The 115,343-nt window shown below is 39.9% G+C and carries 128 protein-coding genes, 1 pseudogene and 1 riboswitch (2 of these 130 running past the window's edge); of the genes and pseudogenes, 30 read left to right on the forward strand and 99 right to left on the reverse strand.

The genetic code is table 11. From position 1 onward, the window contains the following. The 19 genes from ERX37_RS04810 to ERX37_RS04900 all read right to left on the reverse strand — a co-directional run. On the reverse strand, nt 1–159 hold the start of the coding sequence (locus tag ERX37_RS04810) for a monovalent cation:proton antiporter family protein (RefSeq protein WP_133429502.1). Its footprint begins 1,674 nt before the window's first position; 159 of the gene's 1,833 nt are visible here — the first part of the coding sequence; it begins with the start codon at nt 157–159; the stop codon falls past the left edge of the window. 35 nt (nt 160–194) lie between these two features. Continuing rightward, nucleotides 195–1,040 carry an RluA family pseudouridine synthase gene (locus ERX37_RS04815; protein ID WP_133429503.1) on the reverse strand — a complete coding sequence of 282 codons (846 nt, stop codon included), beginning with the start codon at nt 1,038–1,040 and terminating at the stop codon, nt 195–197. A 171-nt stretch (nt 1,041–1,211) separates the two neighbouring features. Beyond that, nucleotides 1,212–1,760 carry a hypothetical protein gene (locus ERX37_RS04820; protein ID WP_133429504.1) on the reverse strand — a complete coding sequence of 183 codons (549 nt, stop codon included), beginning with the start codon at nt 1,758–1,760 and terminating at the stop codon, nt 1,212–1,214. Continuing rightward, a complete protein-coding gene (locus ERX37_RS04825; protein ID WP_133429505.1) occupies nt 1,747–2,769 on the reverse strand; it encodes a hypothetical protein in 1,023 nt (340 codons plus the stop codon). Before ERX37_RS04825 ends, ERX37_RS04820 begins: the two co-directional genes overlap by 14 nt. Before the next feature lie 234 nt (nt 2,770–3,003). Continuing rightward, nucleotides 3,004–3,891 (reverse strand): hypothetical protein, encoded by an 888-nt coding sequence (locus tag ERX37_RS04830; protein ID WP_133429506.1) that lies wholly within the window; start codon nt 3,889–3,891, stop codon nt 3,004–3,006. 465 nt (nt 3,892–4,356) lie between these two features. Beyond that, nucleotides 4,357–5,349: an HK97 family phage prohead protease gene (locus tag ERX37_RS04835; protein ID WP_133429507.1), complete on the reverse strand. Its 993-nt coding sequence runs from the start codon at nt 5,347–5,349 to the stop codon at nt 4,357–4,359. A gap of 11 nt (nt 5,350–5,360) precedes the next feature. Beyond that, on the reverse strand, nt 5,361–5,993 hold the full coding sequence (locus tag ERX37_RS04840) for a hypothetical protein (RefSeq protein ID WP_133429508.1): 633 nt from the start codon (nt 5,991–5,993) through the stop codon (nt 5,361–5,363). 74 nt (nt 5,994–6,067) lie between these two features. Then, nucleotides 6,068–6,517: an ArpU family phage packaging/lysis transcriptional regulator gene (locus ERX37_RS04845; protein ID WP_133429509.1), complete on the reverse strand. Its 450-nt coding sequence runs from the start codon at nt 6,515–6,517 to the stop codon at nt 6,068–6,070. After that, entirely contained in the window at nt 6,514–6,714 is a 201-nt protein-coding gene (locus tag ERX37_RS11770) for a sigma factor-like helix-turn-helix DNA-binding protein (protein ID WP_133429680.1), read from the reverse strand. Before ERX37_RS11770 ends, ERX37_RS04845 begins: the two co-directional genes overlap by 4 nt. Beyond that, a complete protein-coding gene (locus ERX37_RS04855) occupies nt 6,711–6,902 on the reverse strand; it encodes a hypothetical protein (RefSeq protein WP_133429510.1) in 192 nt (63 codons plus the stop codon). Before ERX37_RS04855 ends, ERX37_RS11770 begins: the two co-directional genes overlap by 4 nt. Nucleotides 6,903–6,967: 65 nt before the next feature. Continuing rightward, nucleotides 6,968–7,480 (reverse strand): hypothetical protein, encoded by a 513-nt coding sequence (locus tag ERX37_RS04860; protein WP_133429511.1) that lies wholly within the window; start codon nt 7,478–7,480, stop codon nt 6,968–6,970. 304 nt (nt 7,481–7,784) lie between these two features. After that, complete coding sequence (locus tag ERX37_RS04865) at nt 7,785–8,018, reverse strand: hypothetical protein (protein ID WP_133429512.1); 234 nt, start codon at nt 8,016–8,018, stop codon at nt 7,785–7,787. Between the two features lie 261 nt (nt 8,019–8,279). Further along, on the reverse strand, nt 8,280–9,155 hold the full coding sequence (locus ERX37_RS04870; protein ID WP_133429513.1) for an ATP-binding protein: 876 nt from the start codon (nt 9,153–9,155) through the stop codon (nt 8,280–8,282). Nucleotides 9,156–9,183: 28 nt separating this feature from the next. Continuing rightward, nucleotides 9,184–9,747, reverse strand: a complete 564-nt coding sequence (locus ERX37_RS04875) for a DnaD domain-containing protein (RefSeq protein ID WP_133429514.1) — start codon at nt 9,745–9,747, stop codon at nt 9,184–9,186. Nucleotides 9,748–10,134: 387 nt separating this feature from the next. Beyond that, on the reverse strand, nt 10,135–10,440 hold the full coding sequence (locus tag ERX37_RS04880) for a hypothetical protein (protein ID WP_133429515.1): 306 nt from the start codon (nt 10,438–10,440) through the stop codon (nt 10,135–10,137). After that, nucleotides 10,433–10,732: a type II toxin-antitoxin system toxin TscT gene (locus ERX37_RS04885; protein WP_133429516.1), complete on the reverse strand. Its 300-nt coding sequence runs from the start codon at nt 10,730–10,732 to the stop codon at nt 10,433–10,435. Before ERX37_RS04885 ends, ERX37_RS04880 begins: the two co-directional genes overlap by 8 nt. Continuing rightward, the gene (locus ERX37_RS04890) at nt 10,733–10,918 is read right to left on the reverse strand and encodes a hypothetical protein (RefSeq protein ID WP_133429517.1); all 186 of its coding nucleotides are present in this window, start codon (nt 10,916–10,918) and stop codon (nt 10,733–10,735) included. 108 nt (nt 10,919–11,026) lie between these two features. Continuing rightward, nucleotides 11,027–11,293, reverse strand: a complete 267-nt coding sequence (locus ERX37_RS04895) for a helix-turn-helix domain-containing protein (RefSeq protein ID WP_133429518.1) — start codon at nt 11,291–11,293, stop codon at nt 11,027–11,029. Further along, nucleotides 11,290–11,541: a helix-turn-helix transcriptional regulator gene (locus ERX37_RS04900; RefSeq protein WP_133429519.1), complete on the reverse strand. Its 252-nt coding sequence runs from the start codon at nt 11,539–11,541 to the stop codon at nt 11,290–11,292. Before ERX37_RS04900 ends, ERX37_RS04895 begins: the two co-directional genes overlap by 4 nt. Before the next feature lie 143 nt (nt 11,542–11,684). Here ERX37_RS04900 and ERX37_RS04905 point away from each other — a divergent pair, with 143 nt between their 5' ends. The 4 genes from ERX37_RS04905 (at nt 11,685) to ERX37_RS04915 (ending at nt 15,512) form a co-directional block, all read left to right on the forward strand. After that, the gene (locus ERX37_RS04905; protein WP_133429520.1) at nt 11,685–12,704 is read left to right on the forward strand and encodes a helix-turn-helix domain-containing protein; all 1,020 of its coding nucleotides are present in this window, start codon (nt 11,685–11,687) and stop codon (nt 12,702–12,704) included. A 48-nt stretch (nt 12,705–12,752) separates the two neighbouring features. After that, nucleotides 12,753–12,887, forward strand: a complete 135-nt coding sequence (locus ERX37_RS11705) for a hypothetical protein (protein ID WP_268234311.1) — start codon at nt 12,753–12,755, stop codon at nt 12,885–12,887. A gap of 721 nt (nt 12,888–13,608) precedes the next feature. Then, nucleotides 13,609–14,844: a tyrosine-type recombinase/integrase gene (locus tag ERX37_RS04910; protein WP_133429521.1), complete on the forward strand. Its 1,236-nt coding sequence runs from the start codon at nt 13,609–13,611 to the stop codon at nt 14,842–14,844. Next, nucleotides 14,844–15,512, forward strand: coding sequence for a hypothetical protein (locus ERX37_RS04915; protein ID WP_133429522.1), 669 nt, complete (start codon nt 14,844–14,846; stop codon nt 15,510–15,512). Before ERX37_RS04910 ends, ERX37_RS04915 begins: the two co-directional genes overlap by 1 nt. Nucleotides 15,513–15,967: 455 nt before the next feature. On the opposite strand, the gene ERX37_RS04920 is transcribed toward ERX37_RS04915, so the two are convergent. Genes ERX37_RS04920 through ERX37_RS04930 form a run of 3 tightly spaced genes read right to left on the reverse strand, consistent with a single transcriptional unit; the run spans nt 15,968 to nt 17,762 of the window. Next, nucleotides 15,968–16,765, reverse strand: a complete 798-nt coding sequence (locus tag ERX37_RS04920; RefSeq protein ID WP_133429523.1) for an NAD kinase — start codon at nt 16,763–16,765, stop codon at nt 15,968–15,970. An 11-nt stretch (nt 16,766–16,776) separates the two neighbouring features. After that, the gene (yjbM, locus tag ERX37_RS04925) at nt 16,777–17,400 is read right to left on the reverse strand and encodes a GTP diphosphokinase (protein WP_133429524.1); all 624 of its coding nucleotides are present in this window, start codon (nt 17,398–17,400) and stop codon (nt 16,777–16,779) included. A 14-nt stretch (nt 17,401–17,414) separates the two neighbouring features. Beyond that, nucleotides 17,415–17,762 carry a UPF0738 family protein gene (locus ERX37_RS04930; protein ID WP_133429525.1) on the reverse strand — a complete coding sequence of 116 codons (348 nt, stop codon included), beginning with the start codon at nt 17,760–17,762 and terminating at the stop codon, nt 17,415–17,417. Between the two features lie 120 nt (nt 17,763–17,882). Between ERX37_RS04930 and ERX37_RS04935 the strand changes: the two genes are divergently transcribed. Genes ERX37_RS04935 through ERX37_RS04945 form a run of 3 tightly spaced genes read left to right on the forward strand, consistent with a single transcriptional unit; the run spans nt 17,883 to nt 19,683 of the window. Then, complete coding sequence (locus ERX37_RS04935) at nt 17,883–18,470, forward strand: CYTH domain-containing protein (RefSeq protein ID WP_165981965.1); 588 nt, start codon at nt 17,883–17,885, stop codon at nt 18,468–18,470. 43 nt (nt 18,471–18,513) lie between these two features. Beyond that, a complete protein-coding gene (locus ERX37_RS04940) occupies nt 18,514–18,882 on the forward strand; it encodes a globin domain-containing protein (RefSeq protein WP_133429527.1) in 369 nt (122 codons plus the stop codon). A 15-nt stretch (nt 18,883–18,897) separates the two neighbouring features. Further along, nucleotides 18,898–19,683: a DsbA family protein gene (locus tag ERX37_RS04945; RefSeq protein WP_133429528.1), complete on the forward strand. Its 786-nt coding sequence runs from the start codon at nt 18,898–18,900 to the stop codon at nt 19,681–19,683. A 234-nt stretch (nt 19,684–19,917) separates the two neighbouring features. On the opposite strand, the gene pepF is transcribed toward ERX37_RS04945, so the two are convergent. From pepF to spxA, 4 genes are all read right to left on the reverse strand, one after another. Beyond that, nucleotides 19,918–21,732: an oligoendopeptidase F gene (gene pepF / locus ERX37_RS04950; protein WP_133429529.1), complete on the reverse strand. Its 1,815-nt coding sequence runs from the start codon at nt 21,730–21,732 to the stop codon at nt 19,918–19,920. A gap of 46 nt (nt 21,733–21,778) precedes the next feature. Next, a complete protein-coding gene (locus ERX37_RS04955) occupies nt 21,779–22,756 on the reverse strand; it encodes a competence protein CoiA (protein WP_165981966.1) in 978 nt (325 codons plus the stop codon). A gap of 71 nt (nt 22,757–22,827) precedes the next feature. Continuing rightward, nucleotides 22,828–23,502 (reverse strand): adaptor protein MecA, encoded by a 675-nt coding sequence (gene mecA / locus ERX37_RS04960; RefSeq protein WP_133429531.1) that lies wholly within the window; start codon nt 23,500–23,502, stop codon nt 22,828–22,830. Nucleotides 23,503–23,603: 101 nt separating this feature from the next. After that, complete coding sequence (gene spxA / locus ERX37_RS04965) at nt 23,604–23,999, reverse strand: transcriptional regulator SpxA (protein ID WP_133429532.1); 396 nt, start codon at nt 23,997–23,999, stop codon at nt 23,604–23,606. A gap of 260 nt (nt 24,000–24,259) precedes the next feature. Here spxA and trpS point away from each other — a divergent pair, with 260 nt between their 5' ends. Beyond that, on the forward strand, nt 24,260–25,252 hold the full coding sequence (gene trpS, locus ERX37_RS04970; RefSeq protein WP_133429533.1) for a tryptophan--tRNA ligase: 993 nt from the start codon (nt 24,260–24,262) through the stop codon (nt 25,250–25,252). 81 nt (nt 25,253–25,333) lie between these two features. Here trpS and ERX37_RS04975 read toward each other — a convergent pair whose 3' ends face one another. From ERX37_RS04975 to opp3b, 5 genes and pseudogenes are all read right to left on the reverse strand, one after another. Further along, nucleotides 25,334–27,004 (reverse strand): peptide ABC transporter substrate-binding protein, encoded by a 1,671-nt coding sequence (locus tag ERX37_RS04975; RefSeq protein WP_133429534.1) that lies wholly within the window; start codon nt 27,002–27,004, stop codon nt 25,334–25,336. A 240-nt stretch (nt 27,005–27,244) separates the two neighbouring features. Further along, nucleotides 27,245–28,390: an ABC transporter ATP-binding protein gene (locus ERX37_RS04980; RefSeq protein WP_229713085.1), complete on the reverse strand. Its 1,146-nt coding sequence runs from the start codon at nt 28,388–28,390 to the stop codon at nt 27,245–27,247. Next, a complete protein-coding gene (locus ERX37_RS04985) occupies nt 28,390–29,463 on the reverse strand; it encodes an ABC transporter ATP-binding protein (RefSeq protein WP_133429535.1) in 1,074 nt (357 codons plus the stop codon). Before ERX37_RS04985 ends, ERX37_RS04980 begins: the two co-directional genes overlap by 1 nt. 17 nt (nt 29,464–29,480) lie before the next feature. After that, nucleotides 29,481–30,532 (reverse strand): annotated as a pseudogene (gene opp3C, locus ERX37_RS04990) (oligopeptide ABC transporter permease). Next, entirely contained in the window at nt 30,532–31,458 is a 927-nt protein-coding gene (gene opp3b / locus ERX37_RS04995) for an oligopeptide ABC transporter permease (RefSeq protein ID WP_133429536.1), read from the reverse strand. Before opp3b ends, opp3C begins: the two are co-directional and overlap by 1 nt. A gap of 473 nt (nt 31,459–31,931) precedes the next feature. Here opp3b and ERX37_RS05000 point away from each other — a divergent pair, with 473 nt between their 5' ends. Next, on the forward strand, nt 31,932–32,303 hold the full coding sequence (locus tag ERX37_RS05000; RefSeq protein WP_165981967.1) for a DUF3899 domain-containing protein: 372 nt from the start codon (nt 31,932–31,934) through the stop codon (nt 32,301–32,303). A gap of 38 nt (nt 32,304–32,341) precedes the next feature. Here ERX37_RS05000 and fabF read toward each other — a convergent pair whose 3' ends face one another. From fabF to ERX37_RS05015, 3 genes are read right to left on the reverse strand one after another with little or no spacing between them, the layout of a single operon-like run. Then, nucleotides 32,342–33,580 carry a beta-ketoacyl-ACP synthase II gene (fabF, locus tag ERX37_RS05005; RefSeq protein ID WP_133429538.1) on the reverse strand — a complete coding sequence of 413 codons (1,239 nt, stop codon included), beginning with the start codon at nt 33,578–33,580 and terminating at the stop codon, nt 32,342–32,344. A 9-nt stretch (nt 33,581–33,589) separates the two neighbouring features. Beyond that, complete coding sequence (locus ERX37_RS05010; RefSeq protein ID WP_133429539.1) at nt 33,590–34,531, reverse strand: beta-ketoacyl-ACP synthase III; 942 nt, start codon at nt 34,529–34,531, stop codon at nt 33,590–33,592. A gap of 47 nt (nt 34,532–34,578) precedes the next feature. Then, nucleotides 34,579–35,589, reverse strand: coding sequence for a BMP family ABC transporter substrate-binding protein (locus ERX37_RS05015; RefSeq protein ID WP_133429540.1), 1,011 nt, complete (start codon nt 35,587–35,589; stop codon nt 34,579–34,581). Between the two features lie 83 nt (nt 35,590–35,672). Here ERX37_RS05015 and ERX37_RS05020 point away from each other — a divergent pair, with 83 nt between their 5' ends. Continuing rightward, nucleotides 35,673–35,867: a YjzD family protein gene (locus ERX37_RS05020; RefSeq protein ID WP_133429541.1), complete on the forward strand. Its 195-nt coding sequence runs from the start codon at nt 35,673–35,675 to the stop codon at nt 35,865–35,867. A gap of 35 nt (nt 35,868–35,902) precedes the next feature. Here ERX37_RS05020 and clpB read toward each other — a convergent pair whose 3' ends face one another. Further along, a complete protein-coding gene (clpB, locus tag ERX37_RS05025; RefSeq protein WP_133429542.1) occupies nt 35,903–38,491 on the reverse strand; it encodes an ATP-dependent chaperone ClpB in 2,589 nt (862 codons plus the stop codon). A gap of 180 nt (nt 38,492–38,671) precedes the next feature. On the opposite strand from clpB, the gene ERX37_RS05030 reads away from it, so the two are divergent. Then, nucleotides 38,672–39,367, forward strand: coding sequence for a Crp/Fnr family transcriptional regulator (locus ERX37_RS05030; RefSeq protein WP_133429682.1), 696 nt, complete (start codon nt 38,672–38,674; stop codon nt 39,365–39,367). A 108-nt stretch (nt 39,368–39,475) separates the two neighbouring features. Here ERX37_RS05030 and ERX37_RS05035 read toward each other — a convergent pair whose 3' ends face one another. Continuing rightward, nucleotides 39,476–39,784 carry a metal-sulfur cluster assembly factor gene (locus tag ERX37_RS05035; protein WP_133429543.1) on the reverse strand — a complete coding sequence of 103 codons (309 nt, stop codon included), beginning with the start codon at nt 39,782–39,784 and terminating at the stop codon, nt 39,476–39,478. Between the two features lie 95 nt (nt 39,785–39,879). Here ERX37_RS05035 and ERX37_RS05040 point away from each other — a divergent pair, with 95 nt between their 5' ends. After that, on the forward strand, nt 39,880–40,689 hold the full coding sequence (locus ERX37_RS05040) for a Cof-type HAD-IIB family hydrolase (protein ID WP_133429544.1): 810 nt from the start codon (nt 39,880–39,882) through the stop codon (nt 40,687–40,689). Nucleotides 40,690–40,703: 14 nt separating this feature from the next. Next, nucleotides 40,704–42,020: a CoA-disulfide reductase gene (locus ERX37_RS05045; protein WP_133429545.1), complete on the forward strand. Its 1,317-nt coding sequence runs from the start codon at nt 40,704–40,706 to the stop codon at nt 42,018–42,020. Nucleotides 42,021–42,046: 26 nt separating this feature from the next. On the opposite strand, the gene ERX37_RS05050 is transcribed toward ERX37_RS05045, so the two are convergent. From ERX37_RS05050 to ERX37_RS05140, 19 genes are all read right to left on the reverse strand, one after another. Next, nucleotides 42,047–43,429, reverse strand: coding sequence for an alpha-amylase family protein (locus tag ERX37_RS05050; protein WP_165981968.1), 1,383 nt, complete (start codon nt 43,427–43,429; stop codon nt 42,047–42,049). 107 nt (nt 43,430–43,536) lie between these two features. Then, the gene (locus ERX37_RS05055; RefSeq protein ID WP_133429547.1) at nt 43,537–43,914 is read right to left on the reverse strand and encodes a YisL family protein; all 378 of its coding nucleotides are present in this window, start codon (nt 43,912–43,914) and stop codon (nt 43,537–43,539) included. Between the two features lie 90 nt (nt 43,915–44,004). Beyond that, complete coding sequence (locus ERX37_RS05060) at nt 44,005–44,904, reverse strand: fumarylacetoacetate hydrolase family protein (RefSeq protein ID WP_133429548.1); 900 nt, start codon at nt 44,902–44,904, stop codon at nt 44,005–44,007. Between the two features lie 44 nt (nt 44,905–44,948). Beyond that, nucleotides 44,949–45,854, reverse strand: a complete 906-nt coding sequence (locus ERX37_RS05065; RefSeq protein WP_133429549.1) for a hypothetical protein — start codon at nt 45,852–45,854, stop codon at nt 44,949–44,951. After that, nucleotides 45,851–49,303, reverse strand: coding sequence for a helicase-exonuclease AddAB subunit AddA (addA, locus tag ERX37_RS05070; protein WP_133429550.1), 3,453 nt, complete (start codon nt 49,301–49,303; stop codon nt 45,851–45,853). Before addA ends, ERX37_RS05065 begins: the two co-directional genes overlap by 4 nt. Then, nucleotides 49,293–52,658 (reverse strand): helicase-exonuclease AddAB subunit AddB, encoded by a 3,366-nt coding sequence (addB, locus tag ERX37_RS05075; RefSeq protein ID WP_133429551.1) that lies wholly within the window; start codon nt 52,656–52,658, stop codon nt 49,293–49,295. Before addB ends, addA begins: the two co-directional genes overlap by 11 nt. A 55-nt stretch (nt 52,659–52,713) precedes the next feature. Further along, nucleotides 52,714–53,274: a signal peptidase I gene (gene lepB, locus ERX37_RS05080; protein ID WP_133429552.1), complete on the reverse strand. Its 561-nt coding sequence runs from the start codon at nt 53,272–53,274 to the stop codon at nt 52,714–52,716. A 10-nt stretch (nt 53,275–53,284) separates the two neighbouring features. Then, a complete protein-coding gene (lepB, locus tag ERX37_RS05085) occupies nt 53,285–53,758 on the reverse strand; it encodes a signal peptidase I (protein WP_165981969.1) in 474 nt (157 codons plus the stop codon). A gap of 2 nt (nt 53,759–53,760) precedes the next feature. Continuing rightward, nucleotides 53,761–54,348 carry a TVP38/TMEM64 family protein gene (locus ERX37_RS05090; protein ID WP_133429554.1) on the reverse strand — a complete coding sequence of 196 codons (588 nt, stop codon included), beginning with the start codon at nt 54,346–54,348 and terminating at the stop codon, nt 53,761–53,763. 89 nt (nt 54,349–54,437) lie between these two features. After that, nucleotides 54,438–55,784 (reverse strand): glucose-6-phosphate isomerase, encoded by a 1,347-nt coding sequence (locus ERX37_RS05095; protein ID WP_133429555.1) that lies wholly within the window; start codon nt 55,782–55,784, stop codon nt 54,438–54,440. 381 nt (nt 55,785–56,165) lie between these two features. Then, on the reverse strand, nt 56,166–56,993 hold the full coding sequence (locus tag ERX37_RS05100; RefSeq protein WP_229713118.1) for a glycerophosphodiester phosphodiesterase: 828 nt from the start codon (nt 56,991–56,993) through the stop codon (nt 56,166–56,168). Between the two features lie 178 nt (nt 56,994–57,171). After that, on the reverse strand, nt 57,172–58,332 hold the full coding sequence (locus tag ERX37_RS05105) for an iron-containing alcohol dehydrogenase (protein ID WP_133429557.1): 1,161 nt from the start codon (nt 58,330–58,332) through the stop codon (nt 57,172–57,174). Between the two features lie 107 nt (nt 58,333–58,439). Then, a complete protein-coding gene (locus ERX37_RS05110) occupies nt 58,440–59,684 on the reverse strand; it encodes a Glu/Leu/Phe/Val family dehydrogenase (protein WP_133429558.1) in 1,245 nt (414 codons plus the stop codon). A gap of 100 nt (nt 59,685–59,784) precedes the next feature. Next, a complete protein-coding gene (locus ERX37_RS05115; protein ID WP_133429559.1) occupies nt 59,785–60,978 on the reverse strand; it encodes an ornithine--oxo-acid transaminase in 1,194 nt (397 codons plus the stop codon). Nucleotides 60,979–61,042: 64 nt separating this feature from the next. After that, complete coding sequence (gene pruA, locus ERX37_RS05120; RefSeq protein ID WP_133429560.1) at nt 61,043–62,587, reverse strand: L-glutamate gamma-semialdehyde dehydrogenase; 1,545 nt, start codon at nt 62,585–62,587, stop codon at nt 61,043–61,045. 162 nt (nt 62,588–62,749) lie between these two features. Beyond that, a complete protein-coding gene (gene ygs / locus ERX37_RS05125) occupies nt 62,750–63,112 on the reverse strand; it encodes a S1 domain-containing post-transcriptional regulator Ygs (protein WP_133429561.1) in 363 nt (120 codons plus the stop codon). Nucleotides 63,113–63,177: 65 nt separating this feature from the next. Further along, nucleotides 63,178–63,432, reverse strand: a complete 255-nt coding sequence (locus tag ERX37_RS05130) for a DUF1871 family protein (RefSeq protein WP_133429562.1) — start codon at nt 63,430–63,432, stop codon at nt 63,178–63,180. Continuing rightward, nucleotides 63,416–63,622, reverse strand: a complete 207-nt coding sequence (locus ERX37_RS05135) for a hypothetical protein (protein WP_133429563.1) — start codon at nt 63,620–63,622, stop codon at nt 63,416–63,418. Before ERX37_RS05135 ends, ERX37_RS05130 begins: the two co-directional genes overlap by 17 nt. A 96-nt stretch (nt 63,623–63,718) precedes the next feature. After that, nucleotides 63,719–64,312 (reverse strand): peptidylprolyl isomerase, encoded by a 594-nt coding sequence (locus tag ERX37_RS05140; RefSeq protein WP_133429564.1) that lies wholly within the window; start codon nt 64,310–64,312, stop codon nt 63,719–63,721. Between the two features lie 61 nt (nt 64,313–64,373). Between ERX37_RS05140 and kapB the strand changes: the two genes are divergently transcribed. The 8 genes from kapB to mnhG all read left to right on the forward strand — a co-directional run bounded on the left by kapB (nt 64,374) and on the right by mnhG (nt 70,531). Continuing rightward, nucleotides 64,374–64,748: a sporulation phosphorelay system protein KapB gene (kapB, locus tag ERX37_RS05145; RefSeq protein ID WP_133429565.1), complete on the forward strand. Its 375-nt coding sequence runs from the start codon at nt 64,374–64,376 to the stop codon at nt 64,746–64,748. 119 nt (nt 64,749–64,867) lie between these two features. Next, nucleotides 64,868–67,237: a Na+/H+ antiporter subunit A gene (locus ERX37_RS05150; RefSeq protein ID WP_133429566.1), complete on the forward strand. Its 2,370-nt coding sequence runs from the start codon at nt 64,868–64,870 to the stop codon at nt 67,235–67,237. Beyond that, a complete protein-coding gene (locus ERX37_RS05155) occupies nt 67,218–67,646 on the forward strand; it encodes a Na(+)/H(+) antiporter subunit B (protein WP_133429567.1) in 429 nt (142 codons plus the stop codon). The genes ERX37_RS05150 and ERX37_RS05155 overlap by 20 nt, the downstream gene beginning before the upstream one ends. Beyond that, complete coding sequence (locus tag ERX37_RS05160) at nt 67,646–67,987, forward strand: Na(+)/H(+) antiporter subunit C (RefSeq protein WP_133429568.1); 342 nt, start codon at nt 67,646–67,648, stop codon at nt 67,985–67,987. The genes ERX37_RS05155 and ERX37_RS05160 overlap by 1 nt, the downstream gene beginning before the upstream one ends. Further along, a complete protein-coding gene (locus ERX37_RS05165) occupies nt 67,977–69,449 on the forward strand; it encodes a Na+/H+ antiporter subunit D (protein WP_133429569.1) in 1,473 nt (490 codons plus the stop codon). The genes ERX37_RS05160 and ERX37_RS05165 overlap by 11 nt, the downstream gene beginning before the upstream one ends. After that, entirely contained in the window at nt 69,449–69,928 is a 480-nt protein-coding gene (locus ERX37_RS05170; RefSeq protein ID WP_133429570.1) for a Na+/H+ antiporter subunit E, read from the forward strand. The genes ERX37_RS05165 and ERX37_RS05170 overlap by 1 nt, the downstream gene beginning before the upstream one ends. Further along, on the forward strand, nt 69,925–70,209 hold the full coding sequence (locus ERX37_RS05175) for a Na(+)/H(+) antiporter subunit F1 (protein WP_133429571.1): 285 nt from the start codon (nt 69,925–69,927) through the stop codon (nt 70,207–70,209). Before ERX37_RS05170 ends, ERX37_RS05175 begins: the two co-directional genes overlap by 4 nt. After that, nucleotides 70,190–70,531, forward strand: a complete 342-nt coding sequence (mnhG, locus tag ERX37_RS05180; RefSeq protein ID WP_133429572.1) for a monovalent cation/H(+) antiporter subunit G — start codon at nt 70,190–70,192, stop codon at nt 70,529–70,531. Before ERX37_RS05175 ends, mnhG begins: the two co-directional genes overlap by 20 nt. Before the next feature lie 39 nt (nt 70,532–70,570). On the opposite strand, the gene ERX37_RS05185 is transcribed toward mnhG, so the two are convergent. The 7 genes from ERX37_RS05185 to ERX37_RS05215 form a co-directional block, all read right to left on the reverse strand. Then, nucleotides 70,571–70,972, reverse strand: a complete 402-nt coding sequence (locus ERX37_RS05185) for a PaaI family thioesterase (RefSeq protein WP_133429573.1) — start codon at nt 70,970–70,972, stop codon at nt 70,571–70,573. A gap of 15 nt (nt 70,973–70,987) precedes the next feature. Continuing rightward, nucleotides 70,988–72,298 (reverse strand): Na+/H+ antiporter family protein, encoded by a 1,311-nt coding sequence (locus ERX37_RS05190; RefSeq protein ID WP_133429574.1) that lies wholly within the window; start codon nt 72,296–72,298, stop codon nt 70,988–70,990. Between the two features lie 53 nt (nt 72,299–72,351). Next, nucleotides 72,352–73,311, reverse strand: a complete 960-nt coding sequence (locus ERX37_RS05195) for a hypothetical protein (protein ID WP_133429575.1) — start codon at nt 73,309–73,311, stop codon at nt 72,352–72,354. 11 nt (nt 73,312–73,322) lie between these two features. Further along, nucleotides 73,323–73,643, reverse strand: a complete 321-nt coding sequence (locus tag ERX37_RS05200; RefSeq protein ID WP_133429576.1) for a YuiB family protein — start codon at nt 73,641–73,643, stop codon at nt 73,323–73,325. Between the two features lie 180 nt (nt 73,644–73,823). Next, nucleotides 73,824–75,041 (reverse strand): NAD(P)/FAD-dependent oxidoreductase, encoded by a 1,218-nt coding sequence (locus ERX37_RS05205; protein ID WP_133429577.1) that lies wholly within the window; start codon nt 75,039–75,041, stop codon nt 73,824–73,826. A 117-nt stretch (nt 75,042–75,158) separates the two neighbouring features. Next, the gene (locus tag ERX37_RS05210; protein WP_133429578.1) at nt 75,159–75,518 is read right to left on the reverse strand and encodes a HesB/IscA family protein; all 360 of its coding nucleotides are present in this window, start codon (nt 75,516–75,518) and stop codon (nt 75,159–75,161) included. Nucleotides 75,519–75,525: 7 nt separating this feature from the next. Then, nucleotides 75,526–75,762: a YuzB family protein gene (locus ERX37_RS05215; protein WP_133429579.1), complete on the reverse strand. Its 237-nt coding sequence runs from the start codon at nt 75,760–75,762 to the stop codon at nt 75,526–75,528. 109 nt (nt 75,763–75,871) lie between these two features. Here ERX37_RS05215 and ERX37_RS05220 point away from each other — a divergent pair, with 109 nt between their 5' ends. Then, nucleotides 75,872–76,936, forward strand: a complete 1,065-nt coding sequence (locus ERX37_RS05220; protein ID WP_133429580.1) for an NAD(P)/FAD-dependent oxidoreductase — start codon at nt 75,872–75,874, stop codon at nt 76,934–76,936. 43 nt (nt 76,937–76,979) lie between these two features. Here ERX37_RS05220 and ERX37_RS05225 read toward each other — a convergent pair whose 3' ends face one another. Then, nucleotides 76,980–77,297, reverse strand: a complete 318-nt coding sequence (locus ERX37_RS05225; protein ID WP_133429581.1) for a YuzD family protein — start codon at nt 77,295–77,297, stop codon at nt 76,980–76,982. A gap of 80 nt (nt 77,298–77,377) precedes the next feature. On the opposite strand from ERX37_RS05225, the gene ERX37_RS05230 reads away from it, so the two are divergent. From ERX37_RS05230 to ERX37_RS05240, 3 genes are all read left to right on the forward strand, one after another. Next, entirely contained in the window at nt 77,378–77,620 is a 243-nt protein-coding gene (locus ERX37_RS05230; RefSeq protein WP_133429582.1) for a NifU family protein, read from the forward strand. Nucleotides 77,621–77,819: 199 nt separating this feature from the next. Further along, entirely contained in the window at nt 77,820–80,777 is a 2,958-nt protein-coding gene (fdhF, locus tag ERX37_RS05235) for a formate dehydrogenase subunit alpha (protein WP_133429683.1), read from the forward strand. Further along, entirely contained in the window at nt 80,777–81,451 is a 675-nt protein-coding gene (locus ERX37_RS05240) for a helical membrane plugin domain-containing protein (protein WP_133429583.1), read from the forward strand. Before fdhF ends, ERX37_RS05240 begins: the two co-directional genes overlap by 1 nt. A gap of 42 nt (nt 81,452–81,493) precedes the next feature. On the opposite strand, the gene ERX37_RS05245 is transcribed toward ERX37_RS05240, so the two are convergent. The 3 genes from ERX37_RS05245 to ERX37_RS05255 are packed head-to-tail and all read right to left on the reverse strand — an operon-like array spanning nt 81,494 to nt 83,659. Next, a complete protein-coding gene (locus tag ERX37_RS05245) occupies nt 81,494–82,450 on the reverse strand; it encodes a 2-hydroxyacid dehydrogenase (protein WP_133429584.1) in 957 nt (318 codons plus the stop codon). Next, nucleotides 82,447–83,235 (reverse strand): TIGR01457 family HAD-type hydrolase, encoded by a 789-nt coding sequence (locus ERX37_RS05250; RefSeq protein WP_133429585.1) that lies wholly within the window; start codon nt 83,233–83,235, stop codon nt 82,447–82,449. Before ERX37_RS05250 ends, ERX37_RS05245 begins: the two co-directional genes overlap by 4 nt. Next, nucleotides 83,222–83,659, reverse strand: a complete 438-nt coding sequence (locus ERX37_RS05255) for a DUF86 domain-containing protein (RefSeq protein WP_133429586.1) — start codon at nt 83,657–83,659, stop codon at nt 83,222–83,224. Before ERX37_RS05255 ends, ERX37_RS05250 begins: the two co-directional genes overlap by 14 nt. A gap of 79 nt (nt 83,660–83,738) precedes the next feature. Here ERX37_RS05255 and ERX37_RS05260 point away from each other — a divergent pair, with 79 nt between their 5' ends. After that, nucleotides 83,739–84,002 (forward strand): DUF3055 domain-containing protein, encoded by a 264-nt coding sequence (locus tag ERX37_RS05260; protein ID WP_133429587.1) that lies wholly within the window; start codon nt 83,739–83,741, stop codon nt 84,000–84,002. A gap of 29 nt (nt 84,003–84,031) precedes the next feature. On the opposite strand, the gene dltD is transcribed toward ERX37_RS05260, so the two are convergent. The 11 genes from dltD to ERX37_RS05315 all read right to left on the reverse strand — a co-directional run bounded on the left by dltD (nt 84,032) and on the right by ERX37_RS05315 (nt 94,062). Beyond that, nucleotides 84,032–85,207 carry a D-alanyl-lipoteichoic acid biosynthesis protein DltD gene (gene dltD, locus ERX37_RS05265; protein ID WP_133429588.1) on the reverse strand — a complete coding sequence of 392 codons (1,176 nt, stop codon included), beginning with the start codon at nt 85,205–85,207 and terminating at the stop codon, nt 84,032–84,034. Further along, nucleotides 85,204–85,440: a D-alanine--poly(phosphoribitol) ligase subunit DltC gene (gene dltC, locus ERX37_RS05270; RefSeq protein WP_133429589.1), complete on the reverse strand. Its 237-nt coding sequence runs from the start codon at nt 85,438–85,440 to the stop codon at nt 85,204–85,206. Before dltC ends, dltD begins: the two co-directional genes overlap by 4 nt. 12 nt (nt 85,441–85,452) lie before the next feature. Beyond that, complete coding sequence (dltB, locus tag ERX37_RS05275) at nt 85,453–86,667, reverse strand: D-alanyl-lipoteichoic acid biosynthesis protein DltB (RefSeq protein WP_133429590.1); 1,215 nt, start codon at nt 86,665–86,667, stop codon at nt 85,453–85,455. Continuing rightward, nucleotides 86,664–88,091, reverse strand: a complete 1,428-nt coding sequence (gene dltA / locus ERX37_RS05280; RefSeq protein ID WP_133429591.1) for a D-alanine--poly(phosphoribitol) ligase subunit DltA — start codon at nt 88,089–88,091, stop codon at nt 86,664–86,666. The genes dltB and dltA overlap by 4 nt, the downstream gene beginning before the upstream one ends. 18 nt (nt 88,092–88,109) lie before the next feature. Further along, nucleotides 88,110–88,241, reverse strand: a complete 132-nt coding sequence (locus ERX37_RS05285; protein ID WP_133429592.1) for a teichoic acid D-Ala incorporation-associated protein DltX — start codon at nt 88,239–88,241, stop codon at nt 88,110–88,112. A gap of 146 nt (nt 88,242–88,387) precedes the next feature. Further along, nucleotides 88,388–89,509, reverse strand: coding sequence for a serine hydrolase domain-containing protein (locus ERX37_RS05290; RefSeq protein WP_165981970.1), 1,122 nt, complete (start codon nt 89,507–89,509; stop codon nt 88,388–88,390). Nucleotides 89,510–89,675: 166 nt separating this feature from the next. Beyond that, nucleotides 89,676–90,104 carry a YutD family protein gene (locus tag ERX37_RS05295; RefSeq protein WP_133429594.1) on the reverse strand — a complete coding sequence of 143 codons (429 nt, stop codon included), beginning with the start codon at nt 90,102–90,104 and terminating at the stop codon, nt 89,676–89,678. After that, entirely contained in the window at nt 90,104–91,009 is a 906-nt protein-coding gene (gene lipA, locus ERX37_RS05300; protein ID WP_133429595.1) for a lipoyl synthase, read from the reverse strand. The genes ERX37_RS05295 and lipA overlap by 1 nt, the downstream gene beginning before the upstream one ends. Nucleotides 91,010–91,051: 42 nt before the next feature. Further along, nucleotides 91,052–92,374, reverse strand: a complete 1,323-nt coding sequence (locus ERX37_RS05305) for a bifunctional metallophosphatase/5'-nucleotidase (protein WP_133429596.1) — start codon at nt 92,372–92,374, stop codon at nt 91,052–91,054. Nucleotides 92,375–92,385: 11 nt separating this feature from the next. After that, nucleotides 92,386–93,204: a sulfite exporter TauE/SafE family protein gene (locus tag ERX37_RS05310; protein ID WP_133429597.1), complete on the reverse strand. Its 819-nt coding sequence runs from the start codon at nt 93,202–93,204 to the stop codon at nt 92,386–92,388. 9 nt (nt 93,205–93,213) lie between these two features. Further along, nucleotides 93,214–94,062, reverse strand: a complete 849-nt coding sequence (locus tag ERX37_RS05315; RefSeq protein WP_133429598.1) for a DUF72 domain-containing protein — start codon at nt 94,060–94,062, stop codon at nt 93,214–93,216. A gap of 63 nt (nt 94,063–94,125) precedes the next feature. On the opposite strand from ERX37_RS05315, the gene ERX37_RS05320 reads away from it, so the two are divergent. Both ERX37_RS05320 and ERX37_RS05325 read left to right on the forward strand, forming a co-directional pair. Next, entirely contained in the window at nt 94,126–94,842 is a 717-nt protein-coding gene (locus tag ERX37_RS05320) for an ABC transporter ATP-binding protein (protein ID WP_133429599.1), read from the forward strand. After that, a complete protein-coding gene (locus ERX37_RS05325; RefSeq protein WP_133429600.1) occupies nt 94,839–95,603 on the forward strand; it encodes an ABC transporter permease in 765 nt (254 codons plus the stop codon). The genes ERX37_RS05320 and ERX37_RS05325 overlap by 4 nt, the downstream gene beginning before the upstream one ends. Nucleotides 95,604–95,641: 38 nt before the next feature. On the opposite strand, the gene ERX37_RS05330 is transcribed toward ERX37_RS05325, so the two are convergent. From ERX37_RS05330 to ERX37_RS05390, 13 genes are all read right to left on the reverse strand, one after another. Continuing rightward, the gene (locus ERX37_RS05330) at nt 95,642–96,568 is read right to left on the reverse strand and encodes a magnesium transporter CorA family protein (RefSeq protein WP_133429601.1); all 927 of its coding nucleotides are present in this window, start codon (nt 96,566–96,568) and stop codon (nt 95,642–95,644) included. Nucleotides 96,569–96,691: 123 nt separating this feature from the next. Then, complete coding sequence (gene sufB / locus ERX37_RS05335) at nt 96,692–98,089, reverse strand: Fe-S cluster assembly protein SufB (protein ID WP_133429602.1); 1,398 nt, start codon at nt 98,087–98,089, stop codon at nt 96,692–96,694. Between the two features lie 12 nt (nt 98,090–98,101). Further along, on the reverse strand, nt 98,102–98,536 hold the full coding sequence (gene sufU / locus ERX37_RS05340) for a Fe-S cluster assembly sulfur transfer protein SufU (RefSeq protein ID WP_133429603.1): 435 nt from the start codon (nt 98,534–98,536) through the stop codon (nt 98,102–98,104). Then, nucleotides 98,526–99,761, reverse strand: a complete 1,236-nt coding sequence (locus ERX37_RS05345) for a cysteine desulfurase (RefSeq protein WP_133429604.1) — start codon at nt 99,759–99,761, stop codon at nt 98,526–98,528. The genes sufU and ERX37_RS05345 overlap by 11 nt, the downstream gene beginning before the upstream one ends. A gap of 18 nt (nt 99,762–99,779) precedes the next feature. Next, nucleotides 99,780–101,075: a Fe-S cluster assembly protein SufD gene (gene sufD, locus ERX37_RS05350; protein ID WP_133429605.1), complete on the reverse strand. Its 1,296-nt coding sequence runs from the start codon at nt 101,073–101,075 to the stop codon at nt 99,780–99,782. 21 nt (nt 101,076–101,096) lie between these two features. Next, entirely contained in the window at nt 101,097–101,870 is a 774-nt protein-coding gene (gene sufC, locus ERX37_RS05355) for a Fe-S cluster assembly ATPase SufC (protein WP_133429606.1), read from the reverse strand. Between the two features lie 214 nt (nt 101,871–102,084). After that, a complete protein-coding gene (locus ERX37_RS05360; RefSeq protein ID WP_133429607.1) occupies nt 102,085–102,906 on the reverse strand; it encodes a MetQ/NlpA family ABC transporter substrate-binding protein in 822 nt (273 codons plus the stop codon). Nucleotides 102,907–102,931: 25 nt separating this feature from the next. Next, complete coding sequence (locus ERX37_RS05365) at nt 102,932–103,627, reverse strand: methionine ABC transporter permease (RefSeq protein WP_133429608.1); 696 nt, start codon at nt 103,625–103,627, stop codon at nt 102,932–102,934. After that, nucleotides 103,620–104,642 carry a methionine ABC transporter ATP-binding protein gene (locus ERX37_RS05370; protein WP_133429609.1) on the reverse strand — a complete coding sequence of 341 codons (1,023 nt, stop codon included), beginning with the start codon at nt 104,640–104,642 and terminating at the stop codon, nt 103,620–103,622. The genes ERX37_RS05365 and ERX37_RS05370 overlap by 8 nt, the downstream gene beginning before the upstream one ends. Before the next feature lie 70 nt (nt 104,643–104,712). Continuing rightward, a riboswitch (SAM riboswitch) is annotated at nt 104,713–104,813 on the reverse strand. A gap of 27 nt (nt 104,814–104,840) precedes the next feature. Continuing rightward, a complete protein-coding gene (locus ERX37_RS05375) occupies nt 104,841–105,149 on the reverse strand; it encodes a thioredoxin family protein (protein WP_229713089.1) in 309 nt (102 codons plus the stop codon). Then, complete coding sequence (locus tag ERX37_RS05380; RefSeq protein ID WP_133429611.1) at nt 105,109–105,492, reverse strand: toprim domain-containing protein; 384 nt, start codon at nt 105,490–105,492, stop codon at nt 105,109–105,111. Before ERX37_RS05380 ends, ERX37_RS05375 begins: the two co-directional genes overlap by 41 nt. Before the next feature lie 68 nt (nt 105,493–105,560). Continuing rightward, nucleotides 105,561–105,941: a glycine cleavage system protein GcvH gene (gcvH, locus tag ERX37_RS05385; RefSeq protein ID WP_133429612.1), complete on the reverse strand. Its 381-nt coding sequence runs from the start codon at nt 105,939–105,941 to the stop codon at nt 105,561–105,563. A 68-nt stretch (nt 105,942–106,009) separates the two neighbouring features. Further along, complete coding sequence (locus ERX37_RS05390) at nt 106,010–106,363, reverse strand: arsenate reductase family protein (RefSeq protein WP_133429613.1); 354 nt, start codon at nt 106,361–106,363, stop codon at nt 106,010–106,012. A 137-nt stretch (nt 106,364–106,500) separates the two neighbouring features. Here ERX37_RS05390 and ERX37_RS05395 point away from each other — a divergent pair, with 137 nt between their 5' ends. After that, the gene (locus tag ERX37_RS05395; RefSeq protein ID WP_133429614.1) at nt 106,501–106,824 is read left to right on the forward strand and encodes a thioredoxin family protein; all 324 of its coding nucleotides are present in this window, start codon (nt 106,501–106,503) and stop codon (nt 106,822–106,824) included. Nucleotides 106,825–106,872: 48 nt separating this feature from the next. Here ERX37_RS05395 and ERX37_RS05400 read toward each other — a convergent pair whose 3' ends face one another. The 3 genes from ERX37_RS05400 to ERX37_RS05410 all read right to left on the reverse strand — a co-directional run bounded on the left by ERX37_RS05400 (nt 106,873) and on the right by ERX37_RS05410 (nt 109,261). Beyond that, nucleotides 106,873–107,412, reverse strand: a complete 540-nt coding sequence (locus ERX37_RS05400; RefSeq protein WP_133429615.1) for a nitroreductase family protein — start codon at nt 107,410–107,412, stop codon at nt 106,873–106,875. A 65-nt stretch (nt 107,413–107,477) separates the two neighbouring features. Next, complete coding sequence (aroD, locus tag ERX37_RS05405) at nt 107,478–108,203, reverse strand: type I 3-dehydroquinate dehydratase (RefSeq protein WP_165981971.1); 726 nt, start codon at nt 108,201–108,203, stop codon at nt 107,478–107,480. A 98-nt stretch (nt 108,204–108,301) separates the two neighbouring features. Beyond that, nucleotides 108,302–109,261: a M23 family metallopeptidase gene (locus tag ERX37_RS05410; RefSeq protein ID WP_133429617.1), complete on the reverse strand. Its 960-nt coding sequence runs from the start codon at nt 109,259–109,261 to the stop codon at nt 108,302–108,304. 750 nt (nt 109,262–110,011) lie between these two features. Between ERX37_RS05410 and ERX37_RS05415 the strand changes: the two genes are divergently transcribed. After that, complete coding sequence (locus tag ERX37_RS05415; protein ID WP_133429618.1) at nt 110,012–110,431, forward strand: YolD-like family protein; 420 nt, start codon at nt 110,012–110,014, stop codon at nt 110,429–110,431. A gap of 64 nt (nt 110,432–110,495) precedes the next feature. Here ERX37_RS05415 and ERX37_RS05420 read toward each other — a convergent pair whose 3' ends face one another. The 6 genes from ERX37_RS05420 to ERX37_RS05445 form a co-directional block, all read right to left on the reverse strand. After that, on the reverse strand, nt 110,496–110,759 hold the full coding sequence (locus tag ERX37_RS05420) for a hypothetical protein (RefSeq protein ID WP_133429619.1): 264 nt from the start codon (nt 110,757–110,759) through the stop codon (nt 110,496–110,498). Nucleotides 110,760–110,853: 94 nt separating this feature from the next. Next, nucleotides 110,854–111,309, reverse strand: coding sequence for a hypothetical protein (locus tag ERX37_RS05425; protein WP_133429620.1), 456 nt, complete (start codon nt 111,307–111,309; stop codon nt 110,854–110,856). Nucleotides 111,310–111,489: 180 nt separating this feature from the next. Further along, nucleotides 111,490–112,842, reverse strand: coding sequence for an N-acetylmuramoyl-L-alanine amidase (locus tag ERX37_RS05430; RefSeq protein ID WP_133429621.1), 1,353 nt, complete (start codon nt 112,840–112,842; stop codon nt 111,490–111,492). 26 nt (nt 112,843–112,868) lie between these two features. Next, complete coding sequence (locus tag ERX37_RS05435) at nt 112,869–113,183, reverse strand: phage holin (protein ID WP_229713091.1); 315 nt, start codon at nt 113,181–113,183, stop codon at nt 112,869–112,871. Between the two features lie 43 nt (nt 113,184–113,226). Next, nucleotides 113,227–113,568: a hypothetical protein gene (locus tag ERX37_RS05440; RefSeq protein WP_133429623.1), complete on the reverse strand. Its 342-nt coding sequence runs from the start codon at nt 113,566–113,568 to the stop codon at nt 113,227–113,229. Between the two features lie 53 nt (nt 113,569–113,621). Further along, on the reverse strand, nt 113,622–115,343 hold the 3' portion of the coding sequence (locus tag ERX37_RS05445) for a glycosyl hydrolase family 28-related protein (RefSeq protein ID WP_133429624.1). 486 nt of this gene lie beyond the right edge of the window; only the last 1,722 of its 2,208 coding nucleotides appear in the window; the start codon falls outside the window, past its right edge; the stop codon is at nt 113,622–113,624.

Below are 115,343 nucleotides of genomic sequence, written 5' to 3' on the forward strand. Positions count from 1 at the left end.
TTCAACGAGGTTGAGCACTGATTTACCGATCAATAGACCCATCAGTATTTCAGCAACAACGACGGGCAGAAAATTTAAGTGCAGCCGGTTAACCAGTATTGGTGTGATCAGTGCTGTCACTACAATCACAACGAGCGATAACATATGATGATGCTCCATACATACCTCCTATTTTTTAAGATCAATCTATTATATCATATTGGAATCATACCATTTAAGTCTGAAGGGAGGGGTGCCTGTACTGTTATTTCTTCAGCTGTCACCGGATGATGGAACCTCACCTGATAAGCGTGAAGTGCCTGACGGTTCAATGTCTGGTCCTGACCGTACAGTGTATCGCCGAGCAATGGATGGCCTATCGTCTTGAAATGGACCCGTATTTGATGAGTGCGGCCGGTATGTAATTTAACAAGCGCCACGGTGTGTTGACCGCTTAACAGCCTGATATAACTCGTCATAGCCGGCTTCCCGTCAGACGCCGTCTCCCTTTCGATGATGGAGTCTGCCTTCCTTCTGATGGGCAGATCAATCACACCTCGTTCAGCTAAATTGCCCTGCACTGCACAGAGATACAGCTTGTCGATAGCCGCTGTCATCCAGTGATGAACGAGCTGATGCTTCCCGAATATCACGATGCCGCTCGTCTCTCTGTCCAGACGTGTGACAATATGCGGAATCCCTGATGTTCCCTGTTCATTAAAATAATACAGCACGCGTTCAAGGAGACTATCATGCGGATGCAGCTGCGAGGGCATCGTCGAGATACCGGCCGGTTTATTCACGATGCAGAGTGCTTCATCCTCGTATAGAATATCTACGCGCCCGGCTGACGGTTCAAGACTTGCACTCGGCGTCTCAGCGGGCAGCACAACCGTGACCTTGTCGCCCCGCTTCAGTTCAGCCCGAACCGTCCGATGCTCGCCGTTAACAAGAAGAGCACCATTCTGTTTAATGGCGCTCAAGCTTTTCTTCGATATTTTCTTTTGTGCTAAAAACGTCTTTAAGAGACAAGCTGTCTCCACCTTATAATTCAGCTTCATCTTATTCACTCGCAATCATGGTTAAAATATCAACTGTAATCTGACAGTTAAAAAACACTGTCAAATCAAGGTTTATCGTTAATTCTATCAATTTATTATTTCTGATCGTTGCCCTTTTTAACATATTTCCGCCCTTTTTCTGCCCTTAAATATTTAATCAACGCAAGGTTTTTATAACTTTTTTATTGTGATGTAAGAGAAATAATACACAACCTTTATTATCTTATAGAATAAAGTTAAATTGAGTAGAATCATAATTATTAAAAAGGAAATCAAAATTAAATTTACTATATAATAAGAATCATTAAGTTTAATTATATCTCCTATCAAATGGTGCAACAGAAAGAAACAAATCATTGCTAAACCATGTATTATATACGCTGTAATCAAAGTTAGAATTTCAAGCAAGGTTTTTCTTTGGTCAGCATTATAGTTTTTAAGATTATCAATAATGAATACTATAGTTGCTAGGCTGAAACCAATAGTTATTGAAAAATAAGAAACTAAGTTTCCAGCAATATCTTTTATTAATTTATAACAATCATCAGTTAGACTTGTTACAAAATGACTCAAGATAATTGAAAAAATTACTATAGGCACTATTGATAATAGTTCTATTTTTGTAAATACATTATAAAATCTTTTAATAAATTGTTTTTTTGAATATGTTCTATCTTCATTTACGGATACAGGGGACGAAAAAGGATCATAGGTTTCCATCGTTCTCCTCCTCCAAATTTTCAATATCTACGTTGACTATTTCATTATTTACTAATTGTACTCTATTAAGTTGAGCGTCTTCATCGATTAACTCTAATAATTGGTTAAATAACTCGTCTATGTCTGGCCACCCATATATATCTTTTTCACACTCAGTTATGATATCTCTTGTCATTGTATCAGGTGAAAACACTCTTAATACGTTATCACTTAAAGTTCCATATACTTTAACGTCTGAATATCTATCATTAACAGCTAGATATTCTATAAATCCTAACATTTCTTCACTAAGTTTTTCGTGGTCAAAGTCAGACAATTGAATTTTTGCTTTAAACCTTCCAACTTCACTTTCTAGTGCTTGATCCCTAAGATCTTTTATCAATCCGTTATTATTTTGATTATTTGTCTCTAAATTTGGAGTTACTTCAATACTTTTTAATTTTTTCATTGAATTCAACTGCTGTAGGAATGGCAAAGGTACTAATAGACTTATGTCATATAAAGAGCGATGAGAATCTATGTAATAATTAGTATTTAACCTATTAAATTCTCTATAGTAGAATTTTCTTTCACCCATTACGGTAAAATAGCTTCTTATACGTGCCATAGTGATAACAGCATTTCTATCATCTTCTACATACATTAATCCATTTCTTTTATCTATGTAAAACTTTACTTTATTTACGATACCTTCATTTGCTGTAAAATTATTGGTTTCAGTAAGGTTTTCGATCTCAATACTCGTAGCTTCATATCCATGTGCAACAGTAATAAATTCACCAGCTGCAAAGTTTTCGTTATATATATCATTATAATTTTCTAAAACTATTGTTTTACTATTTAAAAATGTTTTTATCCTTTGTACTCTTTCCTTTCTAAACATCCTTTTAATACAAAAATTTATTGTATTAAAATTAAAGTAATCAGGTATAAGTTCATCTTGCTGTTCTGCATTTCTTCTTAATATTGGAGTTGTTAACTTATAAACCATTAATTTTACCCTAGCCATTCCCCTAACCTCTTTCATTACGTTGTTGCCATAATTATACTTTTTACTTTTTACAATGTATATAAGTATTTTGATATAAAAAAGACATAAAAAAAGCGGTTAATATCGGGGAATGATAGTAACCGCAACAACGTAATTTAATTATAACAGAACATATGTTCCTACATCAAATTCTAATCACTTAAATTATAGATTACTAAAGATTACTGTTACGTTGAAAATTTGAACCTTTACTTAATTAAAATACTTCATTTTCCTGTCAAGTTTGTTATAACCCTTTATATGAGTGCTATCAACTTCTTCTAGTTGAATTTTTACAAACATATTACCTTCTTTAAGATCAATGTTATAGGAAGTTATAGCTATATGAATTACATCAGTGTATTTTTTATCATAATCGTCGAAGTATGTAATACTTAATGTTAAATAAGGAATATAATGATTCTCTTCTTCATTAAAGATAAAATCATTAAACACAGCTAAATCACTTTCATTCATCTCTATTTCTTTAGTCATTCCAGAGGGAATTATTCTTACCCAGTTAATAGGAGTAGAATCTAAATTATCAAGTTTTATTGTATAGTAACCTACCGCTAAATTAACATTTAAAAATGTTTGGTTAGTTTCATTATAAAATGAATATCGGCTAACATTTAAAGAATTTATTTTTAGATTTTCTTTATTTTTAAAATATTCAGGAGCATTTATACTATGTACTGAAATCATACATTTTCTTGCATTTCCTTTTCCTACATTTTTTAGATGTAATAGTGGGAGTTGATCTAATAAATTAAAATTTTTATTGATTGTACCTTCTTTCCAAATTGTTCTGAGAAAAGTATTATGCTCTAATGGCACTTTAAAATTTACAACCATAGGTTCAAAATACATCGCTGGTCTATTTGATTTCCTATTAATATCATCACTTGCTTCATTGATTCTTTCTTGAAACTTTTGATTAGACAATTGATCTTCTCTTTTATATTTTTCTCCTTTCCTGAAAATATAATAAATAATGAATATATTCAGAATCGGAATTATTATATCTTTGAAAAAAGAGAGAGAAAATATCCTATATACATTATTAATTATTAACTCCCAGTAAAAAATAAATATCTCCATATTGGTTTATCCTCATGTAAATTCTCAATATTAACCTATAGTAATTTAATAAAATTATACGACATAAAATTAAAAAAGAAACTTAAATATTAAAAACCTCTCTAAACTTTAGAGAGGTTAATTGTATGACTTATGAAAGGAGTTACCAAACGAAGAATTGTAGGTGCCATTATCGATACGGACGCTAATTAAATTATAACATTTTTTTCTGTTGCTTGATAAAAGTATAGCAAAAACAAAAATTTCTATTTCGGGAGCTATTTCATACTTTTCAAAAGGGGAATTTAGAAAAGAAAGGGGGGCTCCGTCGGAAACGGTCCTTGATAATAAAGGGATCAAACGGACCGGGGGGATGATTTTATTTTCTCTATCTCACTTTCTGTTTCATCTTCTGCTGCTTTATTTCAAGTATTTTTGGATAATTTTTAACCTAAAAAGTATAAAAAAAGAGGCAAGCTGCCTCTTTTATAAGTTGTATAATTCAAGTTCTAATTTTAACAGCTGAAGTTTCTCTTTTCTAGTGAGTTCCCTTTTACCTGGCCACACTATAGCCCCTTTATATTTTCCTTTAGGGTCAATGCTGATCTCAGATATTTTCTTTATCTCTGTTATTGTTACTTCATGTATTTTTAAATCATTATTGTATATAACATTAGTTACTACACCACCACTATACCCACAACGATTATATAGATGTGTCTGTATGTCTTCATATACGCTCTGTGCTGTCGTTGTATCAGGTAGTGTCACTTTAAACTTAAGTCCCTTGTCGTCTACTGTCAGCTTTAAAGTTTCAGCTGTCTCTCTCCCTAATACTTTACTCCAGTCATGATTGAATAGAAGTCTCACATCATCGAAGACTGTAGCATTTAACGCGTGCTTACTAATTGTTTCTCTCTTGTTGTCTACTATATCAGACCATTCATTAAACACTATTGCATATCCCTCTAATACTAACGGTTCATTCTTTGATTGATCAGATGATGAAACAATGCTGATCTCTTCTATCTGATTGAGCTTATAGATTGTTCTAGTGTCTGTCCCGAACTGTGGATGATACCCTGTTATTATTTCTCCACTCTTAAACTCAATATTGAATGAACATTGATTAAGGTTACGATTTGCAATTTGCTCATAAACTTCCTTACTGAATGAGGTATTGACCAGCTTCGCTTCAACCTTTAATCCTTTGCCATCATTATATAGTTTAAGTGTTCCAGTTGATTGCCGAGCCAGTAGCTTACCCCAGTCGTGATTGTGCAATAGACGTACATCTTCTATCTTAGTCTGATTCAAGGCTTCTCTCAGTACTCGTTGTTTTACTCCGTCACTTGCATTTGTCCATTCGTTAAATACAATCGCATAGCCCTCAATAAACATATTGTTGTCGCTGTCTTTCCGCACTTTTACCCTATCTGATACTATGGCATGTTTCTGATTATTAAATTGCCCTGGCACTGTCCACACTCCTACCAGTTTTTAGATTCGTAATTGACTTTGAACTGTTGCTTATCAACCGCTTCTAACTTCTCTTTTAATACTCCGCTGACTTTAATTGGTGTGTCATCTTTGCCGGTGTGCGTTGCTTCCGGACTCAACATGAAATTCCATCGAGGTTGGCTGTTATGATTAAGTCTCATACTGTCCACGGATTCTTTACGTGACTGTATCTTAGCTATGCCTTTTTTAACCTTATTCAGTTCACTGAATGTTTCCGCTACGGCGTCAAGGTCTCTCAGTAGTCTTTCATATAGTACAGCATGTTCATCCTTGAGTGGCAGCATCTCATAATTAACCAGATCATAGAATAAAGCGTATTCACTTTCAGATATATCATCCGCATGCTCCAATGTGTTCTCAGTGTCTATCGCTTCCTGCTCCTTGGCCTTGAGCTTCGCTCTCAGAGTTCGCACGGCTTCATAGTCTCCCTGTGTTGTCTTATAATTGATACTACCCTGCAGGATGCTGATATCCTTATAGACCCGCTGGATAGCTTCCACTTGTTTCAGTCTATTACTTCTTTTCTCACAGAGTTCTTTGAATACCTGGTTTAAGTCCTCGTTATGATTGCTGATTGATGCTTTAGATTTATTAAATAACATGTTCATTCTCCTCTTGTTTTAATTATTTTTGTAAGTCAATTAATATACTTTTAATTTATGATATTGGGTTACGTTTAACATTCTTCTTTCGTTGTTTTATATACTTCAATCCCCAGAAAGAAAGCCAGCTGTATAAATGCTTCTTGTTTCAGCTTATAATATTTTGTTCTTCCTACACCCAGATCGCTATAAATTGTGTAATCATCCGTTTCATCATCGCTTATATAACGATTAACAATAATATATCGGTTATCACCATCTAGCTTCTCAACTGCTTCATGGATAGTACTTATATATTCATCTCGGTCTTTTAAAAGCTTTTCACGCTCAATATTCTTATAAACTGAGTTTTCAATAGTATTGAGACTTTTAGCAGTGGACGGCGGAATAAATTGAAAAGACTGCGTGACTTTAGGCATGGTCCTGACCATCTGTAACCTCAGTAACCTGTTATACTTCTTTAGTGCTTCAATTACATTTCTCTTAGTCGCTTTCTTATCTATGCTGATTTCCAGTGACTTCATACATTCACCATCTTAATAAGCTTCTTAACTTGAGAGTGTTTATTTCTAATGTACTGCTCAGAGTATCCTAGTTCTGAGGCTATTTCTTTTAAAGGCATGTTATCAATGTATCTTAACTTTATGATCTTGTTATCGAGATCTGGTAGCTTCTCAATGAACTGAATGATCTTTGTTTTTTGAGCTTCTAATACTTCTATACGCTCGTGATCTGCTCCGCTTCTTCTCTGATTTCATCAACCTGCTTAATCCGTGAAGAAAAATCATGCTTGTTGCCGAGCCTACCATTAAGCCAACTGTTCTCCTGATCTATACATATTTCTTTTCTTAAACTTAATGCTTCTAATTCTGATTTTATTTCTTGATAATCACACAGTAACTTATACATAGAAACACCCCTATATGCTAAAATTAAATCAATCACATATAGAATGATTAAAGCACTTAATGAGTTTATACGATAATGGATTCTTCCCTCTCCAGATCGTTGTATATAGCTTGTTGAAGTGCTTTTCTTCTCTGTAGCCTTAGCGGTGACATGGTTTCAACTCTCTGCTTCTTACGTTGTCGTAGCATGGTCAGTACTTTAGTATCCTGATGATCCTGGTTATTCATTTCTTCCTTGTTTCTTCTGTACCGTTCCCGCTGCTGCTTAAGTATCTTCTCTCTGTTCGCTTCTCTGTACCGTTTGTTATAGGCTTTACGGTCAAATTTCTGTTTGTCCGCTTCTTCCTTCTTTTCTATGTTCCATTCCTTTTTAGTCTGAGCTACCTGATCACTGTTTTCTTCTCTGTACCGCTTGTTGTATTCAGATACTTTCTCTTTGTTCTCTTGCTTGTACCGTTTGTTATAGTCTTTAATCTTATCCTTATTCTTTGCTCGATATCGTTTACTGGCTTCTCTGAATAGCTCTCTATTTTCTTGTCTGTACTTTTCTCTGTATGCCTGACTTTCAGTAGCTGACACCTTGAGTAACCTCCTAACTCATTTGATATATTTATACGTCCCTCAGAGCCATTCTGAGAGACGTTTTTATTTTTATGATGTTTGATATTGTTTTGATGTTTTTGTGTAAGCATGGTTAAAATCTGATTGCTGAAATAGCAATATGGCTTAATATGCACCTGACTTTATTAATCCGTAAGTCAGGTTTTACCGCTTCACACTATCCATTATTTAGAAAACGAAAATTTCCGTTATCTACTTTCAGCCAACCATAATACCGGCTTGCTTAATTGCAGAGCCGAGATATCGGCTCTTCTCACATTAATCATGAAGAGAAGAAAATATTATCCATGCTGTAATGCTGTCGTCCTGTCTTTCTTAACAGGTCCATGACGGTCATAATCTCTATATCGGTAAATAACAAGGCTCCATCTTCTTTACGCTTATACGTCTCCTCAGACAGGTTTAAATGTGCTGATATGGTCTTAGGGCTTAAATTTAGTTGTTCCCTAAGCTTAAGTAACTTATGAAGCGGTAGACGTCTCTTCTTATTCTTCATGTCTTCACTCTCCTAGTATTTATATTTGATAGCAGTCATAACGCAAAATTGCGGTATGAGGTCGTGAATCACGACCCCATCTATTTTTAATGAAGTCCTGTTTTAGGACCCCGTTCACGTACCTGGTGCAAGAATTGCTTGCATCAGATTATAAGCAATCAATGCTGTTAATGATGAAAGGGAGTAGCAGAACACGACTCCCTTTATCTATTGTTACCTCGTCTTCATTCTCCTAGTCTCAGAGTTGCTTAGTCCAGGTATTTAGAACGGTGGATTATTGAGATCATACCCTGGTTGCTTAGATACTTCCTTAACAGTCGGATGCGCTACAGCTGTAAACTTCCCTTTAGTTCGGTGATCCTCTCCCTTTAGCTCCAAGGCTGTGCCGTTTTCCATCATTCTTGAAAATATCCGCTTCCAATCCTTATCAGCAGTTAACTCCTGGTGTGTGAGGTTGGTTGTGAAAATACTGTGCTTCCCTAACCTGGATTGAATGAATGTGAGTAATACCGCCATCATGGTGCTGTGTCTCGCTGAGGCGCCCACATCATCGAATATCACTAAATCGGCAGTTCTTATATAGGTGGTCATCCGTTCCTGGTAGTTCGCCTTAGAGAGCTCGCTGTTACTGTTCCAGCTCATTGATATATTATTGAGTAACTGGTTAACATCCACGTACATGATTTTATACTGAGTCTTTAACTCGTTCATGATACAAGCTGACAGCATCGATTTACCCAATCCAGTATCTCCATATAGGAAAAGTGATTGTGGATTGTAAGGATCATAATTGGAAGCGTAACGCTCACATATCCGCTTTACTTTACTGTTCGTCTCGTTGGTAGGTACATAATCATCAAAACTCACATTTTGAAATTTAGGCGGTATAAATGGCAGCGACTTTCTGTAATAGCGTTCATGCTTAATCACTTCATAGCGTTCTTGTGATTTCTTCGCTGCTTGATTGACGTTACAGTTACAACCGAGCTTCCAAGTATAACCACCCTCATGCGTGATATCCTGAACCTTTGAAAAGCACCCAGGGCATATATAAGGCTCACTCTCTGAAACAATCGGAGAAAACTTATAATTTGATATATTCAAGTTCTTTAATGATTCGGTAATAGTTGTAGTCATACTTCTAGCCTCCTCTTCTTAATCATCTTTAAAATGGCAGATTGTGTTCATCCGGCTCTATAAGCTCCATATTCTCGTATGGTGATTGAGATTGAGTCTTGGTCTGTTGATTGCTATAGGCTCTTTTCTGTTCTTTATGAGCTTCGTACTGTCTGACCGCTTCTATTGTCGTCAGCTGATTCTTTCGCCAGTCCTTAAGCAACCAGTCTATGAAGCGGTAGTTATGATTATTAAGTAGTGCTGATTTCTCTATAGCAAATTTCATATACTCATGACCGTAATCGTCAAAGTCCTGACCAATCTTCTGCATGGTGATCTGTGACGGGTTCATTTCTATGTTCTGTTGGTAGATATTAAGAATATTTTTAAATGAGTTGTCGCTGTCGCTTACAACTTCTTTTAATGTATTTAATTCTTTTAATTCTTTAGTCGTGTTCAGTTTATTGTCTTTTATTTGTTCACTTTGGTGTTCAATCTGTTGTTCATTATGATGTTCATTTTGTTGTTTTTTTTCTTTATTAAAAGTCTGATAATCATTGTAGTTATGCACTTTAATCGTTGTCCCGTTTTTTGTCTTTATTGTTGTTATCATTTCATCAACTTCTAATAACTCTAAAAACTTTCTAACTGTATTTCTTGATACGTGCCATCGTTCTGACAATTTTAATTCTGAGGTATGGAAAGACCCTCTTTTAATCAAAGTTATCTTTCCGCCAATCATTTTTTTCTTATCCGTATGATTAGTAAGTAATATAATATCTATCCACCACTGGAACTTTTTCGGATCTTCCCAAATCCAATGTTCTCTTATTTTTCTGTGTAAGAGAAAATAACCGGAGTTATCCATGATCACTCCTCACTTTCAAATTCATTTAATAGAGAGCTGACACGTTTTTGACACGCATCAGCTATGAGATATCTTTTTATACAAGTGAAAATCTGTTAAAATACAAGTAGTTATTTAAGGAATAACTCGACTCTATTCAGCAGTTTGGACGCTCTGAGTAGGGTCTTTTTTTATAGCCTGGCTTACTTGCTGATTCTCTTTAACGAGATTGTTCACGTGGCTTTTAACTGTGTGTAATATCGATAAAGTGACTAAGTGCGGTCTTCTAGCTTCCTTAAGCATTTCCTGACGCCATCTGTCCGCTTCACCATAATGCTCGATAGCATATTCTAACTTTGTCAGTTCTTCACTAACATACTGCTGTAATGCTATAACATGCTCGTTTACCTCTGAAATTCTAAGCTCCATATCATCTGTTAAACCATTTAACTCAATCATTTTTAAGTTCTCCTTTATCACGTGCCTCTGTGAGAAACTTATCTAAGTTCACGTAAACTTCTTTTAACTCTTCCTGGTACTTTTCCATCAAATAAAACTGCTGATCCAGTTTGATACGTTGCTCCGAATAACTGCGAGCGTGCATATCTCTACATTCAGCATCCATTGATGTATATGAGTAGTAATCTTCCATAAACCAATTATTTAACTGTCCCAGGTCTGCTAAACGTTCTTGAATGATGCTCAGTTTGTTAACTTCATTATCAAGATTAAAAAATAATGATTGCTTCATCTATTGGACCTCCGGAAGTTTATTGATCAGGCTTAGATCCATTTCACAACAAGTAAGATAACCACCTGTAAAATCTGGTAGAAGCTCTTTCATTGTTTCAGGCGGAAGATTAGCGATTAACTTACCTTTCTTGTAAAGATTGAACCAACCGATGACACTCTTTTTAATAACAACTTGTGTTTTCATATCCATTCTCCTTTTATTGGTTTTAAATAATGCTGAGCCGTACTAAACATTTATTAGTTGAGATTCAATGATTAACCTGGAAGCGGTCTAAGTTTCTTAAATAATCATTTAGAGGTACTTGCGATGTTTGGTATACAGATAACGCTCAAATTCTTCTAAGTTAACCAGCGTAAGCGACGATGTGACTTCTATAAATAACTTCGGCCATTCCTGTGACTGTTCCGCTTCTTTCAGCCATCTATAAACGGTTGTCTTAGAGACGTTATAAATTTTGGCCAGGGTCGCAACCTTTGCAAAACGAGGTTCTATTGCCTTAACTTCTCTTTCATCCATCACCGTATTTTGTGGTGTTGGCATAATTGCTAAGTTACTCATTGTTTCACCTCCTCACTATTGCTAACGATACTTTGCGAAACCACTTCGTTAAAAAAAATATCATCAATCGTTAAATCGGTGAGGCCTTCCTTTCTAAATAACTGTCTAACTTTGATTTTTTCAGAATCATTAAATGACGATCTCCCACTTTCTTTATTACGATAAGCTTGAACTGATATTTTTAAAAACTGAGCCATGTCTTGCTGAGTTAAACATAAAAACTTTCGGTATCTTAAAATATTCTTCATAACATCCTCCTTTCGATACTTTATGAAACAAAAATAACATACTAGTGATTCTTAGTCAAACATTATATGATACTTTAAGAAACATTTTGTTTCTATAATTTGTTTTGTTATGTATAATATATTTGAATAAGAAGGAGGACTCTATGGAAGTAGATAAAAAAAACCTTGGTAATACCATTAAAAATATACGTCTTAAGTTAGGAATGACTATGGAGGAATTTGGTAAGAAAATAAATTTTGCAAATAAATCAGTTGTTTCTAAATGGGAACAAGGTACTTCAATACCTAGTGCAGAACGCCTCAAAATAATAGCTGATCTCAGTGGTTTAACTGTGGAAGAATTACTTTATGGAGAAGATAAGAAGTTAAAAGATGTGGGAAATACTATCTATAATGATTTATTAAAGTTCTACCCTCAAAACACTCATACCGGCAGAGCATTAAGGTACTTTAATGATGAAATGCGTGAAAGGTTTCTTTTAGCTGGAGTTAAACACATTCTCTCTGAATCTCATGTCTTTAATAATTGTAAAACAATAGACGAATTTCTAATACAATATCGTTCGGTTAAATCACTTAATGAAAAAACAATCTATGCTTTTTATACTAGATCCATAGTAAATTTATTTATTGAAGCTTATGTGACAGAGGTTAAATGTAATTCTAATTTTATCTTTAGTACGCTATATAAATTGAATGAAACAATCAATTATTTTAGAAGTTTTCAAAAAAGTGAACATATAGAAAGTGCTGAATATAATATATCTGACAATCAAAAAATTTATTTCGATACAGAAAAAGTAACTATAAATCCAGATTTAGAAAATGAAATTCATGATATTTTATTACAAGCCGATCATGACCTTAGACTGTTAATGGATAAATATCCTGATGAAATATATGATCAATTATTAAAGGTAAGATATAAAAATAATCTACAAAATACAATAAATACAAATTTAAAAATATATTCTAAAAATAACGATTTTAATCGTTTAAATGATTATAAATTCAAATCATTTATTGATAAAGAATCTCAAGATTTAAGCCAATCCATTAATCTTTTAATCAAAAAAAATAACGGAAAAGGTAAAGTTACTAAAGAAGAAATCGAAATCTTACTTCAAGATAACTTAGAAATCATAAGAAATAACCAGAAATAAAAGGAGAAAACTCTTATTAATTATCTATAGAGTATAAGGAGGCTCAACATGAAGCGGACAGCACAGCAATTAAAAAGCCCTGGCATTGCATCACTTAATCAACCATCACAAGTAAATAACGGCCGTTTTGACTTTCCTGTTAAGCTAAGTCTTTTTGTTATGGCCTTTTTTAACCGCTTCTGAGGGTGTGCATATAAAGCACAGCCTACAAGCGTATTTATAACTACACTTGTAAAAATGTTGCGGTATGGTTGGTATCAATAGGAATCGGTATTTCACCGCTCCCCTTGTAGAATGATTGCTCTTAGAAGTCGATATGCTTGAAGTACTCCAGGTTAGGTTGTAACGAATCCTTACACCCTATCATTTAGAAAATGCAAAATTCCGTTATCCAAATTAAGTAAGAACAGAAGACTCATGAATATCATCGACCCTTGAAGCACTCTAATCAGCAGTTATATAGCCCTCACATTTGAGGACTGTAGGATAATTTTCCTCAAGGATGCCCCAATTTTGGGGAGCGCTTTAGTAATACCGATGATTTTGACGAAGTTAAGCTGCCCACTCATGTTTGAGCTCGTACAAATACAATACTAAGCTCAAAGTTGAGCCTTGTAGATGTACTCAGATTTGAGCGTATTCAAATATATAATTACGTCAACGCAATTTTGCGTTTAACTGTGAGTCTTTTTTGACTAACAGCATTACTTACACAAAAATGTATAAACAAAATAACGTTGCCAATAGATCAGTACAAAACTGTACCCATCTAATGCAATGCGTCCAAATCTGGACATATTGCAAAGACATTACTCTTTCACTGCTCTAAAATTAAACAGTCAAACTATTAACAATCTGACCGCTTCTATTGTGGCCAGGCATACTATATAAGGTGGTGTCATGTATGTGGAGTGAATCATTTATTAATAAGGATGGCCAAGAACAATACCGCTTCTATGAGAAGTACAAGGACCCGTTAACAGAGAAATGGAGACGTGTCAGCGTGGTAATGAACAAAGACACTAAGCCATCACAGAGAGAAGCTAAGAAGCGGTTAGAAGAGAAGATTAAGGAGAAGCTGAATGATAAGACACCAGCATCACTTAAGACACTGACCTTTCACCAGGCATGTGATGAATGGTTTAACAACTATAAAATAATATCGGGGTCTAAGCGGTCCACCATCACAACAAAATATCATCGAGTAGATCATATCAAGCGAAGCATAGACAGCGACATATTAGTTAAGAGCATGAACGCTACTACCTTTCAGCATCTAATAGATAACCTGATAAATGATAATATATGCTATAAAGGCGTCAAGGACTCTATGAGCATCATTAAAAATATAATGAAATATCTACAGAAAAAATATAAGCTGGCTGATATATCTTATCTTGATGATGTACAGATACCTAAACAAGCAAAGACTCGAGAAGAAGTTAAAGCTAAAAGAGAGAACTATCTTGAAATGAACGAGATCATGATGATAGTTGATAAGCTAAACGATATGGCCAGCAAGAAGAGAGCCGGGAGCTATATCCGTTCTAATATGATGAGTGCTTATATAGTGGAGTTCATGGCTCTAAATGGCATGCGTATAGGAGAACTGTTAGCTATACAGCCAGAAAATATTGACTTTGAAGCTCAGACGCTGGAGATTGATGGAACGATTCACTGGATTCATGATAAAGGTGGCCATGGCATCAAGGACACGACAAAGACAGAGGCATCCTATAGAACTATCTCGCTGACGAATAGAAGCTGTGACATATTGCGTAAGGTTATGCTAGAGAATAAGAAAGCTGTACAGTGGGAGAATGAATATACAGATAGAGGGTTTATATTTACCAATCACTTCGGCAATCCTATGGGTCTTTCTTCTATAAACCGTAACATCAAGCTGGCTATTGAAGATATTAAGGATGACCAGGGTAAGCAACTGATTAAAAAACACGTAACCACCCACACGTTACGACATAGCCATATTTCTTTATTAAGTCAGCTGGGTATATCACTACGGGCCATAATGGATAGAGTTGGCCACACTGACCATAAGACAACATTACAGATATACAGCCATGTGACTGAGCAGATGGATAAAGATATGATGACTAAGCTAGAAGCGGTGAATAAATAATGAAAGACAAATTTTATAAGTATTTACTCGTTATAATATTTATCATTCTTTTTTTATTGATTGTTATTAGTTATGGGAGTGCAATGAATTTAATGTATTCAGCAGGAGACTTAGGGGCTTATACTCTTATTATTAGTTTTTTAGGATTATTTGCCACATTCGGAGGATCTTACATAGGTGCAAAAATTTCTGGAGAAGCAGCGATAGAAGCAGTAGAGAAACAAATTAATGAACAAAAGAATGAAAATATTATTAAAAGTAAAATAAGATATTTAGAAACATTAAATAAAGTTACAAGTGATATCAATAAGGCAAATGTAGGCGGTGCTTTAGCAGCGTTAACAATATTTAAATGGTTTGATGATAATGAATTAATAATATCATCAGAAGAAATGAATAATTTTTATAACGCAAAAGAGAAACTTGAAAAATTTATAGATTCTGAGTACTACCTATATTTAACTGAAATCGAAAGATCAAAAATTATTTACATCTTTGATTTATTAGATAAAACTATTGAAACTGATTCTATCTTACAACGTATCGTTCCTTTAGGTCTTACAGAAAAGAATAAAGCTTTAAATAAACACAAAGAAAATTTCGAAGAATATTTAAAGCTTTTAAATAATTTTTCTGATGAAATTATGAAAATAAAAGAGAATAAGTAAGGAGAAAAATACAACGAAAACTTCCCAGACCTATTAATAGATAAATCAACAGAGGCTTTTATAGATCAGATGAAGCTGAGTATCAGCTATACTGAAAAGAATGAAAATTAATTTTTGAGTTCTTTCCTCATAAGGTCGAAATATTCTTTCTATTCTTATTTAAAGGCGTAAGTATTATTTACTACCTCTTACACTAGCCAGCCCAAATTTGGACTGGCTCCATCCCTCTATCAATCGCCCAGGTTATGCGTAAGGATTGTTTACGCTGATCTGCTCTGTACCAGGTAGATGCTACCCTATTTTAGGACTGCACAACTCTTAAAAATCACATGATTATCTCTCAGCGTATCCAGTAGTTAAACAAGTTTGCCCTTTTTCTGCCCTTTCTGATATCAAAAATCACTAAAAATAATCCTCTAACGCTTGTTGTTAAAGGATTATTTTAATTTTAATTATTATTCACTCGCAATAAACGAATCATGAACGCGTTTCCAGAAGGGAAACGGTCTGAAACGTGCAAATTTTATTTTTTCATCTGCGACACGGTACTGGACAGACTGAATACCTTGATGTTCACTCGTAATATGATCGACCGTCAGCAGGAATTTCCCTTTATTGACGGGTGTGACGTGTAATGTATGGTGCTTAGGCAAAACAAGCGGACTACCGACCGTACGGAAGACCCGATTATTGATTGAAGCAATCTCTGTCATCTGCATCGCCTCAAGAGAAGGATGCATCAAGGCACCGCCTAACGCCTTGTTATAGGCAGTAGAGCCGCTCGGTGTAGAGAGACAGAGTCCATCTCCTCTGAAGCGTTCAAAATGCTGACCTCGAATATCTACATCTACAACGAGCGTCGCACCGTTATGCGTCTTAATCGTCGCTTCATTTAGTGCCAGAAAACGTGTCTCTCTGCCTTGTGCATAGCGGACGATGACTTCGATGAGCGGATATTCAATGCGCAGAATCGGTTCATTTTTAATCGCGATGACCAGCTTCTCCACTTCATGAGGCAGCCAGTCTGCATAGAAACCTAGATGACCCGTGTGGATACCGACAAAACTGACATCATCCAGGCGATGGCTGTATGTATGGAAAGCCTGCAGCAATGTGCCGTCACCACCGACTGAAATAACGATATCCGGTTCTTCCTGATCTTCAGTCAGATCAAAATCCTTCATATAACTGATCATCTTCTGTTTTAGTGCATCACTTTTGGAATCACCTTTTGATAAAATCGCAAACTTCATAGCCCGTCTCCTTATCGTTCACTTCGTTGCTCAGAATAAAATTTCTGGGCCTCCTTGATCTCTTCACGGATCTCAGACATCTCCTGATCGAGTAGATAGGCCGCTTCTGCCGCACGTTCAAGCCGGTTCTGAATCTCCGGCGGATACACGCCGTCATATTTATAGCGCAGCGTGTGCTCAATCGTCGCCCAGAAATTCATCGCAAGCGTCCGTATCTGAATTTCCGCGAGAATGAATTTCTGCCCGTTTAAAGTCTCTATCGGATAGCGGATGATAACATGATAAGAGCGATACCCGCTCTCCTTTGTTTCCTTGATATAATCACGCTCTTCAACGACCTCAAAGTCATTGCGACTCTTCAGGAGACCGACTACAGTATCGATATCGTCGACGAACTGACACATCAGCCTTAAGCCTGCGATATCATACATCTCCTCTGACAGCCTGTCAAAAGGGATCTCGCGCTGACTTGCTTTTTCGATAATACTTGGAATCGGTTTGACCCGACCCGTCACAAACTCGATCGGTGATGACAGCCCGGCACTCTGATACTGTTTCCGGATACCCTTCAGTTTCATCTTTAATTCATCAATGGCCTGTTTATAAGGCGCTAAAAATATGTCCCACTGGTTCATATGGGATCACCCCTTTATAGTGCGAAAACCTCTTCCACTTTTTCAGTAAAGGCTTTGCCGTAGTTATGGTTATCTTTAATGTTATCAAGTAAAAGTTCGAACTCCTCAGTGAAGCGTTCAAGTTTCACTGTGCCATATAACAGCCATTCCTTATCCTTATAGTCATTCATCATCGGCCACGTTTCCTCTACGAAGCGCAGATGCTGGTAGGCTGTGCCGTCATCCAGCTGATAAACGAACTGGAAATGGTCGCTATCTGTGATCATCTGTCCTGTTGCAGTCAGCTGGTCGAGTGGTTCCTCCGCTGTAAAGACATGAACTTGATCATCTACTAATTTAATTTCATTGACATGTAAATTCATTTTACCCTCTCCTTTAACATTCATATTTTATCATAAAAAAGGCATTGAATATAGCGCTACCTCTCTCACTTTACTTAAATTAAATTGTCCGCCATAATAAAATTATTGAGGAGGGATCTCGTGGAAGAACTAGAGATTGAATTTAAAAACATCATTGATTATCCGGTATACAATCGATTGAAGAACACTTATTTCAGTAAAGCACCAGTCATTACGCAGACTAACTTCTATATCGATACAGAGGATCATGCTATTGCGAGCCATCATATCGCGCTCCGTATACGCGATACCGGGGATACGCTTATGATGACACTGAAAGTACCTCAGGCAGTGGGCATCATGGAGTATCACGGCCCGATTGATGCAGCGATGCTTGATGAAGAAGCGATCAATGCTGACAAAGTGCCGGCCAACATCAGACAACAGCTCGAAGAACGACATATTGCTGTGGATCAGCTCTTTATCGTCGGCGCATTATCAACTGAAAGACGTGAGATACCTTATGAAGGGGGTCTGCTTGTACTGGATGCGAGTCACTATCTAGATACAGAAGACTATGAGCTTGAATATGAAGTACCTGATTATGATTCAGGGCTTGATAAATTCGAGACTTTCCTCGCGCAGCAAGGCATTCAGTCCAAAAAACCGCTCAATAAAGTCCAACGATTTTACGCAAGATATGAAGCGCTTACAAGCAAATCACTTTAATATTCCCGTATAAGTGATATATTAATGTAAAGGACAGATGAAGATGTCAACACCTTATGAAGCAATCGGACAAGATACATTGTATGCAGTCATCGATCGCTTCTACTATTATGTAGAAGCAGATACGAGAATTAATCATCTCTTTCCAGGAGATTTTGAAGAGACTGCCCGTAAACAGAAGCAATTTTTGACTCAATTTTTAGGAGGCCCTGCGCTCTATACAGAGGAACATGGTCACCCAATGCTCAGAATGCGCCATCTTTCTTTTAGAATCACACCATTCGAACGTGATGCCTGGGTTGAGAATATGACCCGCGCACTAAACGATTTCGAGATGAACAGTGAACTCAGATCATTCATATTACAGCGCCTGGAAATGACTGCGGCCCATATGGTGAATACTGAAGATTAAAATGTAGGTGAAAGCATGAAACAGTTACAGGTCATAGATTGTCAGACAAATATACCTTTGCAGCCACTCAAAAAGATTGAGATCTATTCTTTTTTCGATCCTTTCTGTAAAGAGAGCTTCGAACTGAAATCAATTTTACGCAAGCTGCAGATTGAATATAATCAGTATGTTGAGATCAAACATATTCTGCTGCCGACGCTTCGTATTTTAACGAAATGTCAGGCACAGAGCACAACTGAAGATGATAATATCGCCCTCGCCTATAAAGCAGCTGAATTACAGGGACGCAAGAAAGCAGCGATGTTCCTGCGCTTCCTTCAGAATGAGACGATGACGAAGAATGATATCATTACACGTGATCTTCTGATGCAGTCTGCTGAAAAAGCAAACTTAGATCTCGATACATATGCTGAGGATATTAGAAGCACGCATGTCACTAATTCCCTGAAAATTGATCAGCATATCGCAAGAGAGATGGAAGTGTCGATGTCTCCTACCCTCGTTTTCTTTAATGAAAACTATGAGGATGACGGTCTGAAAGTTGAAGGCGTCCAGCCTTACGCTATCTATACGTATATCTTAAATGAATTAATCGACATGGATATTGAGAAAGAGCTGCCTCCAGCACTGCTTGATTATATCGCGCAGAACAAACTGGTCAGTGCTCATGAACTTGAAATCATCTATGAATGGCCTGCTAAAATACTGGAACGCGAACTGAAGAAGCTGAAGCTGATGAGTAAAATCGAAGAAGTGACCTATTTAGATACGAAGTACTGGCAACTGAAAAGCAGTTCATAACCCATAACGCTGTGCCTTTAGGTATAGCGTTATTTTTATAGGCTAAAAAAAGACAAAAAAAAAGACCGTGTCTGTATACACGGTCTTTTAAACAAAGGGGATGGGAGAAATTTTCACTCAAACAAAGGGGTATGTTTGGTATGTGATAAATTTCATATTCGTAATATATCATGATTTATAGTGACAGGCAATCGATTATGCTCGTTTTCACATTTTTGTCATATTGTAAACGCTTTATTGACGGTACATCTTCTTAATCAAGCGTTCAAACTCGTCAAGGCGTTGTTCGAAGACCTGACATGCTTGTTCAATCGGCTCACTCGTCGTCATATCTACGCCTGCTTTTTTCAGCACTTCAATCGGATAGTCGGAACTACCTGCTTTCAGGAATGCATCGATATAACGCTCTACGGCAGATGCGCCTTCTGTCAGAATCTGGTTGCTGAGCGCCATTGCTGCACTATAACCAGTTGCATACTGGTACACATAATAATTGTAGTAGAAATGAGGGATACGGCTCCATTCTTTAGCGATATTGTCATCAGTCACAACCGCATCACCGTAATACTTCTTATTCAGTTCACTGTATTCGTGATTCAGTCGTTCACCTGTCAGTGGTTCATTATTCTGCCCCAGTGTGTGAATCAGATGCTCGAATTCAGCGAACATCGTCTGTCTGAAGACCGTTCCTTTAAAGCCCTCAAGCTGATAATTAAGCAGGTAAAGTTTCTTCTTCTCGTCCGTCAGATTGTTGTACATATGATGAGCAAGCAGCGCCTCGTTACATGTAGATGCGACCTCTGCAACGAAGATAGAGTAGCCTGACAGATTAGACGGCTGATTGTTTCGAGAGAAATAGCTGTGTGCAGAATGGCCAAACTCATGTGTCAACGTAAAGAGATTATTGACGCTATCTGTCCAGTTCATCAGAATGAATGGATTCGTGCCATACGTACCTGATGAATATGCACCGCTTCGCTTGCCTTTATTCTCATAAATATCGACCCAGCGATTGTTCAGCCCTTCTTCAATAACTGATGTGTATTCCTCGCCCATCGGTTTAAGAGAGTCCAGCATCCATTTCTTTGCTTCTTCATATGTCACTTCAAACTTCTCATCTTTGACGAGTGGTGTATACATATCGAACATCTTCATTTCATCAAGGCCGAGCATCTCTTTACGCAGTGCAGTATAGCGGTGAAGAAGCGGTAAATATTTATGAATCGTTTTAATCAGATTATCGTACACGGCCTCAGGAATATCATTATTCATCAGTGCCTGCTGACGTGGTGAATCGTAATGTCTGACTTTACTTGAGAAAATGGCAGACTTCACTTTACCACCTAGTGTCTGTGACAATGTATTGTTGAACTGGCCATATGCACGGTACACTTCATTAAATGCATTCTCACGCAGTACGCGGTCGTCAGATTCCAGATACTTGCTGTAAGTCCCTTGAGATAATGGATGCTTATTGCCGTCCTTATCTTCAACATCATTAAATGTCAGGTCTGCATTGTTGAACATGCCGAAAACATTACTCGGCGTAGACAGTGCTTCACCTGCTTCAGCCAGAATCTTTTCTTCCTTATCTGACAGAACATGTGCTTTCTTCTTCATGATTCGTTCAAGATCAAATTGATAGCGTTCAAGTTCAGGTTTCTCCTGAATAAATTGTTTAATCTTCTCTTCATCAATCGTCATCAGTTCCGGCAGCATAAAGCTCCAGGCACTGGATAATTGAGCGGCAAGTGAGGCAGCACGCTGCTCCATGCCGGCATAATGTGCATCTGATGTATCCTGGTCGTGCTTGAGATGCGCATATGTATAAACCTTGCCGAGTTTCTCATCAATCTCACTGTCTAGTGTAAGTGCCTCGTACAATGTCTCTGCACTATCTCCAAGATGACCTTTCACTTCTTCTTCGCGGCCCATATAGCATTCTGTCTCCTTAAATGCCGCCTCAAATGCCCCGTCATCTTTAAAGATAGTTGTTAAATCCCATGTATCCTCTAATTTCTGTTCTGCTCTTGTTATTAGCTCTGTCATTAGAATACCTCCGTTAGTCGTTTGTTTCAATTTTCTCATTTTTCAGTCAATATTGCACGTATAATTTATTGTATGCAGCTGAATACTGACGAATAAGCGCTGCAGTCAGCTCTTCACTCGTCATCGTGACATCATTGACGCCGTAATATTCCAGCTGAACGGCAAATGCCTGCACAGAGAAAGTCTGCTGTTTAAGTGCGAGCAGTAACTGACTCTGCCAGGTGATAGGATGTGTCCTGATGAAGAACTGGAGCGGTACGACAATACCTATTGAAGCAGGTAGCTGCTGGTGTTGGATACGCAGCTGATAAAGTGCACTGAGCGTCGGTTCACGTACATCCTTCTGCTTCAGACATTGTCTGATAAATCCTTTTTTCTGGTGATTTGAAAGAGCGATGCAAGCGCTCAGCTGTCCTCTAACAGCGGTAAAATCTGCCACTGTCTGAATTTCGCTTCTTATATAACGCATCTGGAGATCAGATGTGAGTTCAGTCAGCTGATAACAGTAAAATATATTCTGCTCACTGTCGAAGCTGTACAGCTGCATACGAGATGTCTCTACTAACGAGCGCTGAAAGGCTGTCAGCTTCAATACGTCTCCCTGTTTCGTCAGTTTCAGCTCATCAGCAATCCAGATGACGTCCATACCGAGCCGTCTATAGCCGGCACTCCTTCTGATAATGGCATCGACCGGTATAACAGAGAGCTGCAGTTCTACAGCGAGACGCCGTTCAATCAGAATATCCGGAATTTGTTCAATGTCACTCAAATAATATTCCATATCGACCTGCAGTCCTCTCGACATATTATAAAGCTGATGTTTCCCTTGCAGATGAGCGAGAGACTCAGTCTTATAGGTCGACTTATAGCAATCGATAATTCGTTGATGAGAGAAATGGGCAATCTTGTATCGTCCTTTTTTCAGAACGACTGGTTTCAGGCAGACAGGACAACGATACTGCTCGCTGGTACAGGCATGGTCAGCTGGTGTATAGACACCTGATAGACTCACTGCAATTAACATAAAGCACCCCCTACTTAATAATCGTAGAGAGTGCCACATATTATTTTTAAAGATTCTATCATTTGTGTAAATTACTGTGCGAAATAATTACGGACTTGACGTCTGACGTCATGGCTCATGATGACCTTACCATACTCATCCAGCATCATCTGATTCATCTGTGCCGGCTCAGCATATTCGAATAAATGTGCCACAAAAGTATCCATATCATCTGTCGAAGCGCGTTCGTCAAAATGAACATAGTAATAGTAATGGTTATCATGCATATATAATAAGTCTTCCATATCTATATCAATCGACACTGCGTGACTGAACTGAATCAGTTCATCCAGACTTGCAAATGATGCGATGACTTCATGCTGTGTCTCAGGTTTCTTGCTGTCAGCTGCGCGATCCAGTAATTCCGCTACACCTTGATCATGTTCCAGTGCCTTATTTAAATATTCATTGACTTGATATTCAAGCTGATCGTTTGATTCCTCTTCAGGTAAATGCATAAAATCATCTTGCTTGGATTTTGTAACGACAAATTCAATTCCTTTATCGAATGCATGAACTTGAATCCAAAGCGGTCCCTCAACAACGAATTCTTCCTCTTCATTGATTTCTTCCATCATGGACCAGAAAAATTCTTCACCTTTACGACGGTTCATCCATAAATCATCTTGCCTGAACCCTCGTTCTTCAATATCGTGGTAAGTCAGATAGAATTTAATAGTCGATTCATTGACACGTTCTATTCTCATCCCGATACCTCCTTACTGATGAGTAGTATATATATTGTATTATACCTACCCATAAAAGCATAATAATATGATTTAAAAAAAGCTACCTCATAAGAGGCAGCTTAGTCAACCATACGTTGTGCTTCAAGCAGCTGGAATGTACGGACTTTACGAGGTAAGAAACGACGAATTTCATCTTCGTTATAACCGACCTGTAAGCGTTTTTCATCCAAAATAATCGGACGGCGTAATAAACCTGGATTCTGCTGGATGATTTCATATAATTCCTGTAAAGGAAGGGCGTCGATATCAACGTTTAATTTTTGGAAAGTTTTAGAACGAGTCGAGATGATTTCGTCTGTCCCGTCCTCAGTCATGCGTAAAATGGCTTTTATCTCATCAATAGTTAAGTTCTCTGAAAAAATATTGCGCTCCGTATACGGAATATCATGTTCTTGTAACCATGCTTTCGCTTTACGGCAAGATGTGCAACTTGGTGAAGTAAATAATGTTACCATACATCTCACACTCCTATATCGTTTTATTAAGATTAATGATGAATACTTTAATTCTCTATTCCCTGCTGTCAAGTCTTTAAACCTGAAGCAGTGAATTTCATCTATCAACCCTATGTCTATATTATAATGAATGAAAATGAAAATTAAATGAGAAAAAACAAATAAATATGAATTTAGCGAAACTTTTCTCAAGTCCGCCATATTTAACCTCAACGTGAAATGGTGTACAATGAATAAAACATGTTAAAGGAGATCACTTTATGGAAACTTTATTCTCTGGCATTCAGCCGAGCGGGATACCGACAATTGGTAACTATATCGGTGCCTTAAAACAATTCGTTGAGATACAGGATGATTATGACTGCTACTTCTGTATCGTTGACCAGCACGCCATTACAGTGCCACAGGATAAGATGCAGTTGCGTCAGAACATCCGCTCACTCGCCGCTCTATATCTGGCGAGTGGTATTGACCCTGAGAAATCAACATTATTCATACAGTCAGAAGTCCCTGCACACGCACAGGCCGGCTGGATGCTGACATCTATCGCCACAATCGGTGAACTGGAACGCATGACTCAGTTCAAAGATAAAGCAAAAGACCGTAAAGATGGTATACCTGCAGGACTGCTGACTTACCCGCCACTGATGGCAGCAGATATTCTGCTTTATGGCACTAAAATTGTACCAGTAGGCCATGATCAGAAGCAGCATCTCGAGCTGACGCGTGACCTTGCAGAACGCTTCAATACACGTTACAACGATATTTTGACAATACCAGAAGTCAGAATGCCAAAAGTCGGTGGCCGCGTGATGAGTTTACAGGAACCCACGAAGAAGATGAGTAAATCAGATACGAACACTAAAGGATTTATCTCTCTGCTCGACCCTCCTGCAACAGTTAAAAAGAAAATCAAGAGCGCTGTCACAGATTCTGATGGCGTGGTCAAATTTGATAAAGAAAACAAACCGGGGGTTTCCAACTTGCTGACTATCTACTCTATCTTCAGTGGAGAATCAATTGCTTCCTTAGAAATGCGCTATGCAGATAAAGGATACGGAGACTTCAAGGCAGATTTAGCTGAAGTCGTATCAGAATTCATCACACAGTTCCAGGATAAATATCATCACTATATGGAATCAGAAGAACTAGATGCCATACTTGACCGCGGAGCTGAAAAAGCGGCTTTTAAAGCAAATAAAATGCTGAAAAAAATGGAAAACGCAATGGGGCTTGGCCGTAAACGTAAATAACATATCAGGCGATGCGTATTAAACGCATCGTCTTTTTGTATACAAAAAAAGGAGCAATCACATGATTGCTCCTGAAAATTATTATTTTTTGCCTTCAACATAAGTTTCTTTAAGCGTAGTGTCACCGCCAAACTTATGAGTAACAAAGTTTTTAACATGTGGTTGAGTTAAGCGAGCCACACCTTTTTGGAACATTGGAATAATTACTGCATCATCTAAAAACTTATTTTCAGCTTCTTGCATTGTAGTCCAGCGCTTATCAGTGTCATCAAGTAATGGCCCTCTAGCTTGATCTATCAACTGATCATATTCTTTATTAGAATAACCTGTTTGGTTATGTGGTCCATCTGTAACGAACATATCAAGGAATGTCATTGGGTCTGGATAGTCAGGACCCCAGCCAGCGAATGAAATGTCATAGTTACCTTTAGATTCAAGATCAAGTTTTTGTTTGAAAGGCTGTTGCTTAATTGTGACACTTGTACCAGGAAGATTTGTTTCAATCTGTTCTTTAAAGTACTCAGCATCTTTCTTAGATGTATCTGCATCATAAGTTAATAACTCGATATTAAACTTATCTTTGCCAAGTTCTTTCTTAGCTGTTTCATAAGCCTTTTTAGCTTCTTCTTTGTCGTAGTTAAGCGGAGATTTCACACCTTCATTGAAATCTTTACCGTCTTTGTCTAACGTGAACTCACCTGGAGTTAAATAATCTGTAGCTTTAGCACCATTATTTAATAATGTTTTAACGTATTTCTCTTTATCAATTGATTTTGCTAATGCTAAACGTAAGTTTTTATTTTGTAAATCTTTATTTTTTTGTTGATTGATACGAATAAAGTATACAGATGATTGTAATTCAGTAGAGAAGTCAGGATCCTTTTTGTATTTAGAAACTTGTTCAGCCGTTAAACCAACACGGTCAAGTTTACCAGTAGTATATAAGTTTAATGAAGTCTGCTGGTCTTTGATAATTGCATAGTTAACTTCATCGAGTTTCACTTTGTCTTTATCCCAATATTCTTTATTAGGAACTAACTGGAACTTTTCTTCAGTTTTCCATTCATTTAATACAAATGGTCCATTGTAAAGTGTATTTTCTTTAGTTGTACCATATTTATCGCCTTTTTCTTTTACAAACTTTTCATTTTGAGGCAAGAAAGTAGCAAATGCTAAAAGTTCTTTAAAATAAGGCACATTTTTTTCTAATTGAATTTCAAGTGTATTATCATCGATTGCCTTAATACCTAATTCTTCCGGCTTCATTTTACCTGAGTTGATTGCTTCAGCATTTTTAACATCATACATGATGTAAGCATATTCTGCTGCTGTTTTAGGATCTACTGTTCGCTTCCAAGCAAATTCAAAATCTTTAGCCGTTACAGGATCACCATTAGACCATTTTGCATCTTTACGTAATTTAATTGTCCAAGTTTTGCCGTCCTTAGAAATTTCAGGCTCCCCTTCAGCGACACCTGGAATCGCTTTATCATCTTTATCAAGTGTATATAAGCCTTCCATTACCTGGTTGAATGTATCAAATGATACTTGGTCAGTCGCAAGTGAACTATCCATTGAAGGAATATCTGAACCCCAGTATAAGTTCAAGACTTGCTTACTGTCTCCTGAGCCACCTGAGCTATTTGAACTTGATCCCGCATCTTTGCTATCTCCGCCACCTGCTGAACATGCAGCTGTAAAACCTGATACTGCGATTAATGATGCCAGAAATAATGAACTTTTCTTCTTCATGAATGTGCCCCCTATTGTTTGATGAAAATCAATCTGTTTAAATTTTCAGAAGATTTGTATTTATTATATTTTAACCAGCTAGCAGTTGCAATACTTTTTTTAAATATTTTAGAATTATTTAAATTTTATAATCATACAGTATAACCTTATTTTTTAAATAGTATAACGCTTACATTATTATTAATATGCATTTTTTTTCATATTAATTTATAAGAAAACCATATCCAGAAGGATATGGTTTTATAAAGTTGCCATTGTCTGGTGGTTATAATTTGCTTTATGCATTTCATATTCTGCTGGTGAGCAATAGACATAGTGATCTGGTGCTACTTCGCGTAATTCCAGTACATCATCATCAGAATAAGCATGAACGTCAGGATTATATGTACGACGTACGCGTGTTCTTTCACTTTCTGGATCTGGTAATGGAATCGCAGACAGTAAAGATTTAGTGTATTCATGTAATGGATTATTGTAAATCGCATCAGCAGGTCCGATTTCTACCAGTTTACCGAAGTACATTACACCGATTCGGTCTGAGATGTATTTAACCATCGATAAATCATGGGCGATGAACAGGAATGTAATGCCGCGTTCTTTCTGCAGGCGCTGCATTAAGTTAACGACCTGCGCCTGGATAGATACGTCAAGGGCAGAGATTGGTTCATCAGCAATGATAAAGTCAGGTTCTACTGCTAATGCACGAGCGATACCGATACGCTGACGTTGTCCACCTGAGAATTCATGCGGGTAACGGTTCGCATGTTCTTTGTTCAGACCTACTGTTTCAAGCAGCTCATACACACGATTCGCTCGGTCCTGCTTATTTTTTGCCAGCTTATGAATATCAATACCTTCTGCTACAATATCCATGACTTTTAAACGTGGGTTTAAGGATGCATATGGATCCTGGAAGATCATCTGCATACGACGGTTAAATTTAAGCAAATCTTTTTTGCGTTTAATGGACTGCACATCTGTACCATCAAAGTAAACATGTCCACCAGTTGCATCATACAACTTAATAAGTGAACGACCCGTTGTTGATTTACCACAGCCTGATTCACCTACGAGACCTAACGTTTCACCTTTATAGATATCAAATGAAATATCATCAATCGCTTTGACTTCATTTGCTTTTCCGACATTAAAATATTGTTTTAAGTTACGAACTTCAATTAATTTTTCTTTACCATCACCGTAGTGAGCTGTATGACCTGCGGATTGTCTCTCCTGTTCAGAGAGTTCTGTCTTGTTCAGTTCTCTATTAGAGTACTGTTCTGCTGTTTCAGTGAGTTCTGTATGGTCAACGACTAATGGCCCGTCTTCAATTGTACGTTCTTGATAAGAATCAGGGTGACGATCATTTTTCAATTCTTCACGCATTAGAAACTAACCCCCTCTACTTGTCTTGGCTGATCGAATCGGCCTGGTAAATCTCTCTGTTTCATCTTCACCATTTCAGGAGGATCTACTTTAGGTGCCTGCGGATCCATCAGCCATGATTTAACGAAGTGTGTCGGTGATACTTGATACCAAGGTGGCTCCTGCTCAAAGTCAATCTGCAGCGCATAATCTGAACGACGTGCAAAGGCATCACCCACTGGTGGTTTAATCAAGTCAGGTGGTGTCCCGGGAATAGCTTTAAGTTCTGTCTCCTGTGCTGTATCAAGGCTTGGCATGGAAGAGAGTAAGCCCCAAGTATAAGGGTGTTTAGGGTCGTAGAAGATTTCATCAACAGTACCTGTTTCAACAATCTGACCCCCGTACATTACTGCTACACGGTCCGCTACGTTTGCTACAACACCTAAATCGTGTGTAATGAAAATGATAGAGGTATCAATCTTCTTCTGGAGATCTTTCATCAGTTCAAGTATCTGTGCCTGGATCGTCACATCAAGTGCTGTCGTCGGCTCATCTGCAATGAGGACTTTCGGGTCACAAGCCAGTGCTGTCGCGATTACAATACGCTGACGCTGACCACCCGAGAATTGGTGTGGATAGTTATTAAAACGACCTTCAGGATTCGGTAATCCTACAAGGCGAAGAATATCAAGTGCGCGTGCTTTTGCATCTGCTTTAGATAACTTCTGGTGCTTAATAAGTGGTTCCATAACCTGCTTACCAATTTTCATCGTAGGATTCAGTGATGTCATTGGATCCTGAAAAATCATTGAGATATCTTTACCACGGACTTTCTGCATTTCTTTTTCTGACAGCTTCGCTAAGTCCTTGCCATCAAAAAGAATTTGACCTTCTTTAATACGGCTGGGTGGTGATGGTAATAAACGCATAATCGCTTTAGTTGTTACCGATTTCCCTGAACCTGATTCTCCCACAATTGCAAGTGTTTCTGCTTTATCTAAATGAAAGTCTACACCACGTACAGCCTGTACTTCTCCGGCATGGATATCGAAGGAAACTTTCAGGTTTCTCACTTCTAAAATTCTTTGTGCCATTTATATTTCCTCCTTTATTATTTACGCATTTTCGGATCGAAGGCATCACGTACACCATCACCGAATAAGTAGAAGCATAAGATCAGTAAACTTAAGACTGCAGATGGGATAAACATCTGATATGGATTGATCATCAGCATTTTACGACCATCATTGACAAGAGTACCAAGTGAAGCGGCTGGCGCTGGTGCACCTAAACCGATAAAGCTTAAGAATGCTTCGAAGAAAATTGCACTTGGAACTGAGAACATAGCTGTTACGATAATAGGTCCTAACGTGTTAGGTAAAATATGTTTGAAAATCAAGCTCCAGTTCGTTGCCCCTAATGTTTTAGAAGCCATAACATATTCCTGAGATTTGAGTTTCAGGAACTGACCACGTACGATACGACTCATCCCAATCCAGCCAGTCAGTGACATCGCAAGGATGATTGTTGTAATACTCGGTCCGAAGAATACAACGAATAAAATCATGATGATTAAGTTAGGAATAGAAGCGATAACTTCAATGATACGCTGCATGAGTGTATCTACCCAGCCCCCGAAGAAGCCAGAAATAGCACCGTAAGTAATACCGATGATAACATCAAGTAATGCGGCTACTAGACCGATTATAATAGATGTCTGAGTTCCTTTCCATACACGTGTAAATAAATCACGCCCAAGGGAATCGTACCGAACCAGTAATTTTCTTTGATGTTCAGTTCTTTATAAGCATCGTAATCATTTTTATCTATACCATCGAATGGTAAAAAGTGTACATCTTTTAATAATCCGATTTTAGGGGGTACATTGGCATGTTCAAGGTTCTGCTCTTTAAATGTGTGTCCACTTACTAGTGGACCAATTAATGCCATTGATACTAGAAGCAGGAGACCTATTAAACCAAGAATAGCCGCTTTATTACTTTTAAGCTGCAGCCACGCGTCCTGCCAGAATGTTCTACTCTGACGTTCAATTTTTTCTTCATTAATTTCATTACGATTTGCTAATACAAAAGGTTGTGCTCTGTTTGTAGATAGCTCCTGGTCAACATCAGCATGTGTATAAGTTTCTCTTTCATTTACCATTAACTTTTACCTCCCTGAACACGGATACGTGGATCGATAATACCGTATAAAATATCAACAATAAATAGAACAAGAATGAATAAGAAACTGATCATGATTGTCAGCGCCATAATAACTGGATAGTCATTCTGCTGAATTGAGCGCACGAATTGTTCACCAAGTCCAGGGATGGCAAAGATTGTTTCAATTGTTAACGCCCCTGTCAGAATACCAACTGCCATAGGACCGATTAATGTAATGATAGGAATTAAGGCATTTCGTAAAGCATGGCCGAAAAGAACCTTACTTGTTGAGTTACCTTTCGCTTTAGCAAGCGTAATATAATCTGAACTTAATACTTCAATCATTTCAGAACGGATATAACGTGCAATTGTTGCGATAACACCTGCTGATAAGGCAAGGGCAGGTAAAATAGCATAAGTAATATTTTCCCAACCTGCTGTCGGAAGAAGCTGCCATTCAACTGTCAGATAATATTGTAATAATGCTGCAAGTACGAATGAAGGTACAGAAATGGCAAGTACTGAGAAGATTGTCGCTAAATAATCTATCCATGTATTCTGTCTGACTGCTGCGATAACACCTAGAATAATACCGACGATTGTACCGAAGATTAAAGCATATGTACCAATTTCTGCTGAAGGTCCTAATCGAGGAAGAATTAATCCTGTTACCGGACGATTATCATATTGGAATGAGTTACCGAAATCTCCTTTTGCTACGTTTTTCATATAGTTGACATACTGAACACCCATAGGATCATTAAGACCGTATTTTTCATTTACAATTGCTTTTTGTTCAGCCGATAATTTTTCATCGTTGTAAGGGGAGCCGGGCATTAACTTCATTAAGAAGAATGTAGCAGTTGTGACAATCAGTATGGTGATAATCATGTAGCCCAATCTCTTTAGAATAAACTTCAACATATTTTTTCCTCCTCTTGAATTTTAAGTTTTACTTAACATACATCATAACTAAATTTTCACAAAATTCATACAAGTTTTTCAATTTTAATTAAAAATAAATAATTATTCTGACAACTTATTTCAAAAAAATCTGCCTCTTGTTATATGACAACTTCTCTTATGACCCTCTTTCCCCTTTCAATTCTCTCTTCTAGAAAAATCTTAAAATAATTATAAGGATAATTTCTTATTTTTTGCAATACATTTTTTATTCAGAATTCTTATAAATATGTATCATTTTATCCTTTTTTATTGCGTTAAAGCACTATATTATTAATATTTATTCATTTTATATGATAAATAGTAACGCTTTATCACGTTAAATCTTTATTTTATGCACTCTTTTATTAAAATAATGAGTATTTATTTATCTGTTATACATCACTGTTATTTTGCTGTACAATAATGATATGTTGATGTCAGGAGGTTCATTTATGCGAGCACGAATTTATGGATTGCTGTTAGCGATCATTTTATTTATTAGTGCGGTGACACTATTATTTACAGGTTTTTCATGGCTTCATTTTGTGAATGCAGTCTTTACGGTTTCTCTTATACTATGGTGTCTAGGTCTTTTTCTCTATTTATTTTCAGATGGTGCATTCAGTATTATGGGACATTCGTTTAGACGGTTTCATTATGTGATGGCACCGAAAAGAATAAAAGAAACGATGAAAGATGATGAACTTTATACGAGTCGTGATGTGACGATTCGTAATGAAAAATATATGCTGACGCTCCCGCTTATTGTGACTTCATTTGTATGCGGCGCTCTTGCTCTTATTATTTCTTATTTAATGGTATAACAAAACCCGCTTCTCACACGTTGAGAGCGGGTTCTTTATTATGCCTGATATTTTTTCAGTACAAGGACGGCGTTATGTCCACCGAAGCCTAAGCTGTTGGATAATGCGTAATCAATATCTAATTCAATTGCTTCGTTCGGAATGTAATCGAGATCACATTCGGCATCAGGTGCATGCTGATTGATAGTCGGCGGTACTTTACCATTCTTGATAGCTAATGCTGTCAGAATCGCTTCTATCGCCCCTGTCGCACCGAGCATGTGTCCTGTCATCGATTTTGTTGATGACACTTTCAAGTTTTTCGCAGCATCACCGAAGACTGTCTTAATCGCTTTTGTTTCATATAAGTCGCCAATCGGTGTACTTGTCCCGTGTGCATTTAAATATTGAACTTGGTCAGCTGTAATGCCGGCATCTTTAAGTGCCATGTTCATCGTACGGACACCGCCCTCGCCTTCAGGTGCTGGTGCAGTAATATGATGGGCATCGCCGTTATTACCGTAACCGACCACTTCTGCATAAATATGTGCACCACGGTTCAATGCGTGCTCCAGTTCTTCAAGCACAACGACACCTGCACCTTCGCCCATGATGAAACCGTCTCGCCCTTCCTGGAATGGACGGCACGCCTCATCGGGATTATTATTTGTTGATAAAGCTTTATTCGCAATAAAGCCTGCAATGCCCATTTTCGTAATCGGTGCTTCTGCTCCACCCGCAATCATGGCATCTGCATCACCATACTGGATAATACGATAAGCATCCCCGATACTGTTTGTACCTGTTGCACAGGCAGTGACTGTACAGCCGTTCGGTCCTTTAGCACTTAAATCAATTGAAATCTGACCTGATGCCATATCGGGAATCAGCATCGGTACGAAGAATGGACTGATACGATTCGGCCCTCTCTTCAGCATCTGGTCATAAGCGTTTTCAAATGACTCCATGCCGCCGATACCTGAACCTACCCATACTCCGACACGGTCGCTGTTATCATCACTGATTTCGAGCTTGCTGTCTGTCAGAGCTTCACGCGCTGCAACTACCGCATACTGCGTGAAACGGTCCATTTTACGTGCTTCTTTTTTCGGCAGATAATCTTCAATATCAAAATCTTTCAGTTCGCCGGCAATCTTGACACTGAAATCAGTCATATCAAGTCGTGTAATATAATCAATGCCGTTAACCCCTTTTAATGCATTCTCATACGTCGTCGCTGCATCGTTCCCGATTGGGCTAAGCGCCCCTATCCCAGTAATGACTACTCTTCTTTTCATATTATCCTCCTATTTACCGTAGACCAGTGTAATGGCACCATAAGTCAAACCGCCGCCAAATCCTACGAGTACAATTTTACTTCCTGCTTTTACCCTACCTTTATCAAGTTCATGAAGCAAGGACAATGGAATGGATGCTGCAGATGTATTGCCGTAACGGTCCACCGTCACACTCATCTTGTCTTTATCCACGCCAAGTCTCTGTCTGGATGATTCCATAATACGTATGTTGGCCTGATGCGGAATCAGCATATCAATTTCTTCAGGCTTAAGTCCTGCTTCTTCAACTGTTTTTGCAGCCATATCGCCCATGATGCGCACAGCAAACTTAAAGACTTCACGTCCGTTCATCGCCAGCAGATGGTCATCCTTGCGGTCGTATAAATACTGGCCTCCTGTTCCATCACTGCCAAGCTGATAGTTGATAATGCCATGACCCGGACTTACTTCACCCAACACGACTGCTGCTGCACCGTCACCGAATAGAATGGCTGTATTGCGATCCGTCATATCGGCTATTTTTGACAGTTTCTCAGCCCCGATGACAAGCACATATTTACAGGCGCCTGTCTGAATAAATTGCTGGGCAGTGACCATCGAGTAAATAAAACCTGTACAGGCTGCCAGCTGGTCCATCGCCGGTATATTGCGCAGTCCGAGCCGTTCCTGCAGCTGACATGCGACTGACGGAAAACGATGATCACCCGTCGACGTCGCCACTAAAATCATATCAATCTTGTCTTTACGAATACCGGCATCCTTGATGGCACGCTCGGCCGCTTCATAGGCCAGATCACTCGTCTCCTGATCTTCAGCTGCAAAACGTCTTTCTTTGATTCCTGTCATCTTAGTAATCCATTCATCTGATGTATCGAGAAATGTTTCAAAATCATGATTGGTCATACGTTTTTCAGGAACGTATCCGCCAATACCGACAATGCCTATATTCAATGAAATGCACCTCTTATAATCTGTTATTATAACCAGGTACTAATTTATCATAAAATACTCTTTTTTTCAATCTTTGTGTAAGGGTCATACTTTGCCGGTGGTTGTTTACCATTAGGTAGACGATTCGTTTCCTTATAGTGTTCGACCCCCTGATTTAAGCGCTGTCTGAAGTCTTCATCCAGTCGCTGTGACACTTTGCCGATACCTAGTAAATCCTCTTTAATACCCCAGCGAATAGTTTTACCTTTCAACTGACCTTCTGTATATAAATCTGCCACTTTAAGGTAGGCATCTGCAATTTTAATCTCTGTTGACATCAATACTTGCGGCCCGTAGTTACGCTGATCACTGATATAGCCGATTACATTAATATTGTTATCTCTTGCATACGACATTGTATCCGCATTGATGCCATCTGCTGCCGGGAAAAGAACATCTACTTTCTCCTGCTGAACGAAGTTTTCTGCGATATCAGGTCCCCGACTGTCATAGCCAAAAGTATTTAAATACGACTCATGAATATGAATATCCGGGTCTATAAAACGCGCACCATCTTTAAAACCATTCGTCTCCGGCTGAGTATCGAATGCACCGATAAGACCGATATGATGCGTCTTTGAGGCGTGTGCCGCGGTCATGCCTCCGAAAAATCCCACCGAGTAGGCATCAATTTTGACGATAGTCACATTATCAGCTTTCGATTCGCCGTTAAACACGACAAAATGAATATGCGGATATTGTGATGCGATACGGTTAAACGCATCTGAAAATTCTTTTCCTTGTCCGAATAGCACTTGCACGTTTCGGTCTGCCATCCGTTTGACTGCCGTTCTAATTTTGTCATCGTTATTGATATTCTGCTCATAAAAAAAAGCAGTATCATATGCCTGCACAATATTCAGCATGCCCTTATACCCTTCAGTCCCCCATGTCTGATCATACATCGAATCCGGAAAGAGAAATCCGATTGTCGTCAGCTCATGCTTAGGTCGATACAGATAGAATATGGAGCCTATCAGTATAATAATCAGGGTAAGGAATAAAATAATCCTTTTCATCACTCACCTCTTCATGTAAGGGTATACTTTTTTTAGTAACTCTTTTATAATTAATAGTATATCAATTATTGGGGGATTTTTACATGCAATATATTATGACCTTTGTCTGGGCATTTATCCTTGTCCATATGATTAATTTCGTCCTTATGAGTTTAGGCGGCGGGCAAGACCTGAACCTGGTAACAGCGAGCATCATGTCAGTTGTATTTGCTGTTCTGGCGCTGATTATAACAGCACTTATTCCAGATGACCCTATCCCGACTCATCATCATCACTAAAAAAACCACAGTAGCGCTGCTACTGTGGTTTTCATTTATTCGAGCGTAATATCTAGTTGACCCTCTACAAGCGATACATGTACTTTTGTACCTTCAGCCATGTCGTTCTGCAATAAGAGACGAGCGACAGGAGTCTCAATATGGCGCTGTACAAATCGTTTAAGAGGTCTTGCACCAAATTCAGGCTGATAGGCTTCTTCAGCCACCCATTTTTTAACAGCATCATCCACTATGACAGTCATATGCTGATCCATCAGTCTGCGGTTGAGCTGATCAACAATTTTATCCACAATATAAGTCATATCATCTGCACTTAGTGGTTTAAATAATACAATATCATCCATGCGGTTCAGAATTTCAGGTTTGAAATAGCTATGAAGTGCTGTATCGACAGATTGACGAGCGTCATCAGTAATCTCACCGTCTTCAATACCATTCAGTAAGTACTGTGAACCAATATTACTTGTCATGATAATAATTGTATTCTTGAAGTCAACGATACGTCCTTTTGAGTCAGTCAGTCGCCCTTCATCCAAGAGTTGCAAGAGTACATTAAAGACATCGCTATGCGCCTTCTCTACTTCATCCAGCAGAATAACGGAATATGGCTGACGGCGGACCGCTTCAGTCAGCTGGCCACCCTCTTCATAACCGACATAGCCGGGAGGGGCACCAATCAATCGTGCAACTGCATGTTTTTCCATATATTCACTCATATCAATACGAATCATATGTTTCTCTGAATCGAACATCGTACTTGCCAGTGCCTTAGCAAGCTCTGTCTTACCGACCCCTGTCGGTCCAAGGAAGAGGAAGCTGCCAATCGGGCGATTCGGGTCTTTAATGCCAGCACGGGCACGAACGACAGCATCTGCCACTAAATCAACCGCTTCATCCTGTCCGACGACACGCTCATGCAGGATATCAGATAGTTTAAGTAATTTTTCTTTTTCTGTTTCAACCAGCTTACTGACCGGAATACCCGTCCACTGGGAGACGATATAGCCGATTTCTTCATCTGTCACCACTTCACGGATAAGACGGTCTGTTCCTTTTGTCTCCTGCTGAAATTCAGCTTCAAGCTGTGCCAGTTCTTTTTCAATTTCAGGAATTTTTCCGTACTGCAGTTCTGATGCTTTTGCAAGATCATAATTATTCTGTGCTTCTTCAAGCTGAGTACGATACTGATCCAGTTCAGAACGTTTTTCCTGAACGACCTGAATTTGTGATTTTTCTTTTTCAACTTTAGCTGCCAGAATCTGCTGCTTCTCTTTTTCATCTGCCAGTTCTTTCTGCAGCTCATTAAGACGTACTTGACTCGCACTATCTTCTTCGTTCTTCAATGCTTTCTCTTCAATTTCCAGCTGTAGAACACGACGATTTACTGCATCCAGTTCTGTTGGCTTAGATCCCATTTCTGTTCGGATAGTCGCACAGGCCTGATCGACCAGGTCAATCGCCTTATCCGGCAGGAAACGGTCTGTAATATAACGATCCGATAATTCTGCTGCTGCCACGAGCGCTCTGTCCTGGATACGTACACCGTGATAAACTTCATAACGTTCCTTTAAACCACGTAAAATTGAAACCGTATCTTCTACATCCGGCTCTGCTACCTGTACTTTCTGGAAACGTCGTTCAAGTGCTGAGTCTTTCTCGATGTACTGACGATATTCATTCAATGTCGTCGCACCGATACAATGTAATTCACCACGTGCAAGCATCGGTTTAAGCATATTACCGGCATCCATCGCACCATCTGTCTTACCGGCTCCGACCAGCATATGGATCTCATCAATAAACAGAATGATGTCTCCGTCGCTTTCCTTCACTTCTTTCAGAACGGCTTTAAGACGCTCTTCGAATTCACCGCGGAATTTAGCCCCTGCTACGAGAGCACTGAGATCAAGCTCAAAAATAGTTTTATTGAGCAGTGAATCCGGTACATCTTTTCGGACGATACGCTGCGCTAATCCTTCAACAATAGCTGTTTTACCGACACCCGGTTCACCGATAAGGATCGGATTATTTTTCGTTTTACGACTTAAAATACGAATAGCATTACGGACTTCCTCGTCGCGACCGATGACTGGATCCATCTTACCGTTACGCACTTCCTCCACCAGGTCACGCCCATATTTTTTCAATACTTCATACTGTACTTCCGGATTTTGACTCGTCACATGATTTCCTCCTCTGATCTGAGTAATGATCTCTTTAATTACGTCCTGTTTATTACCGACAAAGTCACGTGTCAGACCATGCTGACTCACTGCAGCAAGAATCAAGTGCTCCACTGATAGAAAGTCATCAGACATTTCTGACTGTATCTTATCCGCCTGCTGCATCAGCTGATTGAGATTGTTACTTAAGTACTGCCCGTACTGCATATTGTCTCCGCTGACTGCCGGCATACTATTCAGCTTTTCTTCCAGCTGACTGCGGTATTGCTTCATATCTAAATGCGCACGCTCAAAGACTGTCGCTAACATACTGTCCTGTGTATCTGCAAAATGCAATAGCATACTTTCAGGTTCAATGGTCTGCATCTTGCGTTCCACAGCATCATTCTGTGCCGCTTCAACAGCCGTCTGAACATTATATGTCATTTTATCTGCATTCATTATGTTCACCTCTTGTTTTGACTATATTTGACCTTTAATAATACTATATAACCTTTTATCGTCTTAGACAAACATCACGCACTAAAAGAGTGATAGAAAGTGAATAAAGTACGAAGTGTACTACTTTTAGATAAATTCTCTATGTTATAATGAAAAAAAAGGCGGATAGGGATGGGCAGCATGGTACAGATTAATTTTCATGAAGCGACTAATGTGGTGAATTATATTATGGACCACGGCAAAGAGGAGCATTATGCCCCTCGACAGTTTATTTATCAGGCAGAGGATCCTGCTGATTATATATATGTTATTAAAAGTGGTATCGTACTGATCAATCGAATGGTAGAAGACGGCAAGGAAATGTCAATGAAAATGCTGACTCGTCGCTCTATCTTTGGTTCAACAACGCTTTTCTGTGGTCCTAAAAAACATTCACTTTTTGCTAAAGTGAAAACACCTACGAGTGTATCTAAACTGAATCTGAAGACATTTGAGACGGCGCTGCTTGAAGATGAAGTCCTCAATTATGAATGGCTGCTCTGGCTGCAGAACGAAAACGATAAAAATGAATTTAAAATGCGGGACCTTTTTACTCTTGGCAAAAAAGGCGCACTTTATTCCACATTGATTCGTCTCAGCAATACTTATGGTGTGAAAACAGATGATGGTATACTGCTGAATGTTGAATTGACCAATAATGACCTCGCGAATTTATGCGGTACTACCCGTGAAGGGGTCAATCGTATTATCAGCCAGCTGAAAACTGACAAGATGATCAGCGTCAAAGGGAAATATATTGTGCTGAAAAATATCCAGTATCTCAAAAATGAAATCAACTGTGAAAGCTGCCCCATCAATATTTGTCGAATTGAATAACTGATTTTTTGGCCATATCACGACGTGCCAATGCTGCTTCCACGTCACGCCGCCCCCGCTTAACACACAAAAACCCTTCGTATAAAAATACGAGGGGTTATCTATATTCTAGCTTACACCTAACGCAATCTTAGCGTAGCGGCTCATCATCTCTTTACTCCAAGGCGGATTCCAGACGATATTGACTTCCACGCCTTTCACTTCAGGCAGTTCACCTAACGCTGTTTTCACTTGGTCAATAATCTGAGGGCCCATCGGACAACCCATTGATGTCAATGTCATCTCTACTGTGACAATACCATCATCGTCCATATCTACATGATAGACTAATCCCAGATTAATGATGTCGATACCGAGCTCAGGGTCAATCACGTTCTCAAGCGCTCCAAGAATGCTATCTTTCATTGCTTCTTCCATTTTACACACTCCTTCCATCTCTTACGTCAACTATATCAAATTTGTTAACTTACGCCAATTAAATGATATGATAGTGACAGAAAGGATGGACTTAAATGACAGAAAAACATTTAATTTGCCTCGATCTCGACGGCACATTACTGACCGATGATAAAACAGTATTACCTTATACTAAACAAATTCTAGCACAGCTCAAAAAAGAAGGGCATGAGGTCATCATCTCTACTGGTCGGCCTTATCGTGCTAGTGAAAGCTACTATCATGAGCTCGGACTTGATGCACCTATCGTCAACTTCAACGGCGCATTTATTCACCATCCGACAGATGACAGCTTTAAAGAAGTACATTCTCCGCTTGACCTGGATATTGCTCGGGATATTTTTAAGCACGTTGAACATTTGAATATTCAGAATATCATTGCTGAAGTGAAAGATAACGTCTTCTTACATTATCATGATGAATTACTTTTTGAAGGCTTCAGCATGGGTAATCCGATTGTTAAAAGTGGCGATCTATCCATGAATCTGCAGGAATGTCCGACGAGTATCCTCATTCAGGCAGAAGAACAGCATGTGCCGGCCATTCGCGCCCATTTAAGCGACGTCTATGCCGAACAGATTGAACATCGACGCTGGGGTGCGCCTTATCCGGTTATTGAGCTCGTTCGTACGGGCATCAGTAAGGCAGTCGGCATTCAATATATCTCAGAATATCTGAATATCAAGCAGGAGAATATCATTGCTTTCGGTGACGAAGACAATGATTTTGAAATGATCGAGTATGCAGGTACAGGGGTGGCAATGGGTAATGCAATCCAAGCTCTTAAAGAAAAAGCGGATACCATCACTTTATCTAACGATGAAGACGGTATTGGTCAGTTTCTGGCGCAGTATTTTAATATATAGGAGCTGAAAATCGAATGAAAATCATTATAGTCGGTGCCGTTGCCGGTGGTGCAACTGTAGCCTCACAGATCAGACGTACGTTACCTGATGCTGAAATTACAGTCTACGAAAAAGGACGAGATATGAGTTTCGCGAATTGCGGACTTCCATATTATCTCGGTAATGAAGTACAGGAACGCAACGATCTCTTACAGGCTTCTGCCGCTTCATTTAAGCACAAAAAAGAAATCACAGTCAAACTCTATCATGAAATCACAGCGGTGGATACAGATGACCAGTCAGTCACTATTTATGACCACTTAAATGGTGAAACATCTACTGATCATTATGATAAGCTGATTCTCAGCCCGGGATGCCAGGCTATCAGATTACCTCAGTTACAGGGCTCTGACATCTCATTCCCAGTCCGTACGCTTGAAGATACGGACATCATTGAGCAGCATATCGAGAAACAAAATGTCTCAAATGTTCTCGTAATCGGTGCGGGTTATATCAGTCTTGAAATGGTTGAAAACCTTAAGCATCGCGGTCTTGACGTAACACTCCTGCACCGCAACGAACGATTACTAAAAACGATGGATGCACAGTTCCTTCCTCATTTAACCAAAATTATAGATGACCAGAACATCAAGTTGCAGCTGAACGATGAAGTGGCATCTATAGACGGCCAGGCAGTGACTTTCAAATCAGGTCTTACATCAACTTATGATCTGATCATTGAAGCAGTAGGTATCGAACCTAATACTGAGTTCCTGCAAGACAGTGGAATTGAACTGAATGACAAAGGCTACATTAAAACGGATGCTTTCTTTCAGGCATCAGCACAGAATGTTTTTGCACTCGGTGACGCCATTGAAACATTTTATCGTCATACCGGTGAAAAAACGACGATTGCTCTCGCTTGGGGTGCACATCGTGCTGCAGCCATGATTGCCGCTCATCTCGCTGGAGACAGACAGCCATTCCAGGGTCTGCTCGGCACTAATATTATCCGCTTCTTCGATCATGCTATTGCCAGTGTCGGCATCAGTGAACAGGAAGTTGAAAATTATGATGCGATGCAGATGACATTCAATCAATATCCTCATGCCCGCTATATGGAACAGGCACATCCGATGCACATCTCTGTCTACTACCGTGCTGATAACCGCCAGATTCTACGCGCCTGCTTCTTCGGCAAGCAAGGGGTCGATAAACGTGTCGATATCATAGCCACTGCGATGATCAATGGTATGACTGTCGATGACCTGAAAGATATTGAAATTGCCTATGCACCGCCTTTCTCTTCACCAAAAGATATTATCAATATGATTGGCTATCGTGCCAAATAAATAAAGATGTGCCGGCTGGCACATCTTTATTTATTTCGTTTGGATTTACGCACTGCAAGTATAATAAATGTAGTGAACAGAATAATGATTGCTGCTGAAGCAATAATATAACCTAAGTTCAGCCCTCGTTCATCTACGACAGCGTATAATTCTGCTTCCTCACGGTTAGTAATGAGATTGTATTTTCCGTCTTTCTCATGAATCGCATCTCCGATCAATAATCCGTTCAGCATTTTACCTCTCGGAACGACGTCTTCACCTAATGCTATCTTAGTCGCCTTACTCGTATTATTGAGGTTATAGATAAAGTCTACTTTATCCGTATCATAATGAATAACCTGGCTACCTTCTTTATTCATTAATACCTTCATTTTACCATCAAACATTTCACGATATTTATCGTATACACCTGCAGTTGTTTTTAAATAGTCCGTGACTTCTTTCTCAGTTCTGAAGTCCAGAAGCTGATGCATCTCAGGCATATCGCCACCATTCATTGCGATCTCAGTACCGTAAGTCATACTCATCGGCTGCTTCTGACTAAGGAGGAAGCTCATGAGCAGTTTAATACGCGTACCTGGGAACATATTTTCATCGGCAGCATATTTTGTAAAACGCTGCATGAAGAAGTGGTCTGCAGCAAGGAGTTCATCCGAGGCAAATGGGCCCGGCAGTGGCTGATCGGTATTCTTAAAACCATTTGCCAGTTTCAGCGTTGTTTCTTCCTTCTGGACATAATCGAAATGAGTCGCCTGATTGCCCTTATTCAGAATAGCGATATTCATCGGCAGGTCCGGCAGTAGTCGCTCTGCATCGAGATTATTCTGCAGCGCATATATAGACAGACCGTCGACGTCATAGCGATCTGCAAAGTCAGTCATTTTCTCTTTATAAAGTCGCTGATTCTGCTGGTCATGCAGATCAATAATCGGCGTATCCCCGAAATATTTCTTCTGATAGCTGTTCATTGAAACAGACTGTGTCTGCGTAAAGTCATCCGTCGCTATCGTCGGCATATCAACGACGATCTTCATTCCTTTAGCATGTACTTCTTTAATCAATGCTTTAAACTCTTTTTCGCCGCCGTAGACATCATCAATTTTGTCATATGATTTGATTTTATAACCTAGATAATCATTCTGCTCATGTTCAAAAATAGGAGACAGATGAATCACATTGAAGCCCATATCCTTGATATAGTCCAGCTTAGACTGTATCCCCTGAAAATCTCCCCCATATGGCAGACGATTATTCTTGTCATTGATGATATGTGCATTGTTTTTCTCTGTTCCGTTCATAAAGCGGTCGACTATCAGACTGTATATTCTCGGCTGCGATTTCACTTCTGCCTGTACCGGAGTGGATGTCAGCATTAGAACTGTCATTAAAAGTATCCCTATTTTTTTCATCAGTATCCCTCTATTCATTTAATACTTTAAATTATACTTGAATAGAGAGAAAAAGTGGCTTAATTCATAAAAAGTTCATAAGAAAAAGCTGATTCCGAGGAATCAGCTTAGTTGAACAGCGCTGTAATAGGTCCCATCGGTAAATAGATACCCATACCGATTGTTAAAATTGTGAATAGAATGACCAGAAAGAAGAAATTACGAGAAGGCTTCTTCTTTTTCTTTCTTGCAAGTGTCATTTCCATCAGTCCAACTGTAATCAGACCTAATAAAAATTTAATGCCGTATTGAGCTGCCATATCGCCGCCCATTGTCTGGAAGAAAATCACTGCGCCACTGATTAGAGTCAGTAAAATAAATAATCTTAAGACCATATGAAGTGGTTTAAAATATCGGCTCGGTCCTTGACGGTCAGAGAAATTCTCATATGCTGCGAAAAACAGAATAATTGCTAAGATCCAGCTTAAAATATGAAGATGTAACATATATATCCTCCTTTCGTGATATTTACTATCAGTTTAACATAACTATAAATAAAAAAGAAAAGAGCTGATGCTCTTTTCTGATATTACCCCTTATTCAGCCACTGTATTCGCAAGTGTACCAATACCATCAATCGTAATTTTGATTTCATCACCTGACTTCAAGTATACTGGCGGCTGCATGCCAGCACCTACACCATTCGGCGTACCTGTCGCGATAATATCCCCTGGATGCAAAGCGATATATTTTGAAACTTCCGCAATCAGGTCATCGATTTTTAGCATCATATCTGCTGTATTGCCATCTTGACGGATTTCATTATTGACCTTCGTGATAATATTAACGTTTTCCGGCGTCGGCAACTCATCTTTAGTAACGATATATGGACCCATCGGACAGCCGCCAATCAGACTTTTGCTGAGAAACGCCTGCTGGTGTTCCCTTTGTAAGTCACGCGCTGTAATATCATTAACAATCGTATAGCCGTAGATATAATCTAATGCCAGTCCTTTAGGAATCTGATGACCATATTTACCGATCACGATTCCCAGTTCGCCTTCATAATCGAGTTGAGATGTTACATCTGCATGGAGAGGAATCGTATTGCCGTCTCCCACTAAACTTGACGGTGCCTTCGTGAATACATACAGGCTATCAGCTTCATTGTTCAGTTCTTCAGCATGCTTCTTATAATTACGTCCTACAGCAATAACATTATTTGTCGGTGTGACAGGTGGCAGAAACTTGATCGCTGTAAAAGGGGCTTTGAATGATTCCTTATCGCTGCTCTTTTGTGCTTCAGCAACAACTTTACGCACTGCCTCCTGGAAATCAATCTCTGCATTCTGCTGCAGACCTTGCAGCAATGTATGAGGATAGGCCTCAGAACCAAATGCTTCAAATACTTTCGGTAAAATCCATGCCGCTTCTTCACGCTTTACTTTTACACCGTATGTTTGATTGCCTTGATATTCAAATGACAGAAATTTCATATAAGTCACTCCTTCTATGTTTATCTAACATTATACAGAATATTTTAAAAATTAGCATTCTTTTTACGTGTCAGTATTAAATAACTGATAAGCGTTATGACCATGATGATAACAGCGCGCATCAGAACAGTTTCTAAAGGCATATTCTGATAGTCACCTAGACCGACACCTGTGAACGCCAGAAGCATCAGCAGTGAACTGAAGGCTAGCGTCGGTATGAGCCGGTCATCTGCCGAGCCGCTCAGTAATAAATAAAGTGCAATGCCCTGCATTAAGCCACCGATTATCATCAGCAAGCTGAATACAAGCACAGATTCAGACTGTATGACTAATGTCTTGATGAATATACCACTCGTAAAGAGTAACAGGGCTGTCGTATACCGATAACGGATAGATGTCCAATCTATCAGCAGTAAGGGCAGTACGATAAATACAGCTGTTACCACTATCCAGATGTAGCCAGCACTCATACTATTCAAGATATAGTGCATGTAATCATTCGATTTAAATAAAGTCACCTGTTCCTGGAACTTTGCAGCATCCATAAAGGTCTCTGCCGGAAAATAGAGAATCAGAAGCGGTATCGCAATGGCAAATAGTCCGGTAGCGAGCAGCATATAGCCTACCCAGCTCTTTTTTATATAGTAAGCAAGAAGCAGGCCGATGCCGAGTGCCAGTACATAGCCTGATGAACTGAACAGCCATTTATCTATTAAACCGATGACGATGACCAGACAGATCCTTTTCAATGACCAGCTCTTATGTTTAATAAGGAGCGGTATGGCGGCCTGACCGATACCGAACGTGAGTAGCGCTGCCATCATAAAGGTCGGCAGTTCAGGCTGTTCAAAGTAGTCAGTCGGTACTGCCATCATAAAAGGATGAGCATAATTCAAACTGGCTTCTATAATGATCGTGATGACTGCTAAAACAGTCAGAATATATTTCATGCTTCAACCTCTACTTCCTGGTAATCGAAGAAATAAAGATAGCCCTTGACAGGTTTTTTCAACATTTCTTCCAGTGCTTTTCTATAATAGTGCATCTGTACTTTATATTTTGTTCTGGCTTCAAACGCTGCATCCTCTATTGTCCCACCTTTTCTCTTAATCAGCCGATCTGTCTTGAAATCGACGAAATAATAGGCATCATGATAGTAATAGACGCAGTCAATCATCCCTTGGACAAGCGGCTCAACCGTTGAATCCTGAACGGGCTGGCCTGTCAGATATGATTTACCGATGACGAAAGGTAATTCTGTATAGCGTGCTGTTGCCTGAGACATCTCCTGATAAAGGCGGGAAGCTGAGAATCGAATCAATGCCTGATAGTCGATGATTTTCTTATCGTCTTCTGCAATGATTTTCTTATCGACAAGCTGCATCAGTAGTGCCTCAATTTCAGTCACACTTTTGATCTGTCCATCGTAAGGAAAATGCTGCATAACTGTATGCATCAGTGTCCCTCGTTCAGCCGCTGTCTTTTTGACTTCAGACATAAACTTAGGCCGTTCGAATGTCGCACGTTCCAGCTGATACTGATTGACGAGCGTCCACGTAGTCGCATCGTCGTCCACTTCTGTTTGTCGTTTGATATCTGACACTGATTCCTTTGTCGGCAGCTTGTTCAGTTCCAAGTATGGATATTCATATTCAGCACGTTCAGTCAGCCACTGCGGTGACTGTTTGTCTGCAGCGACTTCATGAGTCTCCTTATCCTCAATCGATGGTTCCAGCTGTGTCACAATGTGTGTATCAAGAACGTCTGCTGCTAAAATCAGTTCAAGCGGTTTTGAGGCGCTGAGTCTGTATGCGGCATCGTACACATCTGCCTGACGCCACTTTTCTATTTCTTTTTCAGTTGCTGAGCCTACTAGAATCAACTGCTCCTTCGCTCTTGTAAATGCGACATACATCAATCGCATGGACTCGGAGATAGATTCACGGCGTCCCTCTTTTTTAAAGTATTGACTGAGTAATGTAGGATAACTGTAATGATTGATATGATCGTAATAAGTGATTGCCACACCGAGCTTCTGATTTGGAAGCACGGCACCTGATAGATCACGCATATTGAACTGTTTACCAAGCTCTGCGTAAATGACGTAAGGAAATTCAAGCCCTTTACTGGCATGAATGGTCATCAGTCGCACGACATCTGCAGCGTCTGATAGAATATTCACTTCACCAAAATCTTTGTTTTTCTCAATCATATTATCGACATAACGGATGAATTGAAAAAGTCCTCTATAGCTTGATCTTTCAAAATCTTCTGCTTTCGTCAGCAGGCCCAGCAGATTGGCACGTCGTTGTTCTCCGCTCGCAAGGAGTGAATATTTTTCCACAATATAGAGTTCTTCATATAACATCTCCAGCAGCTGTCTGACACCGACCGTTCGACTGATACTGCGGTAGCTGTCCAGTGACTTAAGAAAGTGCTGGACTTTAAGAGCAAGAGGATGATGATGCATCTGAGCATAGTCGAGCATATCCTGATAAAAATACTGCCGGGACTGCCTGATATCCACTAATTCTGCTTCGTTGAACTGATACAATAACGACCGCAGCACACCGACGAGGTGATTATCCTGCAGAGGATTATCAATAATTCTCAGCAGACTGATCATCGTTCTGATCTCATCCGTCTCAAAATAACCTGTCCGACTGTTGACATGGAATGGAATCCCGTATTTTTTAAAGATATGCTGATGACTATTCGTATCTGATACTTGCCGCTGAAGAATGACGATATCACGATAAGTCGCCGGACGATATTGACCGTCTTCATAGACTTGTCCCTTGTCGACAATCTCCTTGATCTTACGCGCAATCCACTCGCTCTCCATATGATCGATAGCATCGTCCTTTACAAGCACATTGAGTTCAGTCGGATGAGGCTCATCATCAAATGCAGCACCGAAATACAGCTGCTGACGGTCATCATATGCCACCTCACCCACTGCTTCATCCATGATTGACTCAAATACTTTATTCGTATCTTCAATCACTTCACGTCGGGAACGGAAATTGCGTGATAAGTCAATGACCTGACCCTTTGTACTGTCAAAACGTTTATATTTATCAAGGAAGAGACCGGGTTCTGCCTGTCTGAATTTGTAGATGGACTGTTTAACGTCACCTACCATAAACAGATGATCATCGTTAATACTCTGTAGGATACGTTCCTGTACACGGTTCGTATCCTGATATTCATCTACCAGAATTTCCTGATACTTGGCGCGAAGGTTATCTGCAATAGGTGTTCTTTCTCCGTCTGTAAGCAGAATATCGAGCGCAAGATGCTCATAATCACTGAAATCAAGAATTTTTCTGTCACGTTTATTCTGCGTGAAGTTCTCAATGACTTCTATTGTCAGTTGACCGAGCAGCTCCATCTCCTCTGCCATTGTATTCAAGTTAGCGATCAGTTCTGCCGGTGGTGCAAAAAAGTAATCAGTCTGCAGCGCAGTCAAAATATCCTTCGCCTGATTCAGCTGGTCTTTAATCCGTTCTTCCTCTGATGGTTCGAGACGCATATCTTCAAGCTCCTTCTTGAACTTGAACATCGGTGTCGACCACTTTTCAAGACCTGTCATATGGTGATAGAGCGATTCAAAGTCACCTGATATCTGTTCGAGTGTCTGAATATAGGCTTCCGCTTTTAAGTACTGTTTCTCGTAGACGGGACTATCCAGTTGTTGTGCTGATTCTCTGAATAACATAATGGCACGTTCAATATCTTGTAAGACGGTCTGACGCATCTCCTTGACAATGGGGTGATCAAGCGTGACATCTCGGTATAAATCAGGCAGTTCACGCAGCCATTTAATCGGCTCCGGGTTAGCGACTGCAAAATAATAGAGTTTCTGCACCGCATCTCTAAGAGGCTGGTCACTTCGGTCACTGGACAAATGCAAATTCGTTCTGAGAAATGGTTCAGTCGGTGCACTGTAATACTTCTCCATCACTTCATCCAGTGATTGCATGAGCAGCAGCGTTCCCTCTTCATCACTCGCTGTTCTGAACGCCGGGTCGAGATCAATCGTATAATAATACTGTTCGATTAAACTCAGACAGAACCGGTGTAATGTAGAAATCTCAGCTGCATGAATTTTTACCAGCTGTTCTTTAAGATGTTCAGTCGGCTGTTTGATCATTTCACGTTTCAGCGCCTGGTGAATTCTTTCTTTCATTTCTTTTGCGCTGGCATTCGTAAAAGTAACAACGAGCAGTTCATCCAGAGCGACATGATCATAAATAATCTTCTGGATAATACGTTCGACCAGAACAGCAGTCTTACCACTCCCCGCTGCTGCTGCCACTAAAATATCGCTGCCTTGTGCTGTTATCGCTTGCCACTGTCCATCTGTCCAGCGACTTTCTGCAGGTTTAGTTCTCATCTGTCTCCTCCTTCAGCAATGCTTTGACATCAATCTGCTCATCGACACGTCTAATATCTGCTGCGTTAATCAGCGGATCGATATGACATGTCGCCCTAAAACTACAGAACTGACAGGGCAGCTGATGATTAAACTCAAGTGGTGCTACTTTTGTTTCACCGTCCATAATCGCTGTTGCTGTCGTAATATAGTTCTGTCGATTGATGTCAATTAATCCTGCAATTTCATGTTTTGATAGACGCTTCGAACGACTATCAAAAATACCTTTTTTAGTCAGAGCAACCGGGATGATGCCCGACTTAGTCCCTGCTTCAAGTTCTGTATCCAGCTGACTCGCGATATTCAGATCATCGAGTACAAATCCTTCCAGTCGGTATGCTTCAAAGTATTTTCTCTCATGCTCAAGTGCTTCATCTTTCAGACCGTACTTCATAAACGGTTGCTGGACATGGAAATACAGCATAGCTGCCGCATCAAGAGGCTGATCAGAGAGTTGACTGCTATTTTGCAGCACCACATCCATATAAGTCAGCATCTGCATCTGCTTACCGTAATAGACCTCGTTTAATTTCAAATCATGCCCTGATGATTTATAGTCAATAATGCTGACGTAATCTCGATGTTCGCTTTTTAGCACATCAATGCGGTCAATCTGCCCTCTGATTGAAATAGGAATTCCTTGAGCTGTATAGAGCTTCTGTGCTTTGAACTGATGTGCACTGACTGGATCCGCCGTAAAGTTCTGTTCAAAGCGTGTCATGCGGAACTTTGAACGGCTCTGCTGTTTCTGAATCACAGATAGCGTTTCCGTCAGAATTTTAGCAATCTGCTGAATCATGTACTGATAATAGGCTTTAGAATAGAGAACCTGATACTGGACATCCGGTACAAGTCCTTTCAGTGTTACCGCTACATAATCTTCAATGGCCTGCTTATCCATTAGTGTAATCGAATCTTTTATTTCCTCGGAAATAATTTTAAGCGCATGATGAAAAATATTTCCTAGTTCGAAATTCTGAAATTCAAATGGCTGTCTAATATTCAGCTTCAGTCCATGCGCTGCAAAATGCTTGAATGGACAGCTGTTATACGTCTCAAAACGAGATACACTTGCCTTAATTTCATCGCCATATATATGCTGTGTCCGCGTTTCATCTAATCTCACCGTTGTATTGTGGTAATGCTTAAGACGCATCAAATCCTGGAAAATCTCATATTGACTGAGCCAGTCAATGACATACTGCCAGTCCGGATCTGATTGGCGTTCAACAGCATGACTGACACCAACTGCAACCGTTTCTATCAGCGTCTCAGGCGATGTCTCTTCCGATAATCGTTTGATGTCAAGATCCGGGAAAATCGCTTTAAGCTGCGATAAATAGCTCGATGGCTGGCGCGCTCCCCCACTCTCATCCATCAGACTATAACTGATATGCAGATTCTGCGAGGCATTCGTCAGCACTTGATAGGCGACAAAGCTTTCGTCCATCGTCAGCGCAAGACTCGAAGGTGCTAATTTAACATCTGCTGACTGCTCAACCAGTTCCTTATCCTGGTCACTGATCAACGTCTGATTCTTATTTGCTCTCGGCAGGATGTCTTCATTGAATCCCACTACAAAGACACAAGGTATATTTTCAACACGCGCGAGATCCATATTTAAGAGCTGTACTTCATCGAGCGCCTGCGGAATCGAGGCAAATTCCAGTGTCGACAGTCCGACATCCAGCATATCCTTCATGGTCTGAAAATCAGTGGAACGTTCACCGAGCATCTCTACCAATTCATCCAGTATATCGATGATACCCGTATAGACCTGTTCATTTTCCAGAGCTTCTCTATTCAATCCTTGACTGACCAGGCGGTCTTTCTCTGCCATCAGGTAGTCCGGCAGCTTGATATCGATCAGAAATTGATAGAGCTGCGTTGTAAATTCCCGTGGGTTCGTCACCTGCTGCAGAGTAAGCAGCTGATTCAGCACCGGGATGATATAGCGTCTGAACTGATTCATCTGCTGCCACTCTTCTTCACCGAACGGTTTACGTTTATCAAAGAAGAAGCGCTCATCTTCAATCCAGCGATTAAATGATAATCCACGTTCAATCACTGTGTTCTCGAGCATATCGATCAGCAGCTGATCCTGCTGTATATCAAATCGTCTCGATAAAAGACCTGTTTTCAGTGCTCTGAACAGATGCTCCGTCTGCCAGGGCTGCGCGATAAAATCCAGTAGTGAACGAATCAGTTCGACTGCCGGATGATGAATCATCTGTTCCTTACTGTCTGTATAATAAGGAATCTGATACTTAGCAAAGTACTCCTTAAAAAGACTGATATAGCCGGCATCACGGTACAGAACTGCTGTCTCTGCATAACGATACTCGCCTGTTCTCGCCTGTCTGTGAATAGTCCGCACAACGTGTTCTACTTCCTTACGCATACTTTCCGCTTCGTTAACTGCTATACCGTCAGCTGAGCCGGTTACAGGTTGAAGCGCATCAAACTGACTTTCAATCAGCGCAAGGCTCTTATTTTGAAAGCGAGCCGTATCTTTAAGCTGCTCCACTTTAACATCCAGTTGTGCAGCATTCAGACTTTCAATCAGCAGCTGATAAGTTTCACCCGTCTTACGGAACGTTTCATTGCTTTCAGACAAATCAGCTGTCAGTGTAATCGTCATCGATTTCGCATAGCGGGATAACTGCTGAATAACCTGATATTCCAGCGTCGTAAAGTTATGAAAACCATCGATGTATATATCTGCCTGCTGAATAGATTTCGCGTTTGGAATACGATCATAGAGGAATGACATCATATCCTCAGCCTGTGTGTAATGACCTGCCAAATCCGATTCAAGCTGCTGGTAAATAAGCGCGATATCATGCAGTTTATGCTGCGTTCGAACTGGGAAAGCAGTATTCTCACTTAACTGTGATAATGTGTCAGCAGCGACATCATATTTCTTGAACTCCTTAATCGTCTCTGTCACTTTCTGACTGAAACCATAATAACGGGCAGATGAACGGAATAACTGAAGCTGATCCTGCTGCTCCTTCAGAATCATATGAACAAGCATCTCAATGCCTGATTTCGAAATCATATTCTCAGACAATCCGCCCTCTTCACTCATGATTCTCCATGCTAAACGCTCAAAGCCGTAGATAGAAGCCCGCAGACTTCCTTTAATTTCTGCATCCTGTGCCAGCTGCTGCTCAAATGTGAACGTGCTCTGCTTCGGGGTGATCACAATAATCGGATCACCAAGCGGATTGTCCTTGATTTTCTCCTTAATAGACTGCATAATATGATACGTTTTACCGCTTCCTCTTCTACCCAGTAATAATTTGACTGACATATTATCCTCCTTATGAAAAAACACTTTTTATAAGAATATAAAAAGTGTTTAACGCTTATTGTGCTGGATCAAAATTATAATGGAATACATTGAACGGCCAGAATCTAAGTGATACTTCTCCTACCACCTGGTCTTCATCGATGAGTCCGAAGTAACGACTATCTTTACTGACTTCACGGTTATCCCCGAGTACGAGTAACTTACCTTCTGGAATGACATCTACTGATGGTGTCGAGATATCTTTCACTGTGAAGTTCTCAGTCAACTGGACATTGGTTTTAGATAATTTATTCTCTTCAAGATAAGGCTCATCCACTTTTTTATCGTTGACATAAAGCTGATCATCCTGATATCTCACTTTATCGCCCGCCGTACCGATGACCCGTTTGACATAATCATCTTTAGAATCTGCGTGGAAGACAACGACATCTCCCTTATGTATATCCCCGAGTGTATAATTAATTTTACTGACGATCACTTTCTCACCATTCTTCAAAGTCGGATGCATAGAATCACCATTCACTGTATAAACCACAAATAAAAACTGATGGATAATAAAATAAAGTGCGAAGGCGACAATAATCGCGACCAGCCACTCGTAAATCTCCTTTTTCAAATAACACACCTCATTCATTTAATTTAAAATCAAAATGACCGATGACTTTACCCATAATATCACGTTCTGCGATACAACCATATGCTCTGGAATCGACGCTGTCTTTTAAATTGTCTCCTAATACAATATAACATTTTTCAGGGATAACCGGGTCACTGATCGTCGTCAGTTTACTATAATCGACTTGTTGGTCAGAGAAGCGCTCTCCATTGACATAAAGGTAGCCTTGGTGAAGCATCATATAGTCTCCTGGTGCTGCTGCAATCCGCTTAACATATGTCTCGTTGTTCATTCTGAAAAAGATGATATCACCAGACTTTAATGGGCGCACCAGGTCAGCCACAATATTGACCACTGCACGTTCACCATTTTTTAATGTCGGTTCCATGGAACGACCGTCAACGATATATGAACCGAGCAGAAATGTTCTGAATAAAATAATCCATGTCACAATGAATAAGACATAAAAAAGACCTCTTTTCACCCTTACTTGCCCTTCCTTTCGTAATAATCTTCCACTTTTTTGCCGATCAACCATAAGAGCAAGAGCAGACAGATAACTATAACTGTCTTAACCGGCTGGGTGATAAATGATTTCAGGTCGGCCCCAATATAACTGAGCAGAAGCAGCATCACCGCCTTACCTGCCATTACAGCTGCAAGATAACGATGTTGCCGGATATTAGACAGTGCACCCACAATATTAATCAGACTGGACGGCGTGAACGGGAAGCAGAGCAGAATAAATAACGGCAGCACACCTTGTTCATTGATACGCCACATCATTTTCTTAACATAAGGATGTTTGTTAAGTCGTTCAACAAAACGATGCTGACCGAAGCGCCTGATGAGCAGAAAGACCGAATAAGCGCCTGCTACAGCCCCACTCCAGGTAATGAAGAAACCAGGCAGCAATCCAAACGCATTAACATTAACAACAGCAAATGCAATGATTGGCAGCACCGGTAAAAAAGCTTCTATAAAAGGCAGCAAAAAGCCGATGAAGATACCTAGAATCGGATGATGCTGCACCCACTGCTGTAAATAATCAGGTGAAAGTAAATCATGTAACATCCATTAACCTCTTTTAAGTATTTATTTATAGTTTATACTATCCGTCTGAAAATAAAAAGAAAACCGCTATAAGCGGTTTTCCTGCCCTGTTAATGGTTAAGGCGTTCTTCCAGTTCTTTCTTTTTATCTTCATAACCAGGTTTACCAAGCAGTGCAAACATATTCTGTTTATAGGCTTCGACGCCTGGCTGGTTGAATGGATTGACACCGAGTAAATAGCCGCTCATCGCACAGCTTAACTCGAAGAAGTAGACTAAGTAACCGAATGTAAAGGCATCAAGCTGTGGTACTTCTACTACTAAATTCGGTACACCGCCATCTGTATGAGCGAGGAGCGTACCCTGGAACGCTTTCGTGTTGACATAATCAAGCGTTTCACCTGCAAGGAAGTTAAGACCATCAAGGTCATTTTCATCTTTTTCGATTGTAATATCTTCACGAGGTGCAGCCACTTTGACAACCGTCTCGAAAATATCACGACGACCTTCCTGTACATACTGTCCAAGTGAGTGAAGATCTGTAGAGAAATTCGCACTTGAAGGATAAATTCCTTTAAAATCTTTGCCTTCTGATTCGCCGAACAGTTGCTTCCACCATTCATTGAAATACATCAGACTTGGCTCATAGTTAATCAGCATTTCAATCGTATAGCCTTTGTTATACAGGATATTACGGATAGCAGCGTACTGATAACTGATATTATCTTCAAGTTCTGAACTGCTTAAATCAGTGCGGGCTGCCTGAGCACCTTGCATCATATCATCAATTGAGATACCGGCAGCAGCAATCGGCAGGAGACCCACTGCTGTCAGAACCGAGTAGCGTCCGCCTACATCATCAGGTACCACAAAAGTTTCGTATCCTTCTGTATCAGCAAGTGATTTCAGTGCCCCTTTTTCTTTATCAGTTGTCGCATAAATACGTGATTTTGCTTCTTCCTTGCCATACTTTTCTTCGATTAATTTCTTGAAGATACGGAATGCGACAGCAGGCTCTGTCGTTGTTCCAGATTTAGAAATAACATTAATGGAGAAGTCTTTGCCCTCGATATATTTGATTAAATCGCTGACATATGATGAAGAAAGATGATGACCAACAAAAATAATTTGTGGACGTCCTTCTTGCGGTGCAAAGTTATCAAATGTCTTCGATAACATTTCGATCGCCGCACGTGCACCGAGATATGAACCACCGATACCAATGACTAATAAAATATCGCTATCAGATTTAATCTTGTCGGCAGATTTTTTTATGCGAGCAAATTCTTCTTTATCATAGTTTTCAGGTAAATCGACCCAGCCTAAATAATCACTGCCAGCCCCTGATCCTTCGTGAATAGTATGATGTGTATTCTTGACGAGATCTCTCATCTGATCCAGTTCGTGTTGACCTAGAAAAGTAAGCGCTGTTTCATAATCAAATTTGATATGTGTCATCATGTAGCCTCCTGTATTTGAATTCCTCCTCATTCTACTTGAAAAGTGAAGACATCTCAATGATAGTCACCTCTCCATATATGACGAAATGTCGACACTGTGAACTATGAGTGGCGCGCTTTGCGACACTCGTGCCTATTTCCTCTGCTGAGTGGCGCGCTTCACGACACTCGCGCCTATTTCCGCTGCTGAGTGGCGCGCTTCACGACACTCGCCCCCATTTCCGCTGCTGAGTGGCGCGCTTCACGACACTCGCCCCCATTTCCGCTGCTGAGTGGCGCGCTTCACGACACTCGCCCCCATTTCCGCTGCTGAGTGGCGCGCTTCACGACACTCGCATCGAAAAAGCTGACCTTAAAAAGATCAGCTTTAGAAAAACTTCTATTTTTCATTGACAATACGTTTATAAACATCCGCATAGTTCGTAAATACACCGTCGACACCGTAGCTATTCATTCGTCGCATATCTTCTTCTGTATTAACAGTATAAGGATGCACTACAAAACCATATGATTTCAGACGTTTTGTATTATCCGCTGTTAAATCACGGAAGTTAGGTCCGATACCCATAACTAATTGTTTCAGTTCACTGAGCTGTGCATCTGTCAATGTATCGACTTGATTTCTATCCAGTAGCTGTACGAGCTGAATTTTTTTATTCAGCTGACGCATTTTAACTAGACTCTCATTTGAAAATGATTGGATTAATACATGTCCTTTTTTCAGTTTGTTTGTCTTCATTAAGCCATGCTCCGCAAGTACGCGAATTAATTCTTCTTCCATACCAGGATAAACATCTGGTGATTTTGTTTCGATATAATATTTAGCATTGCTACCGTATCTCGTTAAAATTTCATCGAGGGTTGGTACTTGCTGACCTACATAGCTTGGTTTAGCAAGTTCAGGATTTTTGTCGTTGAACCAGCTCCCTGCATCCAGCTGCTTGATTTCAGCTAATGTTAAATCTTTAACCGCACCTGTCCCATTTGTCGTCCGGTCTACTGTTTCATCATGCATAGCAATCAACTGCCCGTCCTTTGTCATCTGCAGATCAACTTCAATATAATCAGCGCCCATCACATTATGGCTTAAATCATAACTTGCAAAAGTATGTTCCGGTGCATATCCGCTCGCACCTCGATGAGCGATCACTTGTTTTTTTGTGTGAGATTTAGCCTCAACATTTCCTGCAAAAATAGTGAACAACATACTGATTGACAGCAAAATTAAACTGAACTTCTTCATTGGATAACCTCCGCATATTTTATGTATTACAGGGCTATTTTAAACCATTTGCGCATGTAAAAATGTATATTAACAAAAGGTTAAATATTTTTACTTAAAATATACAAAAGACCACTTCCGTTATAGAAAGTGGTCCTGTGTCTTATTTTGCCAGCTGATAGATAGCCATGACTGCTTCTTTATCTAACTGATAGAAGTTGCCGAATGGTCCATTGAATAATGTTTTGTCTGCGAAAGTCTCAAAATCATCTTCTGTGATCTCAAAATCACTTAAATGAGCAGGTGCACCGATTGACGTCCAGTAGTCACGAATACCATTAATACCGGCATCCACTTTTTCCTGCTGACTTAAACTGCTGTCAACGTCAAAGACATCTTCTGCAAACTTCGCAAAACGTTCGGGTGATTTATCTGATACATAAGTCATCCATGCCGGGAAGAGAATAGCGAGACCTGCACCGTGTGCAATATCATGCACTGCACTGACCGCGTGTTCTATATTATGTGTGGCCCAGTCACCGTTATATCCCATGCGCATAAAGCCGTTTAGGGCAACAGTCGCACCTAACATCAACGTTTCGCGCGCTTCGTAGTTTTCAGGTTCTTTTAAAGCTACTTCGCCAGCTTTCATGATTTCTTTCATCACACCCGCGATCATTGCATCGCCAATCGCACTGTTATCCGCTTCATTGAAGTACTGTTCAAGTAAATGACTCATCGAATCGACAATACCATTGACCGTCTGATTCTTAGGCAGCGTATAGAGAATTTCAGGATTGAGTAATGAGAACTTAGGAAAGACAAGTGGGGAACCCCAGCCTAATTTCTCATTCGTTTCCCAGTTTGTAATAACTGAACCTGAGTTCATTTCTGAACCTGTCGCTGAAATCGTCAGGATTGTACCGAATGGCACCCCTTCTTCTGGTGTCACTTTACGCGTTACGATATCCCATGGATCATTGTCCAGTTTACTTGCTGCAGAAATTAACTTAGTTCCATCGATGACACTGCCGCCACCCACTGCAAGAATAAAATCAATTCCTTTTTCTTTCACGACTTCAACAGCTTTTGTCACTGTCGATAAACGTGGATTCGGCTCAATACCGCCGAATTCAGTCACTTCAAAGTCAGATAATAAAGTCATAATGCGGTCATAAAGACCTGATTTTTTTATACTGCCGCCACCATAAGTCAGCATTATTTTTTTGCCTTGAGTAAATTGTGCAATCATCTGTGGTAATTTTTCGATGCTGTCTTTACCGAAGACCAGTTGTGTTGGATTATAAAATGTAAATGAATTCATTATTAATTGCCCCCTATTCGTACATCTAGTTTAGCGTGTTCCTTAAAGACTGCACAGCTATCTGCTCATTAAAAAAGGAGACCCTTTAAAGGTCTCCTTGTTAACACTTATGCCCAGCCACGGTAACGTGCAGCTTCTGCCGTACGTTTAATACCAACAATATAAGCAGCAAGTCTCATATCAATTTCACGCGTCTGTGCAAGTGTATAAATATTGTCGAATGCTTTCACAAGCTTCTCGCGTAGTTTTTCATTTACTTCTTCTTCTGTCCAGTAATAACCCTGGTTATTCTGTACCCATTCGAAGTAAGAGACAGTCACACCGCCTGCACTTGCCAGTACATCCGGTACGAGCAGGATGCCACGTTCAGTCAGAATCTTCGTCGCTTCCATCGTTGTCGGACCATTGGCCGCTTCCACTACGATTTCTGCTTTAATGTCATATGCATTTTCTTCAGTGATCTGGTTAGAGATTGCAGCAGGCACTAAAATATCACAATCCAGTTCGAATAATTCCTTATTTGAAATCGTATCTTCAAATAAATTGGTTACTGTACCGAAGCTATCACGACGATCCAGCAGATAGTCGATGTCAAGACCATTTGGGTCATGTAATGCACCGTGCGCATCAGAAATCGCAATCACTTTTGCGCCCGCATCATATAAGAATTTCGCTAAGAAACTGCCGGCATTACCAAATCCTTGAATAACAACACGTGCATCTTTAATTGTTTTGCCACGACGTTTCGCTGCTTCCTCGATTGCGATGACAACTCCTAATGCTGTAGAACGATCACGCCCCTGTGAACCACCGAGAACAATCGGCTTACCTGTAATGAAACCTGGAGAGTTGAATTCATCCATTTTACTGTATTCATCCATCATCCAAGCCATAATTTGAGAGTTGGTGAAAACATCCGGTGCCGGAATATCTTTAGTAGGTCCTACAATCTGAGAAATTGCACGAACGTAACCACGTGATAATCGCTCCACTTCATGAATGCTCATCTGACGAGGGTCGCAGACGATACCGCCTTTACCCCCACCATAAGGTAAGTCAACAATGCCACATTTTAGCGTCATCCACATTGACAATGCTTTTACTTCATCTTCGTCTACATCCGGGTGGAACCGTACGCCCCCTTTAGTCGGGCCTACTGCATCATTATGCTGCGCGCGATAGCCTGTAAAGGTCTTAACAGAACCATCATCCATTCTTACAGGAATACGAACAGTGAGTAAACGCATTGGTTCCTTCACTAATTCGTACATCCCCTCATCAAAACCTAATTTATCCAGTGCATCTTTAATGATGATCTGTGTCGATGATACTAAGTTTTCGTGTTCTGCCATATCCTCTTCGCCTCTTTTTCAATTCTTTATTTCTCAACTATTGTAACATATTTAATGAACAATTAAAGAACAAACCTTAAATTATTGAAAACGCTATCAATTATTTTGTGAAGACTTGTCTCACACGCTCTAAAGCCCAGTCAAGTTCTTCCTTAGTAATAATAAGAGGTGGTGCAAAACGGATGACTGTATCATGTGTTTCTTTACATAACAAGCCGAGTTCTTTCAGCTGCTCACAATACGGACGTGCATCCGTGTTTAGTTCGACACCAATAAATAAACCTTTACCACGCACTTCTTTAATCACTGGATTATCAATCTTTTTAAGTTCCGCCTGGAAATATTCTCCGAGCTCTAATGAACGGTCTGATAACTTCTCGTCCACTAACACATCAAGTGCTGCTATAGAGACTGCACATGCGAGAGGATTCCCTCCGAATGTAGAACCATGTGAACCTGCATTGAAGACTTCCAGAATCTCTTTATCAGCGAGTACACATGAAATCGGGAATACACCGCCACCCAGTGCTTTACCTAAAATATACATATCCGGTTTGACGTTATCCCAGTCAGTCGCGAAAAATTTACCTGAACGACCTAGACCTGCCTGAATTTCATCGGCAATAAACAGGACATTATTTTCATCACATACTTCACGTACTTGTTTCAAAAAACCATCAGCTGGAATATTGATTCCTGCTTCCCCTTGAATCGGTTCAAGAATAACTGCTGCTGTATTCGGAGTGATCGCTGCTTTAATCTGTTCAATATCACCGAAATCCACTAATTTGAAACCACCGAGCAGTGGACCATATCCGCGCTGGTATTCCGCTTCACTCGATAATGAAACAGCAGCCATCGTACGACCATGGAAGTTACCTTTCATACCAATGATTTCTGCCTGATCTTTCGCTACGCCTTTTACATCATATGCCCAGCGACGTGCTGCTTTAATCGCAGTCTCAACTGCTTCAGCTCCTGTATTCATCGGCAGTACCATCTCTTTATCTGCCAGTTTACAGATTTTTTCATACCATGGACCGAGTTTGTCACTATGGAATGCACGTGACGTCAGCGTAACGCGATCAGCTTGATCTTTTAATGCTTGAATAATTTTAGGATGACGATGCCCCTGGTTCACTGCTGAGTATGCAGACAGCATATCCATATATTGATTGCCTTCAGGATCCTTTACCCACACACCTTCTGCATCTGAAATGACGATCGGAAGTGGATGATAGTTAGGTGCACCGTAGTGGTTTGTCTGTTCAATGATTTCTGTTGATTTAGTCATTTTTTTATCCCCTTTTTTTAAAAAAGCAGTGCTTCTTCAAGCACTGCTTAATTTATTGTTTGACTTACAGCATTTCTGAAGATGTTCTACCTTGCATGTGAAGAACTAAGTAGTCTGGTCCGCCTGCTTTAGAGTCAGTACCTGACATTTTGAAGCCACCGAATGGCTGATAACCTACAATCGCGCCAGTACAGCCACGGTTGAAGTAAAGATTGCCGACCATAAAGTCACGACGTGCTTCCTCCAGATGTTCACGGTTATTCGTGATAACAGCACCTGTTAAACCATAATCAGTGTCATTTGCAAATTTAATTGCTTCAGTGAAATCTTTCGCTTTAGCGATACCGACAACAGGTCCGAAGATTTCTTCCTGCATAATACGGTCATCATGTTTTAAGTCAACGAAGACAGTCGGATGTGCGAAATAGCCTTCTTCTTCATCCGTTGTACCCCCGACAAGCAGTTTACCTTCGCCTTTACCGATTTCGATGTATTCCTTGATTTTGTTAAGTGATGCTTCATCGATAACTGGACCCATGAAATGTTCATTTGTCTCAGGATTACCTACTGTCAGTTTTTCAGCTTTTTCCTTTACTTTTGCTACTACTTCATCGTAAACATCTTCTACAATGATCACGCGTGAGCAGGCTGAACATTTCTGACCTGAGAAGCCGAATGCTGACTTGACGATTGATTCAGCTGCAAGTTCAAGGTCTGCCTCAGAGTCCACGACGATAGTATCTTTACCACCCATCTCTGCGATGACACGTTTAAGATTTAACTGCCCTTCGTGAACTTTTGCTGCACGTTCGTAAATATGAACACCGACATCACGTGAACCAGTGAATGAGATGAATCGTGTATCTACATGGTCAACGATGAAGTCACCGATATCTTTAGATGAACCTGGAATGAAGTTAACCACACCTTTTGGCATACCCGCTTCTTCTAATACTTCCATGAATTTGTAAGCGACAACGAGTGTATTAGATGATGGTTTTAAGAGTACAGTGTTACCTGTTACAAGCGGTGCAACCGTTGTACCTGCCATAATTGCGAATGGGAAGTTCCATGGTGAGATGACGACACCTACACCGAGTGGCAGATAGTCATAGCGATTGAATTCGCCTGGACGGCTTTCAACTTTGACACCATCTTTCAGGCGCAGCATTTCGCGGCCATAGAACTCAAGGAAGTCAATCGCTTCAGCAGTATCTGCATCTGCCTCGTTCCAAGGTTTACCTGCTTCTTTAATTAAGAGCGCTGAGAATTCCCATTTACGGCGGCGAATAATCGCTGCTGCACGGAATAAGACATCCGCACGAACCTTAGGTGAAACCTTTCTCCATGTTTCAAAAGTTTCTTTAGCCACAGCCATCGCTTTTTCAGCATGTTCCTGTGTCGCTTTTGCCACATATCCGATTGTCTCATCTTTTTTAGCCGGATTATATGAACGTACTTTTTCTTCTGTCATAATGCGTTCGCCACCGATGATCAGTGGATAGTCCTGTCCTAAATAATTATTAACTGTTTCAAGGCCCTGCTTCATTGCTTGCTGATTTTCTGCAACAGCAAAATCAGTAAATGGTTCGTGTTTGTATGGAATCATGATATTGTCCTCCTTGATTTAGGTTTTTACGAAAACCCTTACATTGTTAATAATGAACAAAAAGCGGAATAAGTTCAAGTCCTTTGATACAAAAAGGAAGAAAAAATATTTATGCTTTTTATCGTATAAATTCACTAAAAAAGAACACGACATGTCGTGTTCTTAATACCGTTCGGCTTTAGCCATCCAGTCAGGCAATCTTTCTCTTAATGACTCAAATCCGATTGACTGCTCCGTATTGATTTCATCCAGCACAGATTTCTTCTCTTTTTTGCGTTCCTGACGTCGGAAATAATCATTTTCCTTTAAAGTCAGATTCAGTTTTCCATCACTGGCCACATCCAGTATTTTGGCCTTGACAATCTGTCCCACAGACAGAAAAACATTCAAGTTGTGGATATAATCATTCATTACTTCAGAGATGTGTATCAGTCCTTCTACATGGTCCGTTGTCTCTACGAACGCACCATAAGGCTGAATGCCCGTTACTTTTACTTTAACGAACTGTCCCTTGCGATATTTCATCGTCGCCCCCCCCTTTCACTCCTTATCTCACCTCTATCAGTGTATCATAAAGAGCGGGGGTATCACTATATTTCACATGTCTGATTCAGCTGTTCAACCTGATTTAAGATGCGAGCTACTTCATCATAGGCAGGCGCCTTATCAAAAGCATATTGATAGACCGACTGTATATCATGAATTGTCTCTTCTCTCTCTTTTTTCTGATGGATAATATCCATACAGTCATAAATCTCCTGATCTGCCATCGTTTTATCTTCAAAGTCCATAGGATTCCAGTCTGCAAGTAATTTATAAAGCTCTATATTAAAGGCTGCGTTCATTTTTTAGTTCCTTATCTTCAAGGCGTCTGAGTACATCCTGTTCAAATGCTTCCATCTTCTCTTCCTCTTTTGAGGCATGATTTTTAAAGAAACGAAATGTCAGATAAGCGAGCAGCATAAATATAGCAAGTGTAATGACAGCGGGGATATATTCCATTTTATTTTCCGGAAAATATAAAAATTCCATCATGATTCATCATCTCCTAATCCCTAGCATTATAGCATGCTATAAAACAAAAAAATCAATAAGTCATGAACATTTCATGACTTATTGATTTAGTCGGGATTACTTAATAATTTCAACTTTTTCGATAGTAACAGGCTCAACAGGTTTATCTTGTGGGCCTACTTTAACAGCTGCAATAGCTTCCAGCACATCAAGTCCTTCAATTACTTGACCGAATACAGTATGTTTCTGGTCGAGCCAGGGTGTGCCGCCTTTTTCAGCGTATGCTTCAACGATCTCTTCCGGCCAGCCGCCTTGCTTAAGCTGTGACAACATCTGTGCAGGCACTTCTTTCATCTGTACGATAAAGAACTGAGAACCATTTGTGTTAGGACCAGCATTGGCCATTGATAATGCACCGTAAAGATTGAATGCTTCCATTGAGAATTCATCTTCAAATGAATCTCCGTAGATACTTTCGCCGCCCATACCTGTTCCAGTCGGATCGCCACCTTGAATCATAAAGTCATTGATGACACGGTGGAAAGTAATACCTTCGTAGTAACCTTTTTCAGTAAGGCCGATAAAGTTCTCAACTGTTTTAGGTGCTACTTCAGGAAATAATTTAATTTTCATTGTTCCTTTAGATGTCACTAAGTTTACTGCACGTTCATTTTCTGCTATCTCTGTATTTAATTGCGGGAATTGTGTCATGATTTATGCTCCTTCATGATATGATAAGTACCATAATATATTAACATAAAGGATGATGAATATGTATTATCAACTCCCATTTAAGACAGGTCGATACGTCGTTGAACAAATAGGTGACCATCCAAACGGTGCACTCGTACAGATTCTCGCGGTTATCCATCACCCAAAACAAGGTGACCTTCACGCACCAGGTGCGACTGATGTTTTCTTTCATGAACGTAAAGCTCTCGCTTATCGTGAGAAAAGAATTGTTCATCCGAATTTACTCAAGCCATTCGAAGATGAAGTGCCTGATTATAATGAATCGCTGAAAGCAGCTGTCTTAAGACTGGAAGCGAAGCTCCAGACTGAAGATACAGATTATAATAAACAGGCACTCAAGATGATCGGCAATCTAAAGGAAGAATACAGCCACTACAATCAGTTACAATTTTGACGATTTGATGAACATTAATATGTTCTCTCTTATTTAAGATGAATAAAGCGTCTCGAGGCGGACGGTTTAACGGCCTTTCTTTTTTCTGTATACTAGAGATTATGTTAAGGAGGTAAAATATGCATTTATTACAGCTGGCCGTCTTGCTGCCCTTTCTAGGGGCGATAATTGTGCCTATCATCTATTATTATACGAAGCGTCTTCACCCTGGTTATGTTGCGCTTCTCTTTCCTGTCTCAGCAGCTGCAATACTCATCTCCCTGCGTGCTGCCGGACAACACATCAGCTCGATGAACTGGATGCCGCATATTGGACTCAATCTTGATTTTCATCTTGACGGCTTCGCCTTTTTGTTCACGATGCTGATCACTGTCATCGGTACACTGGTTATATTCTATTCAATCAGTTACCTCGGCCGTCGTGAAGCATTAGGTCATTTCTACTGCTATCTATTGATTTTCATGGGCGCGATGCTCGGGGTAGTACTGAGTGACAATGTCATTGCACTTTATTTATTCTGGGAACTGACCAGTATTTCAAGTTTTCTGCTGATCTCATTCTGGAATCATAAGAGTAAATCTATTCAAGGTGCTCTTAAATCAATGCTTATTACCGTTTTCGGCGGTCTGATGCTGCTCGGTGGTTTATTGTCACTTGTTGCCATCACGCATACGTTCAGCATCCGTGAAATGATTGCAATGCGCAGTGAGATCACAGCATCACCACTCTTTACAGTTGCACTGCTCTTTATTTTGCTGGCAGCTTTTACAAAATCTGCACAGTTTCCATTTCATATCTGGCTACCTGATGCAATGGAGGCACCTACTCCTGTCAGTGCGTATCTGCATTCTGCCACAATGGTAAAAGCAGGGATTTATCTCGTTGCGCGCTTTACACCCATTTTTGCTGTGTCTTCTCTATGGATTTACGCGGTAACGTTCGCAGGTGCAATTACGTTATTCTGGGCATCGTACAACGCCGTTAAACAACGTGATTTAAAAGGTGTCCTTGCCTACAGTACGATTAGTCAGCTCGGTCTGATGATGACACTGCTGGGTATCGGAGGCATCAGTCTGCACTTCGGACACGACGAAATCTTCTATATGAGTATTGTCGCCTGTGTCTTCCATATTTTTAACCATGCGTCATTTAAAGGCGCTCTGTTTATGGTCGTAGGTATCATTGACCATGAGACAGGCACGAGAGACCTGCGCAAGTTATCTGGACTTCTGCATGTGATGCCACTGACATTTACAGCGGCAGCGATGGGTGCACTCAGTATGGCAGGTGTCCCACCTTTCAACGGTTTCCTTTCAAAAGAAATGTTTCTGACGAGTATGTTTGATAGTAGTGAAAGTGCATTGTTTAATCCTTTCGCTGTTTTCCTGTTACTTGCACTCGTCATTATCGGTAGTCTCTTCACTTTTATTTATTCAATTAAATTGGTGAAGGATATCTTCTTTGGACAACGTCAGGCTCTCCCTAAAGAGCCGCATGAAGCACCCCTTATGTTTTTAGCCTCACCTTTTATTCTGATCAGTATCGTTATCATTACTGGACTGATACCTAATATACTGACGCCTATGATTGAATCTGCGAGCAGCGCTGTGCTGAATAAACCGATTGAACATATTCATATTTCGCACTGGCACGGTATCAATCCTGCATTACTGACGACTCTCGCTATTTTTATTGTAGGTACACTGATGGTCTTCGCCTTTGATAAATGGAAGAAAATCTATCAGCTGCAGCCGGAGCATTTTACATTCAACACGCTCTATCAGGATGCGCTGCAATACAGCGAGAGAATACCTCACAGCGTGAACAGTAAGATTATCCGTTCTGGTAGTCGTCTGCACGTCATGCTGATTTTCGGCACTTTAATATTACTGACAATTGCTGCTTTCCTTATGAATCCTATTGATTTAGGTAAATGGCAGCTTGCTGAAATACGTATACATGAAGTGATCCTCGTTGTCATTATCCTGATCGCAACTTATATGGTTCTGATTGCTAAATCTCGTATTTTCAGCATTATTATGCTGAGTGCTATCGGTTATTCTGTTGGATTGTTCTTTGTCTTTTTCAATGCACCAGATATCGCTTTAACTCAGCTGACCATTGAAACTATTTCTACTGCCTTGTTCTTAATGTGTTTCTTCCACCTGCCTAAATTGACTTTATACGGGGAAACAGCGAAGTTTAAAATCAGCAATGCTGTGGTTGCTATATTGTCAGGGCTTGCTGTGATTGTCATTAGTTTAGTGGCTTATGGTCACCGCTTCTATCCTTCAATCAATGAATACTACATTAAGAACGTCTATGAACTGGCAGCGGGTAAAAATATGGTCAATGTCATACTCGTCGATTTCCGTGGCTTTGATACGTTATTCGAGTCATCAGTTCTCGGTATTGCCGGTATCGGCATCTATACATTGATTAAATTACGCTATAGAAAGGATGATGAACATGAAGAAACAAAGAAATGATGTCATCCTGCAGTTCAGCACGCTGGTCATCTTCTTTATTATCATTATGTTCAGCTTATCCATCTTTTTAGGTGGTCACTATTCACCAGGTGGTGGATTTGTTGGCGGACTACTCGTATCGGCTGCCCTGCTGCTTATATTGATTGCCTATGATATTAAAACATTAAAAAATATATTACCGATTGACTTTAAAATCATTATTGGAATAGGACTTGCATTGTGTTTTGCCACTCCCTTCCTTGCACTGATGATGGGCGATCCCTTTTTCAAACATTATTACGGTGACCTGCACCTTCCAGGTCTCGGCATGCTTCACTGGCATACAGCCATGTTGTTTGATATCGGTGTGATGCTGGCGGTCATCGGTACTTGTATGACGATAATTATGACGATAGGAGAGAATGAATAATGGAAATCATTATGATTGTTCTTGCCGGTATTCTTGTCTCTGCGTCAGTCTATCTGATTCTGTCACGCAGTCTGCTGAGAATCATCATCGGTACCTCTATTCTGACACACGCTGTGAATTTGCTGCTGTTGACAATGGGTGGTCTGAAAGGCGGCGCCATACCCATTTACGATAAAACAATTAAGCAGTATGTCGATCCCATTCCACAAGCTCTGATTCTGACAGCGATCGTTATCAGTTTTGCTATCACTGCGTTCTTCCTTGTACTTGCCTTCAGAAGTTATAAGGAACTTGGCACAGATAACTTAGATGAAATGAGAGGTGTTCCAGATGATGAGTAATATTCTCGTGCTGCCCATTGTAATCCCAGCTATATTCGCTATTATTCTTATTTTTATAGGGAAAAAACCTATCATCAAAAGAATGGTCGCCTTTTTCGGTGCGATTCTTACGGCACTGTCAGCTGGTTACAATTTATTCTATATCATGCAGCATGGTATTCAGTTTTTAGAACTCGGCAGCTGGCCCGTACCTTATAGCATCACCTTGACAGTCGATCATTTAGCAGCTGCTTTTGTGTTTACGACGTCACTACTGATGATTTTTATCATTCTCTATTCATATCAATCTATTACAGTAGAACGTGAACGTTATTATTACTATGCATCTGTTCTGTTTATGCTTTGTGGTTTAAATGGTGCATTTTCAACAGGTGATATTTTTAACCTTTTTGTGTTCTTCGAAGTCTTCCTGATGAGTTCATACGTACTGATGATCATCGGCGGAACGAAGATTCAGCTGCAGGAGAGTATTAAATACATTTTAGTGAATGTGATTTCGTCATCATTTTTTGTGATGGCAGTTGCAATGCTTTATTCAGTGACAGGTTCACTCAATATGGCGGATATCAGCGTTAAACTCTCGCAGCTTAATAATCATTCAATCATTACAATTGTAGCTATTCTGTTCATCTTTGTCTTTGCGACTAAAGCAGGAATGTTCCCTCTTTATTTCTGGATGCCAGGTGCTTACTATGCACCTCCTATTCCTATACTGACTATGTTCGGTGCACTTCTGACTAAAGTCGGTGTATATGCGTTAATGCGGACATATTCTCTCTTCTTCAGAACGGAGACAGTAGAAACTATTCTACTTGTGCTTGCGATGCTGACTATTATTTCCGGTGTTATCGGTGCGCTTGCTTATCGCGACATGAAGAAGATAATTATTTACAACATCATGATTGCAGTCGGGGTTATCATTGCAGGTGTCAGTGTCCTGACGGTAGACGGTATGCTCGGTGCAATTTACTATGTTTTTCATGATATCCTGATTAAGGCTGCACTCTTTATGCTGGTCGGTATTATCATTCATATTACTGGACAGACTGCATACGACCGTGCAGGTGGATTGATCAAGCAATATCCGCTGCTCGGCTGGACATTCTTTATTGCTGCACTATCATTGGCAGGTATCCCACCGCTCAGTGGCTTTTTCGGTAAGTACTATATCGTTAAAGCACTGCTTGCAGAAGGACATGTCATATCAGCAGTCATTATCCTGCTCAGCAGTCTTGCAGTTCTTTATTCAGTCATCAAGATTTTTATGCATGTATTCTGGGGTGAAGAGGAGATTCAGATTCAGCCTAAGCCTTATAAGAAGATGCTGATTGCGTCCATTATTGTGACGTTACTGGCAGTAGGATTCGGTTTCTATGCAGATGCCCTCTTCCCAATCTTCCATGAAGCTGCCCTGACGCTAACAGAGCCTTCTCATTATACACAGATACTGGAGGTGAAGTAATGGCTGTCCAAGCGCTTATCAACTTATTACTGACCATCGTCTGGTGTCTGATTACCATGTCATTCTCTTTCGGTAATATTTTACTCGGTTTCTTGTTTGGCCTTGGCGCCATCTATATGATGCGTTACTTCCTGCCTGGCCGTTTTTATTTACGCCCGCTTATCAAGTCGATTCAGCTAGGCATGATTTTCCTGGTTGAACTCTTTAAGGCGAATATAGACGTGCTGAAAATTGTACTGGCTCCTAAAATTGATATTCAGCCTGCTTTCTTCGCCTACCCGACGAAGCTGAATAAAGACTGGGAGATTTCTCTTTTATCCATGTTAATTACATTGACACCTGGCACAGTCGTCACAGCAGTCAGCGATGATAAGAAGACACTTTATATTCACGCGATTAACTTCTCGTCAGTTGAAGAAGAAGTGAATAGTATTCATAGTACATTCGAAAAAGCGATAAAGGAGATTGGTATCAGATGAAAATTATGGCAAGTATCGGACTTATCATTGTCTCAATCAGTATATTCGGCTATCTCTATCGTGCGATTAAAGGACCTTCAATGGCAGACCGTGTCGTCGCACTCGATGCTATCGGTATTGCGTTAATGGCTGTCATTGCCTTATTCTCAATCATACTGAACACTCCCCATTTCATCAGTATTTTAATGTTGCTGGCTGTGCTCTCTTTTCTAGGGACTATTTCATTTGCTAAATTTATGGATAAAGGAGAGATAATCGAATATGAGCGCGATGATATTTAATGGACTCGCAATGATTTTTATATCCGTCGGTTCTCTTTTTAGTTTAGTATCTGCTATTGGTCTATTCAGATTACCAGATGTCTATACGAGAGCACATGCAGCAAGTAAAGCCGCGACATTAGGCGTGATGTTTATCCTGCTCGGGGTGATGTTTTTCTTCATCGGTAAAGATCATGTCTTTAACCCGTCACTACTCCTTGCAGTGTTATTCATCTTTATGACTGGCCCTATCGGCGGTCACTTAATTACACGAAGTGCCTACCATAACGGTGTGAAGTATACAGACTCGACTATCCGAGATGATCTGAAAAACACAGAATAAAAAAAGGATTCATTCTTATTTTTAAGAATGAATCCTTTTTTATCTGACTTTCTCTTTTACGGCCATCGTACATCGTGCAATCGATACAAGGCGTTTACTGTCATCAGTCACTCGGACTTCCCATACTTGTGTAGCTGAGCCCTGGTGAATGATACTCGCTGCTGCATAGATTGTGCCTTCTTTAACTGAAGCAATATGATTCGCGTTAATCTCTAAGCCGAATGCAATCTGACTGCTGATATCGATGAGTCCCGTTGCGCCTATTGAAGCTGCTGTTTCACACAGGGCAACAGTGGCACCGCCGTGCAGATAGCCGAACGGCTGACGGACTTTATCGGTTACCGGCATACTCAGTGTCACTTGCCCCGGATTTAAGTCCTGTAGTTTCATATCAAAGTGCGACAGCAGACTGTCCCGTTCCAATAATGCTTTAAAATCCATTACATCACCTCATCTTTATAATACCATGGCAGCAATATAACCGAAAATAATGAGGGGAATATTAAATAACAGGAAGGTCGGCACACATGTATCCCAGATGTGATCATGCTGCCCGTCCATATTAAGCCCGGCTGTCGGACCTAGTGTTGAATCACTTGCTGGGCTGCCGGCATCCCCTAACGCACCCGCTGTACCAATAATACTGATCAGTGCGAGCGGGCTCAGCCCGATCTGCTGGCCAAAAGGAATGAAAAGTGCTGCGATAATAGGTATCGTCGCAAAGGATGAACCAATGCCGAGCGTAATGATAAGACCGGCAATCAGCATAAAAATAATACTGAGTGACTTATCGCCCTGGGTCAGCATCACCATGTTATTGACGAGTGACTTCAACTGACCGGATTCGTTCATCACTTTCGCAAAGCCATTAGCTGTCAGCATCACCACACCGATATAGGCCATTATTTTAATTCCACCGACAAGTTCATTATCAAGTGTCTTCCAGTCATATACACGGAACATGAAGAAAATCAGAATACCTGCAAGTGCACCGAAAATCATTGATTCAGTCAACAGCTGAACAACAAATGTGACAATAATAGCGAGCACAGTGACCGCTACAGTATAACGGCTAATTTCTTTCGGTATAAAGTCAGCATCATAGGTTTTAGTATATATTCTAGGCTTACGATAAAGAATAATACCCAGAATCAGTCCGACGATAAACCCTAATGATGGAATGAGCATGGCCTTCCAAATATCATCAAATTGGATAGTATAGTGCGCCTGATCAAACCCTTTTTTTATAATCTCATGAAAGATATGACCAAAACCGAACGGCAGCAGTGTATAAGGAAAACAGAGTCCAAAGGTAATGACAACTGCTACCATTCTCCTATCAAGCTTAAGCTCGTTAAACAAGCTCAACAGGGGGGGCACTACGATTGGAATGAAAGCGATATGGATAGGAATGACATTTTGTGATAAACATGACAGCATAATCAGACTCACAATAATGATTACTTTCGTCCAGACGCGTGTCTTGACTGTGCTGTCCTGCTTGATCAATCTGATAATCTTTTCGACAAAATAATCAGTGATACCACTATAGGAAATCAAGGCCGCAAAGCCGCCCAGCAATGCGTAACTCAGAGCAACTTCTGAACCGTCACCTATCCCACTCGTAAAAATCGTAATCGTTTCATTTAAACCCATCCCAGCTGCCAGTCCACCTACTAAAGCGCCTATAAATAATGACAGCACGACGTTAAGTCTGCATAAACTTAAAATAATCATGATTATTACTGCAAGCAATACTGCATTCATGTCATCCACCTCATTTACTTTATCTTGGTAAAGTATTACCATACTAAAGTAAACTATTTATTATCTGCTGTCAACTCCTTGAGCAGCTCTGTCTGATATCTGAATGGCAGTAAGTCGCTGAAGTGAATAATCGTAAATGTCTCACCATACGTATCCACCAGTTTATTCAATGATAAGTGCTGATGTGTGCGATGCTGAGATTTAAAGAGCTGATAATGGGGATTTTGCATCCGGTAGTCCAGTGCAGTCTGTGAAGAGCGCTTTATACCGTATTGTGTCATCACTGATTCAGCGGCCGGCTGATAATCAAGCACAATCGGTTTGACTTTGAACTGTCGTGCATAGTGAAGACAATCAAATATCACTGCTTGACGTACCGATTTATAGTTCACCCATTCGCCGTTCCGTGCAATGCGCTGTCCATCTACTTCTGCATCCTTGAAATCAACCTGCAGAATATAGGTATTTTCATCTGCTGCGAGCAGTGCACTCTCAAGCAGATTTCTATTCAGTATAATCAGTACTTTATCAGGTTGGCTGCACGCCCACTCAAATGCCTCAATCTCATATAGAGGGTAAGTCAGCGGTAACATCTGATACATCTCATCCGCAGTTATCTGTCGCTCAGTTAGTACTGGCTCAGGCAACTTCTCTGTATAGCCGAGCACATCAGCAGCCGACCATAACTTCTTAATCGTCCAGTATAGACCAGAGACATCCATATAAGAAGCAAGTGTCGTTAAATCGACCGTAACTGAATGCATAGCTTCAAGATCAGCCAGATGATCATGCAGCAGCAGTTCATCTTCATTCGTATAGCGTTTCGGATTGCCGGCAGGAATACCTATTATTCTTGCATCACCTGTCATTGCATCTAACTGCTGTTCCTTCTGAATATAATAATCATGTATCCGTGCATCTAACCAGTCTATTCCTGTCTTCTTCCATTGGTTCAACTGAAATGGTAAAAAGCACATATAGACGTCTGCTACATGTGCTTCTGAGTCTCTCATAGTCATCGCTCCTAAAACATAGTATAACCGCTTTTACGCAGATTCTTAATGACAATACCAGCAGCAATCGCACCGATCAAACCTGCTGATAGCATGATGATGTCCGCTGGCAGCAAGTGTGTCAGTCCTCGCCAGAGCTGACTGACTGCATAACGTGGTTTTAAAATATAATCAGCTGTTGAAATTTTATCTACAATCGCAAAAACAACGAACGGATAAAAAAATGTCATAATCCAAGTTGATTTCAACAACATATTCAAAATAAAAGCAATTCCGAAAAATAAAACAAAAAATAAGATAACGCTGATAATTAACTGAACTAAGGCAGTCATCGTTTCCTCCTCATGTTACAAAAAAAGTCATTGGCACTATTATAACATGATGACTATAAAATGACGTTATATAATCGTCAAATGACGCGCAAATAGACTTTCCGCGTCATGTCACATTCCAATCTTGAGAACAAATAAAAAAACCGCAAAACCTTGAAAAGGTTTTGCGGTTTTCAAATATTATAAGAATTTACCTTTTTTAAATGCTACGCCTGCGCCACCAATTTTGAAGACCGCACGTGTATCAATTAATTTTTTCATGAAGGCTGCTTTTTTACCAGTGATTTCTTTGCCCATCACGACACCGACACCGTCATGTGAACCAAGTGAAGCGACTGTACCTTTTTCACTGTATTCAAATGTGCCAAGAGGTTCATTGTTCAGCAATTTGACGATTGCATCAGCAGTGAATTCACCTTGCTGCATTGCAATCTGTGCTGTTGTTGGATATGGACGTTTATTCTCGCCTTCACCCGCCATAACAGCTGAACAGTCACCGATGACGAAAATATCATCGTAGCCATCGATACGGTTATCTTCACGTACTACAATACGGCCACGTTTAACGCCTTCAAATGATTCTTCCATTAAGTGGCTGCCACGTACACCGGCAGCCCAGATTACTGTGTTAGCGTAAAGCTGTTCTTCCTGTTCTCCATTTTTCACAACAAAGCCATTTGCATTTGCTGCAACAATCGGCGTTGCAATCTTGAACTCAACACCACGTGCTTCCAGGTATTCAACGACATAATTAACTAACTCATCTGAGAACATGGGTAACATTTTCGGTGCAGCTTCTACACAAGTTAATTTTACTTTTGCAGGGTCAACACCATATTTTTTACATAATTCAGGAACTCGTTCAGTTAATTCACCCAGTAATTCGATACCTGTGAAACCTGCACCCCCAACAAGGATAGCAAGATCTTTGTCATCTTTATCAGTGCTTTGTGCATAGTGCGCAAAACGCTCTTCGATATGTTTAGAAATGCGACGAGATGTATGGATGTTCTCGATTTGGAAAGCATGTTCTTTCATACCGCTGATGCCAAATGTTTCTGATTCGAATCCCAGTGCTACAACTAAAATATCGAAATGGAATGTGCCATTTGTTGTTTCAACTGTTTTTTCGTCGCGATTGATTTTCGTCACTTCAGCCTTAACGAAGTCAACTTTAGAAGCGTCCACAACACTCGCGATTGGATATAAACAGTCCTGATACTTAAGTGTACCTGCTGAAGCCTCATGTAACCATGTTGCTTCGTAGTGATAATCATTTTTATTGATTAGTGTGATATCACAGTCCTGTGCTGATACTTTTTTCTGTAATTTTGTAATAGTCTGTAAGCCGGCATAACCTGCTCCAAGCACTACTACTTTTTTTCTGTCAAAGCTCATATTATTCACCCATCTTATTATGATATTATTGTGATTTACGTCACAAATTGAACTTAAATCATTCCACCTTAATAATAATATTAATGTCTGGAATATTCAACATTTTGTCACTAATTCCTAACAGTTTTCAGGTGTTCCGGCGACATCACGAGTTCTAAATGAACTGCCGCAGCCGCAGGACGCAATGGCGTTAGGATTTTCAATAGCGAAGCCTCCGCCCATCAGCGACTGTTTAAAATCGACAACGGTCCCGTTCAGTATCGGCATATCTGCCTTATCAACTAGTACATTGACACCATAAAATGACAGAATTTCATCATTATCTCCCGGCGCCTCTTCTGCACTCATGCCGTAAGAAAGCCCTGTACAGCCGCCTCCTTTGACAGATAGCTTAAGATAGCCATCCGGCATGCCATTACTTGTCATCATATCTTTCACTTCATACGCTGCTGCTTCTGTTAATGTAATCGTCATTATATTCCTCCTAAAATAACCAGTTTTCTTCTATATGTTTATAAATATTAGCCTGTAATTCTTCCGGACTCTCGCCTGATACGTAATCACCGTTCACAAGTGCATATAGACCTACGTTGCACTGTCCACAATACGTGAGACAGCCATATTCCAGACAGTCAATATTCGGATCTTTATCCAGTATATCAAAAACGGCCTGACTTCCCTTTGCCAGATTAGAGATACAGAATTCTACAATCGGATTCATGTCCCACCTCAATTTTCAGTTATCTGTACAAATAATGTGTATATTATATTATAATTTAAGGGTACTGAAAAAAATAGGAATTCGACTCAGTAGGAAAAGGGGATTGGTTATGAAAAATCTTGTATTACTTGGAGGCGGCTACGGCAATATGCGTGTGATGCAGCGTTTGCTTCCGGATGGGTTACCTGATGAATATACGATTACATTAATTGACCGGGCGCCATTCCACGGTCTTAAAACAGAGTTTTATGCGCTGGCGGCTGGAACAGAATCCGATAAAGATGTGCGTGTAGACTTCCCTAAGGATAGTCGTCTTAATTTTGCCTATGGCGAGGTGACTGCTATTGACCTTGATAAACAGATTGTCACAATGGGAGAAACACATGTAGACTATGATGAACTGATCATTGGACTAGGTTGTGAAGATAAGTATCATAATGTGCCAGGCGCTGAAGAATATACACATAGTATCCAGTCCATTATGCAGGCACGGGATACTTACAGTGCAATCGCAGATTTACCTTCTGGCAGCACAGTCGGTATTGTCGGCGCTGGTCTGAGCGGAATTGAACTTGCCAGTGAGCTCAGAGAATCCAGAATGGATCTGAACATCTGTCTATTCGACCGCGGTGAAAGAATATTACCTGCTTTCCCTGAAAAACTCAGTAACTATGTACAAAAATGGTTCGATCAGCATAATGTCGATGTCATTCCTCATTCTAATGTTGTCAAAGTCGAACCTGGTAAACTTTATAATAATGATGAAACATATGCTGTAGACCTCTGCGTCTGGACAGCAGGCATACAACCGGTTGAAATCGTGCGTAATCTACCCGTTGAGTTCGGTGCAGGCAGCCGTGTACGTCTCAATCAATATCATCAGATTCCAACGCATCAGAATGTCTATGTCGTCGGTGACTGTGCCCTTCTCCCTTACGCACCTAGTGCGCAGCTGGCAGAAGTACAGGCAGAACAGATTGTTGATGTCCTTAAAACGAAATGGAACGGGGAAGACTTGCCTGAGACGATGCCTGAATTAAAAGTACAAGGCTTCCTCGGCTCACTCGGTGAAAAAGAAGGTTTTGCCTTCCTTATGGACCGAACAGTGACAGGCCGTTTAGCTAGATTGATGAAGTCAGGGGTTCTCTGGCTCTATAAATATCATAACGGTTAAATATAAAGGAAGCGATGGTTCATTGACCACCACTTCCTTTATATTATTCGCTGAAATGTGATTCCACATATTTTGTTAACTGAGGTAGTTGAATATAGCCATCCGCTACAATTTCATCATTCATTGTGATCAGCGGGTAAAATAGTTCATCTTCCTGTATACGCTCTACCAATGACTGATCATAATCAGAATGACTCTCTATATCATTGATATCGATATAATTGAATGTAAAATCAAGATGACTAAACTTGCGTTTCAGATTCGGCTGTACCCAGTCAAATATATCCTTAGATGTCGGTGCATTGACACAGCTTGCACAGACCACGTCAGCACCGTAAACATTTACTTTCACTTCTTTCATATGCATCCCCCTTAATATATTGATTAAACTATGCTATAGTGATTATACTATCAGTAAGTGAATATTGAAAGGAGTCTACCATGACGACTGAACAACAAACACAATTTGACCAGGTCAATGAAGTATTAGAGAAGTTACGTCCGTTCCTTTTACGCGATGGCGGTGACTGTGAACTCGTCGATGTTGAAGATGGCATCGTAAAATTACGACTGCTTGGTGCTTGCGGTACTTGTCCTTCATCTACTATTACTTTAAAGGCAGGCATCGAACGTGCCCTACTTGAAGAAGTACCTGGCATCGTAGAAGTTGAACAAGTATTTTAAGATCATTCTATATGAATGGTCTTTTTTTGTTTTGAGAATGAATGGCAATTTCATTCACTTTTTTTGTATAATAGGAAGTAGAAACATTATTTTATATTAAATCTGGTGTTTACATTGTATAAATGCCCAGAAAACTTATAATTGAAGTAGGCATAAAGTTTTTCATTCTATGAAGAGGGGTTATCAAATGAGCGAAGTAATGACTGAAACTGTACAGATCACTTTGAACGGTTCTTCAATCGAAGTTCCAGCACAAGCGAATCTTCTTGATTTCCTAAGATTTAAAGGCATTGAAGTACCCGCTCTCTGCTATCATCCAGATCTAGGTGCTATCGAAACATGTGACGCATGTATTATTGAAGTAAACGGGGAACTCGTGCGTTCATGTAGCACTCAGCTTAAAGATGGTGATGTAGTTAAAACGGGTACAAGTGATGCCTTCGAGGCACAAATGATTGCGATGGACCGCGTCCTCAGTAATCATGAACTTTACTGTACAGTCTGTGATTTCAATAACGGCAACTGTACGGTCCATAATACGGTTAAACAACTTAAAATCGATCATCAGGCGACACATCAGACGCCTAAAGGTGCACCGGTCAATCGTGGTAAATTCTACCGCTACGATCCTGATCAATGTATTTTATGCGGACGCTGTGTGCAGGCCTGTCAAAATGTTCAGGTCAATGAAACATTAATGATTGACTGGGAGCTTGAACGTCCACGCGTCATCTGGGATGGTAATGGCTCTACACTTATCGACGAATCATCATGTGTCAACTGTGGTCACTGTTCAACAGTCTGTCCATGTAATGCGATGATGGAAGTCGGCATGGAAGGTGAAGCTGGGTTCTTAACAGGCATGTTAAAAGACGCTTTCCGCCCTGCTGTCGAAGTCACTAAGGCCGTTGAAACAGGTTATACACCACTGATGGCAATCTCTGATATTGAAGCAGAGATGCGTGAAGATAGAATCAAGAAAACAAAGACTGTATGTACCTATTGTGGTGTAGGCTGTTCATTTGAAGTATGGACAAAAGGCCGTGAAGTGCTTAAAGTCGAACCATCTCCAGATGCACCTGCTAACCAGATTTCAACATGTGTTAAAGGTAAATTCGGTTGGGATTTCGTTAATTCAGGTGAGCGTTTAACATCACCTCTTATCCGTGATGGCGCTGAATTCCGTGAAGCAACTTGGGAAGAAGCACTTGATCTGATTGAAAATAGATTTAAAGAAACCATTCAAGAACGTGGACCAGAACGTCTTGCTTTCATTACTTCTTCTAAATGTACGAATGAAGAATCATATTTAATGCAGAAGCTGGCACGTGGTGTTGTAGGTACTAACAACGTCGATAACTGTTCACGTTACTGTCAGTCCCCTGCAACAATGGGATTATGGCGTACAGTCGGTTACGGCGGTGACTCAGGTTCGATCACAGATATCGGCAGTGCAGAACTGATCATCGGTATCGGTACAAATACGGCTGAGGCACACCCTGTTATTGCAACACGTGTGAAAAGTGCTCAAAAAGTCCGTGGTTCTAAAATCTTAGTTTCAGATATCCGTAAACACGAACTGGCTGAACGTGCTGATAAATTCATCCGTCCAAATCCAGCATCTGACTTAGTATGGCTGAATGCAGTCACTAAATATATCATTGATAACGACTGGCATGACAAAGCATTCATCGAGAAACATGTTCATCACTTCGATGATTTAGTGAAGAGTCTTGAACCATTTACACTTGATTATGCGGTTGAACATACAGGTCTCTCTAAAGAAGAAATTATCGACGTAGCGAATATGATTCATGAAGCAAAATCGACAGTAATCATGTGGGCAATGGGTATTACGCAGCAACGTGGTGGTAGTGACGCATCAACAGCTATCTCTAACTTACTCCTTACAACAGGTAACTACATGAAACCAGGTGCAGGCGCTTATCCTCTTCGTGGTCATAACAATGTTCAAGGTGCAAGTGATATGGGTAGTATGCCGACTCACTTACCAGGTTACCAGAAGATTGATGATGCTGAAGCACTCGAGAAATTCAGCAAAGCATGGGGTAAAGATCTCAATCCTAACAAAGGTCAGAATAACCACCAGATGGTTGATGCTATGCATGACGGCGAACTGGATATCCTTTACCTGAAAGGTGAAGATATGGGTATCGTAGATTCTAACGTCAACTATGTCCGTGCCGGCTTCGAAAAACTTAAATTTATGGTGGTACAAGATATCTTCTTCTCTAAAACATGTGAATATGCTGATGTTGTTTTACCAGCAGCACCAAGTTTCGAGAAAACAGGTACTTTCACTAATACTGAGCGTCGTATTCAACGACTTTATCAAGTGATGGAACCACTTGAAGGTTCTCGTCCTGACTGGCAGATCATCCAGGATATCGCTAACCGTTTAGGTGCGAACTGGAACTATAATGCACCCGTTGAAATCATGAAAGAAATTGCTGAGTTAACACCTATTTATTCAGGTGTAACTTATGATCGTCTTGAAGGCTTCAACAGCTTACAATGGCCAGTGAATGAAGACGGCACAGATTCACCGCTTCTGTTCACAGAAGGCTTCCCGTTCGATGATAAAAAGGCACGCTTCTCACCTGTTACTTGGACGCCGCCGACTGAATATCCAGCAGAATATGATATCCATGTCAACAATGGACGTCTACTGGAGCATTTCCACGAAGGAAATATGACTTATAAAGTCGAAGGTCTGGTCCTTGAGGCACCCAATGCATTCCTTGAAGTATCACATGAACTTGCTGCTGAACGTGGTCTAGAAGATGGTACTCTTGTACGCCTTCAATCACCGTACGGTAAAGTAGATGTTAAGACAGTCATCACTGACCGTGTGTACGGTAAAGAAGTTTACTTACCGATGAATGACTCAGGCGATGCTGCCATCAACTTATTATCAAGTTCAATCGCAGATAAAGACACTTCAACACCAGCCTATAAAGAAACAAAAGCAAAACTGATCATCCTTGACCGCGGTGGTAAAACTCCATTGCCAAAAACAAACTTCCGTTACGGACATCGTGTACCGCAGATGGGTGTCAATGTTCAGGAGAAATGGGCACGTAGAGACTATGTCTTCCCTGGTGATATCGTCAAAGAAAGAAGAGGTGCAAAATAATGGCTCAACCTACTACAGTTATTAGAAAAACAAAAGTGGATATTGCAGAAGTACGCGCAAAAGAACTTCGCGAACTTGAAGATCAGCTGATTATGCATAAAGATACACTTCATAAATTATTTCGCCTTCTTGACCAGCTGGATGACCATGAGGTCCTGAACGCACTCAATGCCGGATTATCTAAAAGCGACCCTATTCTCACTCGTGTACTGAAAGCAGTAAACGAAACAGAAACGGATAAAGCACTGCGTAATGGACTGCTGCTCGTTCAGGGACTGGGTAAATTCAATTTCAGTGAAATCGAACCGATGATTCTGAAGTTCAATAAAGGCCTTAAGTTGTCTACTGAATATAATCAGAGTAAACCTCTCGGCTGGCTGGGGCTGCTTAACGTACTGACTAACAAAGATTTCGTTGAAGGTTCAATTGTTCTGACGAAATTTGTTAAAGGCTTCGGTACAAGCTTTGAACAGTTAAAAAAAGAGCAAGGTATCGTCAATCCTGTTCAGACTGATGTGGGTGACTTAGACAGCGTAAAGGCTGTCGAGTTACCAAGTAAAGCGACTGATTCATATGAATCTAAGCCAAAAAGAAACACAAGTCCTAAAGTTAAAATGCTCGGACTTGCTACAGGTGCTGCCCTTGCAGCAGGTTCTGTGTTACTTAAAAAATAAAAAAAGAAGAGCCATCGGAATATATGTTCCGATGGCTCTTTTCTACGCTTTAACCGATGTTAAAGGTTTCTCACCATTTAATACTTTTTTAGCATTGTCCACGCAGAGCTGAATCATTGCATCTCGCGTCTCTACTGTCGCACTGCCGATATGAGGCAAGATAACGATCTGTTTTTCGTTCAGAAACGGATGACCCGCTTCAATGGGTTCTTTTCGCAGTACATCCAGTCCTGCTGCCGCAATTTCACCTGTTTGTATCGCTTCCAGTAAATCCTGCTCGACCACATGACCACCACGTCCGATATTGATAAAGATAGCATCATTTTTCATCTGTTTGAATGCTTTCTCATCAAACATATCTTCAGTTTCAGATGTCAGGGGCGCAGTACAGACGACATAGTTCGCCTGCAGTATTTCTTCAAATGTTACATGTTTCGCATTGTAATCACGTTCAGCGTCTTCATGTCTTGAACGTGTATGGTACATGATGTCCATATCAAATGCATGGCAACGCTTTGCAAGTGCTGTACCGATTGATCCCATACCATAAATACCGACAGACTTTCTATAAACATCTTTACCTGCCATCATGTAAGGTTCCCAGCCTTGCCATTCCCCTTGCTGGACGAGTTCTGCTGCTTCGATGATTCTTCTTGCTGTTACAAGCATTAAGGTAAACCCTAGTTCTGCCGTTGTTTCAGTCAGTACGTCAGGCGTATTACATACGTAGATGCCCTTTTCATCTGCATATTTAACATCAATATTATCAAAACCGACTGCGAGATTAATGATGGCCTTTAAATTTTCACATTGATCCATATAGTCCTGATCAATCTTGTCGCTCATCATTGTAATGACGACATCTGCAGAGCGACTTTCTTCAATTAATGCTTTTCTTTGCATCGGTTTCAATGTATCATCATGCATCTTCACTTCTGCTACTTCTTTAAGTTGTTCAATAAAATGATTCGGAATTTTTCTTGTCACGAGGACTTTCATTTTACTTCCTCCTTATAAATATCGATGACATCATTCAGATTTCTGACTGAATAAGATGGCGGCACCTCTTCTGCCATTACCGCATCATAAGTAGAGACACCCGTCTGAACATGCAGAGTATCAATGCCACTATTAATACCTGACATGATGTCCGTCATATATAAGTCTCCAATCATCACAAGATCTTCTTTAGGTAAGCCGATCATTTCGACCGCCTTGTTCATGATATGAACTTCAGGCTTACCGATGAATATGGGCTCAATATCTGTCGCTACTGTCAGCACACTAGTGAGTGCACCATTGCCTGGCAGTAATCCTCGTTCACTTGGCAGTGTACGGTCTGGATTGGTTGAAATGAACTTTGCCCCGTTGCGTATCGCCAGTGCTGCAGTTGCATATTTATCATAGTTAATGTCAGCATCAAGGCCGATAACTACATAATCAGCCTGCTCACCGTCCACGATATTAAGACCTGCATCAGTCAATGCCTGTCTGATTCCTTTGCCTCCAATACAATGCACGTCTGCACCAGGCTGTTCCTCAGCAATAAACATAGCTGTCGCCATAGCAGATGTCACGACGTTATCAGCGGTACAGGGAAAACCCATTCCTGTTAATTTCTCTGCCACTTCATCCGGCGTTTTAGATGCATTATTAGTGACGAATAAATAAGGTAACCTTTCTTCATATAAGTAGTCAATGAACTCTTTTGCACCTTCTGTCACTTGTGTGCCCGCATACATCGTACCATCAAGGTCTAACAGATAGCCTTTATACTTTTTCATTTTTTGCTCCTTTCCCGAATGCTGAGACAGGACCTAGTTCACGCTCAATAAATATCTCAACAGAGGTCTGAAAATTTTGATATGCATTGATATTCGTTTCGAATACCTTCTTCAGTTCTGAATGATCAACATGCGTATAATCTCTCACCATCCATTGTCGTAATGGCAGTGTGGCACTGATCATATCAGCATCTTGCTTTGATATAACTTTTTCCATTTTCATAATATCTATTACATCCTGGTAGCTGCCAGGATCGCGCATGATAAAAGCATCAATCATCATATTCCCTACATCTACCGTACTTTCAATCAGCATATGACAGATCCGTTCAAGCGCATAATGTTCAGCTGTCTGAAAGTCACGTGTCAGCTCTGTAATATAGTTCAGTTTCAATACCAGTTCATCTCTATCCACAAAATACATCATATCGCCTCCATCTTCAGTTTAACAAATTTTCCTTGATGCTTCATTATTGATATACTACGTGAGGAGGGATTAACTTATGATAGATATGTTCTTATATGATGATTCAGAAAAAGCTAATATCCGCTTCGTCAGTTTTCTTGGTGAAACGCGACATGATCTGACTTTGATTCAGACGGATCGACACTATGGTAAGACCATCGTGCTTAACACACAGTCCAATAAATTCGGCATCATCGGCAGAGATGATCTGGAAGAAGAAGGCTATATTGCCTATGTCCTCGGACTCAATGACCAGGAAGCAGAAGAAGTCATGACATTTCTACGTGAAGTGATTGCATAAAAAAGGGACTCCATTTTGTGGAATCCCTTTTACTTTTGCTGCTGATATTTATTTTCTATATGTTCAACCATCTGTTCATCAATATAGACCCACCCTTTCCATCCGATATGGACTGCATCACTGAGTACATAGGGTTCATACTCTTTATCAGTGAGATCGTAGAGCTTAAAGCCACTATTACTGATAGTGCGATGAATCTTATCATATACGGGTTGACGACGTTCTGTCGGTATATCGATGTGATCATACCATTTACCATTAGCTGGAATTGAGATAAACAATGGATCTGCCTTCCCTGCGGTCATGGCGGCAAGTAGTAACTCCAGATCACCAAATTCAGGTGAGTTCTGGAAGAATTCATCAGGTCTTGATAGTTTTTTCTGATGGCTCTGAATCATGTTATAATATTGATTTCTCATATAATAAGGATTATTCGTCGCTTTTTTCTGGCCATATTCAACTGCTATCTGTCTTGCCTCTGACCAGCTTTTGTTCTTGATATTGATTTCACCGCGTTCACCGAAATGAGTATGTGGAATCATTGACTTAGCTTTAATGATGTCATTTTTATCAAGAGAATTTTTGTACATCCATTGGTTAATGGTTAAGCCTGGATGACTTGCTGTCAGTTTCTCATCCAGATTCTCCTGCACAAGATCATTTAAAGAAGAATCATTTTTAATGGCATCAAATTGACTGAGACGTTTTGCAAATGCTGTTTTCAGATGAGGTGGCACATTCGGATTCGAAAAGAGATTGATGACCTGCTGTGGTGAATATCGAGCGCTGAAATTATTATCATCAATCCCTTTATCAGTGAACCACTGCGGCGATATAATAATCGCCATTTTCTTATCCTTCATCTGCCCGATATGACTTGCGATGTTGATAGCATGGATAAGATCCGTTGATCCCCCTGTCCCAATTAAGAACGGGCGTTCCTTAAGTCCTCTCTCACGAAAAACCCATACGGGATGAAAAGGATCTTTTTTTTCCAGTTCGCTTGACCCAAAAAGTGGATAAAAGTTTTTTTCCTTAAACATGACATTTTGAATTGCTGTTCCTTTAAATGTTGTTTCATTTAAATTCGTGCCTTCACTTGTAGTTACACTAAAAGGAAAGCTTTTATCAACCCATCTGGATGGTATTAATAGAAATAATACAAACAGAGTCAGACTGATAATGATAGGGATGAATTTCTTCATTGAAGTTTTTCCACTTCATCCACAATCATATTCGGTGTTGCCCATGTCTCACGGTCAAAGTCTGTAATCGTCACATCGATATCCAGACGGTCCTGAATATTCATCAGTAAAACAACCGTTGCAAGTGAATCGATGATGCCTTCATCAAAAATACGAACATCCGGATTAGTTTTAACGATATCACTTTCAGCAATTTCCTCTAAAATATCTAATACTTCTTCTCTAATATTCATATCAATTTCCTCCTAAAATAATTTACCTGAAAAAATCAGGAATCCAAATGCAACAAAATGAAACGTGATAATAATAGCAAGTATATTCACGACAGTTGGGGGTAACTTCCAAGGGTTCTTTTTACGCCATTTTTCGTAGTAGCCATAACCGACAAAAAGAATACCATGATAAAGTCCATAGGCGATATAATGCCATTCAAGCCCATGCCAGATTCCCATGATGAAGAAGTTCAGTATAAATGCAATGTTAGAGACCATAAAGGCATCTTTCAGTACTTTTTTCTTCGTCATAAAAAAAACAATCCGCATGTAAACCATGTCTCTGAACCAGAAAGATAGTGACATATGCCATCTGTTCCAGAAATCCTTGATGTTTTTAGAGGCAAAGGGTGCATTAAAGTTAGGCGGCGTTTCAATTGTCATTAAATAACTAAAAGCGATAGCAAACAGACTATAACCTGCAAAATCAAAAAACAGGTAAAAACTATAACCATACATGTAGATGATCTTCATCCAGATAGAGGCAGTATCAAAGTCTATTGCCAGAATAATGTACTGATCAATCCAGTAGGCAAGAATATATTTATAAAGCAGGCCGATCATGATGTAATGCAATGCTTTATGAAGAAGTAATGCATACCGCTCTTTTGTTAAAGGCTTATTTTCATCTTTTTGAAATCGTTTGAAGCGGTCAATCGGTCCAGATGAAATGGTAGGAAAGAAACTGAGAAACTTAATCAGTTCAAAACTGTTAATTTCTTCAAGCCTTCTATCTCTGATTTCCATTAAAATCTGAATGCTTTTAAACATAATATAAGAAATACCTAGAAAGCCGATAATGGATTTAATCGGTATCTCTCCAACTTGATAACTCCCAAAGCCAAATAATGTACTTTGAAAAACTTTGACGACTGCGAGTGGGAGTATCACTGCAATCATGATTAATATGAAGTTCGTAAGGGTATTATGTTTTTTAATAACCTGAAGATACAGTTTAATGAGTAACAGCTGATACAGAATGTAAACTACAAAACTGATCATTTCATAGGACAGAATCGAAATACCAAATAAGTTCTTATTCGGATCTTTGAATATCAGCACTAGCATAATGAAACTCACTGCCACATTTAAACCGATATATTTCCTTCCCATCAGGCCGAGAACAATGACCGGCAGTAAAAGCGCAAGTGCAATATAAAAGAAAGTAAAGTCGCCGTACGGAATCATGAAACAGCCTCTTTAATTTGTTTACGGTCGACTTTACCATTAGGCGTCATCGGTAGACTTTCGACTGTTCTGATTTTACGTGGAATCATATATTCAGGTAATGTATTCTTCAGGTTTTCCTTAACATGATGAGTAACATCGCCTTCATAATCTGAAACAATTGATGCGACTAAATATTGAACTCGACCATTCTTTTCAATCGGTGTAACGACTGCCTGTCTGACATGCTCAATCTTTGTGAGCTGTTCTTCAATCTCTTCAAGCTCCATCCGGTAACCGTTTAGTTTAATCTGGTAATCAATACGACCATTGATAAACCAGAGATTATCTCTCAGCTCAGCTTTATCTCCTGTGCGGTAAACACGCTCGCCATTGTCTTCAAAAAATTGCTGGGCTGTTTTTTCAGGTTCTTTAACATATCCTGCGCTAACTGCATCACCATGAATCAGTAATTCTCCTTCTGGACTAAGTGACAACTTGGTATGCGGTCTAGGCATTCCTACAGGTAACGGATTATATTGATCAAGAATGTCATCAGTCACTTTGACACCTGTCACAGCAACTGTGGCTTCTGTCGGCCCGTACGTGTTATAAATTGATGCATCGCTAAACTTATTTTTCAATTGTGCCGCTGTCTTATGTTTCAGTGCTTCTCCGCAGAAATAGAAGTAACGCAGGTTAGAGTAAGTTTCCTGACTGAAAGCAGGTAATAACAGTCCCATCTCCATAAAGGACGGCGTAGATACCCACGCGGATATCGGATGTTCTATCAGCTGACTATGAATTTCAGCGGGCTTTTTAATCATATCTTTATCAATCATCACCAGTGTACCACCAGATGCAAGGGCAGGATAGACGGCCATTACTGATAAATCAAATGATAGAGGAGCCTGATTCAGCCAATAATTTTCAGCAGGAATGTCATATAGACTCAACATCCAGTCTATGAAACCATCAAGACTCTTATACTGAATGGCTACACCTTTCGGAGTACCAGTTGACCCTGAAGTGAATATGGTATAAGCAATATCGTGCGGATGGTTGATATGATTAAATTTTAATTCTGTCATCCAGCTACCGGGCTGTATCTGCTTAGCACTACATGTGATATTAAGAGTTTCTGCTGTCAGGATATATTCAGGCTCGATGGTCTGAATGATTTTTTCAACCCGTTCATCAGGAATTGAAGTATCAATGGGAACATAACCCGTTCCCGCTTTAAGACCTGCTATCATGCCGATAATCATCCACTTCGACATATGTCCGTAGACAACTATAGGTTTAGAGCTATCAGCAATCATAGATGCCAGACCATTGCTATATTCATCCAGCTCTTGATAAGTCATACGTTCTTCTCGATGAATAAAACTTATAGCAGTCGGTTTATTTTTTTTATGTTGAGCTAATTGAGCTAAAAAATCCATCTTTTCACCTACTCATCTTTAAAATTCATTATAAATGAAATTACTTTCAACACCGCCACCGCCATAAATCCAGAAAAGAGTAAAGAGTATAGCCAGATATAGCACGGTAAGTAGTGTCAGTTTCAAATTTTCATTCTGTAGTATTTTCAACTTTTACACCTGCCAGCAATCATATGAATTTTATTTGTTGTAATACCTTTGTAATAATAGCTCAGCAAAGTGTAAAACTCAATAAGATGGTTGTAAATTTAAGGTAAATTTAAGGTTTGACACTGAATGTATAATTTTTCGGCTGATTATTTAAGTTTGCCTACAATATTATAGACTTTCAATAAATTCTCCTCATTGTGCTTAGCTTTTTTTGGATCAATTTTATTCGATGCTATTGCTAATGTAAATCGTTTATCGAACCAGCAGATTACTTCCTGATTGTAAAAATAGCCTCTTAAACGCAAATAGCCTCTCTTCACATTGAAACCATAGCGATAAGGTTGAGCATTGTCATCAACATTCGTTTTCAATAAAGTGGTCTCATCTGCTGAAAATAACTTATTATCATAGAATGCCCGCGCTAAAAGTCCCATATCCTGTGCCGACATATATATGTTTCCCGCTCCATCGAACTGATCAAGACCATATGGGACGACTCTATTATCAAACCCAAAATTATGAGTGAAACCTTCAGCAAAATAAGGCTGCAGTTCTTTATCATCATAAAATCCAGTACGACTAAGGTGAAGAGGTTTGATAAGATAATGCTGTACATTTTCTTTATAGCTCTTTTTTGTTACTTGCTCGATTACCTTTGCCAGTACGATATAGTTTGCATCATTATAATTGTATACATTATGAAAAGCAGGATCGACTCCATTCTGTCTGATGATATCAACCGTCTTATCTAGCCCTAGATAATCTTGACTGGTTTCATATTTTAAGAAACCACTTCTATGCATCAGCAGATTCTTTATTGTGATATCAAATCCATTGAACTCCGGTAAATAATATGAGAGTTGCTGGTTGCGATTAATAAGTCCCTCATCCTCCAATTTTCTAACGACTAATCCAGTTAAAAATTTCTGGCTGGAACCAATCAGAAACATATTATCAGGTTGAAGTGGATCTCCATCACTATTTTTTTGACCCAGTGCTTCATTCATGATAACTTTATTATTCTTTGCGATAAATATCGTTCCATTAAAATCCTGGGCTTTTAATACCTCCTTTATCTCAGCAACTGCTTTCTTATCGGCTTCATTTGTCTCTATCTTCATAGCAGGCTTGCTTTGCGGTGCCTTTACTTGCGTTTCACTTGATTCTCCTTTTGTTTGAGTAGCTGTCTCATTTGATGGAAGTATATTGCAGCCTGATAATGCCATTGATAATACAAGTAAGCTTGTTCTAGTGATGATTTTCTTCATGGGTCCTCCAAAAAATAAAGCAATCACTCTGAGAGTAATTACTTTATTTGTCATATATATTTTTCACCATTATATAATGAGTTTTTATATTTTGCACTTTTTAGTTCTAAATTTAGACAAGGAAATAAAACACTGAGAAATAAAAAAAGTAACTGCTAAAGAGCAGTTACTTTAAAAAGTGTTTCAATGTCTTGGCAGAAGCGTCCACTTTATCTTCTATTATTGTTTCAGTCTGAACTTCTTCCTGCTCCACCATTTCTTCGCTGTTCAGTTCAACTTCATCCTCCACATCTTCAGCAGTCAACCTGACCATCTCATGTTCAGTCAGCCGGCGCAGTACAAAATATGGACAGCCAAAGTTACAGTATTCCATTAAATAATCTTGAATACTTGAGAATCTGCGGCTGATGTCTGCCTTTTTATTTTTATCCTCATAGAAGCCTTTAAGTCTGAGCTGCTCATATCCGATATCACCAACGATAATTGGATATTTATCCAGCACTTCAGAATAACGGTTATCAAACTGCTCCTGATTGAATGCCTCTTTATAATCGACGACTATTTCAAAATAGTGATCAGCAGTCTTGACGACCATTAAGCTTCTCCGAGCGCCTGTCGTTGTTTCGCTGCTTCATTAACTTGTTCGTCAGCATGGTATGAACTACGGACCATGGGACCTGCCTGACAGTGTTTGAAGCCTTTTTCCATCGCAATTTTACGGAGTTTACCGAATTCAAGCGGTGAATAATATTTCTGAACTTTGATATGTTTACGTGAAGGCTGTAAATATTGACCGATAGTCATGATATCTACATCGTTCGCGCGCAGATCATCCATGACTTCAAGAATCTCATCCCATGTTTCACCTAATCCTACCATGAGGCTGGATTTTGTAGGGATATCCGGCTGAAGCTCTTTTGAGCGACGTAGTACTTCAAGAGAACGGTCGTACGTTGCACGTGCGCGAACTCTTGGAGTTAAGCGACGTACTGTCTCGATATTATGGTTCAGAATGTCTGGACGTGCATTCATCAGACGTTCCCAGTTATCAAAACTTCCGCCCATATCACTTGGCAGTACTTCAATAGTAGTATATGGATTGCGTTCGCGTACTTGACGGATTGTCTCAGCATAGACTTCTGAACCGCCGTCTTTTAAATCGTCACGGGCAACCGCTGTGATAACAACGTGTTTTAAGTTCATCAGTTCAACTGATTCTGCCACACGTTCAGGTTCGTTCAGATCCAGTTCATTAGGCAGTCCTGTTTTAACTGCACAGAAACGACAGGCACGTGTACAAACAGCACCTAGAATCATGAAAGTGGCAGTCCGACGTTCACCCCAGCACTCATGAATATTCGGACAACGTGCTTCCTCACAGACTGTATGCAGGTTCTTTTCACGCATCATTTTCTTGAGACCTGTATAGTTCTGATTGGTGTTAAGCTTTATTTTCAACCATTCCGGTTTTCTTAATATCTCTTCATTTTTTGTAGCCACAATACATCCCTCCGATATCCATTAATTATAACTGAAAATTTCTTAAATTAAAATGTCTGTTCTATGAAAAAGTGCACGCTCCATTATATCGCGCAGAAATTCAGGCATTTTATAGTCTTTCTCATTCTGTACAAACTGCGGGAAAAATCGACCGAACGTGTACATATCCAGTGTTGCCAGTGAATAAGTCTGTTTATCGTCAATCAGTCTGTCACCTACAAAAAACTTTCGTTCGGACTGTATAAAACCTATATTATCCAGGACGTACATACCAAACAAATCTCCTCTGAAACCGAATCCTTTAACAATTTCATCGCGATATTCATGTTTTGCGCTGACTGCAATGATTTCTTTAAGCTCGCGTCCTGTCAACGTGATTTTGACGGAATTGATTGGATGCGGCAGCATTTTATGTAAGTCATATTTAGTGAAATGGTCGCCGTTATAACCTTTAACAATCAAGCCCGTATTAATCAGTGCACAGTCCGCTTCAAGTTCAACGCGGAGTTGACGTGCGAGCAGCGCAGTCGTATAGGAAGCACTATAGAGTCTTCTTGGCAGATCTACCGGTTGATTATAGACAACATCACTTAACGCCAGTCGTCCTTGTTCATAAAAGCTATCTTCACTATCCGCCAGTTCATCTGTATCAATCAAGCGTGCTTCTTTTTTAACCAGTGTAGATTGTTCGAACTGCAGTGTCATTTCGCCGATATATTCACCGTATCTGCCTGCCGCGCCAATAAGTACACCATTGACTCGTTCACCTTGTTCAAAGTGATGATGCGTGTGAGCACCTAGAATGATATCAATACCAGCTATCTCTTCAGCAATACGGCGGTCTGCAAACATACCCAGATGACTGAGAATAATCACTACATCACATTGGTCATGGATGATCTCCATCTGCTTTCTGATGGCCTCAATAGGTTCTGTCACTTTCCAGCCGAGCGCCTTATAAAACGGTGTGAACTCTGCAGTCGCGCCGATGAAACCAAAGCGTATGCCTTTAAATTCATCGATGACATAAGGTTTAATATGACGAGGCAGCGCACCATCAAAGTCAAATAAATTACAACATGTAATCTGAAAGAGAGCTTCATCATATAACGTATTAAAATCGTCATGATTCAACGTAATGCCCTCATTATTACCTATTGTCGCAACTTTAACATTAGCTTGATTCAATAGTTGTATATTCCCTTTACCTAATGTCCCTTCTGTAAAAGGATGACTTCTATCGACGTGATCACCTAAATCAACATAGTAGCTATCGGAGGCTCTATCTTCAAGATAGCGGCTGATTTTACTGAATGTTGATAAATGACTATGTATATCGTTAGTGTGATAAAGTTTGATCTCCATACGTTCACCTCTTAAATCAGACTTTTAATAATCAGATAGATACCGAGTATCACCATAATCAGTCGTAACATCAGTACCACAGTTTCTGATTTTGCACGCTTATTGATTCTAACGCCCAGTGTGGCACCGATAAAGCTTGAAATGACCAGTACAATCGCATAGGACCAGAGTACATTGCCCTGCACGATATGGCTCGTCGCACCTGACAGACTTGAGAACAGAATCATCAGCATACTTGTTCCTACTGCAATATGCGGCGGAAATCTAAAAATAATGATCATCAGCGGTGTCATCAGTGCACCCCCTCCGATACCGAATAATCCCGTCAGACAGCCTACAAAAAATGTGGCTATGATAGCCGGTACAGGTGAAATACTATATGTATAGTGTTGTCCCTTAGCATCCGTGAATGAGCGCAAGTGTTCTGGATTCTGAAAGAACTTTATAGGTTTAATTTTATCTCTGAAGAGCAGCACAATGCTCATCATTATCATTAACAGCCCAAAATAAAGATTAAAGCTTTTTAAGGTCAGAAAGTGACTCAAGTACGCACCGACGAGCGCACCGGGTATGATTCCAATTAAAAATAATAGTGCTGATTTAAAATCCACCTGTTTGGACCGTGCATAACCGATCGAAGCAGAAAGTCCTGTCGCAATCAGAATCACGGTGGAAGTACCGATTGCTTTCTGAGGTGTAATACCATCAAGCAGACCTGCTTCGCCAAGAAAAATTAATGCAGGGACGATTATAATCCCGCCCCCTAGTCCTACAAGAGAACCTATAATAGCGGAACTGACTCCTAGTAATATTAGAATGAAGACTGACATATTGACCTCCTAGAACAACGTTAACTGCTTGGCATTCAGATTATCGTATTCAATGCCCAGTATTTCTTTCATACGTAGAGCATTACCTGCCGCATGGCCACCTGAGTTATTGTTAAAAATCACGTAGACTTCTTGTGCCTTCTGATCCAGTATCCTGAATTTCATCGCCAGATCCTGCAGTTCATTCTCGTTATATTCATAAAGATAACGAACATCACGCCATTCCTGGTCTGTCATATCTTTTTTAGTCCAGCCTGCAACATTTCTCCCGTGGAGTCTGACCAGTGAAACGGGATGCGTTACACGATTAACCATCGGAATAGAGCCATGACCACTTTGCGGCTCATCGCAGACTGAATGAATCAATCTATTATCATGCAGGAAACTCAGTGTATTCTCAGTCATATCCTCAGTGAACCAGCTATCATGTCTGAATTCAATGGCAATAGGCATCTTGCGCAGATGTTCTTTCAGATATAGTATATAATTGATATTCGGAGTAGTGCAGTCAAACCATGGCGGAAACTGAATCAGAACCATCGCGAGACGGTTCTCCTCAATCAATGGTCCGACCATTAGATTGAACTGTTCAATCAACTGCAGACGTGTATCCGCATATTGATTGATTTCTGCATGACCTGTGAGTGCCTGATGAATTTTGACGACAAACTTAAATCTGTCAGGTGTCTCACTGATCCACTTCCTGATGTTCCTTTCAGGTTGAATAGCATAATAACTTGCATCCAGTTCCACCGTCGGAAAGTGACTGCCGTATGCAATTAATTTATCTTTTTTATTTGAAAGCTCGGGGTATAATGTATCATGATCCGACCATGCTGTTAACCCGATATTTATCATAATCATCACCTAGTTCTATCATATCATAATACATCTCTACTCACTTTAGAAAGGAACTCAACTATGTCTACTATCCAACTAGATCATATCAATGTTATACGGAATGATCAGCACATTCTTCATGACATCAGCTGTACATTCCCTAGCGGTACTATCACTGCTCTGATTGGTCCTTCTGGCGCGGGGAAGACTACACTTCTTAAACTGCTGAATGGCTTGCACAGCCCCACTTCAGGAGAGATATATTTCGATGATGCACCTCTTTCATCGATGAATCTGCTGCAACTGAGAGCAGATGCCGGTATGGCGCTTCAAAGTGCGCCGATGATATCAGGCACTGTCTATGATAACCTGAATCTACCTTGTGTGATTAAAGGAGAATCCTTAACTGAAGAGGTTGCCCTTCAACTACTTGATCAGGTCAATCTGGATAATGTTCCTCTCAGTCAGGACATCAAGTCTTTATCAGGCGGACAACGCCAGCGCTTGTCTATTGCGCGTACGCTGGTCAATCAGCCGAAAGTCCTGCTGCTGGATGAAATCACATCAAGCCTTGATCCGAGAAGCGTGAAAGAAGTCGAGAAATTAATCCACCGTATTCATCAGGACCATCAGGTGACGATAATCTGGATCACACATGACGTAGATCAGGCTGCAAGAGCAACTGAACGCTATGTGATGCTGAGAGACGGCCATGTTGAACATATAGGGAAGTCCTCTACACTTCTGAACAGTGAACATGCCACTGTCAGAGACTTTATAGAAGGAGAAGAGCTATGACACTGCTGCAATTAAGTTTGACTGGTATATTCGTTTTTATTCCGCTCCTACTGAGCACTTACCTCAAGCTAGGGCTTGAAAAAGATATTCTGATTGCGACTATCAGAAGTACGATTCAACTCTTTATCATCGGTTATATTTTAACCTTTGTCTTCGAAAGCAATCACCCACTTTATATCCTATTGATGATTTTACTAATGATCACTGCTGCTACTCAGAACATCATCAAAAAAGGTGAAGGAATCAGAGGTATTACCTGGAAGATTGTAGTCACTTTAATCACAGTAGAAGCGCTCACAATGGGTATTATGCTGACTTTCAATATTATTCCGTTCGAAGCGCGCTATGTCATCCCAATCAGCGGTATGGTCATCGGTAACTCGATGGTGCTGTCTCTCCTCTTTCTGAACCGTTTCCTAAGTGAAATACGCAATAACCACGAGCAGATTGAACTCATTCTGTCACTTGGCGGCACGAATAAGCAGGCCATCCACCAGAGTCTGCTATCAGCCATCAAGAGTTCCATGATTCCAACGATTGAAAGTCAGAAGACGATGGGTCTCGTCCAGCTACCTGGTATGATGAGCGGTCAGATTATCGGTGGTGCTGACCCGATAGTAGCCGTACAGTTCCAGTTACTGATACTTTTCTTACTGCTGACAGCAGCGACACTATCAAGTGTAATGGTCGGCTTCCTGAGCTACCCTACTCTGTTCAATGAAAAAGAACAGTACCTTGGTGAATATCAGGGAACAAAATAAAAATCGAGAGCCTTGAACGACTATGTTCAAGGCTCTTTCTATTTGAAGATATTCTTTTTGACGAGAAAGAGGTAGGTCAATCCCATTAGAAACATAGCGACAGAAACTGTGCCGACCCATGTCAGTTCTGGTAAATCCACGTTCATACCGAAAAAGCTGAAAACGAGCGTCGGTAACGTCAGAAAGACTGTGACCAACGTAAGTAGCCGCATAATATTATTCATCTCATTACCAATCAATGACGAATATGAACCTGCGATACTTTCAAGAATTCTCGTATAGAGTTCAGTCGTGCTTAATGCCTGCGTATTCTCAATCATCAAATCCTCGAGGAGTTCCTTATCCTCATCGTACAGCTTGATTGAACGTGAACGGAAGATTCGTTTAATTGTATCACCATTAGCAGTCAGTGACGTCAGGAAATAGACTAAACTCTTCTCAAGTTCCATCAGTTCATATAACTGACGATTGGTCAGTGACGTTCTTAAGTTGCTCTCGATACGCAGTCGCTCTCTATTCAGCCTTTTAAGTGTGTTATTGTACATCGTTGCAACGGTGAATAACACTTCAAGCAGAAATCTCGATTTCATGCGCAGATCAAAACGACGATTCATCAGCTTATTGAACAAATCGTGTTCCCGTGAACAGATTGTGATGATATATCCTTTACTCAGGATAATTCCAATAGGCACTGTAATATAGGACAGTGTCTGCTTAATACTCTCATCAATAATTGGAAAGTCATTAATAATCAATGTGCTATTCGTCTCTTCATCATACTCGATACGCGCACTTTCCTCTGGATCAAGTGGATCTTCCAGAAACTCAATCGGAATATCAAAGAATTCCGCTACCTCCTCCATCTCCTCACGGGAGGGCTGGGTCATGTTGATCCAGTTATTCATCTGAAATTTTTCAGCTTTAATAATCGTTCCTTCTTCAGAATTAATATATGTACTAATCATAGGATGTCTCCTTTCTTTCTGCCGGCTTCAACATAAAAATCTTATCGTAAAATGACAAATAAAGATAGCCTATGTTTTTGTGAAATAAAAAAAGACGAGTACAATACTCGTCTTTTTGAATATTTAACCGATAGAGCCTTCCATCTCGAATTTGATAAGACGGTTCATTTCTACCGCATATTCCATTGGTAATTCTTTTGTGAATGGTTCGATGAAGCCCATAACGATCATTTCAGTTGCTTCTTCTTCTGAGATACCCCGGCTCATCAGATAGAATAACTGTTCTTCAGATACTTTAGACACTTTCGCTTCGTGCTCTAAAGAGATGTTATCGTTCATAACTTCGTTGTAAGGAATCGTGTCTGATGTAGACGCATTATCCATGATGAGTGTGTCACATTCGATGTTAGAACGTGCACCTTCTGCATCACGACCGAAGTGTACGATACCACGGTATACCACTTTACCGCCTTGTTTAGAGATTGATTTTGAGACGATTGTTGAAGATGTGTTCGGTGCTTTATGAATCATCTTCGCACCCGCATCCTGAACCTGTCCTTTACCTGCCAAGGCGATAGATAATGTCATACCACGTGCGCCTTCACCAAGTAGATAACAGGCTGGGTACTTCATCGTCAGTTTAGAACCGATGTTACCATCGATCCATTCCATCGTACCATTCTCATAAACAAACGTACGTTTAGTAACTAAGTTGAAGACGTTGTTTGCCCAGTTCTGGATTGTTGTATAACGACAGTATGCGTCTTTCTTAACAATAATCTCAACAACAGCTGAGTGTAATGAATTCGTTGTATAGACAGGTGCTGTACAACCTTCCACGTAATGAACACTTGCACCTTCGTCAACAATGATGAGTGTACGTTCAAACTGACCCATATTTTCAGAGTTGATACGGAAGTATGCTTGAAGTGGTGTGTCCAGCTTAACGTTCTTAGGAACATATATAAATGATCCACCTGACCATACTGCTGAGTTCAGTGCCGAAAATTTATTGTCTGCAGGTGGAATAACTGAAGCGAAATGTTCTTTGAAGATCTCTTCATTTTCACGTAACGCTGAGTCAGTATCTTTAAAGATAATACCTTGTTCTTCTAGGTCTTCCTGCATGTTGTGATACACAACTTCAGATTCATACTGAGCAGATACACCTGCTAAATATTTCTGTTCCGCCTCCGGAATACCTAGTTTATCAAACGTCTGCTTGATTTCTTCAGGTACTTCATCCCATGAACGTTCTGTATGTTCAGAAGGCTTAACGTAGTATGTGATTTCATCGAAGTTCAGCTCTGATAAATCACCACCCCACATTGGCATCGGCATTTTATAGAATTGTTTCAATGATTTTAAACGGAAGTCAAGCATCCATTCCGGTTCTTCTTTCATCTTAGAGATTTCACGTACGATTTCTTCAGTCAATCCACGTTCTGAACGGAAAATAGAGACATCTTTATCGTGGAAACCATATTTGTAATCGCCCACATCTGGTGCTTTTTTAGCCATTTGATTCACTCCTTATTCTTCTTCTTTTGTTCCTTTTTCTAGTGCTTTCCAGGCAAGAGTTGCGCATTTAATACGAGCCGGGAATTTAGAGACACCAGATAATGCTTCGATGTCACCCATATCCTCAGTAATTTCATAGTCATTGCCAAGCATCATCTGGCTGAATTCCTCACCCATTTCAAGGGCTTCTTTAATCGTATGACCTTTAATCGCTTCAGTCATCATTGAGGCGCTGGACATTGAAATAGAACAGCCTTCACCTTCAAATTTTGCATCTTTAACAATTTCACCTTCAAGATCAAGTGTCAGACGGATGCGATCCCCACATGTCGGATTATTCATATCAATGGTCAATGATCCATCTTCAATGACCCCTTTATTACGAGGATTTTTATAATGATCCATGATGACTGAACGATAAAGTTGATCTAAATTATTAAAACTCATAACTGAAAAACTCCTTTGTCTTCTTCAAACTGTCGACCAGGATATCAATCTCTTCTTTTGTATTGTAGATATAGAAGCTGGCACGAGCTGTTGAAGACTGGTTCAACCATTTCATCAGTGGTTGTGCACAGTGATGACCGGCACGAATTGCAATACCGTCTGAATCAAGTGCTGTCGCCAGATCGTGTGGATGAACACCTTCAAGATTGAATGTGATCAGTCCGGCACGTTTATCTGGACCTGGACCATAGATTTCAAGACCTTCTATGTCAGACATTTTCTCATAAGCATAAGATGTCAGCTCATGTTCATAGTTCAGCACTTCATCAAGTCCGATTGATTCAAGATAATCAATCGCAGCGTGTAGACCAATCGCTTCTGCAATGAGGGGTGTGCCCGCCTCAAATTTTGTCGGCAGCTCTGTCCATGTTGAATCCTGTAATCCAACGAAGTCAATCATATCGCCGCCGTATTCAATCGGTTCCATTTTATTCAGCAATGTTTTACGGCCATACAACACACCGATACCTGTCGGCCCTACCATTTTATGTCCACTGAATGCATAGAAGTCAACATCAAGATCCTGTACGTCCACTTTCATATGTGGAACAGCCTGTGCACCATCAGAGACCATTACAGCACCTTTTGCATGGGCAATAGCTGCAATGGACTTAATATCATTGATGGTGCCGAGTACATTAGAGACATGAGATACAGAGACAATCTTCGTCTTGTCCGTAATCGTCTCCTCAACGTCTTTCATATCAAGGGTGCCATCAGGTTGAAGCGGTATATATTTAAGCACGGCTTTACGGCGTTTAGCAAGTTGCTGCCACGGTACAAGATTGGCATGGTGTTCCATTTCAGTGATCACAATTTCATCACCTTCGTTAACCACCATGTCGCCATAGCTATGTGCTACCGTGTTAAGTGCTGTTGTTGTGCCGCGAGTAAAGATGATTTCTTCAAAATACTGTGCATTGATAAAACATCTAACCGCTTCACGTGCACCTTCGTAACCATCTGTTGCACGTGTGCCAAGTGTATGGACACCGCGGTGGACGTTCGCATTTTCATGTTCATAGTACTGATTGATTCTATCAATGACCTGTTTGGGTTTCTGACTCGTTGCAGAAGAGTCGAGATAAACGAGCGACTGCCCATTTACCTGCTCATTCAAAATAGGAAAATCTGCTTTTACTTTATTAATATCGAATGGTGCCATAAGATCAGGACCTTTCTGTTATTTAATCGCTACTTTCTGCTCAATAACGTCTGTCAGCTGACGACGAACCGCTTCAATCGGTAGTTCATTGACAACAGGTGCCAGGAAGCCATGGATGACAAGACGTTCTGCTTCACGTTTAGAGATACCACGACTCATTAAATAGAAGAGCTGCATTGGATCTACGCGTCCAGCTGATGCTGCGTGACCTGCTGTAACATCATCTTCATCGATTAAGAGAATCGGGTTCGCATCGCCACGTGATTTCTCTGATAACATCAGTACACGTGATTCCTGCTGAGCATCCGCTTTAGTCGCGCCATGCTTGATATATCCGATACCATTAAAAATTGATGATGCAGCATCTTTCATCACACCATGCTTCAAGATGTGACCGACAGAATTTTTACCATACTGGATGATCTGCGTTGTGAAATTCAGTTTCTGTTCACCACGACCGACAACGACTGTTTTCAAGTTACTTGTTGAATTATCACCCATCAAGTAAGTCGTATTATCATTGATAGTATCTCCATCATTCATCAGTCCGAGTGACCAGTCAATCGTTGCATCCTGATGTGCAATACCACGACGGATTACATGGCCCACTAAACCTTTTGCCAGGAAGTCCACTGTACCGTAAGTGATTTTCGCGTTATCATTTGCGATGACTTCTGAGATAAGGTTCAGCTGCCCAGCCGCCTCTTCCACTGTTGATAAATAGTTCTCAACATATGTCACTTCTGAGCCTGTATCCGCAACAATGAGTAAATGATTGAAGATGTTCGCCTCTTTATCATCATGCAGTACCACCATCTGGATAGGTGATTCAATCACCACATTTTTAGGTATGTAGATGAATAATCCACCGTTTAAAAGGGCTGCGTGAAGAGCTGTCAGACGATGCTCGTCGACTTTTACCGCTTCAGTCATAAAGTATTTCTGTACAAGCTCGCTATGTTCAGCAATAGCTGTATGAATATCTTTAATAATAACACCTTGCTCCACTAACTTCTCGTCTACTTTCATATAAGCAGGTGTATTATTATGTTGAATATATAGATTCTCAACCGCTTCAACATCGATGATTGATTTTACCTCTTCAGGTAACTCATCAGTTGATGTGTAAGTTTCACTGTCTGCTGCATGATACTTCACATCAAAATTCCAGCGATCCAGTCTTGTTTTATCAGGTTTTGGCATATCAATCGTCTCTAAGCGATTGAATGCATCCTCACGAATGGCCGTCATCCATGAGGGTTCATTTTTTTGTTCTGAGAATTGTTTCACTTGTTCCAAGTTGATGTCACTCATTTCAGTTCCTCCTATAAAAGATTATTCAGCCGCTTCGTCCTGAATGTCTAATTCTTGTTTAATCCAGTCATAACCTTCAGCTTCAAGACGCTGAGCTAACTCTTCGCCACCAGATTTCACAACACGACCCTGCATCATAACATGAACATGGTCAGGTGTGATGTAGTTAAGAAGACGCTGATAGTGAGTGATGATTAAGCAACCGAAGTTTTCGCCGCGCATTTCGTTGATGCCTTTAGAAACCACTTTAAGTGCATCGATATCAAGCCCTGAGTCAATTTCATCTAAAATAGCGAATTTAGGTTCAAGCATCATTAATTGAAGAATTTCATTACGTTTTTTCTCCCCGCCTGAGAAACCTTCGTTTAAATAACGAGTTGCCATATCAGGATCCATTTCAAGGAAATCCATTTGCTTATCCATTTTCTTGATAAATTGCATCAGGTTGATTTCCTGACCTTCTTCACGACGTGAATTGATTGCTGAACGTAAGAAATCAGCATTAGTTACGCCTGAGATTTCAGATGGGTATTGCATCGCAAGGAATAGACCCGCTTGAGCGCGCTCGTCTACTTCCATTTCAAGCACATTTTCACCGTCAAGTAAAACTTCACCTTGTGTCACTTCATATTTAGGGTGTCCCATAATTGCGGATGATAATGTTGATTTACCTGTACCATTCGGTCCCATGATCGCATGGATTTCACCTTGCTTGATTGTTAAGTTGACACCTTTTAAAATTTCCTTGCCTTCGATTGAAACGTGTAAATCTTTAATCTCTAATACTGATGCCATAAGTGTTCCCTCCAGATATATTAATCAATTGATATACTTAACTAGTTTATAATAACTTTAAAGTGAGGTCAAAGACCTTAATATAAATTACAGTTTCTATTATAACCTAGTTGAGAATGATTATGAATACATGTGTTTCTATTAATCTCATTCTGTCATTAAAATTGGACAAAAAAACAGGATTCTCACCAGAGGAGAACCCTGTTTTGCTCAATTATTCTGCTGGTACGACTGCACCTTTATAATGATCATCAATATATTTTTTCATATCATCAGACTGCAATGCTTTTACAAGCGCTTTAATTTTTGCATCATCCTTATGTCCTTCTTGAACAGCAATCAGGTTTGCATAAGGTGATTCTTTATCTTCCAGTACGATAGAATCATTTACTGGATTGATTTTATTTGCTAATGCAACGTTGGCGTTCAGAATCACTGCATCGCCTTCACCATTTTGATATGTTTTCGCTAAAAATTCTGCCGCTTGCTTGTTATTGAATTTGATGTCTTTCTTATTTTCAGCGATGTCTTTGAACGTCGCTTTAATCGGATCTGTACCTTCTTTTAATTTGATGAGACCTGCTTTTGTGAAGAATGAAAGGAAACGTCCCTCTTCTGCTGGATTGTTAGAAATAAATACTTCTGCACCATTCGGTAATTCTTCTAATGATTTATATTTTTTTGAGTATACAGCCATTGGTTCGATGTGTACGTTACCAGCTGACTCAATTTTATAGCCTTTTTCTTTTTTCTCAGTATCTAAGTAAGGCGTATGCTGGAAGAAGTTTGCATCGATTTCACCGTCGTTAAGTAGACGGTTAGGAGTCGTATAGTCATTGATGATTTTAATATTTAATTTGTAACCTTCTTTTTCTAAAACAGGTTTCACTTGTTCAAGTAACTCAGCATGAGGCGTTGGTGATGCACCTACTGTAATGGTTTTATCTTCTTTTTTACTGTCTTTTGAATCAGATCCACAAGCTGTTAAAACGACTGAAAGCAGAATTGTAAGTGCAAGTACTAAAATTTTCTTCATTTTATTTCTCCTTATAATTTTATTTTTATCTTTTATCTGTACGCTTCGCAAGGAAGTCACCGATAAACTGAATCGCAAAGACGATAATCAGAATAAATATAGTTGAAACGAGAATGACATCGTTCTGACTACGGGTAAATCCTACTAAGTAAGCAAGGTTACCTAAACCACCGGCACCAATAACACCTGCAATGGCAGTTGCACCGACAAGTGAGATTGTCGTGACAGTAATACCAGAAATCAAGGCAGGCATAGATTCTCTCAGCAGTACTTTAGAAATCAGTGTCCATTTGCTGGCACCCATTGCCTCTGCTGCTTCAATAACCCCTTTATCAATTTCTTTCATACCGATTTCTACAAGTCTCGCATAGAACGGTGCAGCTCCGATAATCAAGGCAGGCAGTGCACCTTTCACTCCACTGATTGTTCCCATTAAAACATTAGTGAATGGAATGAGGAGAAGAATCAGAATGATAAACGGGATTGCACGGAATAAGTTCACAAAAAATGCCATAATATTGTAGAGCACTTTAGCGCCCGGCGCCTTACTTCTTGATGCCAGGAAGAGAGCCGTACCAATAATCAGACCGAATATAAATGTAAACAGTGCTGAAATAATAGTCATATAAAGTGTCTCATAGATGGCCACCCAGACATCCAGCCACACGACATTCTTAAAACTGAACATCTCGCGAATAGTATCCATCATTGTATTATCCATGTCGTTCCACCTCCGCTTGTACACCATGTTCACTTAATTCCTTGAACATTTCATTATGTCCTTCGAGAGTCGGGACATGAACAATTAAATGACCGAATGAACCATTCTGTGTATGTTTAATATTACCTGCCAGTACATTGGCATCCAGATTATACTTACGGATCATTTTACTGATAATAGGCTGACCGGATGTCGAGCCTACAAATTTAAGTCTTAAAATAGTGCCTGTCGGATAATGCTCCATAATCTCATTCATCGACGTTTCAAGCTCTGAATCCTTCAGATCATCCTTCACGAAACGCTGCGTTACAGATGACTGAGGATTTTCAAAGACGTGCATTACGGGACCTTGTTCTACGACGCGACCGTTCTCCATCACCGCTACTTGATGACAGATTTTACGGATCACTTGCATTTCATGTGTGATCAGAATAATCGTCAGCTTCAATTCTTTATTGATATTGACCAGCAGATCAAGAATTTCATCTGTTGTCTGTGGATCCAGTGCGCTGGTAGCTTCATCACATAACAATACCGTCGGGTTATTGGCAAGGGCACGGGCTATACCGACACGCTGCTTCTGTCCACCAGATAATTGTGAAGGATAAGCATTTTCTCTGCCTTCAAGACCCACCATACGAATCAATTCGTTAACTCGTGCCGTACGGTCTGCTTTAGCAACACCAGCAATCTCAAGAGGAAACGCAATATTATCAAAAACTGTACGAGACCACAATAAATTGAAGTGCTGAAAAATCATACCGATTTTCTGACGCTTCTTTCTTAAATCCCCAGGACTTAATTGAGCGATGTTATCTCCACCGACTACAACATCACCTGAAGTGGGTTTTTCCAGACCATTGAACATACGGATGAGCGTACTTTTACCTGCACCGGAAAATCCGATCACACCAAATATCTCCCCTTCGTTGATAGTCATATTAACGTGATCAACGGCAGTCAATGAACCTTTTTTAGTGGTAAACTGCTTGACCACCTCATTTAATGTAATCACTTACATACCTCCTTTAAACGAATAAAGCGTCTTTCCCACAAAAATGAGAAAGACGCATATCTATCATCGTCTCTCATCTTCTAAAGCCTGAGCTTTATGTGAATTGGCACCATGTCATACGACGGTTGCCGGGCTTCATAGGGCACATCCCTCCACCTCTCTTGATAAGAGTTATATTCAACTGTTTTTCATAATAGACTACATCAACTGAATCGTCAATACTTTCTGAATAATTTCATAAATATTCGTTACCGACTCAAATTTGTATATAATATCAGCCACTTCATCATTATGAACAATCAATAATACAGGCACACTCATCAACTGATAAGCTTGCGTGAAATCTTCTGTGTAATTCAGATCTACCTTTTTGACCTCAAGCTTTGTCAGAGCGGGTAAAATATCGACCATCCGTTCTGCTACCTTGCAAGTACCGCAAAGGGGCGTATAACCGAATATAAGATAATCACCAGACGGGACTGAAGGTAAATAATCGCTGACTTTCATCCTCATTTTTCAAACCCTTCACTTCAAACTCATGTTTCATTAATTTTTTAGACAGATAATCCAGGGGGCAGCGTCCTACTTCACTATAAGTCGGATCAATATAAATATGTGTGCATTCACTTAAATGGCGCTTAAACCAGCTGCGTATTTTTTTGCCGGCCTTATCTGCATCAGTCATGATATAAACATTCTGTCCGATGAGTTCATCCAGCATTGCATCCATTTTATCGATACCCATCGTGCCATTTGTGCAGATAATATGTACAGGTTCAGATAATACTTGTTGTAACTTCACTTTGTCAGACTTGCCTTCAACAACAATGACTTTATTGATTACAGACATCTCATCACCTTTTCATATGCAGTCATAAAAAAATCCTTGATAATAAATTATCAAGGAAATTATAGCATTTAAGCGTTGATCATTTCATCATATTGAGCTTTGTCTAATAATTCATTTAACTCATCGTCGTTTTCAGTTTCGACTTTAACCATCCATGCATTTTCGTATGGAGATTCGTTAACGAATTCAGGGCTGTCTTCAAGTTCACTGTTTACTTCAACAACTTTACCGCTAAGTGGTGCATATAATTCTGAAACAGTTTTAACTGATTCAACGCTACCGAAAGGTTGACCTACAGTAATGTCATCGCCTACTTCTGGAAGCTCAACGAATACGATGTCCCCAAGTTCTGATTGTGCAAAATCAGTGATACCAATCGTTTTTACGTTACCTTCAGTTTTTACCCATTCATGATCTTTAGAATATTTTAAGCCTTCAAGTGTTGCCACAAAAATCCCCTCCTAAATAGTAATTACATCTTAATAATGACATAGCATGACAGGTTATTCAACTTTTTTTATAACCAGGTATTACGATACTCATCTTCCTTGAAACCTAATGTTATTTTCTTTCCACTAATAGCGATCGGTCTTTTTACAAGCATACCATCAGACGCTAGAAGCTCAGTCTTCTCATCTGTTGATAACGCTTCCATTTTTTCCTTTAAATTAAGCTCGCGAAACTTTGCACCTTGACGATTAAATAATCGATCAACATCAACACCTGTCGCATCAATTATGTTTTTGAATTCATTAGCTGTTGGTGTTAATTCAACAATATTAATCGGCTCGAAGCTTACGCCGTGCTCTGTCAGAAATTGTGCTGCTTTTCTGCATGTCGAACAATTAGGTAACTGATAAAATTTAAGCATATTTAACCTCCACACCTGATATAAATCAATAGTACCAATATTTTGACAATACGACAAATGGATAGATAAGTCTCTTCGTTTATTTTTATTCATATGATGGTATATAATAAATATAAATACAAAAAGGAGTCTGACTAATGAGAACAATAAGTCAATATGCTGAATTTGAAGAGATTATTAACCGGGATGAGCAAGTAATCGTTAAGTTTTTTGCGGACTGGTGTCCAGACTGTTCACGAATGGACAACTGGGTTGACCCGATTGTCGATGAATATCATGATATTACATGGTATAAAATCAATCGTGACCAAGTGCCTGAAGCTGCAGCAGAAAATGATGTAATGGGTATCCCAAGCCTTCTGATATTCAAGAATGGCGAAAAACAAGGTCACCTTCATTCAGCCAACGCCAAAACGCCTGAAGAAGTAAAAGCATTTCTTGTAGATCATATTAGTAAATAAATTCAATATAAAAGCCGGGCCACATTGAAGTGATCCGGCTTTTATATATTAAAATTCAGTAAGAAGATTGAGATTCTTCCGTGGTTTATCTTCGATATCATCTGGTAAATCAGTCAAGTATACAAAACCATGGATACTTTCATTATCCTTAATATTAAGTGCTTCATTCAGTCCTGGATCAAACATTGATCCAGGCGACTTGATACAGCTTCCGATTCCCATATCAAAAAGAGCCAGTGACAGTGTCTGCATGTAGCCGCCGACCGCTAATACATCTTCAAGATGCTGTTTCTGCCTTCTATCAATAGGTCCGGCAATAATCAGGATACCGCCAAGTTTAGATACTGTATCGATATGCTTCTGGCGTTTGTCGGCATCATTTTTAAAGCTATGTTCTCCAAATAGAGCTGCATATTCAGCAATTCTATCTTTTTTTACCCATATAACGCGCCATGGTTCACGCATACCGTGATTAGGTGCATAAGCAGCAAGTTCAATTGCTTCTTTAACTGCTTCATCATCCACATGACTATCTGTTTCATATTTTTTGATACTTCTTCTATTCTTAACAAGTTCTTTAAAAGACATCAGTAAAACCCTCCCAATTGATAGCTATTATCAATTATAGGGAAGGTTTAATCTTCTGTAAATTGTTATTGGTAAATCTCCATCAGTGATTTAAGTTGCTGAACATGGAGCTGACCGGGTGTCGCTTCCTCGCCGATATGACCATACGTCAGAGCAGAACCGAATGCCCCGCCTGCTATTCGACTTAATTTACCTTGTTCTCCCATCGCAATACCTACGATATGATGGTGAGAATCCTGCTTCGTTTCATATACAGCCGTCAGAAGTTTGAGCACATCGCGCCCTTCCTCCGGCATAACAGCCACCTTACTATAATCGATATCAAGCTGCTGCATATGCTGATAAAGTGCTTTAAGTTCTTTCAGACTTGGCGTATGTTCCATCTCATGATGTGAGACGAGTACTTGAATCCCTTTCTCTTTAGCAAGTTGAATTAATTCATTACGCAAATCTTCGTAAAGCAGTAATTCAATATCAATTATATCTGTGCATTGCTCTGAAATGATTTCTTTATTCAATTTATAGTACTCATTCGGCTCTTTCATTCCTTTACCGCCCTGACCGTGCGTGCGGTAAGTAAAAATAATCGGCAGATCGCTGAACTTCTCTTTCAGTGCTTTGATATCTTCAATATAATCGGCTGCTTTCTCCCCACCGCATAAATCTGCTCGATATTCAATGATATCAATATACAGCTCATTATCACTAATTTTCTCATACAGACTTTCCCACTGATCCTGGTCTGCAGACAGTGTGACGACAATCTTAGGCTTAACATTCACTTTATCCATAACGTTCCCTCCGTTCTCACTATAAATATATACCATTGAAACGCCAGAAGTAAACGAATAATAAAAGAGTCCAGAACTTTATTCCGGACTCTTGAATGTTATTGCTGGTTAATATAATTTGTAGGATTGACAGCGTACTCATTACCTACACCACCTGCCATACGCTGGAAGTGTAAATGCGGTGTTGTAGAGTTGCCGGTACTACCTGATAAACCAATTTGCTGACCTGCTGATACAGTTTGACCTGCACTGACATTTAATGAATTCATATGCATGTACCACTGATAGTAATCACTGTTCTTCTCTTGAATAGTCACTTGATTACCCCCACCATAATTACTCCATCCAGCTTGAATCACTGTGCCATCTGTTAATGAGTATACAGGCGTGTTTTCATTCATGGCATAATCGACACCGTAGTGAGCACCGCCACCGTAATATTGACCATAAGGCTGAATTTGTTGATAGTTCTTCACCCAGTTGCTGGAAGCTGTTGCGTTAGATGTGTTTTGTGTAGATGCTTTGCTGGTTGTTTGTGCCGGCGCCTGCTGTGTTTTTACTGATGTATTGTTTGTTACCGGCGCCTGCTGTGTTTGTGCTGGCGCATTGTTGGTGACTGGTGCTTGAGTATTATATTGTTCTTTTTGTTGATTGATATTGATAGATGTTGGCAGTTTTTCTGTATTCACTTTTTCAGAAGGTACTGCAACATTATAACCATCTTGTTGAATTTCCTGATGTGATGCAGGTGCAGAATAGTTATTGTCTGGAATAACTACCTTCAATTCATTTTTAGGGAAGTAAAAATAGTGTTTTTTATTATACTTATCTGTTAAATAAAAATACCATTCTTTATTATCGAACATTGCCTGATTCCATTTGCCATCTTTCGTATGGTGGTAGTCACCTTGCAGATCTTTCGTATAGTAAGAAGCATATTCATCTGAATAACCTTTGACAGCTTCTTTAATAATTTCATCTGCTTGTACGTTATGTCCCCCTGCTGAAGAGACTGCTAAACCGACACCGAGTGCTGATGCTGCTAATATTTTTTTCATTTCATCGTTTCCTTCCTGAGTTGTGCTGCTTATAACTCTATCAGCATTATTCCTGAAAATAAACAGATGTTACAGCTTTGTATTCAGCTCTTAAAAAAGCAACGTTAAAATTAAGTTTTTAACAGCTGAATGACAACCTGTAATTTTTCTGAAAACATCCATGAAACATATCTATATCAACTATCCATCTCAATTTACTTGTCAGCACAGGAAATAATCCTCTGATATTTAAAGTTAAATATGAGGCTGTTGCACTAATGACAAGCGGAAATGTAAGTGCTGAATAGCTTGGATAAAATTTAAGTTTCATAATGCATGGTATATGAAGTACTGCGATGAGATAACGGAATTGAGATAATAAATATAAAATGGCTACCACATAAAGATTTTTGTCATTCACTACCGATAGATAACCTGCCAGACAAAGGGAACCAGGTGCACTTCATACGATGATTAACGGCAGCTGTGGTTCTGATAAATCTTTTTTCACTAAGTCGATAACTCATTGCCTCTCATTTTGACAACAAAAAAAGTTCATCCGTTAAGATGAACAAGTAATGGAGACGGCGTCCATTTATATAAGAAGAAACTAAATGAATGTATAGGTAAATAGCTACTTTTAATCGATTTACTGTGTATATAAACTAATCTAAATAAAACTACGTTGACACTTTTAAGACACTTGTAATTAAATTCTACTTGTATTTATACGAACATACGTTCTATAATAAATGCGAGGAGTTGAGCTGAATGCATGTGATTAATCCTGACCTGCCAGACGAATTTAAATATGAGACCGATTACCGAAAGATTCCCCAGCACTTATTAAATAAGAATATTCCTCAAGGGAGAGGGATGATTAAATGGCAACCAATGGCAACTACACCAACACTCTACAAAGATATTCAGCAGCAGATTGAGAATCAGGATAAAGTTGATAAGCCAATTTTATCTGAGGATCAACAGACTGAACTTGATATACTGTTAGCCTCATGTGTGAATCGAATATCGTCCGTTACTATACACTACTTTGAAGATGGATATATCAATGAATACGAATGTATTATCGAAAGAATTGATTACGTCCATAAAAAAGTAGAAGTGTATCTCTGCTATTTAAAGGAAAGAAAATTTTTAAACGTTGATTGTATCGTGAGTATGTATAGATAAAAAAACAACCCCACCTCGTTATGAAGTGGGGTTTGTCTATTTGAGCGAATTATAAGATATTCGTCTATATAATAGAATTCATCTTTAACATCTCAATCATCAGCTCATTCACTTTGATGGTCTGTATGCGTTCCTGATCAACTTCCTCCAGCTGCTCGATATTGTCAGTGTCGTAAAAATAATCGACTACTGGTGCGTAGGATTTATGGCCGATAACGATAGTATTGCCACGCTCAACTCGTACTACATCATTACCATCTACCAGTCCCTCTTCAACATCTGCATGTAGCTCATGTATTAAATCTTCATAATCATAGCTGAGTCGCATTGTCATCTCCCCTTCAACTCATTATATATGTAAATAATTGTTGATTGTTATAAGTTTATGTAAATAAGCCACCAGGTAAGGTGGCTATTTGTTATTAGTAATTTCGTAACGTGTTAACAATACTCTCTACATCTTTATCGAGGTATGCCCATTCGAATAAATCGGTATTTGGATTGTCGAAAGTAACTAATGCAACATTATGACGAATTTCAGGTTTTATTTTACTAGATTTATCCTTTAAGTCTTCAATATTAAAATCTTCATTGTTTTCTTGGAAGTATTCAATTAATTCATTTAAATTCGCATACTCTTCGATGTAATAAGAATTGTCAGTGTCCTCTAATCGTTCTCTAATTTGTTCTACTTTATTCATTGTATCTATCTCCTCGTATATTTTATATAATTTCTCTGCTACTTCTAAACTAATTTTTCCTAAGGCCTTTTGACCCGTTCTGAGTAAACTAATACTTGCTACGTTAACACCTGATTTTCTTGAAAGTTCTCTTGTAGTTAAATCTGATTCAAGTAACTGTTGAATTTCGCTTCTCATGTGATACCTGCTTTCTGTGGTGCTCTTGCTTATGTATATAATATACTACTATTGTTTATGATTGTAAACAGTTATCGTATGTTTTATTTAAATTTATTTTTCCGCAAATAAAAAAAGCCGCCTACCTCATATAGAGATAGACGGCTTAATGATTATGTGTTGATTTGTAATGCTATTGTACTACTTTTTGTAGACCTTCTCAATCTTTATCTGATCGAGTTTAACCCAATCGTTTGCCCCTTTCCCCGTTAAATCGCCTGTATAAATACGTCCCATGCCATTGTGTGTTTCAAAGATGTAGACAACATCGCCTTTGTTTAAGGTGTACGGTGCTTTGCGATTCCAGTTGTAGCCTTTTCCTTGACGACCGCTACGACGATAGACTGTAGATTTTGCAGTTAATCGTCCAGAAATGTAGGCATCTTCACTTCTTGCACGGTATAAATTAAGTGGAAATGGTGATGTTTTAGGTGGATTCTTCGTCTGCGCTGCAGTTTTGATTACTGTCTTCACTTCATCAATCTGTGGCAACTCTCCAGGAACGATGATTTCTTTCCCATTGATAGCATCCGCAATATCCTTACAGAACTCTTCACCGTGTTGCTTCATATAATCCATATCACCTTTATTAGTAATAAATCCTAACTCAACAAGTCGATAGTTCAGACCAATCGCTTTCGCGATTCGTGGATGTGCCAGATCATCACGCTTACTGATACTGTATACAACATCGACATGCTTATCAATTGCCGCCTGAATACCCGTGTCAATATTATCAGGAACAAGACCAGCTCCAATTACAACATGGCCACCGTCAACCTCCGGATTAGCAGACGCGTCCAGATGAAACTCAATTACTGCATCATAGCCCTGCTTCTTGACCCAGAAGATACCGTATTTGTCTCTGTCAGGTCTGTTCTCGCCATAAGCTGTGTCCTGGTACATATCCTGACTCTTACTGTATAAAGTGACATCATGACCTGCAATTTTGAGATACTTGGCCACACGGTCTACAATCTGCTCACGAATGAAGTCACGTTCATTTGTTCCGTTTCCGACTGCACCAGGATCATGATATCCATGGCCACTTACTAACATAATTTTCATCTTATTTCCTCCTGTCGTTTTGATTCTGATAACGTGTGAAAGCCCCTCGTAATAATCTAAGCGTGGTGTCACTGGCGTGTCTGCGTCATCGTCCCAGTTCTGTTCAAGTACAATACATGATTGCAGCGTGATGTTTTTATATGCGATTGCGACGTGGCCATATTTGTTATCAAAACGACCGAGCGAATAAATTAAGATGTCGCCTTTTTTTATTTCAAGTTCCGGCGTATTGACAATAACTTCTGCCATGCCTTTGAAGTCGTTGTAAATCAAGTCACGAGCGTTACCCGTCATTAATATGCCAGTGGCCCATTTGAGCAAATCCGTCGGTACGTCAGCACACTGAAAGCCGTACTTTTTATCTGGATCAATATACTTGCCAATGTACCAGTCGAGCCGGTCGCTCAACTCCTTATTAGTTTTCATCTGCTACCTCCATATAAAAAGACGACCTACTGGCCGCCTTTCGTATTATCAACTTCAACTTCTGACTTCTCTGTAACAACTTCTGGCCCTTCAAATTCCACTTCACCTTTATCCAGCTGCTTCTTAAACTCCTGTGCCTTTGCTGCGTTCTTAGTGATGTTGTTGTTCTTCCAGTACGCCCATGCGATTGAGCCGATCAGAATCGCATCTGAGATGACCTGATAGACAAACGCTTCGTCTGTCTTGATGATTGGTTTACCGTAATGCGCGAGTACGCTGTTGACTAATGTGATTAACAGTACAATTAACCGTGCCAGTGCTAGTTTCTGTTCATTGTTCAATTTGATTCCTCCAATTTAAATAGGACACCTCAGCAAGATGTCCTTAGCTAAATACCTGATTGAGTATCCACAGCACGATGGAAATGATGGCAGGGACACTTAAGCCTGCAAACCATTTCACATTTGTGGATATTTCAGCCAGCTTTTTGTTATTGTAGTTGGCCAGGTCCCGTGCTTCGTGTGCAACTCCCGCTGTGATGCCGTGCTTCGTTTTAAGCTCTGCAATATCTTCCTTATTCTCGCCAGATAAACCGATGGCCGTACTCGCTTTTTCGTGAGCAGTGTCAGCCTTTTCTCGTACTACGTCAAGGTTTGCCAGCTGTCCTTTGATTTCGCCCAGCGATTCAAATATCTTGATGATTGTTTCTTTATCTTCGAGTGGCATTCTCCACGCTCCTTTTATTTTTTTATAATAAAACCCCTCGCTTACGTGAGAGGTTACTTGCTATACATTTTATGCGTTCTTGACGTCGCAGTATATTTGAGTGTAGATGGTGAGAGTGCCGGTGCGTTGACCTGCAGCGTATTGAGTCCCATGCTGTTTGTCGTGACTGAGTATGTGTAGGTAGTCATGGCTGAGTCGCCACGCATATTCTCACGCGTCACTGTTGCATCACTACCGCTGAAGGCAATCTTTACGACATCCTGAATCAACCCACGCCTACTGTCTACAATATCAATATAGACATAGGCATCCGTCTGACCGTTTGCCGGTGCATTTTCAAATTTCAGCACGTTATGCAGCTGACGATCACTTGTATAAGGAACCTGCACGACTGCGTTATGATTCTGAGTACCACAGTTAGATGTCTCCTTGATTTCATACTTGATAGACTTGTCAGTGATAATCGTATCGTATTGATTACGTAGTAATGTTACAGAGTACTTCTTCAATTCAGCTTCACTGTAGTTAGGTTTATTGACTACAATATCAGCGTTGAGCGTCGATGTACCTACTCGTTTAATGGCGTTGTCCGTTATATCAACATTTGTAGATACTGGTGTCGACACGTCTGACGGCACACCGAGAAAAGTACCGTTATTATCTGATACACGATGGATGATGCCGCCCTGTTTATGTGTGATCGAGTTTCTTCTAATTGATGGATTGCCAAGCATTACTGATGGCGCGAAGATACCAATTGTCACGTTCTTCATAACGTTGTTCTCGATGATGATGTTGGTCGTCGTGTTACTGATGTTAACGGCGTAGACATTCAGCAAATCAGTCCGCACTTCAATAACATTGTTGGTAAACATCTGGTCCTTAATATGTGACTTGTAGACACCGTGTCCGAAACGAACAGCTTCAAGCACGCGTCCGCCTACCTGATCGTCAGCCCGGTTAGGTGCTATCCAGTTCACATCATCCGTGAATAGGAAATAGTTGCTGTCGAATACAATTTTATTAGTGTCAAAGTAGCTGTGTGCGCAGTGGGAGTTAGGATTGATAAATTTGTTGGCCTTAACCTCAACATTACCTGAGAAGTGAATACTCAGCATATCCTGCGCAGATCCCTCAAAAATATTGTTGAAGATACGACACTCCATCAGATCGTTACGAACGGGACCGTTATTGTTGATTACAACGTTGTTCCAGGTACCTCCATGAAAAAAACAGTCCTGAATATTAATCTTACGCTTAACAGCTTTATTATATTGGACTTGCACAAGATGATAGTATTTATAGTAATTACGTGACTTGTCGCCGATTGATGGCCCAACATAATTCCATGTCACGCCGTTAACGATGTCCTGTTGACCTTGCGGATTGCCATCAATCTGAATACCATACATGTTTACGTCACAGTCAATAAAGAAGAAAACTGAATGATAATCTCTAAAGAGATTATAGCCGCTTTGTTTATTTCGGTCATCGTCATCTCGGTTGGGATTATGGAAGAGAGTCGAGTTATTTGCAACCTTAATCTTGCTGAGTGTATAGCCGTCGCCTTTAAAGATGATGTTTTTATTCACGAATAAAACGAAGTCCACAATAAATCCATTAGTCGTTGCCGGAATATAAACGACTGATGACTCAGGTACCTTATTAATCAGCTCCTGAATCGCTTCACGGTCATTCGTAACACCATCACCTTTTGCCCCATGGTTAAGAATATTGTAGACATTGTTGTTCAGCGGTACTTTATTAAGGACACT

This window comes from Macrococcus hajekii (assembly GCF_004359505.1).
In the GTDB taxonomy this organism is placed as follows: domain Bacteria; phylum Bacillota; class Bacilli; order Staphylococcales; family Staphylococcaceae; genus Macrococcus; species Macrococcus hajekii.

Excerpts from the sequence above, each read along its gene's own strand:
- ERX37_RS04815 (WP_133429503.1), bottom strand. The coding sequence starts at position 1,040 with ATGAAGCTGAATTATAAGGTGGAGACAGCTTGTCTCTTAAAGACGTTT.
- ERX37_RS04820 (WP_133429504.1), bottom strand. The coding sequence starts at position 1,760 with ATGGAAACCTATGATCCTTTTTCGTCCCCTGTATCCGTAAATGAAGAT.
- ERX37_RS04825 (WP_133429505.1), bottom strand. The coding sequence starts at position 2,769 with ATGGCTAGGGTAAAATTAATGGTTTATAAGTTAACAACTCCAATATTA.
- ERX37_RS04830 (WP_133429506.1), bottom strand. The coding sequence starts at position 3,891 with ATGGAGATATTTATTTTTTACTGGGAGTTAATAATTAATAATGTATAT.
- ERX37_RS04840 (WP_133429508.1), bottom strand. The coding sequence starts at position 5,993 with ATGTTATTTAATAAATCTAAAGCATCAATCAGCAATCATAACGAGGAC.
- ERX37_RS04845 (WP_133429509.1), bottom strand. The coding sequence starts at position 6,517 with ATGAAGTCACTGGAAATCAGCATAGATAAGAAAGCGACTAAGAGAAAT.
- ERX37_RS04855 (WP_133429510.1), bottom strand. The coding sequence starts at position 6,902 with ATGTATAAGTTACTGTGTGATTATCAAGAAATAAAATCAGAATTAGAA.
- ERX37_RS04865 (WP_133429512.1), bottom strand. The coding sequence starts at position 8,018 with ATGAAGAATAAGAAGAGACGTCTACCGCTTCATAAGTTACTTAAGCTT.
- ERX37_RS04870 (WP_133429513.1), bottom strand. The coding sequence starts at position 9,155 with ATGACTACAACTATTACCGAATCATTAAAGAACTTGAATATATCAAAT.
- ERX37_RS04875 (WP_133429514.1), bottom strand. The coding sequence starts at position 9,747 with ATGATAACAACAATAAAGACAAAAAACGGGACAACGATTAAAGTGCAT.
- ERX37_RS04880 (WP_133429515.1), bottom strand. The coding sequence starts at position 10,440 with ATGATTGAGTTAAATGGTTTAACAGATGATATGGAGCTTAGAATTTCA.
- ERX37_RS04885 (WP_133429516.1), bottom strand. The coding sequence starts at position 10,732 with ATGAAGCAATCATTATTTTTTAATCTTGATAATGAAGTTAACAAACTG.
- ERX37_RS04890 (WP_133429517.1), bottom strand. The coding sequence starts at position 10,918 with ATGAAAACACAAGTTGTTATTAAAAAGAGTGTCATCGGTTGGTTCAAT.
- ERX37_RS04895 (WP_133429518.1), bottom strand. The coding sequence starts at position 11,293 with ATGAGTAACTTAGCAATTATGCCAACACCACAAAATACGGTGATGGAT.
- ERX37_RS04900 (WP_133429519.1), bottom strand. The coding sequence starts at position 11,541 with ATGAAGAATATTTTAAGATACCGAAAGTTTTTATGTTTAACTCAGCAA.
- ERX37_RS04905 (WP_133429520.1), top strand. The coding sequence starts at position 11,685 with ATGGAAGTAGATAAAAAAAACCTTGGTAATACCATTAAAAATATACGT.
- ERX37_RS11705 (WP_268234311.1), top strand. The coding sequence starts at position 12,753 with ATGAAGCGGACAGCACAGCAATTAAAAAGCCCTGGCATTGCATCACTT.
- ERX37_RS04910 (WP_133429521.1), top strand. The coding sequence starts at position 13,609 with ATGTGGAGTGAATCATTTATTAATAAGGATGGCCAAGAACAATACCGC.
- ERX37_RS04915 (WP_133429522.1), top strand. The coding sequence starts at position 14,844 with ATGAAAGACAAATTTTATAAGTATTTACTCGTTATAATATTTATCATT.
- ERX37_RS04920 (WP_133429523.1), bottom strand. The coding sequence starts at position 16,765 with ATGAAGTTTGCGATTTTATCAAAAGGTGATTCCAAAAGTGATGCACTA.
- yjbM (WP_133429524.1), bottom strand. The coding sequence starts at position 17,400 with ATGAACCAGTGGGACATATTTTTAGCGCCTTATAAACAGGCCATTGAT.
- ERX37_RS04930 (WP_133429525.1), bottom strand. The coding sequence starts at position 17,762 with ATGAATTTACATGTCAATGAAATTAAATTAGTAGATGATCAAGTTCAT.
- ERX37_RS04940 (WP_133429527.1), top strand. The coding sequence starts at position 18,514 with ATGTCAACACCTTATGAAGCAATCGGACAAGATACATTGTATGCAGTC.
- ERX37_RS04945 (WP_133429528.1), top strand. The coding sequence starts at position 18,898 with ATGAAACAGTTACAGGTCATAGATTGTCAGACAAATATACCTTTGCAG.
- pepF (WP_133429529.1), bottom strand. The coding sequence starts at position 21,732 with ATGACAGAGCTAATAACAAGAGCAGAACAGAAATTAGAGGATACATGG.
- ERX37_RS04955 (WP_165981966.1), bottom strand. The coding sequence starts at position 22,756 with ATGTTAATTGCAGTGAGTCTATCAGGTGTCTATACACCAGCTGACCAT.
- mecA (WP_133429531.1), bottom strand. The coding sequence starts at position 23,502 with ATGAGAATAGAACGTGTCAATGAATCGACTATTAAATTCTATCTGACT.
- spxA (WP_133429532.1), bottom strand. The coding sequence starts at position 23,999 with ATGGTAACATTATTTACTTCACCAAGTTGCACATCTTGCCGTAAAGCG.
- trpS (WP_133429533.1), top strand. The coding sequence starts at position 24,260 with ATGGAAACTTTATTCTCTGGCATTCAGCCGAGCGGGATACCGACAATT.
- ERX37_RS04975 (WP_133429534.1), bottom strand. The coding sequence starts at position 27,004 with ATGAAGAAGAAAAGTTCATTATTTCTGGCATCATTAATCGCAGTATCA.
- ERX37_RS04980 (WP_229713085.1), bottom strand. The coding sequence starts at position 28,390 with ATGCGTGAAGAATTGAAAAATGATCGTCACCCTGATTCTTATCAAGAA.
- ERX37_RS04985 (WP_133429535.1), bottom strand. The coding sequence starts at position 29,463 with ATGGCACAAAGAATTTTAGAAGTGAGAAACCTGAAAGTTTCCTTCGAT.
- opp3b (WP_133429536.1), bottom strand. The coding sequence starts at position 31,458 with ATGTTGAAGTTTATTCTAAAGAGATTGGGCTACATGATTATCACCATA.
- ERX37_RS05000 (WP_165981967.1), top strand. The coding sequence starts at position 31,932 with ATGCGAGCACGAATTTATGGATTGCTGTTAGCGATCATTTTATTTATT.
- fabF (WP_133429538.1), bottom strand. The coding sequence starts at position 33,580 with ATGAAAAGAAGAGTAGTCATTACTGGGATAGGGGCGCTTAGCCCAATC.
- ERX37_RS05015 (WP_133429540.1), bottom strand. The coding sequence starts at position 35,589 with ATGAAAAGGATTATTTTATTCCTTACCCTGATTATTATACTGATAGGC.
- ERX37_RS05020 (WP_133429541.1), top strand. The coding sequence starts at position 35,673 with ATGCAATATATTATGACCTTTGTCTGGGCATTTATCCTTGTCCATATG.
- clpB (WP_133429542.1), bottom strand. The coding sequence starts at position 38,491 with ATGAATGCAGATAAAATGACATATAATGTTCAGACGGCTGTTGAAGCG.
- ERX37_RS05030 (WP_133429682.1), top strand. The coding sequence starts at position 38,672 with ATGGTACAGATTAATTTTCATGAAGCGACTAATGTGGTGAATTATATT.
- ERX37_RS05035 (WP_133429543.1), bottom strand. The coding sequence starts at position 39,784 with ATGGAAGAAGCAATGAAAGATAGCATTCTTGGAGCGCTTGAGAACGTG.
- ERX37_RS05040 (WP_133429544.1), top strand. The coding sequence starts at position 39,880 with ATGACAGAAAAACATTTAATTTGCCTCGATCTCGACGGCACATTACTG.
- ERX37_RS05045 (WP_133429545.1), top strand. The coding sequence starts at position 40,704 with ATGAAAATCATTATAGTCGGTGCCGTTGCCGGTGGTGCAACTGTAGCC.
- ERX37_RS05050 (WP_165981968.1), bottom strand. The coding sequence starts at position 43,429 with ATGAAAAAAATAGGGATACTTTTAATGACAGTTCTAATGCTGACATCC.
- ERX37_RS05055 (WP_133429547.1), bottom strand. The coding sequence starts at position 43,914 with ATGTTACATCTTCATATTTTAAGCTGGATCTTAGCAATTATTCTGTTT.
- ERX37_RS05060 (WP_133429548.1), bottom strand. The coding sequence starts at position 44,904 with ATGAAATTTCTGTCATTTGAATATCAAGGCAATCAAACATACGGTGTA.
- ERX37_RS05065 (WP_133429549.1), bottom strand. The coding sequence starts at position 45,854 with ATGAAATATATTCTGACTGTTTTAGCAGTCATCACGATCATTATAGAA.
- addA (WP_133429550.1), bottom strand. The coding sequence starts at position 49,303 with ATGAGAACTAAACCTGCAGAAAGTCGCTGGACAGATGGACAGTGGCAA.
- addB (WP_133429551.1), bottom strand. The coding sequence starts at position 52,658 with ATGTCAGTCAAATTATTACTGGGTAGAAGAGGAAGCGGTAAAACGTAT.
- ERX37_RS05090 (WP_133429554.1), bottom strand. The coding sequence starts at position 54,348 with ATGTTACATGATTTACTTTCACCTGATTATTTACAGCAGTGGGTGCAG.
- ERX37_RS05095 (WP_133429555.1), bottom strand. The coding sequence starts at position 55,784 with ATGACACATATCAAATTTGATTATGAAACAGCGCTTACTTTTCTAGGT.
- ERX37_RS05100 (WP_229713118.1), bottom strand. The coding sequence starts at position 56,993 with ATGTTGTTCACTATTTTTGCAGGAAATGTTGAGGCTAAATCTCACACA.
- ERX37_RS05105 (WP_133429557.1), bottom strand. The coding sequence starts at position 58,332 with ATGAATTCATTTACATTTTATAATCCAACACAACTGGTCTTCGGTAAA.
- ERX37_RS05110 (WP_133429558.1), bottom strand. The coding sequence starts at position 59,684 with ATGGCAGAACACGAAAACTTAGTATCATCGACACAGATCATCATTAAA.
- ERX37_RS05115 (WP_133429559.1), bottom strand. The coding sequence starts at position 60,978 with ATGACTAAATCAACAGAAATCATTGAACAGACAAACCACTACGGTGCA.
- pruA (WP_133429560.1), bottom strand. The coding sequence starts at position 62,587 with ATGATTCCATACAAACACGAACCATTTACTGATTTTGCTGTTGCAGAA.
- ygs (WP_133429561.1), bottom strand. The coding sequence starts at position 63,112 with ATGAAATATCGCAAGGGACAGTTCGTTAAAGTAAAAGTAACGGGCATT.
- ERX37_RS05130 (WP_133429562.1), bottom strand. The coding sequence starts at position 63,432 with ATGAACGCAGCCTTTAATATAGAGCTTTATAAATTACTTGCAGACTGG.
- ERX37_RS05135 (WP_133429563.1), bottom strand. The coding sequence starts at position 63,622 with ATGATGGAATTTTTATATTTTCCGGAAAATAAAATGGAATATATCCCC.
- ERX37_RS05140 (WP_133429564.1), bottom strand. The coding sequence starts at position 64,312 with ATGACACAATTCCCGCAATTAAATACAGAGATAGCAGAAAATGAACGT.
- kapB (WP_133429565.1), top strand. The coding sequence starts at position 64,374 with ATGTATTATCAACTCCCATTTAAGACAGGTCGATACGTCGTTGAACAA.
- ERX37_RS05150 (WP_133429566.1), top strand. The coding sequence starts at position 64,868 with ATGCATTTATTACAGCTGGCCGTCTTGCTGCCCTTTCTAGGGGCGATA.
- ERX37_RS05155 (WP_133429567.1), top strand. The coding sequence starts at position 67,218 with ATGAAGAAACAAAGAAATGATGTCATCCTGCAGTTCAGCACGCTGGTC.
- ERX37_RS05160 (WP_133429568.1), top strand. The coding sequence starts at position 67,646 with ATGGAAATCATTATGATTGTTCTTGCCGGTATTCTTGTCTCTGCGTCA.
- ERX37_RS05165 (WP_133429569.1), top strand. The coding sequence starts at position 67,977 with ATGATGAGTAATATTCTCGTGCTGCCCATTGTAATCCCAGCTATATTC.
- ERX37_RS05170 (WP_133429570.1), top strand. The coding sequence starts at position 69,449 with ATGGCTGTCCAAGCGCTTATCAACTTATTACTGACCATCGTCTGGTGT.
- ERX37_RS05175 (WP_133429571.1), top strand. The coding sequence starts at position 69,925 with ATGAAAATTATGGCAAGTATCGGACTTATCATTGTCTCAATCAGTATA.
- mnhG (WP_133429572.1), top strand. The coding sequence starts at position 70,190 with ATGAGCGCGATGATATTTAATGGACTCGCAATGATTTTTATATCCGTC.
- ERX37_RS05185 (WP_133429573.1), bottom strand. The coding sequence starts at position 70,972 with ATGGATTTTAAAGCATTATTGGAACGGGACAGTCTGCTGTCGCACTTT.
- ERX37_RS05190 (WP_133429574.1), bottom strand. The coding sequence starts at position 72,298 with ATGAATGCAGTATTGCTTGCAGTAATAATCATGATTATTTTAAGTTTA.
- ERX37_RS05195 (WP_133429575.1), bottom strand. The coding sequence starts at position 73,311 with ATGAGAGACTCAGAAGCACATGTAGCAGACGTCTATATGTGCTTTTTA.
- ERX37_RS05200 (WP_133429576.1), bottom strand. The coding sequence starts at position 73,643 with ATGACTGCCTTAGTTCAGTTAATTATCAGCGTTATCTTATTTTTTGTT.
- ERX37_RS05205 (WP_133429577.1), bottom strand. The coding sequence starts at position 75,041 with ATGAGCTTTGACAGAAAAAAAGTAGTAGTGCTTGGAGCAGGTTATGCC.
- ERX37_RS05215 (WP_133429579.1), bottom strand. The coding sequence starts at position 75,762 with ATGAATCCGATTGTAGAATTCTGTATCTCTAATCTGGCAAAGGGAAGT.
- ERX37_RS05220 (WP_133429580.1), top strand. The coding sequence starts at position 75,872 with ATGAAAAATCTTGTATTACTTGGAGGCGGCTACGGCAATATGCGTGTG.
- ERX37_RS05225 (WP_133429581.1), bottom strand. The coding sequence starts at position 77,297 with ATGAAAGAAGTGAAAGTAAATGTTTACGGTGCTGACGTGGTCTGTGCA.
- ERX37_RS05230 (WP_133429582.1), top strand. The coding sequence starts at position 77,378 with ATGACGACTGAACAACAAACACAATTTGACCAGGTCAATGAAGTATTA.
- fdhF (WP_133429683.1), top strand. The coding sequence starts at position 77,820 with ATGACTGAAACTGTACAGATCACTTTGAACGGTTCTTCAATCGAAGTT.
- ERX37_RS05240 (WP_133429583.1), top strand. The coding sequence starts at position 80,777 with ATGGCTCAACCTACTACAGTTATTAGAAAAACAAAAGTGGATATTGCA.
- ERX37_RS05245 (WP_133429584.1), bottom strand. The coding sequence starts at position 82,450 with ATGAAAGTCCTCGTGACAAGAAAAATTCCGAATCATTTTATTGAACAA.
- ERX37_RS05250 (WP_133429585.1), bottom strand. The coding sequence starts at position 83,235 with ATGAAAAAGTATAAAGGCTATCTGTTAGACCTTGATGGTACGATGTAT.
- ERX37_RS05255 (WP_133429586.1), bottom strand. The coding sequence starts at position 83,659 with ATGTATTTTGTGGATAGAGATGAACTGGTATTGAAACTGAACTATATT.
- ERX37_RS05260 (WP_133429587.1), top strand. The coding sequence starts at position 83,739 with ATGATAGATATGTTCTTATATGATGATTCAGAAAAAGCTAATATCCGC.
- dltD (WP_133429588.1), bottom strand. The coding sequence starts at position 85,207 with ATGAAGAAATTCATCCCTATCATTATCAGTCTGACTCTGTTTGTATTA.
- dltC (WP_133429589.1), bottom strand. The coding sequence starts at position 85,440 with ATGAATATTAGAGAAGAAGTATTAGATATTTTAGAGGAAATTGCTGAA.
- dltB (WP_133429590.1), bottom strand. The coding sequence starts at position 86,667 with ATGATTCCGTACGGCGACTTTACTTTCTTTTATATTGCACTTGCGCTT.
- dltA (WP_133429591.1), bottom strand. The coding sequence starts at position 88,091 with ATGGATTTTTTAGCTCAATTAGCTCAACATAAAAAAAATAAACCGACT.
- ERX37_RS05290 (WP_165981970.1), bottom strand. The coding sequence starts at position 89,509 with ATGAAGAAAATCATCACTAGAACAAGCTTACTTGTATTATCAATGGCA.
- ERX37_RS05295 (WP_133429594.1), bottom strand. The coding sequence starts at position 90,104 with ATGGTCGTCAAGACTGCTGATCACTATTTTGAAATAGTCGTCGATTAT.
- ERX37_RS05305 (WP_133429596.1), bottom strand. The coding sequence starts at position 92,374 with ATGGAGATCAAACTTTATCACACTAACGATATACATAGTCATTTATCA.
- ERX37_RS05310 (WP_133429597.1), bottom strand. The coding sequence starts at position 93,204 with ATGTCAGTCTTCATTCTAATATTACTAGGAGTCAGTTCCGCTATTATA.
- ERX37_RS05315 (WP_133429598.1), bottom strand. The coding sequence starts at position 94,062 with ATGATAAATATCGGGTTAACAGCATGGTCGGATCATGATACATTATAC.
- ERX37_RS05320 (WP_133429599.1), top strand. The coding sequence starts at position 94,126 with ATGTCTACTATCCAACTAGATCATATCAATGTTATACGGAATGATCAG.
- ERX37_RS05325 (WP_133429600.1), top strand. The coding sequence starts at position 94,839 with ATGACACTGCTGCAATTAAGTTTGACTGGTATATTCGTTTTTATTCCG.
- ERX37_RS05330 (WP_133429601.1), bottom strand. The coding sequence starts at position 96,568 with ATGATTAGTACATATATTAATTCTGAAGAAGGAACGATTATTAAAGCT.
- sufB (WP_133429602.1), bottom strand. The coding sequence starts at position 98,089 with ATGGCTAAAAAAGCACCAGATGTGGGCGATTACAAATATGGTTTCCAC.
- sufU (WP_133429603.1), bottom strand. The coding sequence starts at position 98,536 with ATGAGTTTTAATAATTTAGATCAACTTTATCGTTCAGTCATCATGGAT.
- ERX37_RS05345 (WP_133429604.1), bottom strand. The coding sequence starts at position 99,761 with ATGGCACCATTCGATATTAATAAAGTAAAAGCAGATTTTCCTATTTTG.
- sufD (WP_133429605.1), bottom strand. The coding sequence starts at position 101,075 with ATGAGTGACATCAACTTGGAACAAGTGAAACAATTCTCAGAACAAAAA.
- sufC (WP_133429606.1), bottom strand. The coding sequence starts at position 101,870 with ATGGCATCAGTATTAGAGATTAAAGATTTACACGTTTCAATCGAAGGC.
- ERX37_RS05360 (WP_133429607.1), bottom strand. The coding sequence starts at position 102,906 with ATGAAGAAAATTTTAGTACTTGCACTTACAATTCTGCTTTCAGTCGTT.
- ERX37_RS05365 (WP_133429608.1), bottom strand. The coding sequence starts at position 103,627 with ATGGATAATACAATGATGGATACTATTCGCGAGATGTTCAGTTTTAAG.
- ERX37_RS05375 (WP_229713089.1), bottom strand. The coding sequence starts at position 105,149 with ATGAAAGTCAGCGATTATTTACCTTCAGTCCCGTCTGGTGATTATCTT.
- ERX37_RS05380 (WP_133429611.1), bottom strand. The coding sequence starts at position 105,492 with ATGTCTGTAATCAATAAAGTCATTGTTGTTGAAGGCAAGTCTGACAAA.
- ERX37_RS05390 (WP_133429613.1), bottom strand. The coding sequence starts at position 106,363 with ATGCTTAAATTTTATCAGTTACCTAATTGTTCGACATGCAGAAAAGCA.
- ERX37_RS05395 (WP_133429614.1), top strand. The coding sequence starts at position 106,501 with ATGAGAACAATAAGTCAATATGCTGAATTTGAAGAGATTATTAACCGG.
- ERX37_RS05400 (WP_133429615.1), bottom strand. The coding sequence starts at position 107,412 with ATGTCTTTTAAAGAACTTGTTAAGAATAGAAGAAGTATCAAAAAATAT.
- aroD (WP_165981971.1), bottom strand. The coding sequence starts at position 108,203 with ATGGATAAAGTGAATGTTAAGCCTAAGATTGTCGTCACACTGTCTGCA.
- ERX37_RS05410 (WP_133429617.1), bottom strand. The coding sequence starts at position 109,261 with ATGAAAAAAATATTAGCAGCATCAGCACTCGGTGTCGGTTTAGCAGTC.
- ERX37_RS05415 (WP_133429618.1), top strand. The coding sequence starts at position 110,012 with ATGCATGTGATTAATCCTGACCTGCCAGACGAATTTAAATATGAGACC.
- ERX37_RS05420 (WP_133429619.1), bottom strand. The coding sequence starts at position 110,759 with ATGCGACTCAGCTATGATTATGAAGATTTAATACATGAGCTACATGCA.
- ERX37_RS05425 (WP_133429620.1), bottom strand. The coding sequence starts at position 111,309 with ATGAGAAGCGAAATTCAACAGTTACTTGAATCAGATTTAACTACAAGA.
- ERX37_RS05430 (WP_133429621.1), bottom strand. The coding sequence starts at position 112,842 with ATGAAAACTAATAAGGAGTTGAGCGACCGGCTCGACTGGTACATTGGC.
- ERX37_RS05440 (WP_133429623.1), bottom strand. The coding sequence starts at position 113,568 with ATGCCACTCGAAGATAAAGAAACAATCATCAAGATATTTGAATCGCTG.